The 96,210-nt window shown below is 65.7% G+C and carries 93 protein-coding genes and 2 pseudogenes (1 of these 95 cut by a window edge); 33 read left to right on the forward strand and 62 right to left on the reverse strand.

The annotated features are described in order from the left end of the window. Together FFS08_RS14075 and FFS08_RS14080 are read left to right on the forward strand one after the other, a co-directional pair. A protein-coding gene (locus FFS08_RS14075) for a glycoside hydrolase family 3 protein (protein ID WP_137862519.1) crosses the window boundary here: on the forward strand, positions 1-1,613 show its 3' portion. The gene continues 331 nt to the left of window position 1, outside the view; 1,613 of the gene's 1,944 nt are visible here — the last part of the coding sequence; its start codon lies beyond the left edge, outside the window; its stop codon occupies positions 1,611-1,613. Between the two features lie 86 nt (positions 1,614-1,699). Further along, complete coding sequence (locus FFS08_RS14080) at positions 1,700-3,211, forward strand: tryptophan halogenase family protein (protein ID WP_249341065.1); 1,512 nt, start codon at positions 1,700-1,702, stop codon at positions 3,209-3,211. Between the two features lie 41 nt (positions 3,212-3,252). Here FFS08_RS14080 and FFS08_RS14085 read toward each other — a convergent pair whose 3' ends face one another. Continuing rightward, on the reverse strand, positions 3,253-4,239 hold the full coding sequence (locus FFS08_RS14085; protein WP_137862518.1) for a cupin-like domain-containing protein: 987 nt from the start codon (positions 4,237-4,239) through the stop codon (positions 3,253-3,255). A 314-nt stretch (positions 4,240-4,553) separates the two neighbouring features. Between FFS08_RS14085 and FFS08_RS14090 the strand changes: the two genes are divergently transcribed. Both FFS08_RS14090 and FFS08_RS14095 read left to right on the forward strand, forming a co-directional pair. Then, positions 4,554-5,951, forward strand: coding sequence for a glycoside hydrolase family 30 protein (locus FFS08_RS14090; RefSeq protein WP_137862517.1), 1,398 nt, complete (start codon positions 4,554-4,556; stop codon positions 5,949-5,951). After that, the gene (locus FFS08_RS14095) at positions 5,948-7,195 is read left to right on the forward strand and encodes an MFS transporter (RefSeq protein ID WP_137862516.1); all 1,248 of its coding nucleotides are present in this window, start codon (positions 5,948-5,950) and stop codon (positions 7,193-7,195) included. Before FFS08_RS14090 ends, FFS08_RS14095 begins: the two co-directional genes overlap by 4 nt. On the opposite strand, the gene FFS08_RS14100 is transcribed toward FFS08_RS14095, so the two are convergent. From FFS08_RS14100 to FFS08_RS14145, 10 genes are all read right to left on the reverse strand, one after another. After that, entirely contained in the window at positions 7,179-7,379 is a 201-nt protein-coding gene (locus FFS08_RS14100) for a hypothetical protein (RefSeq protein WP_137862515.1), read from the reverse strand. The genes FFS08_RS14095 and FFS08_RS14100 overlap by 17 nt on opposite strands. A 44-nt stretch (positions 7,380-7,423) precedes the next feature. Next, positions 7,424-8,476: an alginate lyase family protein gene (locus tag FFS08_RS14105; RefSeq protein WP_137862514.1), complete on the reverse strand. Its 1,053-nt coding sequence runs from the start codon at positions 8,474-8,476 to the stop codon at positions 7,424-7,426. A gap of 59 nt (positions 8,477-8,535) precedes the next feature. Then, positions 8,536-11,619 carry a TonB-dependent receptor gene (locus FFS08_RS14110; RefSeq protein ID WP_137862513.1) on the reverse strand — a complete coding sequence of 1,028 codons (3,084 nt, stop codon included), beginning with the start codon at positions 11,617-11,619 and terminating at the stop codon, positions 8,536-8,538. Positions 11,620-11,939: 320 nt separating this feature from the next. Next, positions 11,940-13,355 carry an efflux transporter outer membrane subunit gene (locus FFS08_RS14115; protein WP_137862512.1) on the reverse strand — a complete coding sequence of 472 codons (1,416 nt, stop codon included), beginning with the start codon at positions 13,353-13,355 and terminating at the stop codon, positions 11,940-11,942. Next, positions 13,352-16,597: an efflux RND transporter permease subunit gene (locus FFS08_RS14120; RefSeq protein ID WP_137862511.1), complete on the reverse strand. Its 3,246-nt coding sequence runs from the start codon at positions 16,595-16,597 to the stop codon at positions 13,352-13,354. Before FFS08_RS14120 ends, FFS08_RS14115 begins: the two co-directional genes overlap by 4 nt. An 11-nt stretch (positions 16,598-16,608) precedes the next feature. Next, the gene (locus tag FFS08_RS14125; RefSeq protein ID WP_137862510.1) at positions 16,609-17,667 is read right to left on the reverse strand and encodes an efflux RND transporter periplasmic adaptor subunit; all 1,059 of its coding nucleotides are present in this window, start codon (positions 17,665-17,667) and stop codon (positions 16,609-16,611) included. 109 nt (positions 17,668-17,776) lie between these two features. Continuing rightward, a complete protein-coding gene (locus FFS08_RS14130) occupies positions 17,777-19,312 on the reverse strand; it encodes an argonaute/piwi family protein (RefSeq protein WP_137862509.1) in 1,536 nt (511 codons plus the stop codon). Continuing rightward, complete coding sequence (locus tag FFS08_RS14135) at positions 19,309-20,703, reverse strand: toll/interleukin-1 receptor domain-containing protein (protein WP_137862508.1); 1,395 nt, start codon at positions 20,701-20,703, stop codon at positions 19,309-19,311. The genes FFS08_RS14130 and FFS08_RS14135 overlap by 4 nt, the downstream gene beginning before the upstream one ends. Positions 20,704-20,751: 48 nt before the next feature. After that, entirely contained in the window at positions 20,752-21,150 is a 399-nt protein-coding gene (locus FFS08_RS14140) for a type II toxin-antitoxin system VapC family toxin (RefSeq protein WP_137862507.1), read from the reverse strand. Further along, positions 21,143-21,505 (reverse strand): AbrB/MazE/SpoVT family DNA-binding domain-containing protein, encoded by a 363-nt coding sequence (locus FFS08_RS14145; RefSeq protein WP_208413793.1) that lies wholly within the window; start codon positions 21,503-21,505, stop codon positions 21,143-21,145. The genes FFS08_RS14140 and FFS08_RS14145 overlap by 8 nt, the downstream gene beginning before the upstream one ends. Before the next feature lie 120 nt (positions 21,506-21,625). Between FFS08_RS14145 and FFS08_RS14150 the strand changes: the two genes are divergently transcribed. Together FFS08_RS14150 and FFS08_RS14155 are read left to right on the forward strand one after the other, a co-directional pair. After that, a complete protein-coding gene (locus FFS08_RS14150) occupies positions 21,626-22,288 on the forward strand; it encodes a recombinase family protein (RefSeq protein WP_171012613.1) in 663 nt (220 codons plus the stop codon). 269 nt (positions 22,289-22,557) lie between these two features. Continuing rightward, positions 22,558-23,931, forward strand: a complete 1,374-nt coding sequence (locus tag FFS08_RS14155; protein ID WP_066489957.1) for a transposase — start codon at positions 22,558-22,560, stop codon at positions 23,929-23,931. A gap of 23 nt (positions 23,932-23,954) precedes the next feature. Here the strand turns inward: FFS08_RS14155 and FFS08_RS14160 are convergent, their stop codons facing one another. The 6 genes from FFS08_RS14160 to FFS08_RS14185 form a co-directional block, all read right to left on the reverse strand. Continuing rightward, on the reverse strand, positions 23,955-24,599 hold the full coding sequence (locus FFS08_RS14160; protein ID WP_066489937.1) for a recombinase family protein: 645 nt from the start codon (positions 24,597-24,599) through the stop codon (positions 23,955-23,957). A 355-nt stretch (positions 24,600-24,954) separates the two neighbouring features. After that, positions 24,955-25,665 (reverse strand): VIT1/CCC1 transporter family protein, encoded by a 711-nt coding sequence (locus tag FFS08_RS14165; RefSeq protein ID WP_066489936.1) that lies wholly within the window; start codon positions 25,663-25,665, stop codon positions 24,955-24,957. A 173-nt stretch (positions 25,666-25,838) separates the two neighbouring features. Next, on the reverse strand, positions 25,839-27,158 hold the full coding sequence (locus FFS08_RS14170) for a sensor histidine kinase (RefSeq protein WP_231738904.1): 1,320 nt from the start codon (positions 27,156-27,158) through the stop codon (positions 25,839-25,841). Position 27,159: 1 nt separating this feature from the next. Beyond that, positions 27,160-27,846 (reverse strand): response regulator, encoded by a 687-nt coding sequence (locus FFS08_RS14175; RefSeq protein WP_064311306.1) that lies wholly within the window; start codon positions 27,844-27,846, stop codon positions 27,160-27,162. After that, a complete protein-coding gene (locus FFS08_RS14180) occupies positions 27,827-28,429 on the reverse strand; it encodes a cytochrome b/b6 domain-containing protein (protein ID WP_066489955.1) in 603 nt (200 codons plus the stop codon). Before FFS08_RS14180 ends, FFS08_RS14175 begins: the two co-directional genes overlap by 20 nt. Positions 28,430-28,431: 2 nt before the next feature. Continuing rightward, on the reverse strand, positions 28,432-28,713 hold the full coding sequence (locus FFS08_RS14185; RefSeq protein ID WP_064311305.1) for a PepSY domain-containing protein: 282 nt from the start codon (positions 28,711-28,713) through the stop codon (positions 28,432-28,434). A 193-nt stretch (positions 28,714-28,906) separates the two neighbouring features. Between FFS08_RS14185 and FFS08_RS14190 the strand changes: the two genes are divergently transcribed. The 3 genes from FFS08_RS14190 (at position 28,907) to dmeF (ending at position 30,836) form a co-directional block, all read left to right on the forward strand. After that, complete coding sequence (locus FFS08_RS14190; protein WP_064311304.1) at positions 28,907-29,386, forward strand: acyl-ACP desaturase; 480 nt, start codon at positions 28,907-28,909, stop codon at positions 29,384-29,386. Between the two features lie 219 nt (positions 29,387-29,605). Further along, positions 29,606-29,881, forward strand: coding sequence for a metal/formaldehyde-sensitive transcriptional repressor (locus FFS08_RS14195; RefSeq protein ID WP_081609170.1), 276 nt, complete (start codon positions 29,606-29,608; stop codon positions 29,879-29,881). Between the two features lie 10 nt (positions 29,882-29,891). Further along, entirely contained in the window at positions 29,892-30,836 is a 945-nt protein-coding gene (dmeF, locus tag FFS08_RS14200; RefSeq protein WP_017980771.1) for a CDF family Co(II)/Ni(II) efflux transporter DmeF, read from the forward strand. On the opposite strand, the gene FFS08_RS14205 is transcribed toward dmeF, so the two are convergent. Then, positions 30,833-31,237, reverse strand: a complete 405-nt coding sequence (locus tag FFS08_RS14205; protein WP_017980772.1) for a MerR family transcriptional regulator — start codon at positions 31,235-31,237, stop codon at positions 30,833-30,835. The two genes, dmeF and FFS08_RS14205, sit on opposite strands and share 4 nt — an antisense overlap. A 63-nt stretch (positions 31,238-31,300) precedes the next feature. Here FFS08_RS14205 and FFS08_RS14210 point away from each other — a divergent pair, with 63 nt between their 5' ends. Continuing rightward, positions 31,301-32,068 carry a glutaredoxin family protein gene (locus FFS08_RS14210; protein WP_017980773.1) on the forward strand — a complete coding sequence of 256 codons (768 nt, stop codon included), beginning with the start codon at positions 31,301-31,303 and terminating at the stop codon, positions 32,066-32,068. A gap of 21 nt (positions 32,069-32,089) precedes the next feature. Here the strand turns inward: FFS08_RS14210 and FFS08_RS14215 are convergent, their stop codons facing one another. From FFS08_RS14215 to FFS08_RS14275, 13 genes are all read right to left on the reverse strand, one after another. Next, complete coding sequence (locus FFS08_RS14215; protein WP_017980774.1) at positions 32,090-32,416, reverse strand: copper-binding protein; 327 nt, start codon at positions 32,414-32,416, stop codon at positions 32,090-32,092. Further along, positions 32,416-35,553, reverse strand: coding sequence for an efflux RND transporter permease subunit (locus FFS08_RS14220; protein WP_018251208.1), 3,138 nt, complete (start codon positions 35,551-35,553; stop codon positions 32,416-32,418). Before FFS08_RS14220 ends, FFS08_RS14215 begins: the two co-directional genes overlap by 1 nt. Then, a complete protein-coding gene (locus FFS08_RS14225) occupies positions 35,550-37,049 on the reverse strand; it encodes an efflux RND transporter periplasmic adaptor subunit (RefSeq protein ID WP_061780583.1) in 1,500 nt (499 codons plus the stop codon). The genes FFS08_RS14220 and FFS08_RS14225 overlap by 4 nt, the downstream gene beginning before the upstream one ends. Beyond that, positions 37,046-38,263, reverse strand: coding sequence for a TolC family protein (locus tag FFS08_RS14230; RefSeq protein ID WP_018251210.1), 1,218 nt, complete (start codon positions 38,261-38,263; stop codon positions 37,046-37,048). The genes FFS08_RS14225 and FFS08_RS14230 overlap by 4 nt, the downstream gene beginning before the upstream one ends. A gap of 897 nt (positions 38,264-39,160) precedes the next feature. After that, positions 39,161-39,613, reverse strand: coding sequence for a DUF411 domain-containing protein (locus FFS08_RS14235; RefSeq protein WP_017980778.1), 453 nt, complete (start codon positions 39,611-39,613; stop codon positions 39,161-39,163). Positions 39,614-39,681: 68 nt separating this feature from the next. Then, the gene (locus tag FFS08_RS14240; RefSeq protein WP_042469554.1) at positions 39,682-40,074 is read right to left on the reverse strand and encodes a DUF305 domain-containing protein; all 393 of its coding nucleotides are present in this window, start codon (positions 40,072-40,074) and stop codon (positions 39,682-39,684) included. A gap of 133 nt (positions 40,075-40,207) precedes the next feature. Beyond that, complete coding sequence (locus FFS08_RS14245) at positions 40,208-40,945, reverse strand: PepSY domain-containing protein (protein WP_017980780.1); 738 nt, start codon at positions 40,943-40,945, stop codon at positions 40,208-40,210. A gap of 25 nt (positions 40,946-40,970) precedes the next feature. Beyond that, positions 40,971-41,555, reverse strand: a complete 585-nt coding sequence (locus FFS08_RS14250; RefSeq protein WP_024310687.1) for a c-type cytochrome — start codon at positions 41,553-41,555, stop codon at positions 40,971-40,973. Positions 41,556-41,570: 15 nt separating this feature from the next. Beyond that, positions 41,571-42,863 carry a copper resistance protein B gene (locus FFS08_RS14255; RefSeq protein WP_024310688.1) on the reverse strand — a complete coding sequence of 431 codons (1,293 nt, stop codon included), beginning with the start codon at positions 42,861-42,863 and terminating at the stop codon, positions 41,571-41,573. After that, positions 42,860-44,893: a copper resistance system multicopper oxidase gene (locus tag FFS08_RS14260; RefSeq protein WP_017980784.1), complete on the reverse strand. Its 2,034-nt coding sequence runs from the start codon at positions 44,891-44,893 to the stop codon at positions 42,860-42,862. Before FFS08_RS14260 ends, FFS08_RS14255 begins: the two co-directional genes overlap by 4 nt. 67 nt (positions 44,894-44,960) lie before the next feature. Beyond that, a complete protein-coding gene (locus FFS08_RS14265; protein WP_017980785.1) occupies positions 44,961-45,530 on the reverse strand; it encodes an RNA polymerase sigma factor in 570 nt (189 codons plus the stop codon). 10 nt (positions 45,531-45,540) lie between these two features. After that, on the reverse strand, positions 45,541-45,981 hold the full coding sequence (locus FFS08_RS14270; protein ID WP_017980786.1) for a periplasmic heavy metal sensor: 441 nt from the start codon (positions 45,979-45,981) through the stop codon (positions 45,541-45,543). Beyond that, positions 45,978-46,247 (reverse strand): hypothetical protein, encoded by a 270-nt coding sequence (locus FFS08_RS14275; protein ID WP_020486670.1) that lies wholly within the window; start codon positions 46,245-46,247, stop codon positions 45,978-45,980. The genes FFS08_RS14270 and FFS08_RS14275 overlap by 4 nt, the downstream gene beginning before the upstream one ends. Before the next feature lie 127 nt (positions 46,248-46,374). On the opposite strand from FFS08_RS14275, the gene copC reads away from it, so the two are divergent. Genes copC through FFS08_RS14290 form a run of 3 tightly spaced genes read left to right on the forward strand, consistent with a single transcriptional unit; the run spans position 46,375 to position 47,996 of the window. Then, positions 46,375-46,743 (forward strand): copper homeostasis periplasmic binding protein CopC, encoded by a 369-nt coding sequence (copC, locus tag FFS08_RS14280; protein WP_020486671.1) that lies wholly within the window; start codon positions 46,375-46,377, stop codon positions 46,741-46,743. Positions 46,744-46,747: 4 nt separating this feature from the next. After that, positions 46,748-47,674: a copper homeostasis membrane protein CopD gene (gene copD, locus FFS08_RS14285; protein ID WP_017980789.1), complete on the forward strand. Its 927-nt coding sequence runs from the start codon at positions 46,748-46,750 to the stop codon at positions 47,672-47,674. A 52-nt stretch (positions 47,675-47,726) separates the two neighbouring features. Next, positions 47,727-47,996 carry a flagellar biosynthetic protein FliQ gene (locus FFS08_RS14290; protein ID WP_017980790.1) on the forward strand — a complete coding sequence of 90 codons (270 nt, stop codon included), beginning with the start codon at positions 47,727-47,729 and terminating at the stop codon, positions 47,994-47,996. Between the two features lie 45 nt (positions 47,997-48,041). On the opposite strand, the gene FFS08_RS14295 is transcribed toward FFS08_RS14290, so the two are convergent. From FFS08_RS14295 to FFS08_RS14305, 3 genes are all read right to left on the reverse strand, one after another. After that, positions 48,042-48,374: a four-helix bundle copper-binding protein gene (locus tag FFS08_RS14295; protein ID WP_017980791.1), complete on the reverse strand. Its 333-nt coding sequence runs from the start codon at positions 48,372-48,374 to the stop codon at positions 48,042-48,044. An 89-nt stretch (positions 48,375-48,463) separates the two neighbouring features. Further along, positions 48,464-49,342: a DUF4396 domain-containing protein gene (locus tag FFS08_RS14300; protein WP_017980792.1), complete on the reverse strand. Its 879-nt coding sequence runs from the start codon at positions 49,340-49,342 to the stop codon at positions 48,464-48,466. 70 nt (positions 49,343-49,412) lie between these two features. Further along, the gene (locus tag FFS08_RS14305) at positions 49,413-50,726 is read right to left on the reverse strand and encodes a type II restriction enzyme NmeDI-related protein (protein ID WP_017980793.1); all 1,314 of its coding nucleotides are present in this window, start codon (positions 50,724-50,726) and stop codon (positions 49,413-49,415) included. Positions 50,727-51,057: 331 nt separating this feature from the next. Between FFS08_RS14305 and FFS08_RS14310 the strand changes: the two genes are divergently transcribed. Both FFS08_RS14310 and cueR read left to right on the forward strand, forming a co-directional pair. Continuing rightward, positions 51,058-53,415 carry a heavy metal translocating P-type ATPase gene (locus tag FFS08_RS14310; protein WP_371262954.1) on the forward strand — a complete coding sequence of 786 codons (2,358 nt, stop codon included), beginning with the start codon at positions 51,058-51,060 and terminating at the stop codon, positions 53,413-53,415. Next, positions 53,412-53,795 carry a Cu(I)-responsive transcriptional regulator gene (gene cueR, locus FFS08_RS14315; RefSeq protein ID WP_017980795.1) on the forward strand — a complete coding sequence of 128 codons (384 nt, stop codon included), beginning with the start codon at positions 53,412-53,414 and terminating at the stop codon, positions 53,793-53,795. Before FFS08_RS14310 ends, cueR begins: the two co-directional genes overlap by 4 nt. A 52-nt stretch (positions 53,796-53,847) precedes the next feature. Here the strand turns inward: cueR and FFS08_RS14320 are convergent, their stop codons facing one another. Continuing rightward, positions 53,848-54,369, reverse strand: a complete 522-nt coding sequence (locus FFS08_RS14320; RefSeq protein ID WP_017980796.1) for a DUF6118 family protein — start codon at positions 54,367-54,369, stop codon at positions 53,848-53,850. 212 nt (positions 54,370-54,581) lie between these two features. Here FFS08_RS14320 and FFS08_RS14325 point away from each other — a divergent pair, with 212 nt between their 5' ends. Continuing rightward, positions 54,582-55,829, forward strand: a complete 1,248-nt coding sequence (locus tag FFS08_RS14325) for a cytochrome P450 (protein WP_017980797.1) — start codon at positions 54,582-54,584, stop codon at positions 55,827-55,829. Positions 55,830-55,902: 73 nt separating this feature from the next. On the opposite strand, the gene FFS08_RS14330 is transcribed toward FFS08_RS14325, so the two are convergent. After that, positions 55,903-56,319: a MerR family transcriptional regulator gene (locus FFS08_RS14330; protein WP_017980798.1), complete on the reverse strand. Its 417-nt coding sequence runs from the start codon at positions 56,317-56,319 to the stop codon at positions 55,903-55,905. 62 nt (positions 56,320-56,381) lie between these two features. Between FFS08_RS14330 and FFS08_RS14335 the strand changes: the two genes are divergently transcribed. The 3 genes from FFS08_RS14335 to FFS08_RS14345 all read left to right on the forward strand — a co-directional run bounded on the left by FFS08_RS14335 (position 56,382) and on the right by FFS08_RS14345 (position 58,484). Then, complete coding sequence (locus FFS08_RS14335; protein ID WP_017980799.1) at positions 56,382-56,798, forward strand: mercuric transporter MerT family protein; 417 nt, start codon at positions 56,382-56,384, stop codon at positions 56,796-56,798. Continuing rightward, on the forward strand, positions 56,798-57,019 hold the full coding sequence (locus tag FFS08_RS24240; RefSeq protein WP_081609171.1) for a GDCCVxC domain-containing (seleno)protein: 222 nt from the start codon (positions 56,798-56,800) through the stop codon (positions 57,017-57,019). Before FFS08_RS14335 ends, FFS08_RS24240 begins: the two co-directional genes overlap by 1 nt. Positions 57,020-57,281: 262 nt before the next feature. Continuing rightward, entirely contained in the window at positions 57,282-58,484 is a 1,203-nt protein-coding gene (locus FFS08_RS14345) for an aspartyl protease family protein (protein WP_082795033.1), read from the forward strand. Here FFS08_RS14345 and FFS08_RS14350 read toward each other — a convergent pair. After that, a complete protein-coding gene (locus FFS08_RS14350; protein ID WP_004212867.1) occupies positions 58,478-58,894 on the reverse strand; it encodes a MerR family transcriptional regulator in 417 nt (138 codons plus the stop codon). The genes FFS08_RS14345 and FFS08_RS14350 overlap by 7 nt on opposite strands. Before the next feature lie 78 nt (positions 58,895-58,972). Between FFS08_RS14350 and FFS08_RS14355 the strand changes: the two genes are divergently transcribed. The 3 genes from FFS08_RS14355 to lspA all read left to right on the forward strand — a co-directional run bounded on the left by FFS08_RS14355 (position 58,973) and on the right by lspA (position 62,181). Beyond that, on the forward strand, positions 58,973-59,599 hold the full coding sequence (locus FFS08_RS14355) for a cation efflux transmembrane domain-containing protein (protein WP_004212870.1): 627 nt from the start codon (positions 58,973-58,975) through the stop codon (positions 59,597-59,599). Beyond that, positions 59,599-61,560 (forward strand): cytochrome c/FTR1 family iron permease, encoded by a 1,962-nt coding sequence (locus tag FFS08_RS14360; RefSeq protein ID WP_064311260.1) that lies wholly within the window; start codon positions 59,599-59,601, stop codon positions 61,558-61,560. Before FFS08_RS14355 ends, FFS08_RS14360 begins: the two co-directional genes overlap by 1 nt. 96 nt (positions 61,561-61,656) lie before the next feature. Further along, positions 61,657-62,181: a signal peptidase II gene (lspA, locus tag FFS08_RS14365; RefSeq protein ID WP_064311259.1), complete on the forward strand. Its 525-nt coding sequence runs from the start codon at positions 61,657-61,659 to the stop codon at positions 62,179-62,181. Positions 62,182-62,255: 74 nt separating this feature from the next. Here the strand turns inward: lspA and FFS08_RS14370 are convergent, their stop codons facing one another. From FFS08_RS14370 to FFS08_RS14395, 6 genes are all read right to left on the reverse strand, one after another. Next, a complete protein-coding gene (locus FFS08_RS14370; protein WP_232318420.1) occupies positions 62,256-62,837 on the reverse strand; it encodes a class I SAM-dependent methyltransferase in 582 nt (193 codons plus the stop codon). 125 nt (positions 62,838-62,962) lie between these two features. Continuing rightward, positions 62,963-64,252, reverse strand: coding sequence for a calcium:cation antiporter family protein (locus FFS08_RS14375; RefSeq protein ID WP_198161971.1), 1,290 nt, complete (start codon positions 64,250-64,252; stop codon positions 62,963-62,965). Continuing rightward, entirely contained in the window at positions 64,249-64,596 is a 348-nt protein-coding gene (locus FFS08_RS14380) for a DUF190 domain-containing protein (protein ID WP_064311318.1), read from the reverse strand. Before FFS08_RS14380 ends, FFS08_RS14375 begins: the two co-directional genes overlap by 4 nt. 14 nt (positions 64,597-64,610) lie before the next feature. Next, positions 64,611-67,892, reverse strand: coding sequence for an efflux RND transporter permease subunit (locus FFS08_RS14385; protein ID WP_084445250.1), 3,282 nt, complete (start codon positions 67,890-67,892; stop codon positions 64,611-64,613). A 3-nt stretch (positions 67,893-67,895) separates the two neighbouring features. Next, a complete protein-coding gene (locus FFS08_RS14390) occupies positions 67,896-69,068 on the reverse strand; it encodes an efflux RND transporter periplasmic adaptor subunit (RefSeq protein WP_064311257.1) in 1,173 nt (390 codons plus the stop codon). Beyond that, a complete protein-coding gene (locus FFS08_RS14395) occupies positions 69,065-70,408 on the reverse strand; it encodes a TolC family protein (protein WP_064311256.1) in 1,344 nt (447 codons plus the stop codon). The genes FFS08_RS14390 and FFS08_RS14395 overlap by 4 nt, the downstream gene beginning before the upstream one ends. 445 nt (positions 70,409-70,853) lie before the next feature. Between FFS08_RS14395 and FFS08_RS14400 the strand changes: the two genes are divergently transcribed. Then, positions 70,854-71,771: a cation diffusion facilitator family transporter gene (locus FFS08_RS14400; RefSeq protein ID WP_064311253.1), complete on the forward strand. Its 918-nt coding sequence runs from the start codon at positions 70,854-70,856 to the stop codon at positions 71,769-71,771. A gap of 60 nt (positions 71,772-71,831) precedes the next feature. Here the strand turns inward: FFS08_RS14400 and FFS08_RS14405 are convergent. Further along, positions 71,832-72,140: pseudogene (locus FFS08_RS14405) on the reverse strand (efflux RND transporter permease subunit); the annotation flags it as partial. A gap of 247 nt (positions 72,141-72,387) precedes the next feature. Here FFS08_RS14405 and FFS08_RS14415 point away from each other — a divergent pair. From FFS08_RS14415 to FFS08_RS14445, 7 genes are all read left to right on the forward strand, one after another. Continuing rightward, entirely contained in the window at positions 72,388-72,720 is a 333-nt protein-coding gene (locus tag FFS08_RS14415; RefSeq protein ID WP_042469209.1) for an ArsR/SmtB family transcription factor, read from the forward strand. 11 nt (positions 72,721-72,731) lie between these two features. Next, positions 72,732-73,160, forward strand: a complete 429-nt coding sequence (gene arsC / locus FFS08_RS14420; RefSeq protein ID WP_042469211.1) for an arsenate reductase (glutaredoxin) — start codon at positions 72,732-72,734, stop codon at positions 73,158-73,160. After that, positions 73,160-74,446 carry an arsenic transporter gene (locus FFS08_RS14425; RefSeq protein ID WP_042469213.1) on the forward strand — a complete coding sequence of 429 codons (1,287 nt, stop codon included), beginning with the start codon at positions 73,160-73,162 and terminating at the stop codon, positions 74,444-74,446. Before arsC ends, FFS08_RS14425 begins: the two co-directional genes overlap by 1 nt. Beyond that, positions 74,443-74,877, forward strand: a complete 435-nt coding sequence (arsN2, locus tag FFS08_RS14430) for an arsenic resistance N-acetyltransferase ArsN2 (RefSeq protein WP_042469214.1) — start codon at positions 74,443-74,445, stop codon at positions 74,875-74,877. Before FFS08_RS14425 ends, arsN2 begins: the two co-directional genes overlap by 4 nt. Further along, positions 74,877-75,653 carry an arsenical resistance protein ArsH gene (gene arsH, locus FFS08_RS14435; protein ID WP_042469215.1) on the forward strand — a complete coding sequence of 259 codons (777 nt, stop codon included), beginning with the start codon at positions 74,877-74,879 and terminating at the stop codon, positions 75,651-75,653. The genes arsN2 and arsH overlap by 1 nt, the downstream gene beginning before the upstream one ends. A 207-nt stretch (positions 75,654-75,860) precedes the next feature. Continuing rightward, the gene (locus tag FFS08_RS14440) at positions 75,861-76,130 is read left to right on the forward strand and encodes an HU family DNA-binding protein (protein WP_042469217.1); all 270 of its coding nucleotides are present in this window, start codon (positions 75,861-75,863) and stop codon (positions 76,128-76,130) included. 467 nt (positions 76,131-76,597) lie between these two features. After that, positions 76,598-77,158, forward strand: a complete 561-nt coding sequence (locus FFS08_RS14445) for a hypothetical protein (RefSeq protein WP_137862506.1) — start codon at positions 76,598-76,600, stop codon at positions 77,156-77,158. A gap of 150 nt (positions 77,159-77,308) precedes the next feature. Here the strand turns inward: FFS08_RS14445 and FFS08_RS14450 are convergent, their stop codons facing one another. The 4 genes from FFS08_RS14450 to FFS08_RS23525 form a co-directional block, all read right to left on the reverse strand. Further along, positions 77,309-78,451 (reverse strand): TniQ family protein, encoded by a 1,143-nt coding sequence (locus tag FFS08_RS14450; RefSeq protein WP_137862505.1) that lies wholly within the window; start codon positions 78,449-78,451, stop codon positions 77,309-77,311. Between the two features lie 12 nt (positions 78,452-78,463). Continuing rightward, positions 78,464-79,390 carry a TniB family NTP-binding protein gene (locus FFS08_RS14455; RefSeq protein ID WP_093064538.1) on the reverse strand — a complete coding sequence of 309 codons (927 nt, stop codon included), beginning with the start codon at positions 79,388-79,390 and terminating at the stop codon, positions 78,464-78,466. Beyond that, positions 79,387-81,066 (reverse strand): TnsB C-terminal domain-containing protein, encoded by a 1,680-nt coding sequence (locus FFS08_RS14460; RefSeq protein ID WP_093064536.1) that lies wholly within the window; start codon positions 81,064-81,066, stop codon positions 79,387-79,389. Before FFS08_RS14460 ends, FFS08_RS14455 begins: the two co-directional genes overlap by 4 nt. Before the next feature lie 65 nt (positions 81,067-81,131). After that, positions 81,132-81,359 (reverse strand): hypothetical protein, encoded by a 228-nt coding sequence (locus tag FFS08_RS23525; protein ID WP_163923417.1) that lies wholly within the window; start codon positions 81,357-81,359, stop codon positions 81,132-81,134. 171 nt (positions 81,360-81,530) lie between these two features. Between FFS08_RS23525 and FFS08_RS23530 the strand changes: the two genes are divergently transcribed. Both FFS08_RS23530 and dinB read left to right on the forward strand, forming a co-directional pair. Further along, positions 81,531-82,133: a TetR/AcrR family transcriptional regulator gene (locus FFS08_RS23530; RefSeq protein WP_171012614.1), complete on the forward strand. Its 603-nt coding sequence runs from the start codon at positions 81,531-81,533 to the stop codon at positions 82,131-82,133. Position 82,134: 1 nt separating this feature from the next. Next, positions 82,135-83,202 (forward strand): DNA polymerase IV, encoded by a 1,068-nt coding sequence (gene dinB / locus FFS08_RS14470; protein ID WP_137862503.1) that lies wholly within the window; start codon positions 82,135-82,137, stop codon positions 83,200-83,202. Here dinB and FFS08_RS14475 read toward each other — a convergent pair. From FFS08_RS14475 to FFS08_RS14540, 14 genes are all read right to left on the reverse strand, one after another. Further along, positions 83,199-84,053: a hypothetical protein gene (locus tag FFS08_RS14475; RefSeq protein ID WP_212742019.1), complete on the reverse strand. Its 855-nt coding sequence runs from the start codon at positions 84,051-84,053 to the stop codon at positions 83,199-83,201. The two genes, dinB and FFS08_RS14475, sit on opposite strands and share 4 nt — an antisense overlap. A gap of 21 nt (positions 84,054-84,074) precedes the next feature. Then, complete coding sequence (locus FFS08_RS14480; RefSeq protein ID WP_137862501.1) at positions 84,075-86,258, reverse strand: penicillin acylase family protein; 2,184 nt, start codon at positions 86,256-86,258, stop codon at positions 84,075-84,077. A 26-nt stretch (positions 86,259-86,284) separates the two neighbouring features. Beyond that, positions 86,285-86,752, reverse strand: a complete 468-nt coding sequence (locus FFS08_RS14485; protein ID WP_137862500.1) for a GreA/GreB family elongation factor — start codon at positions 86,750-86,752, stop codon at positions 86,285-86,287. Continuing rightward, the gene (gene mgrA / locus FFS08_RS14490; RefSeq protein WP_137862499.1) at positions 86,749-87,810 is read right to left on the reverse strand and encodes an L-glyceraldehyde 3-phosphate reductase; all 1,062 of its coding nucleotides are present in this window, start codon (positions 87,808-87,810) and stop codon (positions 86,749-86,751) included. Before mgrA ends, FFS08_RS14485 begins: the two co-directional genes overlap by 4 nt. 95 nt (positions 87,811-87,905) lie before the next feature. Further along, positions 87,906-88,256, reverse strand: a complete 351-nt coding sequence (locus tag FFS08_RS14495; protein WP_137862498.1) for a HesB/IscA family protein — start codon at positions 88,254-88,256, stop codon at positions 87,906-87,908. Then, positions 88,256-88,801: an SUF system Fe-S cluster assembly protein gene (locus FFS08_RS14500; RefSeq protein ID WP_137862497.1), complete on the reverse strand. Its 546-nt coding sequence runs from the start codon at positions 88,799-88,801 to the stop codon at positions 88,256-88,258. The genes FFS08_RS14495 and FFS08_RS14500 overlap by 1 nt, the downstream gene beginning before the upstream one ends. Next, positions 88,798-90,009, reverse strand: a complete 1,212-nt coding sequence (locus FFS08_RS14505; protein WP_137862496.1) for a cysteine desulfurase — start codon at positions 90,007-90,009, stop codon at positions 88,798-88,800. The genes FFS08_RS14500 and FFS08_RS14505 overlap by 4 nt, the downstream gene beginning before the upstream one ends. Positions 90,010-90,034: 25 nt before the next feature. Next, complete coding sequence (locus FFS08_RS14510; protein WP_171012615.1) at positions 90,035-91,117, reverse strand: SufD family Fe-S cluster assembly protein; 1,083 nt, start codon at positions 91,115-91,117, stop codon at positions 90,035-90,037. Further along, a complete protein-coding gene (locus FFS08_RS14515) occupies positions 91,114-91,419 on the reverse strand; it encodes a hypothetical protein (RefSeq protein WP_137862494.1) in 306 nt (101 codons plus the stop codon). The genes FFS08_RS14510 and FFS08_RS14515 overlap by 4 nt, the downstream gene beginning before the upstream one ends. Then, positions 91,416-92,159 carry a Fe-S cluster assembly ATPase SufC gene (gene sufC / locus FFS08_RS14520; RefSeq protein WP_137862493.1) on the reverse strand — a complete coding sequence of 248 codons (744 nt, stop codon included), beginning with the start codon at positions 92,157-92,159 and terminating at the stop codon, positions 91,416-91,418. Before sufC ends, FFS08_RS14515 begins: the two co-directional genes overlap by 4 nt. A gap of 24 nt (positions 92,160-92,183) precedes the next feature. Continuing rightward, positions 92,184-92,738, reverse strand: a complete 555-nt coding sequence (locus tag FFS08_RS14525; RefSeq protein ID WP_137862492.1) for a hypothetical protein — start codon at positions 92,736-92,738, stop codon at positions 92,184-92,186. After that, positions 92,735-94,198 (reverse strand): Fe-S cluster assembly protein SufB, encoded by a 1,464-nt coding sequence (gene sufB, locus FFS08_RS14530; RefSeq protein ID WP_137862491.1) that lies wholly within the window; start codon positions 94,196-94,198, stop codon positions 92,735-92,737. The genes FFS08_RS14525 and sufB overlap by 4 nt, the downstream gene beginning before the upstream one ends. Before the next feature lie 2 nt (positions 94,199-94,200). Then, the gene (locus tag FFS08_RS14535) at positions 94,201-94,677 is read right to left on the reverse strand and encodes an SUF system Fe-S cluster assembly regulator (RefSeq protein ID WP_137862490.1); all 477 of its coding nucleotides are present in this window, start codon (positions 94,675-94,677) and stop codon (positions 94,201-94,203) included. Positions 94,678-94,756: 79 nt separating this feature from the next. Next, complete coding sequence (locus FFS08_RS14540; protein WP_137862489.1) at positions 94,757-95,668, reverse strand: DUF6597 domain-containing transcriptional factor; 912 nt, start codon at positions 95,666-95,668, stop codon at positions 94,757-94,759. Between the two features lie 273 nt (positions 95,669-95,941). Between FFS08_RS14540 and FFS08_RS14545 the strand changes: the two are divergent. After that, positions 95,942-96,210: pseudogene (locus FFS08_RS14545) on the forward strand (quinone-dependent dihydroorotate dehydrogenase); the annotation flags it as partial.

The following is a 96,210-nucleotide window of genomic DNA, read 5'->3' on the forward strand; positions in this document are numbered from 1 at the left end:
CGGACGCCTATTACCGCGCCTCGATGGCAACCGACATGGCGGTGCGGGTGCCGGTGATCTGGGGCACCGACGCAGTGCACGGCCACGGCAATGTCGCGGGGGCGACGCTGTTCCCGCACAATATCGGCCTGGGCGCCGCGCACGATCCCGCGCTGGTCGAGCGGATCGGCCGCGCCACCGCCCGCCAGGTGCGCGCGACCGGCATCTCCTGGGTGTTCGCGCCCACGCTGGCAGTGGGCGAGAACCGCCGCTGGGGCCGCACCTATGAGAGCTATTCGAGCGATCCGGCGATCGTCGCATCCTATTCGCGTGCGATGGTGCACGGGCTGCAGGGCGGCCTGACCGGCGACGGCGACGTGATCGCCACGGCCAAGCATTTCCTGGGCGACGGCGGCACCTTCGACGGCATCGACCAGGGCGAGAACCGCGCCGCCCGCACCCACATGATCCAGGTGCACGGCGCCGGCTATTACCCCGCGCTCAAAGCGGGGGTGCAGACGGTGATGGTCTCGTACAGCAGCTGGAACGACACCGCCGCCGGCAAGGATTACGGCAAGATGCACGGCAGCCGCGAGTTGCTGACCGACGTGCTCAAGGCCCGGCTCGGCTTTGACGGGCTGATCGTCTCCGACTGGAACGGCATCCAGCAGGTGCCGGGCTGCACCAAGGATCACTGCCCCCAGGCCGTCAATGCCGGGATCGACATGATCATGGTGCCCGACGACTGGAAGGCATTCATCGCCAACACCGCGGCGGACGTGCGCGAGGGGCGCATCGCCATGGCGCGGATCGACGATGCGGTGACTCGCATCCTGCGCGTCAAGCTGCGCGCCGGGCTGTTCGATCGCAACCCGAACGCCGGCGCCTTTGCCGGCAAGGCCGATGCGCTCGCCGCGCGCGAGCTCGGCCGCGAAGCGGTGCGCAAGTCGGTGGTGCTGCTCAAGAACCGGGGCGTGCTGCCGCTGGCGGCGGGCAAGCGCGTGCTGGTAGTCGGCGCCAGCGCGGACAGCCTCTCCAACCAGACCGGCGGCTGGTCGCTCACCTGGCAGGGCACCGAGAACAGGAATGCGGACTTCAAGGACGGCACCACTCTGCTCGCCGCGCTGCGCGACGCGCTCGGCGCCGCGAAGGTCACTTACTCGGAAGACGCCAGGGACATCGATCCCGGCAAATTCGACGCTGTCGTCGCAGTGATCGGCGAGACGCCCTACGCAGAGTATAATGGCGATGTCCGTGCGCCCAAGCCGGCGGCGCACAGCGCGCTTCACCCCGCCGACCTGGCGGTGCTCCAGCGCGTCTCGGGCAAGGGGCTGCCGGTGGTCTCGGTGCTCTATTCGGGGCGCCCGGCCTATGCCAACGACCTCATCAACCTGTCCGACGCGTTCGTCGCCGCCTTCCTGCCGGGCACCGAGGGCGAGGGCCTGGCCGATCTGCTGGTCGGCGGGCGCCACGACTTCGTCGGCCGCCTTTCCTTCGCCTGGCCGGGCTCGGCCTGCTCGACCGGCGAGGATCCGGCGAGCATCGTCCAGTTCGCCCGCGGCTATGGGCTCAGCTATGCGAAGCCGGGCCGCACCGGGCCGTTGCCCGAGCCGGCGGTGCCCACGGCCTGCTGACCACCCGGCGCCCGGACTTGTTCCGGGGTCCGCCGGGAGGCAAGCTTGGGGCCGCAGATGCAAGGCCGGGGTGACGAGAAGAGGGGATGGACGGGCGCACCATGCAGCAGATCAAGCGCATCCTGATCGTGGGCGGCGGCACGGCGGGCTGGATGACCGCCGCGCTGCTCGGCAAGCTGTTCCAGGGGCTGTACGAGATCACGCTGATCGAGAGCGAGGAGATCGGCACGGTCGGCGTCGGCGAAGCCACCATCCCGGCGATCAAGAAATATAATGAGCTGCTCGAGCTCGACGAGAACGACTTCGTCCGCCGCACCCAGGGCAGCTTCAAGCTGGGCATCGAGTTCGTCGACTGGGCGCACAAGGGCGACGCCTATTTCCATTCCTTCGGCGTGATCGGCCAGGACCTGGGCTGGCTGCGCTGCCACCAATATTGGCTGAAGATGCGCGCCCGGGGCCGCGCCGCGGATTTCTCCGCCTATTCGATCAACAGCGCGGCCGCGCGCGCCAACAAGTTCATGCGTGCCGATCCCAAGATGGCGGAATCGCCGATCGGGCACATCGCGCACGCCTTCCAGTTCGATGCCGGGCTCTACGCCCGATATCTGCGCGGCTATGCCGAGGCGCACGGCGTCATGCGGCGCGAAGGCAAGGTGGCGGACGTCACGCTGCGCAGCGACGACGGCTTCGTGGAATCGGTGACCATGGCGGACGGCGAGACGATCGCCGCCGACCTGTTCATCGACTGCTCGGGCTTTCGCGGCCTGATCATCGAGCAGGCGATGAAGACCGGGTACGAGAACTGGACGCACTGGCTGCCGTGCGACCGCGCGATCGCCGTGCCCTGCGCGCGGACCGAACCCTTCACCCCCTATACTCGCGCCACCGCGCGCACTGCCGGCTGGCAATGGCGCATCCCGCTCCAGCATCGCACCGGCAACGGCCATGTCTATTCGAGCGCCCACATCTCCGACGAGGAGGCCGAGGCCCAGCTGCTTGCCAATCTCGACGGCGCGCAGCTCGCGGACACCAACAAGCTGCGCTTCACCACCGGCAAGCGCCGGCAGATCTGGAATCGGAACTGCGTCGCGGTCGGCCTCGCCTCGGGCTTTCTCGAGCCGCTCGAATCGACCAGCATCCACCTGATCCAGTCGACGATCATCCGCCTCGTCCGGCTGCTGCCCGATCGCGGCTTCGATCCCGCGACGATCGCCGAGTTCAATCGCCAGACCGACTTCGAATATGCGCGGATCCGCGACTTCATCATCCTCCACTACAAGGCGACGACGCGCGACGACACGCCCTTCTGGCGCCAGTGCCGCGACATGGAGGTGCCCGACACGCTCCAGCGCAAGATCGACCTGTTCGCCGCCAACGGACGCATCTTCCGCGAGGACGACGAACTGTTCACCGAGGAGAGCTGGATCCAGGTCTTCCTGGGCCAGGGAGTGATCCCGCGCGGCTACGATCCGCTGGTCGACATCAAGCCCGAAGCGCAGGTCGAGGAGTATCTCGGCAACATCCAGCGCGTAATCGCGAGGTGCGTGTCCCTGATGCCGGACCATGCCGAGTTCGTGGCCAAGACATGTGCCGCCTAGCCCGCACCCCTCCCGACCTCCGGGAGAGGATCGACATGTCCTCAGCGCCGCAGCCGCTTGCGCAGGCCGTCGAAGAGCATCGCGCGCATCTGCGCGATCGCCTGGGGCGATGTCGCCCCCAGCACGCCCCGCGCCTCGGGCGGCAAGTGCGCGCCGGGATCGCCATCGGCCAGGAAGACGTATCGATCGAACATCGCGCGCCAGGCGCGGCGCTGGTCGGGCGGCAGGCTCCTGAGGCTCACAAAACCGTGCATCATCGCTTCCCAGGGCGAAGCGTCGGGCACCGGATCCCACCAATAGTTCACCAGCACGTTGAAGCGATCGAGCGCCTCGACATGGTGATACCATTGATAGGGGATGTAGATCGCGTCGCCCGCATCGAGCTCGGCGATCAGCGCCGCCGCCATCGCCGCCGCGAAGCGCGGATAGCGCGCATGATCGGGTGCGGTCAGATGGACCATGCTCACCTGCACGCCGGCGGGCGTCGGGTCGAACGGGCCCATATAGAGATTGCCCACCTGCTCGGGCGGCAACAGCGTGAAGCGACGGCGGCCGGCGCCGACCACGGCGATATTCTCGGTCGGATCGTGATGGATCGCCACCTTGGCGGCATTGCCGATCCACAGGCGCGGCGAGACGCCGGGGACAAGCGCCATCGGATTGGCTTCGGCGAAGCCGGGCATCAGCTGCGGCGCGGGCAAGCCTTGCAGCGCCAGCGCCTCGGGCCGATCTGCTTCCGCCTGCTCGGCCAGCCGGTCGAGAAAGGCTGCGAACGGCGCTTCCTCGCGCGTGAAATTGCGCGAGCCGATCGTCGCGCCATAATGCATGCGCCCCTCGATCTCGGGCGGCGCGCGCATGTACTGCACCGTGCCGGGCAAGGCCATCGCACGCAGATAGGCGGCGGCATCCGCGGCGCGCACGAACGGCCAGTCGGCGGCGAGCCCCTTCATCACCGCGGGCTCGGCGGCCGCGCGGATCTCCTGGAACTTGGCGGGCGTGACGTCGTGCCAGAGGCGAATGGGGTTCATGACCTGACGAGCCTAGGTCAAGAGCCCATATCCCTTCAACCGTCATCCCCGCGCAGGCGGGGAGCCAGGGCCAAGGGCGGAGCGCGCACGGCCAAGCCCCGCACCCTCCGAAGGGCGCTCGCGCAATGGCTTCGACATCCTGCGCCACCCTGGATCCCCGCCTGCGCGGAGATGACGAAATGGAAGCAAATATTCCATAAATATCAATTTCTTATATCTATTCTTATCCTAACAGCCCGCCCCTTCCGCGTCGATGCGATCGGCTGCACGCGCGGATCGGCAAGCTTCCCGATCCTGCGATGAGGAGAGACATGATGCGCATCCTGCCCGCCCTCGCCCTGCTGGCCGTCACGGCCGCGGCGCCCGCCCCCAGGCCGCAGGTAGAGGTCTGGCTCACCTTGCCCGACAAGTCGGCCCTGCTCGCCAGGCAGCCTTCGCTCCCGCTCCGGCGCGGCGGTACCGCCGCGATCACGGTCGATCCGGGCAAACGCTACCAGCGCATGGTCGGCTTCGGCGCGGCGATCACCGATGCCTCGGCCTGGCTGATCCAGCACCGGCTCGATCCCCGGCAGCGCGGCGCCCTGCTCCGCGAACTGTTCGGCAATGAGGGCCTGGGCTTCGCTTTCACCCGCCTCACCATCGGCGCCTCGGACTTCTCGCGCGCGCATTACAGCTATGACGACATGGCGAAGGGCGGGGCCGATCCGGACCTCGCGCATTTCTCGATTGCCCCCGCTAAGCAGGACGTGCTCCCCACCGCTCGCGCCGCGCGCGCGATCAATCCCCGGCTCGCCGTGATGATCTCGCCCTGGAGCGCGCCGGGCTGGATGAAGTCGACCGATTCGCTGGTGAAGGGTACGCTGAACGAACGCGCCTATGCTCCCTTCGCCCGCTATCTCGGCAGGACCGTCCAGGCCTTCGCCGCCGAGATCGGCCCGATCGATTACCTGAGCATCCAGAACGAACCCGATTTCGAGCCGGAGAATTATCCCGGCATGCGCCTTTCCGCCGCGCAGCGCGCGCGGATCATCGGCGACCATGTCGGCCCCGAATTCGCGCGGATGGGCATCGGCACGAAGATCCTCGACTGGGATCACAATTGGGACAAGCCCGAGCATCCGCTCGGCGTCCTCGCCGATCCCGCGGCCCGCCGCCATGTCGCGGGCGTGGCCTGGCATTGCTATGGCGGCGACGTCTCGGCCCAGACCAGGGTGCGCGACGCCTTTCCGGACAAGGACGTGTTCTTCACCGAATGCTCGGGCGGCAACTGGTCAGGGCCCTGGGCGGACAGCTGGAGCTGGACGCTGCGCACGCTGGTGATGGGCGCCCCGCGCAACTGGGCGCGCGGCGTGCTGATGTGGAACCTGGCGCTCGACGAGAATCACGGCCCCCATCTCGGCGGCTGCGGCGATTGCCGCGGCGTAGTGACGATCGACAGCAAGACGGGCGCGATCACCCGCAATCCCGAATATTATGCGCTGGGCCAGGCCTCGCGCTTCGTCCGCCCCGGCGCCTGGCGGATCGGCGCGACCAGCACGCCGGACGGAATCGAGACGGTCGCCTATGCCAATCCCGACGGCACCCGCGTGCTGATCGCATTCAACGCCGCCGCTGCTGCGAAGGACGTCGACGTGACGGCGGAGGGCCGCCGCTTCACCTATCGCCTCGCCTCACACGGCGCCGCGACTTTCCGCTGGCGAAAGCCCCGTTGAGCGCATCCGCCGCCCCGACGCGCTTCGCCTTTGCGAGCGTGACGGCGCTGTTCTTCGGCTGGGGCTTTGTCTGCGCGAACAATGATCCGCTGATCGCAGCAGCGCGGCGCGTGTTCGGACTGGGCTATACCGAGGCACTGCTCACCCAGATCGCTTCGTTCGTCGCCTTCTTCCTGTTGTCGCTCCCGGCGGCGGCGATGCTCGCCCGGTTTGGCGCGATGCGGACGATATTGGCCGGGCTGGCCGTCATGGCGGCCGGATGCCTGGCAATGCAGGGCATCCGTCGCCTCCCCGATTTCAGCGTCGTGCTCGCCGCGATCTTCGTGCTGGCGAGCGGCGTGACCATTCTCCAGGTCGCAGCCAACCCGCTCGCCGCCGCGCTGGGCCCGCCTGAGCGCAGCCATTACCGGCTCACCCTCGCGCATTCGTTCAACGCGCTGGGCGTGGTCTGCGGCGTGCATTTCGGCGCACGCTTCGTGCTGGCGGGCGCGGTGTTCCGCTCGCACGAGCCGATCCGCTCCACCGCCGAGCGCAGCGCGGGCATCGCGGCGATGATGCAGGCCTATCTGGTAATGGCGCTGCTCGTCGCCGCCCTTGCCGCGCTGGCCATCGCCGCGCGCCGCGCCATCGCCGCCGCCGCGATCCCGGAAGCGCCCGCCGCCGCCGGCGCGTTCGCCGCGCTGCGCTCGCGCTGGGCGCTGCTCGGCGCGCTCGGCATCGCCCTTTATGTCGGCGCCGAAGTGACGATCGGCAGCACGCTGATCCTCTATCTCTCCCAGGCCGAGACATTGGGCCTGCCGCTCGACATGGCGGGCGCCTGGGTCGCCAATCTCTATTGGGGCGGCGCGCTGGTCGGGCGCTTCGCCGGCAGCTGGCTGCTGCGCTTCGCGCCCGCGCCGCGCCTGCTCCTGCTGGCGGGTCTTGCCGCCGCCGCGCTCTGCCTCGGGTCGCTGGCGCTGCCCGGACGGACCGGCGCCTGGTGCCTGCTCGCGGTGGGGCTGTGCAATTCGATCATGTTCCCTACCATCTTCGCGCTCACGCTCGAGCGCTCGGCGGCGCCGGTCGCCGCGACCTCCGGGCTGCTCGTCCTCGCGGTCGGCCCGGGCGCGGCGCTGCCCCTGCTCGCCGGCGGCATCGCCGATGCGGCCGGGCTGGGCTGGGCCTTCGCGGTGCCCGCCCTTGCCTATCTCTATGTCGCGGGCTTCGCCTGGGCAGCGCGGCGCAGGCCTATTTCTTCGGCGTGACCCAGACGGAGACCGGCACCACCACCTTGCCCGGCGCCGGCTTGCCGATGTCGACCCGGTCGATCGCGACCAGCTCGCCGCTTTCGAGCGTGAAGGAAGCCCAGGGCTTGGGCATGCGGCCGAAGCTCATCTTCTGGATCGGCTGGCCGGTGGTCGAATTCATGACGGTGGTGATGACTGGCATTTGCGGGCGGATAGCCAGACGGAGCGATCCCTGTCCAGTGCCGCCTAGCGGCCGAGCAGCATGATCCAGTCGATCGGCTGGCGCCCGGTGCGCTCGGCAAGCTTCGTGGCAAAGCCGCGATAGCCGGGGGCCATCAGCCGGGCGAGCGCATAGGTGTTCACTGCATTGCCCGGATCCCAGGGGTGCGGCGCATATTCCTTCTGCCCCGCCGCTGCCCGGTCCCGATCGAACTGGATCCGCGAATGGACGAACTCGACATGCGTCTTCTCGCCCGTCGCATAGGGTTCCAGCCAGGCAAGCGCGCCGGCCAGGCTCGAGCCCGACGGGCTCTTCCAGCCATACCAGTCCTCGCCATGTGCCCTTGCGGCGAGCGCCGCCATCAGCAGCGGATCGAGATCATAGGTCACATAGTGCAGCGCGTCGCGCTCGTGGAAGTCGAACACCGATCCGTCGGCCTGGATGTTCGCGCCGACCTGCTTGCGGAACGCCGCCCGCGCCCGCGCGATCAGCCCGGCGTCGCCCGTCTGGAACGCGGCCATGGTGGCCAGCTTGATGCGGTGGCTCTGCCAGTTGGTGTTGGCGTTCCTGGGTCCCCCATCCATCGCATCGAGATAGCCCGCCGCCATTTTCCGCCAGAAGCCGGCCAGCCTGGTGCGCAGCGCGGGAGGCAGGTCCGCCTCGGTCAGGTCCGTGGCCAACAGCAAGGTGTCGAAGCCGGTCTCGTCGATCGGATTGAACGACATCTGATAGATGCTCGCCCAATTCTCCAGATAGCGCGCGGTCTGGTCGAGATAGCGCCGGTCGCCGGTCAGCCGCCAGGCGAGCGCCAGGGCAATGACGATCCCCTGGTCCTGCTTGGCCTTGATGCTGATTTCGCGGATGCCCTTGCCCGGCAGCGTCCCTTCGGTGTGGAGCTGCGGGATCGCGCCCGGCGGACGCTCCAGCGCCGCGTTCGCCCGGCCGCGTATCTGCCGCGCGACCGGATCGTCCGGGGCCACCGCCCTGGCGAAGCCGGCGCCGAGGATCGCATGATCCTGGGCGCATGCGGGGAGAGCGCCGAGGAGCAGCGCGGCCGTGCCGGACAGAAGCAGTTTCATCGGACCGAACCCTTCAAAAAAATGCGGAGCGGCGGGAGATCGGCCGCTCCGCACCAAGGCTAGAAGTTGCTGCGGATCGTGAGCGTATAGGTCCGGCCGTCATAGTCGATGCGACGGGGCAGCATCGGGTCGTTCTCATATTCCGAGCGCGTCGCGTTCGTCAGGTTGAACGCGTCGATCGAGATCGAGAAATTCTTCATGATGTTGAGCGAAGCCGATGCGTCGAGCTGGCTGCGCGCCTTTACGGTGCGGGCGTCGCCGACGAAGCTGTTGCCCGCTGCCAGATCATATTTGCCGCGATGATTGAACACCACGCGCACGCCGAACAGCTTGGTTTCGTAATAGCCGATCAGGTTGATGTTGTGCTTGGCGACGCTGGGGAGCGTGATCGGATTGCCCTGGGCGTCCTTCCCGTCGATGTCGGTATAGGTGTAGTTCGCGGCGCCACCGAGATATTTCAGGAAGCCCGGCAGGAAATCTAGGTTCTGCTGCACCGAGACCTCGACGCCGCGCACCCGCATCGGCTTCTGGTTGGTAACGCCGCTCGCCGTCACGCGCGCGCCGGTCGGGCTGCCCACGATGTTGCAGTTGGTGCCGTCGTCCTGCAGCGCGCCCAGGCCGAAATCGATGCCGTTGTAGATGCCGTTGGCTGGGCACAGGACGCGGCGATCGGTGATCGGGCCGACATAGCCCTGGATGTCCTTCTGATAGACGGCGATCGCGAAGGCGCCGCCGGGGCGGTTGTACCATTCGAGCGACAGGTCGTAGCTGTCCGACGTATAGGGGCTGAGGTTCGTCGCCCCGATGATCACATTGTAGGCCGGTGTGCCGACGACCGCCGGATCGGGGATCTGCATCGTGGTCGTGGGCACATTGTCGCGCGGCTGCGGGCGGACATAGGTCTGGTAATAGGCACCGCGGAACACGAGGTTCTTGGCCAAATCCGCCGCGAACATCGCCGAGGGCAGCCAATAGTCGTAATTCTGTTTGTAGGTCCGCGTGCTCATGCTGTGGTTGATCGGCAGCGGCAGCAGCGACAGGCCCGCCAGGCAGTTGCGGCAGTCCAGCGCGTCGATCTTCTGCGTGGTCGCCTCGTAGCGCACGCCGGCATTGCCGCGGACGCGGATGCCGAACAGGTCTCCGTCGAACCTGGCCATGGCATAGGCCGACATCACCTTCTTGGTGTTGGTGAAGTTGTTGTTCCAGTAATTGGGATCCCAATAATTGTTCACCAGCCCATAGGGCGTGAGGAACACGCCATATTGTTCGCCCATGGCGAACTGGGGGGGCAGGCCGTTGGCGAACTGCGAAGGGCGCGTCGTCAGCACCACCGGCGTGATCGCGCCGAGCACCTGGTTCACGTCCATGCTGCGCCAGTTGCTGGTATAGCCGCCCGCCGTGCCGCCGAAGAAGTCGGCGACATAGGGGTTCACCTGCGACATCGCCGGCGTGACATTGGCGGTGACCGCGCCGATCGAAGTATTGCGCGAGCCGATCGAGCTATATTCGTTATGCTCGTAGCGCATGCCGACCTGGAAGCCGGAAAGGAAGCTGCCCGCGAAGCTGCGCTCGATATCGAGCTGCACCGCGTCGAGCGCGTTCCACGACTGGCCGTTGGTGCCGGTGACGCCGAAGCGATCGCCCAGCGTATTGGCCGGGGCGCCCGGCATCTGCGCGCCCGCCTGAGTCGCCTGGTTCGCCGGCGAGGCGAGCGGATAGCCGCCCGTCGGAATGTGCGAGGCATTGGGCGTGTTCAGGACGAACACCGCGTTCTGCAGGCTGGTGCCGCCGGTATAGACCGAGGCGGTGATCCCGTTCAGCCCCGCCGTGCCCAGATTGCGATACGGGTTCTGGATGATGTCGAACTCGATCTGATTGGCGAGCACCTGCGCGCGCGAGATCGTGCCCTGCGCCGTCACGCGCCATTGATCGTCCTTGAATTCGATCGTCGGGTTGATCGCCCAGGTCTTCTGCTTTGCCGGCTCCGAGCGGATCGAGTCGTAGGTCTGCAGATTCTCGGCGGTGAACTGGTTGATATAGGCGCGCGGCCCCGTCGGCGTCTGGACGACATAGGGTGTGCCCAGGCTGGTGAAATGCGCCACCGCCGAGCTGGCCGCCAGCGCGCCGGTGCCGTTGTTGCCCGCGGACGTGTCGATGTAGAGCAGGTGGTTGGTGCCCTGATCGAGGTTGCGCTCAGTGTAGAAGGCGGTCGCGCCGAACTTGAGCGTGTCGCTCGCCTGCCATTCATAACCGCCGGCACCGGTGAGCAGGTGCCCCTTGTTCAGGCGGGCGAACTGGCGGACCTGGGTAGGATAATAGACCCCGCCCGGATATTGCGCCATCAGCGCCTGATAGGTGGGATTGGAGGCCGGCACCGCCTGGTTGCCCACCTGGATCGAACCGAGCTTGTTCGCCCAGCTGTTCACCGAGATCGAGTCGCGGCGGAACTTCTCGTCCTTCCACGAGACCACACCGAACACCGCGAAATCGTCGGTGATGTGTGCATTGTAGCCGGCCGCGAGCGCCGGGCTGCCCAGATCGCCGAGATCGTTATACTCATAGGAGGCCTTGGCCCAGCCGCCCGCCTTGCGGCCGAGCGCCGGTGCGATCTTCAAGTCGACATTGCCCGAAAGCCCGCCGGCCAGGTTGGCCGCCGAAGGCGACTTGACCACCGTGATCGACGAGAAGATGTCGGAATTGAACGCGCCGAGCGGCGTCGACGAAGTGTTGGTCGCGCTCCCCAGGATCGGATCGGCGAAGCCGCCGCCGTTCAGCGTGGTGCGCGCGAACGAGCCCGGCAGGCCGCGCAGCGAGATCGTGGCGTTGCGCGAATCCGCCTCGCGGTTGATCTGCACGCCCGGGATGCGCTGTACTGCCTCGCCGACATTCAGGTCCGGAAACCGGCCAAGACCGTCGGACGAGATCGAATCGGTGATCTGATCGGATTCGCGCTTGATGTTGAGCGCGTCCGCATAGGCCCGGCGGAAACCGGTGACCACGATCTGGTCCGCGCTCTGCGGCACGGGCTCCTCGGTCTGTGGCGCGCTTGCCTGGGTATCGATGTTGGTATTCTGGGCGAACGCAGGCGCCGCCGTCAGGACGGCACAGATCGCCGTGCCAGCAAATAGAGTAGTCCGTCGCATGACTCTCCCTCCCCCTCTGTCACCCGGCTTGTTCTGTCGCCAGTCATGCTGGCCACCGGTGTCAGACCAATAAGGCCGATACGCGAACGAGTGTCAATAGAATGGTCAGGCCACATTGCATTATTGGTCGGGCAAGGCAGCCACTCCGAGCGGAAAGGCCCGGAAATCCGCAGGCGGCTGCGATGCGCGCACATCTGCGGGCTGCGTCCAGCTGCGCTTTCGGGTAGGGAAGAGCGTTCCCGGCGCCTGGCGCGACGGGAAACAGCCGCGCCCCCGCGCGCCGGGAGGCACGCGGGGGCGCGGGGGCGGGGGTTGGCAGTTCAGCCCTGGGGAGACTGCTGCCAACCTCCGCCAAGCGCGAGGAACAGAGTGACCGTCGCGTCGGAGAAGTCCGATTCGGCCTGGGCCAGGCTCAGCTCGTTCGTGGCGAGCGAACGCTCGGCATCGAGCACGGTCTGGAACGGTTCCGCGCCGGCACGGTAGCGCAGCCGCGCGATGCGGGCCGCCTCTACGTTCTGGTCGCGGCCGCGCCGCAGCGCCTCGACGCGCTGGCCCTGCGCCACATAGGCGGCCAGCGCCGTCTCGGTATCCCGCAGCGCCGTCAGCCAGGTGCCGTCGAACGTGGCGAGCGCAGCATCCGCCCCCGCTTCGGCCTGGGCGATGCGCGCCCGGGCGACGCTCATGTTCGGGAAGCTGAACGACAGCAGCGGCCCCACGCTGAAGCGGAAGCTCGAGCTGTTGAACATATCCTTGGGGGCCAGCGCAGTCGAACCGATCGAGCCGCCGATCGAGATGTTCGGATAGAGGTCCGCCGTGGCAACGCCGATCCGCGCCGACGCGGCCGCGAGCCGGCGCTCGGCGGCGCGGACATCGGCGCGGCGGGCGAGCAGCGTCGCCCCGTTGCCGACCGGTATGGCCTGCTTCACCACCGGTACCGTCTCGCAACCCGCCACGTCGGCCGGCGCCTCCGCCGGCGGCTTGCCGGTGAGCACGGCGAGACGGAACAGCGCGGCCTTGCGCTGCGCCTCATAGATGGGAACCTGCGCCCGGGTCTGCTCCAGCAGGGCCGCGCCCTGGCTGGTCTCCAGCCCGGTGCCGCGCCCGCCCGCCTCGAGCCGGCGCGTCAGGTCGAACGTGTCTTCCTGGAGCTTGAGCGTCTGCGAGGCGACCTTGAGCTGCTCGCCCGCGGCGCAGGCATCCGAATAGGCACGGATCGTCTCGGCCACCACCGTGACGCGGGCCAGGTCATAGGCGGCCTCGCTCGCCTGCAGATCGGCGCGGCCGGCCTGGATCGCGCGGGTGATCTTGCCGAACAGGTCGACCTGATAGCTCAGGTCGAGCCCGACATCATAGGTATCCCCTTCGAACGAAGAACCGGGAATGCCCAGCGACGCGCCCGGAACGCGGGCATGCGTCGCCTTGGACGTGACGTTGGTGGTCGGCAACCGCTGGGCCCGCGTCTCGCGCAGGCTCGCCCGCGCCTGGCGCAGGTTCGCCGCGGCGACTCGCAGATCGGTATTGGCCGCCAGCGCCTCGCCGACCAGCCGGTCGATCACCGGCGTGTCGAACAGCTTCCACCAGTCCGCCGGCGGCTCGTCCGCGACGAAGCCCGGCGCGCTCGCCTGGCTCAGATCGCCCTGGGCCGGCGCCTTGGGCGCGGGCGAGACATAGTTGGGGCCGACCACGCAGCCCGACAGCGTCAGGCCCGCGGCGATCAGGGTCAGGGTACGCTTCATTGCGCTTCTCCCGTCGCGGCGGCAGGCGTCTCCGGTGCCGGCAGGGTGGGCCCGTGATGCGCCACCTTCCCGCCGCCCAGCTTGCGCAGCAGCACGTAGAAGATCGGCGTGAAGATCAGGCCGAAGATGGTGACGCCGACCATGCCGAATGCCACCGCGGTGCCGAGCGACTGGCGCATCTCCTGGCCCGGACCGGTGGCGATCGCCAGCGGGATCACGCCGAAGATGAAGGCGAACGAAGTCATCAGGATCGGGCGAAGGCGGGAACGGGCGGCATGGACCGCGGCATCGAACCGGTTCATGCCCTCTTCCTCGCCCTGCTTGGCGAACTCGACGATCAGGATCGCGTTCTTGGCAGCGAGTGCAATCAGCACCACGAGGCCGACCTGAGTGAGGATGTTGTTGTCCATCCCCCGCAGGTTCACGCCGAGCAGCGCCGCCAGGATGCACATCGGCACGATCAGGATTACCGCGAGCGGCAGCGTCAGCGCTTCATACTGGGCGGCCAGCACGAGGAAGACGAACACCACCGCGAGCACGAAGATCAGCGCCGACGAGCTGCCGGCCGCCTTTTGCTGATAGGCGAGGCCGGTCCATTCATAGCCATAGCCCTGGGGCAGCACCTTGCTCGCCATCGCTTCCATCGCCGCGAGCGCATCGCCCGAGGATACGCCCGGTGCGGCGGCGCCCTGCAGCTCCACGGCGGGCAGCAGGTTGTAGCGCACCACGCGCGACGAACCGGAGTCGCGGTGGAAGCTGGCCACCGCCGAGATCGGCACCATCTGCCCGCTCGACGAGCGCACCTGCAGGCGGCCGATATCGCTGATGTCGTCGCGCGACGCCGGCTCGGCCTGCGCCGTCACGCGGAAGGTGCGGCCAAGCAGGTTGAAGTCGTTGACATAGGTCGAGCCGATATAGGTGCCGATCGCGTCGAACACCTGTTGCGGCTGGACGCCGAGGATCTGCGCCTTGTCGCGGTCGACATCGGCGCGGATGCGCGGATTGGCGGTGTTGAACAGCGAGAAGACCTGGGTGACCTTCGGCTCCTGCATCGCCGCGCCCATCATCGCGCCGGTTGCGCCTTCGAGCCCGCGCCAGCCGCCATTGGCCGCGCGATCCTCGATCATCATCACGAAGCCCGAACCGTTGCCGAGGCCCTGCACCGCCGGCGGCGAGATCATGAAGATGTTGGCGCCGCTGATCTGCCCGGCGATCGCACCGGTCAGCTGGCCGGCCAGCGCCTCCGCGCTCTGCTGCTTGCCGCGCTGCGACCAGTCCTTCAGCTTGATGAAGAACACGCCTGCGTTCGACGCCTGGCTGAAGCTCGCGCCGTCGAGGCCGGCAAAGGCCGCGCCGTCGATCACGCCGTCGGTCTTGGCGGCGATGGCATAGGCCTTGTCGACGACTTCGCTGGTGCGTTCGAGCGACGAGCCCGGCGGCAGCTGCACGACGCCGATCAGGAACCCCTGATCCTGCTCGGGAATGAAGCCCGTCGGCGTGGCGGTGAGGCGCCAGCCCGTCAATGCGAGCAGCCCCGCATAGATGAGCATCATGATCAGGCCCATGCGGATCAGCCGGCCGGTGACCCGGCCATAACGGTCCGACAGCCAGTCGAAGCCCTGGTTGAACTTCTCCGCGCCCACCTTGATCGGTCGCATCCAGCGCGGGCCGCTATCGGCGTCGATATGCTGGTGCGGCTTGAGCAGCAGCGCGGCGAGCGCCGGCGACAGCGTCAGCGAGACGAGCAGCGAGATCGCCGATGCCGCGGCGATCGTCACCGCGAACTGGCGGTAGAAGATGCCGGGGATTCCCCCGACCATCGCGGTCGGGATGAACACCGAGACGAGCACCAGGCCGATCGCGACCAGCGCGCCGGACACTTCCTTCATCGTCTGGTGCGCGGCGTCGCGCGGCGTCTTGCCTTCGCGGATATGCTTCTCGACCGCTTCGACCACGACGATCGCGTCGTCGACCACGATGCCAACGGCGAGCACGAGCGCGAAGAGCGACAGCGAGTTGATCGAATAGCCGAGCGCGAGCTGCACCGCGAAAGTGCCGACCAGCGCGATCGGGATGGCGACGATCGGGATCACCGCCGCCCGCCAGGTCTGGAGGAAGATCACGACCACCACGACGACCAGGACCACCGCTTCGAGCAGCGTGTGCTGCACGGCCTCCACCGACGCCGAGACATATTCGGTCGGGTTGTAGGGGATGGTGTACTGAAGGCCCTGGGGGAAGTCCTTCTTGAGCGTCTCCATCTCCTTGAGCACCAGGTCCGCCGCGTTGAGCGAATTGGCGCCCGGCTGCTGGACGATAGCGAGCGCGATGCCGCGCCGGCCGCCGAACGAGCCGCGGATCGAATAGTCCTGGCTGCCCAGCTCGATCCGCGCGACGTCGCCCAGCTTGGTGAGCGCGGCGCCGGTGGGATCGGACTTCACCGTGATGTTGGAGAATTGCTCGACCGTGGCGAGACGGCCGCGCACGTCCACCGGCACTTCGAACGAGGGATTGTCCTTGCCCGTCGGCGCCGAGCCGAGTGCGCCGCCCGCGGTCTGGACGTTCTGGGCCTGCAGCGCAGCGACGATCTCGGCCGAAGTCAGGTTGCGCGCCGCTGCCTTGTCCGGATCGATCCAGACGCGCATCGAGTAATTGCCACCGCCGAAGACCTGCACCGTGCCCACGCCCTCGAGGCGCAGCAGCCGGTCGCGGATCACCGTGTTGGCGTAATTGCCCATGTAATCGACGTCGAGGCTGTTGTCGGGCGAAGTCAGCGCCACGATCATCAGGAAGCCCGATTCCTGCTTGTTCACCGTCACGCCGATCTGGCGCACCTGCTCGGGCAGGCGCGGCACGGCCAGGTTGACGCGGTTCTGCACCAGCACCTGCGCGGCATCGAGATCGGTGCCCGGCTTGAAGGTGACGGTGACGGTCGCCTGCCCCTGGGTGGAGGACGAGCTCATGTAGAGCATGCCCTCGACGCCGTTGATCTCCTGCTCGAGCGGCGTCGAGACCGTCTCCGCGATCGTCTCCGGCGAGGCGCCGGCATAGAAGGCGCTCACCGCGATCGTCGGCGGCGCGATCTCGGGATATTGCGAGAGCGGCAGCAGCGGATAGCAGAAGGCGCCGATCAGCGTGATGAACACCGAGATCACCGCCGCGAAGATCGGCCGTTCGATGAAGAAGCTCGAGAAGCCGCTGCGCACGGGCGCCTCGGGCGGCAAAGCCTGGGGTTCGCTCATTGCCTCGATCCTCAGCGGTTGCCGGCGGGCAGCGCGGTGCCGGCGGGCTGATCGGACGGAGGCGCAGCGGCGGGCGCCGGCGCTTCGGTGATCTTGCCCGGCTGCGGCGTGACCTTCACGCCCGGGCGGGCGCGCTGGGTGCCATCGATCACCACCCGGTCATCCTTGGTCAGGCCCGAACGGATCACGCGCAGATTGCCGCGGAGCGGCCCGGTCTGCACCGGCCGCGCCGTCACCGTGTTGCTCTTGTCGACGACGAAGACGATCTGGCGCGCCGCATCGGCCATCACTGCCGTGTCGGGCACCAGCAGCGCCGGATAGGGCTTGCTCGCCTCGAGCCGGGCCGAACCGAACATGCCGGGCTTCAGGAAGCCGCCCGGATTGGCGATGACCGCGCGGGCGCGGATCGTGCCGGCGCCGGCATCGAGCGCGTTGTCGACAAAGTCGAGCGCGCCCGTATGCGCATAGTCGTTCTCGTCGGAGAGCTTGACCTTGATCGCCGTGCCGTTCTGGGCGCCGGTGCCCTGGCGCTGATATTTCAGCAGCAGCGCTTCCGAACCCTGGAAGACGAAATACAGCGGATCGACCGAGACGATCGTGGTCAGCGCCGTCTGGTCGGCGGTGACCGAATTGCCCACATCCACCTTGCGCGCCGAAATCCGGCCGGTCAGCGGCGCGACGACACGCGTGAAGCCGAGGTCGAGCTGGCGCGCGCGCAGATTGGCCTCCGCGGCGGCAACCTGCGCCGCGCCCGAACGCAGCGCGGCGCGGCGCTGCTCCAGCTCTTCCTGGCTGGCGGCGCGCTGGGCGACCAGCGCCTCGGAACGGGCATATTCGGTCTGCGCGTTGGCGAGCGTCGCCTTGGCCTGGGTGACCTGCGCCGCAGCCTGGGCGACGGCGGCCTGGGCCGGGCGTGAATCGATGGTGAAGAGCAGCTGGCCCTTGTGGACGAACTGGCCGTCCTTGAACCACACGCCCTGCAGATAGCCCGAGGCGCGCGGGCGCACCTCGACGGTCTGGATCGCCTCGAAGCGGCCGACTGTAGGTTTTCCTGAAATGGTGGACGGCATCTGCCCGGCGGCACGCTCCCGAAATAGCGGATTTGCACCTAAATTGGTGGACGTCAGAGTTTTTGCCTCACGCTCGACCTGCCATCTGCCTCAGTCGGCGCTCATGGGATCAGATGTAGTGCCGGAACGGCAGCGGCGGTGCGGTAACGGTATGTGGCGACGCCATCAGGATCTCACCTACCCGATCGGCGGACTTGAGCGTCACGGGCAGGGCGCTCGCGAAATCGCAGGCGTTATAGTTGACCTTGGTGAGCGCAAGGATGTCACCGAGCACCTCTACGATGTCCCCTTCGCCATGCGTCACGTCGACGGTGAGCGGCTTGGGGGTCTCGAACCCTTGATACCCTGCCAGCCGAGGCACGAACCCCCGCGCCCAAAGGTAACCTGACCAGTCACCCACGGTGAGGGCCGTGCCGCGGAGGACGGGTGTCGACGCAGAGGGACGGAACAGCCGAACATCATCGAGCTGCTTGATCCTGACTCCTACCAGCTGTGTTTCGGTGGGCACTGCGCTGCAAAAGCCGTCCCACTCATCGTTGGAAAAGCGGTGACGCCCATGAATGAATAGCTGGTTGGGTGGCTTGCCGTGCTTGAGCTTATAGCCCTCGACCACCGAGGTCATCAAATTCGCCGCCGCGCTCCTCGACAGGTGATATTCCTTGCGCTCGTCGGAGTACCAAGGGCCAAGGGCGCCGCGAAATACGAGACCGTCGCCTGAGTTGAGGAACATCTGCGCGGCGCAACAGGCCTCGCCCGTTGCCGCAGGCGTGTCGTCGTTCTTGAACACCAGTCCGACGTAGCAAACACCAGGGCGGACATGGGCCAGCGCCCACGGCTTGGCGTCCATCTTGAAGTAGAGCGTGGTGCAGAAGTTCCAGGCAACCGTGGCCTCGTCCTGGAGGCCGCGCCGGCGGTCGTTGGTGATGTTGAGGTTGCGGTCGACCAGCGTGCTTTCGAGGATCAGCTGGAGGACGACGCCGTCCTGCAGCAACTCGGCTTTCAACTGGTGGTGAAAATTGCTCGAGAACAGGTAGGTTTCGGCATCCCGCACCGTGTCTGGGAACAGGTCGCCCCCCATCTGGAAGAAGCGTTTGGCGTCCTTGAAGCTCGTGATGTCGGAGGGGGTGCGCTCGTCTTTGGGCGGTGGTGCGACCTGGGGGCGTCCATAGCGATAGACGACGTCCGGAACGACAACGAGCCAGACGTCGGGACGGCGCTCCTCGGCGCGGATGTGCGCGCGGATCGCGTTGGCGAACAGCAGTACCGTGGAACGAACCGCGTCGGCGCGATTGTTCTTCTTGATGCAGTGATCGATGTCGCCGCTCTTGACCGCTAGCTCGACCATGCCGCGGGTCGGCAGCGCGATGCCGAAGCAGGCCTCGAAGCCTGGCCATGCGGGTGCCCATAGGACGGGCTTGCCCTTCGCATCAACTTTGCCGGGTATATGCAGGCTGATCCGCTCTAACCAGCGGCGGGATAGGCCGACGCCGCTCTCCGTCCCGATGACGCCCAAACGCACCTGGGAGCGGCCATCTGGACCTTCGAGCGGCCCAAAGAGGAAGAGCCCATCTTTTGGCGCTTCCATCTGCTGCCCGTGACCGAACTCGAGCAAAGGCTCGGCGATGCGGTGCGTGAGGATGCTCATGCGTCGGCCTCCTCCGGTATCTCATCCCGGTCGAAGGCCGTTTCGAAGTCCTCTGACAGGGTTATCTGGCCTGCCTCGTCTTCCTCGGCTCGGCGGTCTTCTTCCGCGGCGAAGCTGACCGGAAAGTCGAAGCTCATCGGTAAGCTAGCGACGGTGAGGCGCTCACCGGACGCGGCAATGTCTAGTGCCGCTTCACCTTCGGCAAGCCAGCCCATCGCGGCGAGCAGCATGTCGCGCCATTTGTCGTTGAACCAAGACCGCGTGAGGCGCAATCGGATGCGCTGCAGCTGTTCACCCGGAAGCGGGGTTCGGCCATCGGTCGTCACCGCGACATTGGCATGGACCCGGAAGAGAGCATCCGGCCAGAGCTTGGGTTGAGCAACAAGGCACAGATGCCAGCGCCGATCCTTGAACTTGCCGCTCAGGACCCGGTCGACCCGATGTCCATCGCTCAGCGTCAGCTTTACCCTTCCGTCTATGAGACCGTCGGGGAAGAAGCGGCCGCGGGCGCCCGAGGCGAAATCGACAGGAAGTAGCCCGAGACGATGCATGGCCAGGTCCCAATGCTGGCGCATCAGGTTGACGGCGATCCGCCGCGCGTTGGAACGCTCACCGAAGTGGCGGCTATATGTACCGTCGATCACGCCGTTGAAAGGCAGGCTAGCGCGTGCCTTCAACGGCGGCGCGCCATTGTCGAGACGCTCGATCGCATCGGGTCCGCAGAAGGCGATAGCGCCTCCCTCGTGAAGGACGTGGGGAGCCTTGGTGAACTGGCTCCACGCTTCCAGCTGCGCAGTCGTTCCCTTAGCCTCCAGGATCCAGACGTCAGGCCTCGCCCGGAGTTCGAACCAGTTGCTGTAAAGCGTCTCAGGATTTGGAGTGACCAGCTTTCGACCGTCCTCTTGGGCAGCGACGATCATCGCAAGCTGCTCGGCGTCCAGATGCTCAACCTTCGGCACCCGTGAGGTGTCGAGCGTCTCGAACAGGGGCTGAAGGCAGGCTGCCCAGTTAGGGAACGCATTGTGTGCGTTCTGGCGGATGATCTCTGTGGGGAATTCGCCGAAGTCCACGTCGGCGATCCGGATTGGGACCATGAACTCCGGGTCGCTGAGCTTGCGACGCATGACGTCGCCGAGGGCGAGTTCCTTCTTTACGCCTTGCTTGCCGATGTGCTCGGACACGACGACGATCTGCTTGATCGCCTCGTGCCGCAGCACGTGCTCGATCTTGTCCCAGAAATCGTCGCCACCCCGAAGCGCGCGAACGTCGACCCAGACCTTGTATCCGGCCGTGGTGAGGCGCCCGGCAAGCCACCGGGCGAAGCGATTGTCCTCAGGATTGGCGTGCGTGATCAAAATTGTGTCGCGCACCGGTGTCGGAGCGGTAGTCATGGGAGTTCCCGCCTGCAGAGTGCCGTACCTAAAAGCAAGAATGTGCGACTACTCTGCCAGAGGGCGCACGTTGGTGATGGTGATGCCTACCTCGGCGCTCGCAAGTGGCCCGTCCGTTGTGAGCATCTCGGCTTGCAGGTCGATCGCCAAGGCAAGGCATGCCCGGTCGCCGAGAGACAGACCGAGCGCCTTCGTCGCTGGCCGGAGGTCGCCTACTATGAGCGCCTGGGCAGGAGTGAGCGGCCGGACATCGAGGTGCAGCCCGCCAAGCGCCTCACGCACCTCGTCGAGCGGCAATCCTCGGTCCCTTAGCTTGGAAACGACCTCTGCGAGGTTGGCCGTTCCGATGATGCTGCGGGTCAGGACGTCGACTACCCGATCCGCCCCGGCTTCATCGTTTAAAAGGCAGAGCAGGGCGGAGGCGTCGAGTACGACTTTGCTACTCACGCTCCGCCTCACGCCGACGCTCCGCGATCAGCTCGTCAGCCAAGCCGACGCCTTCGGGCACATACTTGCGCAGGATCGCGCGAGCACGCTCAAGTGCCTTAGGTACGGAACGTACCCGCAACTCGCCATCGTCCACATCGACGAGAACGGTGTCACCCGTAGTGATCCCGAGCTCACGGCGCATTGCCGCCGGGATCACGAGCTTACCGCCGTCCACGATCTTGACCCTCTGTGCTTCCATCTGCACCAAACCCGCTGATCCGACCTGTCCAACGGCCTTATACCGGAGAGCAAAATCGGACGCCAGCGTGGAGACAGGGACCAATGCACGCCCGATCACCGAAATAGCGTTCATCGATGATGGAGCAGCTACTTAGACCCGGTCCGCTTAGCTAGGCTACGTAGGACCGGGAATTGCCTTTCTGAGCCGCCTGCTGCATGACTGGCTCACAAGGGTATACCCGGTGGAGCCACTATGACGATCCCTATTCGTGCTGCGCGAGTGTACTTGCGTGTCAGCACCGAGGAGCAGGACCTCGAACGCCAGGAGGCGATCGTCGCGGGCGCGCAAGCGGCAGGCTATTATGTGGCGGCGGTGTATCGCGAGAAGGCGTCGGGAGCGCGGCCCGATCGGCCGGAGCTGATCCGCATGATTGGAGATTTGCAATTGGGCGAAGTGGTACTGGCCGAGAAGATTGATCGGATTAGCCGTCTGCCCCTGCCCGACGCAGAGGCGCTCGTGGCGACGATCCGTGCCAAGGGCGCTCGTCTGGCAATCCCTGGCATAATCGATCTATCCGAACTCGTCGCTGACAGCGCGGGTGTGGCGCGTATCGTGCTCGAAGCGGTGCAGGATATGCTGCTGCGCGTCGCTCTCCAGACCGCGCGCGACGACTACGAGACTCGGCGCGAGCGCCAGCGCGAGGGGATCGAGATCGCCAAGCGGGCAGGGCGGTACAATGGCCGGAAGCCGGACACGGCTCTTCATAAGCGCATCGTCGGTCTACGCGAGGCGGGCATGAGCATCGCGCGAACGGCCGAACTCGCGGGGTGCAGCATCGCGCAGGTAAAGAGGGTGACGGCCCTGCACCGGGCGAAGTCTATGTTTGATCGGCAGACTGAGGCGCCGGCAAATTAGTCCAACGGCAGCTCTCGACCCAAAGGCAAACGTAGCCGAGGCAAGTTGCCGGTCTTGGAAGCTGACATTCTGAACCGGGGTTCTGACACACGCAAACCCCTAGAAAACCGTGGTCGCGTCTGCAGCATCAAAACCGACCGGGCCTGTTGAAAAATGCCGGACATGCTGGGTTGCTCCTTCGTTTCATGGCTGCCGAAAGGAGCGTCGCTATGATGGGACCAGCCTGTCGCGGTAAGCGGGACGGGGCGTCCCGCCGCACCATAGAAGCCATGTTGCCCACAGACCACCTGCTGCGTCGCGTCGATCGATGTCTCGACATCGGCGAGTTGAGACAGGCACTGGCCGGTCACTACAGCGCAAGGGGACGGCCATCGATCGATCCCGAACTCCTCATCCGCATGGCCTTGGTCGGCCGCATTTACGCGATCACGTCCGAACGGCGCCTGTGTGAGGAGCTGCGCTACAATCTGGCCTATCGCTGGTTCTGCCGTCTCGCGCCGGGAGACAAGGTTCCGCACCACTCGACGTTCAGCAAGAACCGGCACGGTCGTTTCCGCGATGCCGACGTGTTCCGGATCCTGTTCGAAAGCACGGTCCGACGCTGCATCAGTGAAGGACTGATTGGCGGAAAAGACGCCGCGATCGATGCATCGTTCATAGCGGCTGATGCGAGCTGGCAGCGCAAGACCGTTCCTGGCTACCTGCCGTATGTCGCCAACGCGTCGCGCGCGGTTAGGGAGTGGGTGCACGACACAAGAGATGCCGTCTTTGAAATGGCGCGCTCGAAAAGCTGCCAAGGCGTCTCTCGAACGGATCCTGCCGCGGCTTGGTCGGCGCGAACGGTGCGTGGCCGGTTCGGCTACGCCCTGAATGCGCTGGTCGACACCCCGAGTGGCGTCGCTCTCGATGTGAAGGCGACACCGGCTCGGTTCGCGGAGGAAGTTGATGCGGGGCGCGTCATGCTCGAGCGATCGGCCGATCGCTTTGATTATCGTCCCAAGCGGGTTGCGGCCGACAAAGCCTATGGCAGCGCCAACTTCCTCGGCTTCGTAAGGGATCACGGCGCAATCCCGCACATTCCGGTAATCGACCGTACGCAACAGACCAAGGGCAAGCTGCCGCGAACGGCCTTCAGCTATGATCGTGACATTGACAGCTTTACCTGTCCGACCGGAAAGCCGCTCCGACATCATGCCTTCCATCTGCCCACCGGCGTACACCGTTATGCAGCCGATGCGCGTGACTGCGAGGCGTGCGTGCTTCGGAAGAAATGCACGACGGCGCGGCGTCGTACCCTGGTTCGGCTGGACGATGAGGACGTCCGCGATCTTGCCAGAGCCGAAGTGGAAACCGGGCTCTACAAGCGGTCTATGCGGTTGCGGCGCGGGGTTGAACGGTTCTTCGCTGACGCCAAGGGTAAGCATGGCATGAGGCGGCTTCACCTGCGCGGTATCCGCGGAGCGGAAGAGGAGTTCCTGATCGGCGCGGCGGTGATGAACCTGATGATCCTTGCGCGATCGAACCGACTGAACGGCAAGCCGCGTCGGGGGGTGTGCGTCCCCGCGGCCCTGACTCCGGCTGAAATCTCGGCCCGGTCGATTGAACACGACGTGATCGCCTCGCCTGCTCGACGATATGCCTGATCGCTGAGGCGCGGCGTGATCTATCACGCGGCTTGCAGCCGTTCTTTGCGGTATGGCACACCGTCGAGCAGTGCCTGGCCCGGTGCCTTGGGCGTGCCGTCACCGTTCACGTACATATAGAGTGTCGTCGTCGTCATCCCGAGACGGCGCGCGACATCGGCTGCGATCGCGTTGCGATCGGACATGGCGGCCATCGCCATCGCCAGCGTTGCCTTGTCCATCTTGCGGGGTCGCCCTCCCATGCGCCCCCGCGCGCGTGCCGCGGCAAGGCCGGCCTGTGTGCGCTCGGCGATCAACTCGCGCTCGAACTCTGCAAAAGCGGCGAAGATGCCAAAGGCCAGGCGGCCGTTGGCGGTGGTGGTGTCAATCTGCGCGCCGGCGCCGGTCAGCACCTTCAACCCAATACCGCGCTCACGCAGCGCCTCGGCGGTGATGACCAAATGCCTCAGGTCGCGTCCGAGGCGATCCAGTTTCCAGAGCACCAGTGTATTGCCGGGCTGCAATGCCTTGAGACAGGCAGTCAGGCCGGGACGTGCATCATGACGACCCGACGCGAGATCCTCATAAATGCGCAAGGCATCGACGCCTGCGGCGAGCAGCGCATCGCGCTGCAGTGCTAGCGTCTGCGATCCGTCAGCCTTGGACACCCTCACATATCCGATGAGCATCGCCACCCCGCCAGAAAAGATATCTGACACCCTGCAATGTGCTGGTGGTTTCCGCAACGGGTATCCCGACCACAAGGCAGGGGGGACGAGGCAAAAACAGCAATCGCCAGAAAACCGGTCGTTTTTCTGGCGGTTGGTGTGCGCTGTGAGTGCCCGGTCGCTTCACGGCTAAAGACAGTTACGATGGAGGCTTCGGGAAACTTCGGCAACAAATTAGCGTGGTGCCGGATACGATCAGCTTTGCGAAAGGGGGGGGGGGCTGACCATAGGCGTGGGTGGCGATGCGTTTGCTTACTCGTTTTTGGGACGTAGCGGTGCCGACTAGTGTCGCATCGCCGCGCACAACGAAAAGCTTTTAAACCACCGTCCCGGTGAAAGCCCCAATAAGGGCCGTCATCCCCATCGCAAGGACACCCAGTAAAACCACCCGGATTATGGCGCGCCCGATCGGGGCGCCGCCCGCCTTCGCTCCAAGCGCACCCAGCACGCCAAGCAGCACCAATGCCGTTGCTGGCACCGCATAAAGCACAGCGCTACGCGGTGCTAATGCAGCGATCACGGGTAGGATCGCGCCGGCGGCAAATGCCAAGGCCGAGGATACCGCGGCCTGCATCGGCTGCGATGCGCCGTCGTCAGCAAGGCCAAGCTCATCACGGCGATGCGCTCCCAGAGCGTCATGTGCCATCATCTGTTCGGCCAACTGAATCGCTAGCGACGGCTCGACGCCACGCCCTTCATAGATTGCGGCCAGTTCCCGCGTTTCGGTCACGGGCGAACGTTCCAACTCGGCCGATTCTCGCGCAAGGTCAGCTTTCTCGGTATCCGCCTGCGAACTGACCGAAACATATTCGCCCGCCGCCATCGCCAGTGCACCCCCGACCAATGCTGCTACCCCCGCAACAAGGACTGTGCTCGCAGTCGAGCCTGGCGCGGCTGCGACACCGACGATCAGGCTTGAAACAGAAATGATTCCGTCGTTGGCACCGAGCACCGCTGCGCGAAGCCAGCCTGTACGGTGGACGAGATGATGTTCTCCTGGCGCGTGATCGATGGCGTCGGTCGTCATTGGCTATCCTAAAGTATGTCGAACTCGGTGAGCCGCCGAGTGGGCGGGAATTGGATTGTATTTGGCTCCGGACAGCAGTGCAGGGATGATGGAGCGATGTAGCTACGCCAGGTGCGTTGCGGCACGGGCCTGACGAACAGCTGACGAAAGCGATGGCTCCCGTAATTTCAAGGCTAGACTTCGAGTCGGACGCGAAACGAAGCACCCCCGCCTGTCGCGTTTTCGACGCTGACCGTTCCACCATGCGCTTCGGTCAACCGTTGCACGATGCCAAGGCCTAGGCCCGCTCCGGTAGAGCTGCGGCGATCCTTGCGCCAGAAGCGGTCAAACACGTGCGGAAGATCGACCTCTGCAATCCCCGGCCCGTAGTCACGGACCGTCAGCTGTGGACCGGGTCCCGCGCTTACGTCGATGGGCGTGACGCCGGGCGCGTGTGACAGCGCATTGTCGATCAGGTTGCGATAGATGCGGAAGATCGCTTCCGGGTGCCCGATCGCCGCGGTGTCGCCGAAGCTCTCGAAACGTAGATCACGCTGCGCCGCGAACACCTTTGGCGCCATCGCGGCCACGACGTCCCGGCCGATGTCGGCGATATCGATGGCAACGTGGCCATCGACGGCCAGCGCGTCGGCTTGGGCGAGATCGAGCATCTGTTCGACGAGACGGGTCAGGTGCCGCGCATCGGCCTGCAGTTCGTCCCGTTGCTTGCCTGCGGGGAGCCGATCGAGCGATAGCTGCATGATCGACAACGGTGTGCGCAGCTCATGTGCGGCGTTGGCAGTGAACTCCCGCAGAGTCGCCATCGCTGCATCGAGCCGACCGAGCGCCCGATTGACGGCACTGACGAGCGTGTTGACCTCTCGCGGCTCACTCGGCTCCGAAAGGCGAAGCAGGGTGTTGTCGGGTTCCAGCGCGTCCACTTCGCGCTCGGCATGGCGAAGCGGTTGGAGCACCCGGCGGACGGCGAAGACGTTGAACAGCAACAGCAACAGCGACAACGGGATCAGCGGCAGCATCACGTGCTGAATGATCTCGTTCACGATCACCGGCACATAGGGGCGGATGCCGTCGCCCTCGAACTGCATCGCCAGCCATCGCCGCTCCTCGCCGCGATCGATCGCGCGAACGCCCGATATCCGATAGCCGCGAGGAGTCTGTTCGCGCCGCGTCCAGTCGACCAGGGTTGACGCGCCGTCGATCCCGGTTTCCCCTACCCGCCGGAGTTCGGGTGATCCCGGTTCGACATAGCGCGCGGACCAGGATTCGGCCCCCGGCGGTCCGGTTAGCAGGTCGGGCGACAGCACGCCGCCTGCCTGAGCCTTCGTCGCTTCAAGCGTCAGCAATTCCTGCGCGAGCGATTCGGGCTGGCGACTGTAGGTGAACACGACGATCCCGACGTCGAGTGCTGCGAACAGCAGCGTGAACGCCGCCAGACGCGCCGCAATCTGTCGGAACAGCGTAGGGGGGCGTCGCCTTGGCCGAACCGCGTCCATCTTATTCACCAGATACGCTCGGCGCGAACAGCGCATAGCCGACGCCGTGCACGGTGCGGACCTGCACGTCCGCGCCGGCGGCGGTCAGGCGCTTGCGCAGCCGCGATACTGCCGCTTCCAACGCATTGGGCGTTACCTCGGCGTCCATCGCATATAGCGTATTCTCGAGCGCCGGCTTGGCGACGACGTGTCCGGCGCGGCGGAGCAGAACTTCGAGCAGGTTGATTTCACGCGGCGTCGCGTCGATCGCGACGCCGCCCACCTCGGCCGACCGTGAGGCACAATCGAGCACGACGTTGCCCGCGGCGAGCTGGGTGCCGAGCGACGCCCCGGGTCGTCGCAGCAGGGCACGACACCGCGCCGCGAGCTCGGGAATCTGGAACGGCTTCACCAGATAGTCGTCGGCGCCCGCGTCGAGTCCGGTGACGCGGTCGTCGAGGCCACCTCGCGCGGTCAGGACAAGGATCGGCGTCGCATTCTTGTCCCGGCGGGAACGGCGGACGATGTCCAAGCCGTCTCCATCGGGTAAGCCAAGGTCGACCAGTAGCAGGTCATATGTCGCCACCGTCATCGCCAGCTCGGCGTCCTCGACGGTCTCGACCCAATCGACCGCGAAACCCTGCGGGATCAGGCCGTCCCGAACCAGGCTGCCGAGCCGGGAGTTGTCTTCAATCAGCAGCAGGCGCATGGTCGATGTCGGTCCCCGTTGGTGCACGTTTGTAGCCAGTGACCATCGCCAGCGGCAGGTTTTCCCGGTGCCGCACGCTCTCGACGATCGCACCGATGACATGCAGGGCTACCGCGCCGATCAGAACATTGGCGGCGGTTTCGTGCAACGTCTCGACCCAGTTCACACCCCAGAATTGGTCGAGTCCCATCATCCATCCGCTGGTCCCCACCGTCGCCAGCAGGACAAGGAGGACGACGATCATTGCGCCTCCGGCCGGGTTGTGCCCGATGTAGCGCGGCTCGCGCCGGGCAGCCATCGCGCGAAAATAGCGCAGCAACACGAACGGGCCTGGCACGAAGCTGGCGAACCGCGCGTGACGGCGGCCGATAACACCCCAGATCAGCCGGATCGCCAGCGCCGTGACGACAACGTAGCCGACATAGATATGCGGCGTCTCCTCATGCCGAAGGAACGTCAGGTTGGCGATGACACCTCCTGCCACGGTCCAGTGAAAGATGCGGACGATCGGGTCCCAGACCTTGACCCTGCCGCGGTTGCGAGCAGGGTCTCGGGAAGGAGCCGCTGGAGCGACGTGGCTCATCGTCAGTCGACGTTGTTCTGAACGACCGCGCCGTTCACCGGGTTGAAATAGACCTCGGCGCGCTTGCCGTCCTTGGTGTGGGCGTAGATTTCGTAGCAGCTGCCGGACACCTGAAAGACCTTGATGTCGCGATAGCCCATCTTGGCGACGCGGCCTTTCATTTGTGCCGGCGTCATCCATTTGGCCTGGGGCGCCTTGGTGCAGACGGGCGACGCCATCGCCATCGGCGCAGCTGCGACGACGGCGAGAAAGGCTGCGACCTTCAAGGGGGCAAATCGGATCATCGAACGAGCTCCTGTCAGAGGCGGGATAGCCTCGATGACCGGGAGATCGCAGCACCGCCTGACCGAAACCTGACGGCACAGCGCGTTTTTCCGACGGCTCGAAAATGCGGTTGCCGCGGACCTGTCAGGTCGTCGTCAGGACCGAGGTCGATAGCGGGGCAGCCGCACTTCCGGCGGCAATGGAGTATCGACCATGATGAAGTCCCTGATCGTCGCTGCCGCCGGTGCCGCGACCATTTTCGCCGTCAGCGTGACCGCCGCGCCGTCGGCGCCGACCCGCCCGCTAGCCGCCAGCACGCGGGCGAACCTCGAAGCCGCGATGCACGGGGAGGCTTATGCCAACCTGAAGTATCTGCGGTACGCCGACCAGGCGCAGGCGGCGGGAAAGCCCGAACTCGCCAAGCTCTTCCGCGCATCGGCCAACGTCGAGGCCAACGAGCACTTCGATCGCGAAGCGCAGGCGCTGCGGCTCGGCAGCAGCAACAATGTGAACCTCGAAGATGCCATGAGGGGCGAGCACTACGAGAATGTCACGATGTACGTGAATTTCGCCAAGGAGGCGGAAGCGGCCGGCGACAAGAAGGTAGCGCAGATGTTCCGCCAGATCGCGGTCGACGAAGGCACGCATTACGCGGCTTACAAGGCTGCCCTGGCAAAGCTCCCCCGTCGCTAAGCCAGCTGCAGGCGCCGGCCCGGCCATCCCCCCGGCGGGCCGGCGCATCAAATCGGGATCGTTCGATAGGTTTTTAACACACGCCCGCCGGATGGGGCCTGAAAGAGCGCTCAGTGCCCTAATCGCGCAACATCAATTCGAACGCGAGATTTTCAACAGCCACGGACGGTTTTGACACCGACTTGCTGTTTACTGGCCTATAGGCTAGGGGGGTATCCTATGTCACATTTGTCTCAAACCAATGTCGATCTGGTCGCCCGCGTTCGTCGCATCGCCGGACAAGTCGGCGCGGTCGAGCGAGCACTTCAATCGGACTCGTCGTGTTCCGACGTGCTCCATCTGGTTGCCGCCGTGCGCGGGGCGGTGAATGGCCTCATGGACGAGATTATCGCCGAACACCTCGAAGCGCATGTGTCGCGGCCCGGCCTCGATGATGCCGAGCGGGCGGCAGGTGCCGAAGAACTGCTGGCGGTGATCCGCCGCTACGCCAAATAGGACGCTTTTCATGGCGGCTTTGCCCGAAATCGACGCCTTCACGCACGACCATGTATTCCTGGGCGCGGCGCACGACGACAATGCCCGCCGGACCCTGTGGGTCGTGGCGCTTACCGCCGGGATGATGGTGGTGGAGATCATCGCCGGTTATCTGACCGGCTCGATGGCGCTGCTCGCCGATGGCTTTCACATGGCGACACACGCGGGCGCGCTCGGGGTCGCCGCGGCCGCTTACGCCTATGCCAAGCGCCATGCCTCCAGCCGGGCCTATAGCTTCGGCACGGGCAAGGTCGGCGACCTGGCCGGGTTCGCGTCGGCGATGGTGCTGGGCCTGATCGCGCTCGGGATCGGTGTCGAGTCCATCCTTCGCCTGTTTCAGCCGATCACGGTCGCATTCGGGGAAGCGACGCTCATCGCGGTGGTCGGTCTGGGCGTGAACATCGCCTGCGCCTTCCTGCTCTCGGGCGGGCACCATCACGGGCACGACCATCATCACGGGCATGACCACCATCACGGGCACGGGCATGCGCACGGCGCGCATGGCGGTGACAACAACATGCGCTCCGCCTATGTCCATGTCCTGGCCGACGCGCTCACCTCGGTTCTCGCCATCGCCGCGCTGCTGGCGGGCCGCTATCTCGGCTGGGTCTGGATGGATCCGGTGATGGGCATCGTCGGTGCGATCGTCATCGCGCGCTGGTCATGGACGCTGATGCGCGACACGGCGTCCGTGTTGCTCGATGCGACCGATCATCATGTAGAGGAGGAAGTGCGCGAGTTGGTCGAGGCGCCAGGCGACGCGCGTATCACCGATCTTCATGTCTGGCGCGTCGGTCCGGAAGCCCACGCCGCGATCGTCAGCGTCGTAGGCGGGCAGGGCGTGACCGGCGACGATATCCGCGCCCGCCTCGCACCGGTTCATGAAATCGCGCACCTGACCGTCGAGTGCCGCTAGCCCTCGAAGGCGGTCAGGATCGGGCATGGTCCCTCCGCTCCTGACCCGCATTCATGTGCGAGCCGGCGAAGCGAGGCGCGCACCCGCTCAAGCTCCTCGATCTTCGCATCCAGTTCGGCAATGCGCTCGCCCGCGAGCTGGCGCGCGCGGGCGCGATCGTCGGTCGCATCCAGCGCCAGAAGCTCACCGATCTGCTCGAGCGTGAAACCGGCTGCCTGCGCCGAGCGGATGAAGCGAAGGCGGCGGGCGTCATCGGTGCCGTAGCGCCGGATGCCGCCTCCGGCGCCAGCCCCGGTCGGCCGGTCTGGCTCGTCCAGCAAACCGCGACGCTGATAGTAGCGCACCGTTTCGACGCCGACGCCGCCCTCGCGCGCGAGCGCCGCGATCGTCATGCCGGTCATGCCTTGACTCCGTACTATGGTACGGACCCTATATAGGCGGGGCGAGGATATTGGAGAAGCGGCATGGCGAGCGCCCCCGCCAAACAGGCGACGATCTACCGGATGGTGATGCCGGAACATACCTGCCCTTTCGGGCTGAAGGCGAAGGATCTTCTGCGCCGGGAAGGCTATGCGGTCGATGACCATTGGCTGATGACGCGGGAAGAAACCGACGCTTTCAAGGCGAAGCACGGCGTCAAGACGACCCCGCAGATCTTTATCGCCGGGGAGCGGGTCGGCGGCTATGACGATCTGCGCCGCTTCTTCGGCAAGATGGTCCGCGACCCCAAGGCCGTCACCTATCGCCCGGTGATTGCCGTGTTCGCGATGACGGCGCTGATGGCGCTCGCCGCCAGCTATGCGGTACTCGGCACGCCCTTCACGGTGCGGGCGGGTGAATGGTTCATCGCGTTCTCGATGTGCGCTCTGGCGATGCTCAAGCTCCAGAACGTCGAGAGCTTCTCGAGCATGTTCCTCAACTACGATCTGCTCGCGAAGCGCTGGGTGCCCTATTCCTATGTCTATCCCTACGCGGAAGGAGCGGCGGGCGTCCTGATGGCAGCCGGCGCGTTGACCTGGCTGTCGGTGCCCGTCGCGCTCGTTATCGGTACGATCGGCGCGGTGTCGGTGTTCAAGGCCGTCTACATCGACAAGCGTGAGCTGAAATGCGCGTGCGTGGGCGGGGACAGCAACGTGCCGCTCGGCTTCATCTCGCTCACCGAAAACCTGATGATGGTCGCGATGGCGCTGTGGATGATCGCTGCGCCGCCCGTGCTGGCGATGGCGCACTGACGCGAAGGTCGGCACGCGTCGTCAATGCGGGCTGATCGCCGTAACTTCTGCCGTCATACCCTTCGCCTTGGCGGTGAATGCGACCCGCTGCCCCGACCGCAGTCCCTTGAGCAGGGTCGGGGGGGATGCCCGGAAGGTCATCGTCATTGCGGGCCAGCCGATCGTCGGGATCGGGCCGTGCTTGATGGTTACGGTTCCACCTTTCGCGTCGACGGCAGTGATCGTCCCCGATCCGCTGCCGGATTTTACAGCCGATGCAGCCGGCCTGCTGCCTTGAGCAAGAGCGCTCGCTGCGATCGGCGTGACTAGTAGCATGAATGCGGCGCGCATGGAGAAAGTGGCTTTCATCAGATCTTCCTTTCGGGGCGGGTTGAAGCTCGCCGCCGCAAGAGCAAGTAGGCGGCTGGCAGGATGAACATGGAGAGGAAAGGGGCGGTCAGCATTCCACCGATCATCGGCGCGGCGATCCGGCTCATCACCTCCGATCCGGCGCCATGCCCGATCAGCACGGGGAACAGCCCGGCGACGATGACAGCGACGGTCATCGCCTTGGGACGTACCCGCAACAGCGCGCCCTCCCTGATCGCTTCCGATACTTGCTCGCCCGACGGTGACGGCCCGCGCTCGGCCAATGCGTGTTTCAGGTAGATCAGCATGACGACGCCGAACTCCGCCGACACGCCGGCGAGCGCGATGAACCCGACACCTGTGGCGACCGATTGCGCATAGCCGAGCAGCCATAATGTCCAGATGCCGCCGGTCAGCGCGAAGGGCAGTGTGCCCATGATAAGCGCCGCCTCGTCGAGGCGACCGAAGGTAAGGTAGAGGAGAAGGAAGATGATCGCGAGTGTCGCCGGCACGACGAGCATCAACCGAGCCTCGGCACGCTGCAGATACTCGAATTGTCCGGAATAGGCGATCGAGACGCCGGGGCTGAGCCGAACATCTTTGCCAACAGCACGGCGCAGATCGGCGACCGTGGAGGCCAGGTCGCGCCCGCGCACGTCGACATAGACCCATGTCGAGAGTCGACCATTTTCCGTCTTGAGCATCGGTGGACCTTCCGCGATCGACACGGATGCGACGGTGCCGAGTGTGATCTGCTGACCCGATGCGGTGACGATTGGGAGAGTTCGCAGTCCCTCCAGACTGTCACGCAGCTCGCGGGGGTAGCGGACGCTGATCGGGTAGCGGGCAAGGCCCTCCACCGTCTGGCCGATCGTCTCGCCGCCGATCGCGCCGGACACAATCTCCTGCACATCGGCGATGTTGAGACCGTAGCGCCCCGCGGTCACCCGATCGATATCGACATCGACATAGCGGCCTCCGGTCAACCGTTCTGCCAATGCCGAGCTGACGCCCGGCACGGTCCTGGCGACACGTTCGATGCTGCCGGCGATGCGGTCCAGCTCGGAGAGGTTGGACCCCGACACTTTCACCCCGATGGGACTCTTGATGCCGGTCGCGAGCATATCGATCCGATTGCGGATCGGAGGCACCCATACGTTCGTGAGGCCGGGCACGCGCACTGTGCGGTCCAGCTCCTCCACCAGCTTTGCCGGCGTCATCCCCGCGCGCCATTGATCGCGCGGCTTGAATTGGATGGTCGTCTCGAACATCTCGAGCGGTGCCGGGTCGGTCGCGGTCTCGGCGCGCCCGGCTTTGCCGAACACGGTTTTGACCTCGGGAACGGTTTTTATCAGCCGGTCTGTGCGCTGGAGCAGGGCCGAGGCGCTCGCGGCCGAAAGGCCGGGAAGCGCGGACGGCATGTAGAGCAGATCGCCCTCATCCATCGTCGGGATGAACTCGCCACCCAATCGGGTCAGCGGCCATGCCGTCGTCGCCAGTACCAGGGCGGCGATGCCGATCGCCGCCCAAGGCCGCGCCAACACGCGGTCGAGCGCCGGGCGATAGGCACGGGTGAGCACGCGGTTGATAATGTTGTCGTTCTCGGCCGGAATGCGTCCCCGGATCAGCCATCCCATCAGGACCGGCACGAGCGTTACCGACAGGATCGCCGCTGCCGCCATCGCATAGCTCTTGGTGAAGGCGAGCGGGGCGAACAGCCGTCCCTCCTGCGCTTCGAGCGTGAACACCGGCACGAACGACAGCGTGATGATGACGAGGCTGAAGAACAGCGCCGGCCCGACCTCGGCCGCGGCCTCGGTGATGACGCGCCAGCGTTCCTCGCCCGCCAGCGCCACGCCCGGATGGTCGTGTTCCCATCGCTCGATCCGCTTGTGCGCGTTCTCGATCATCACGATCGCGGCATCGACCATCGCGCCGATCGCGATGGCGATACCGCCCAAAGACATGATGTTGGCGTTCACCCCCTGCACACGCATGACGAGCAAGGCCGCGAGCACCCCCAGAGGCAAGGTGACGATCGCGACCAGCGCAGACCGGACATGCCACAGAAACAACCCGCAGATGATCGCGACGACGACGAACTCCTCGATCAGCTTGCCCGTCAAATTCTCCACCGCGCGGTCGATCAATTGCGAGCGGTCATAGGTGGTGACGATCTCGACGCCGGGGGGAAGGCTCGCTTTCAGTTCCGCGAGCTTGGCCTTGACGGCTTCGATCGTCTGCCGTGCATTCTTGCCCTGACGCAGGATGACGACTCCGCCCGCGACCTCGCCTTCGCCGTTCAGCTCGGCGATGCCGCGGCGCATCTCGGGGCCGATCTGGATCGACGCGACGTCGCCCAAGGTAACGGGGACGCCGGCACCGGCGACCTTGAGCGGGATCGCGCGGAAATCGTCGACGGTGCGCAAGTAACCTGACGCGCGCACCATATATTCGGCTTCGCCCAGCTCGAGGACGGACCCGCCGGCCTCCTGATTGGCGCGGCGAATGGCATCGACGGCCTGAGTGTGCGTGACACCGAATGCGGCGAGCCGCGTCGGGTCGAGCAGCACCTGATATTGCTTCACCATTCCGCCGATGCTCGCCACCTCCGCAACGCCGGGCAGCGTTTTCAGTTCATAACGTAGGAACCAGTCCTGCAAGGATCGGAGCTGCGACAGGTCACGGCGGCCGGTGCGGTCCAACAGCGTGTATTCATAGACCCAGCCGACCCCCGTCGCATCAGGACCCAGCGCGGCCTGCGCGCCTTGGGGAAGCCGTCCCTGCACCTGGCTCAGATACTCCAGCACGCGTGAGCGCGCCCAATAGAGGTCGGTCCCATCCTCGAAGAGGACATAGACGTAGCTGTCGCCGAAGAACGAATAGCCGCGCACGGTTTTCGCGCCAGGCACGGACAGCATCGTCGTGGTGAGCGGATACGTCACCTGGTTCTCGACGATCTGCGGGGCTTGGCCCGGCCAGCTCGTGCGGATGATGACCTGCGTGTCGGACAGGTCGGGGAGCGCATCGACGGGGGTGGCACGCATTGCGAACACCCCGGCCATGGCGAGCGCGATGGCCGCCAGGACGACGAGGAAGCGGTTCGCGACCGACCAGCGGATGATCGCGGCAATCATCGCCCAGCCTCGCGCGTCATGCGGCGCAGCGTTGGACCATCGGCGGGTTGATCAAAGCCGAACCGCACCCGCTCACCCTTGCGATACCCACGCACCAACGCGGGATCGGCGACGCGGAACGTCATTGTCATGGCCGGCCAGCCGATCGCCGGAACGGGCTGATGGGACAGGGTGACGGAACTGCGATCGATCGCCTCGATGCTGCCGACCGTCTCGTAGATCGACGCGGTGGGTTTCACGGCCGGCTTTGTTGCGGGTGACGCTTCGACACCAATCGGACGCGCATCGAGGCCAGCGAGGCTCGCTTCGGAGTCGATCAGGAACTGGCCCGACGCGACAACCTTCTCACCCTCGGTCAGGCCGGCGACTATCTCGGTTTTGCCGCCGCCTTCTGCGCCAGTGCGAACCTCGGCGGGTCGAAAGCGTCCACCCGGCCCTGCCAACATGACGAGTGTGCGCCGGCCGGTCCGGATCACGGCCTCACTCGGAACAAGGAGTGCATCGCGGCTCCCCTGGTCGAGCGCCACGCTGGCGAACATACCGGGGCGCAACCGGCCGGCACGGTTGGGGAGCTCGACGCGGATTGTGAGCGTGCGGCTCGCTGCCTCGGCCTGGGGCAGGATCGCAGCGATGCGGCCCCTGAAGCTTTCGCCCGGGAAAGCCGCCAGCGTGGCGATGACGGGCGTGCCGATCCGCAGGTTTCCTGCGAGGGCCTCAGGGACAGCCGCGTTCAGCCACACGGTGGCGAGGCCGTTCACCTCCGCCAGTGTCTGTCCTTGCGCGACCGTCATCCCCTGTCGGACGCCGAGCGTCTTGATGACGCCCCCCACGGGCGTGCTGATCGTCGTCACACCTTGCGGTCGGCCGCGCCACTCCGCCGATGCAATCGATCCGGCGGGCATCCCGAGAAGCAACAGGCGCTCTCGTGCCGCCCGCGTGAGCCCGGCATCCCCGGTGCGGCGCACGGCGAGATACTCCGCCTGCGCGCCCGCCCATTCGGGCACAAGGATATCGGCGAGCGGGGCGCCTGCCGGCACGACATCGCCTGGCGCGCGCGCATAGACGCGCTGAACGAAGCCGCCGCTGCGTGCCTGCACGACCGCAACGTTGCGGTCATTGAACTCGATGCTGCCGGTTGCCGAGGCCGAGTTTGACAACGATCCGCGTTCGACCGTGACGATCCGCGCGCCGAGCCGCTGGAGGCTGGCCGGATCGATCGCTACGCCCGGTGCGGCGCTACCGCCTGCGCCCTCGTCGGCATAGCGGGGGATCAGTTTCATCCCCATCGACGAGAGACCCGGGCCGTCGTGCCGCTCCCCCGGGATCATCGGATCATACCAGTAGAGGATCTTCTTCTGCGGGGCTGGGGATGCCGTTTGATCGGCAGCCGAGGACGTGCCAAGTTTCGCGAGCCCGAAGCCCACGCCCCCTGCGACCAGCACCAGCGCGCTTACCGCGGTGACAAGGCGGGCGCGGGTAATGGTAGTGTCGCTCATCGATCGGCGCTCCCGAAGGTAATGGTGAGGCGGACAGAGTCTGCGGCGACGAGCGCCTCACGGTCGAGCACGGTCAGCTCGGCGTCGGCGAGCGCGGTCTTGGCTTCGATGGCATCCGCAAGACTCGCGCGACCGGCAGAGTAGCTCGCTATCTCCAGATCGGCTCGCTTCCGAGCGAGCGGAAGGAGCACGTCGCGCGCGCGCTGCCATTGGCTGTGATGCATTTGGTGGTCCGCCAGCGCGGCCTCCAGATCGGCTGCCAATGTGCGCCGGGTTTCTTCGCGCGCGGCCTCGGCCTGCGCCTGTGCGGATTTGCGGGCTTCGATGCGCGGGTTCTGACGCGATCGAGCGAACAGCGGCAGGCTCATCGAAACTCCCGCCGACACCATGTCGCCATACCGGGGGTCACGGCGTTGATAAGCTACCTCTACCCCCCAATCGGGTCGCTTCTCCGCTCGCGCCGCATCCACGTCGGCCTGGGCGCGCTGAATACCGGCCTCGGCGAGAACCATGTCGGAGTGAAGGCTGAGCGCGTCCCGCAGCCGCGCCGGAGCCAGATCGATCGCGGGCATATCGCCGGCAATCTCGGGCGCCGATACGCCGGTCCAGCGAGCCAGCATCGCGCGGGCGCGCGCAACGGCGGCCATCAACTCGTCGCGGCGGTCGTCGAGTGCCGCGATCTCCTGATCGGTCGTCAGTGTCTGACCAGGGCGGACCGAACCGGTCGTCACGGCGGCCCGCGCAGCGGAAGGGAGAGATCGAAGGAATAGCAGAACGGTGTCGAGGGCAGCTAGTCGACGCTCGGCATAAGCAAGGTCGATCCATGCCTGCCCCGCTCCCAATCGCACCTCCCGGAGCTTGGTCGCTTGCGATGCTTCTGCCGTTGCGATCACGGCGCGTGCCTGCGCTTGCGCGGCATGACGCTTGGCAAGGTTGGGTAGGTCCTGTTGGAAACCGACACGCCCCATCGTCATGTCGTCTCTGGATAGGGAGAAGGCGGGTGGCCCAGAGACAGGATAATTCTCGATTCCGATCGACACACGGGGGTCCGGAAGGCTTCCCGCCGCACGTGCATCGGCTTGGGCGGCGCTGACCCCCGCGCGACCGGCAACCGCTCCCGGGGCGTTGGCAACCGCATCGCGCAGCGCTTGGTCATAGGTAAGTGTCTGCGCGTGCGCGGCGCTCGTCGTGAGCGCGGCGACCGCGAGCATCATGGATGCGCGCATCCCTCTAGTCCCTTCATGTCATAATGATGGCCGGGCTCCAAATGGTTGATCGGAGCCCGGCACCTGTTCAGGCTCGCCAGCTTAAGTTGACTGGCCGCCCTTCATTGACATGCAGGCGTCGCGACCGCGTTCCATCATCGGGCACACGCAGGCGCTCGACTGGGGAACGTCCGTAACCCATACGCGACGTGGGGCTTGAAGCGGCGCCCGCGGGCCCGGCTGGTAATTGGAACGCCACTCCCAATGACCATTGCTTTTATTTTCAGATGTGGCCGCCGTCGCTGCCGACGCGGCGAGGCTAGCGGCAAATACCGCCAAGATGAACGTTTTCATGTCACTTTCCAATTTGATCGAGATTTAAAATCGGCAGAGCCGCAACCGGCGAACGGCTGCAGCCTGACACGGCTTGACTCGATCAAACGGTAGGCGGTTCGGGCTCGGGAGCGACGTTGAGGCCGGCAAGTGCCCGGCTGGCAGGCCAGATAACGATTTGAGATGCGATCGAGCGCTTCAGCACTCTTGCCGGCTCCTCAAACGTCATGGGAACAACGCATCCCATTTGGGCGATACACGCCAGCGTCAGTCCTTTGCATGGGTGTTCCGATGACGGATCCGGGGTCGCCATACCCGCGCAATCCATGCGGGATGGGGTGACATGGCTCATCGCCATCTTGGGTGAGAGCGATGGGCCGGCCGCATACGCAATTCCTTGGCCCAAAAGGCCAAGCAACGCTCCAACAAGAAGCAAGAGAGAAAGACGAGCTTTCAACACCCGGATACTATCCCAATTGTCAACGCCGAGGTCAATACGGGTGGTTTGCCGGGTGCCGTAGTGCCGGCATGAAGCGCCGGGGAAGATTTGCCGCTCACAAGACAACCTGTCGTTTAGGCGCCGTGGCTAGCAAAGACACGCCGGCCAGCGGCACCGAACGCAATGACGTCATAGGGCTGGGTTCTCATGCCGGGCACCTCCATGCCCGGTGAGCCCATCGGCATTCCGGCCACGGCCAAGCCGCGCACGCCTTTAGGATGCTGGGCCAGCGCGCGCTTCATGTCCGCGATCGGGACATGTCCCTCAAACGCCATGCCGTCGATGATCGCGGTATGGCAGGACGCGAGGTCAGCGGGCAGGCCGATCTTACGCTGCAGCACCTCACGGCGATCATCGTCGATGATCTGGACCTTGCGGCCGAACTGCTGACGCACCTGCGCCGCCCATTTCTCGCAACAGCCGCAACCCGGATCGCGGTGCATGGCGATGTCGGCCGCGGCCGATGCGACCGCTGGGATGGTCATTAGCAAGGCGGCGACGGCGCCACGAACACCATTCTTCATCATCAGCTCCTAAAAGGAAATCCCCGCCCTGCCGGGGGGTAGGGGGATCGACAGGGCGGGGCAGCGCTCCCTTATTGCGGGCGCTTGCCGTGCTTGCTGAGCCACGCCTGCAGCTCGGCAATATCCTTTTCCTGTTTCGTGATCGTCATCTGCGCCATGCGCTTGGTCTCGGCGTCGCGCGCGTCACGCACCGCAACGCGCGACATGGCGATGGCGCCTCGGTGATGCTCGATCATCTTGCGCGTCCACATTTCGGCCGCGTCGCCCTGCTTGGCCGCCATCATCTTCTGATGCATGTCCATCTCGGCCTGGCCGTAGGGATTGCCGGCCATCATGCCCGCCATGTCGTCGTGGTTCATGCCGGCCATCTGACCGTGGTTCATGCCCTGCATTCCGCCGCTCTGCTGCGCGAGGGCGGGCGTGGCGAGCAGCGCCAAAGCTGCGAATGTTGGTGCGAAGCGCATTATTGATCTCCCTGGGTTCTAAGACTTCTACGCGTGCGAGGCGGCTATCCCTCACCCGGGGTGCTAGAACGCGCGAGAAATTGTCAGGAAACAGGACTTTATTTCCGAGGGCTACGCTCCTGAGCCGCGTATATTATGCCTCGATCACGATGTTGCGACGCCGCGTTTTGGGCCATCGCATGTAGAGAAGCACTGCCCCCCCTAACCAAAGCGCAAGCCCACCGATCGCGAAGGCGAGCAGCCAGGGCGTGTTGAAGTTCTCGTGATTCGTCCAATCCATGATGTGAAGGCCCCAGAAGAAGTCGTAGAGCCGCCAAGTGCCGGTTCGGACAGCCGAGATCCGACCGGTGTCGGCCGCGACAAAGACGCGGGTGGAATCGAGGTCGGCGAACGCGACGCGCCAGGCGGGGAGCGTGCCGCGATATTCGGGGCTGGCGCGCTCGATCCGCTCTACCTTCGCCGCTGGTCGAGCACCGCCACGCCATGCCAAACGCGCGATCTCCTCGGCCTCACGAGCCGTTGGTGCTGGCAGCGCTTGGCCCGTCGCGGCGTCGAACAGGCGCGTTCCCTTGGCTGTCGCGACCTCGGCGACCGGGCGGCCAAGCCACATGCGATAGGTGATGGCCTCGATGGGCGCATCTGCTGCGCCTACGATCGCCGATGGTGGGGCGAACGTGCTGCCGCGGGGAAGGGGCGCCGCGGCTTTGCGGTCAACGAGGTGATCGCCATGCACCCGATCGATCGGCAGGAAGCTCATCAGGGCGCCGCTTGCGAACCATAGCAGGAGCTGCGCGCCGATGATGATCGCGAGCCATTTGTGCGTGCGGCTCGCGAGTAGATGCAGCCTCAGTTTCGCGCTTTTCAGAACCACTCCTCCCTCAACCTCGTCGCCGGGGTCACTTCATACCCGGCATGTCCTTCATCATCTCGTCGTGATCGGCCGGGGCGCTCGCGACCAGTGCCTTATACTGTTCGGGCGTCATGCCGGGGAGCTTGCGGACGAACGCGACCATATTCCAAATTAGGGGGTCGGGATGCGTCTTGCCCCATGCCGGCATGGCGCTGAGCTTCACCCCGTGCTTGATGATCCAGAATTGCTGGGCGGGGGTGAGATCTTGAGCGCGCGCGAGTTCCGGCGCCTGTGGATAGAGGCCCTGGCTCATCTCGGATTTCTCGACGCCGGGGCCGAGATGGCAACCGGAACACATTTCTCCGTAAAGGCCCGCGCCGACTGACACGCGCTGCGCCGATGCCAGATCTGCCGGGGGTGTTATGCCGCGCGCGCGTGCCTCAATCGACCGATCGCGCAGGCGTTCGAGCATTGAATAGACCGCCGGCGTGTGCGGTTCGTCGGCCGCGATGTTATACACGCCAAGGTAGATAAACGCGGCTGCGCCCAGCGCCAGGACGATCGCCAGGGCGCCTACGAACGGCAGGCTCGGGAAGTGCTGCCTTATCGAGCGCCTGCCGTCTTGAGCCATCTGTTCCTCCATCGATCAGAACCAGACACGAACGCCGGCGACGATGCTCTTGGACGTTGCGCGATCCCCATCGGCGCGCGCGTAGCGGGCGGTGTCGCCGAAGCGGCGATCCCATGACACGCCGACATAGGGGGCGAACTCGCGCCGGATCTCATAACGCAGCCGCAATCCAAGCTCGGCGTTGGATAGGCCCGATCCGATCCGGTTTTCCGGCACGTCCTGCGCAGCGAAATTGAGCTCGGCGCGCGGTTGCAGGATCAGCCGCTGGGTGATGCGCTGGTCGTAATAGCCCTCAAGCCGCCCTAGCAGGTCGCCCTTGTTGGACAGGAATACCGCGCCCTCTAGCTCGAAGAAGCCCGGTGCCAGCCCCTCCAGCCCGACGGTCGCATAGGTGCGTTTCGGGGACGGCCCCAAATCCTGGCGGACACCCGCTTGTAGATTGAAATAAGGGCCAATGGTCCGGCTATAGAGCGCCTGCACCTCGGCGCTCTCGATGCCCTCGCGGAAGGCTCCCTCGCCCTCAGACTTGATGAAGAGGCGGTTGATGTCACCCCCGAACCACGCCTCGCCATCCCAGCGATAGCCGTCACGACCGTTGCGGAATTGATACTCAGCGAGGTTCAATAGCACCTGGCTGAAGTTTTGACCGCCGTGATGCTGCTGAAGGTGATGGCGACCCATCGCCATCGCGTCCGCGCCGTAAACGCTGTCGGCCGCATGGTCGGTCGGCAGGGGCGGGGCGGGGGCGTTTCCTGCGGGAAGCGCGGTGCCAGTCTGCTGCACCCCATCGGCCGCCATGCCTGGCATTCCGGCCATTCCCGACATGCCCTGCATGTCGTGGCCGCTGTGCTGGTCGGCTGGCATGGTCATCCCCGGCATCGCCGAATGGTCCATGCCCTGCATCGGCTGCTGGGAGCCCTGAGGGACCGTTTGGCCGTTTCCGGGCATCTGCATCCCCGGCATGGCTTCCATGCCCTGCTGTGAGCCCTGCGGAGCCGCATGGTCCATGCCGGGCATAGACGAGTGATCCATGCCCGGCATGGTCCCGTGATCCATACCATTCATGCCGGCCGTTGGCGCGGCGCGGCGTTTCGTCGTCGAAGCTGATGGTCGCCTCGCAGGAGCTGACCTAGTCTTGGCCGGCTTGCCTTTGGCCGTGGGCTTCACCACCGGCTTCTTTTTCGCAGGCATCGGCATGGTCATGCCCGGCATTGCCGAATGATCCATGCCCTGCATCGACTGAGCGGCGACAGGACCGGCGATGCCGAGCATGGTGGTGGCGGCGAGCGCCGCGGTCAGCCGGTTCATGCCGCCTCTCCCGCGAACGGGCGAACGGTGACGACGCGCATCATGCCTGCGGTCATGTGGTAGAGATTGTGACAGTGGAACGCCCAATCGCCGGGTGCATCGGCGGTCAGATCAAAGGTCATCTTGCCTCCAGGCGGCACGTTGACGGTGTGCTTGCGCGGCGCATGATTGCCGTGCCCCGTCACCAGCTCGAAGAAATGGCCGTGGAGATGGATGGGGTGCGGCATCATCGTATCGTTGACCAACGTCACCCGCGCCCGCTCGCCTTTGCGGAACGGGATGGGGTCGGCGGGATCGCTCAGCTTCTGCCCGTCGAAGCCCCACATGTAGCGCTCCATGTTACCGGTCAGATGGATCTCGAACTGACGCGACGGCGCGCGCACGTCGGGGTTGGGCGCGAGCGAAACGAGGTCGCGATAGGTGAGGACGCGGTGATCCAGGCCCCCCAGACCCTGGGGCGGTTCACCGCTACGGTCCTTCGGCATCGGGGAGATGGTCTGCACGCCCGGCCCCATCTTCACGCCCGGCGCATTCTTCGGGTCGCGCATGTTCATGTTCATGCCGCCACCCGACCCGTGGTCCATCCCGGCCATGCCGCCAGCCTGGCCCGATCCGCCCGACATGGCACTATGGTCCATGCCGGCCATGCCAGCACCGCCCGCTGCCATTTGGCTATGGTCCATCCCGGGCATTACAGCGCCGCCCATCTGGCTGTGGTCCATGCCCGACATGCCGGACATGCCCGCCATCGCTGCGCCTGCCGCGACCGTCCCGTGATCGGTCGGCCCCTTCCAGCCCGTCAGCTTCCAAAGATTGCGCGAGGCGTTCTGCATCAAGGTGGGGTCCGGCCCGCGCGTGGCGACCGGGCTCTCGTCCTTCATGCCGGACATGCCCTGCATCCCGCCCATGCTCCCCATGTCCATGCCCATATCGGTCATGGTCAGCAGCGTGCGCGGACGAAGCGGCGGGACCGGGGCGACCATCCCCTCACGCGGGGCGAGCGTCGCCCGGCCCATGCCGGAGCGATCGATAGCCTCGGAGACGAAGCTGTAGGCCCGGTCCTCGGGCGTCACGATCACGTCGAACGTCTCGGCAACGCCGATCTGGAACTCGTCGATCTTCACCGGACGGACATTCTGCCCATCGGCCTGCACGACGGTCATCGGCAGGTCGGGGATGCGGACGTTGAAGTTGGTCTGCGCCGCGGCGTTGATGATCCGCAAGCGGACCCGCTCGCCCGGCTTGAACAGCCCCGTCCAGTTGTCATACGGCCCGTAGCCGTTGACCAGGAAGGTATAGGTCGAGCCGGTGACGTCGGCGATGTCGGCGGGGTCCATTCGCATCTTTCCCCACTCGATCCGGTCCTTGAGCGGCATTTCCCGACCCGCGAGCAAGCCCGCGAGGGTCGGCCGCTGATAGTTGAAATAGGCGCCGCCCATCTGCTTCAGCTTCCGGAAAATCTGCTCGCCGGTCATCTGGCTGTGGTCGGACAGCACGATCACATGCTCGCGGTCGAACGCGATCGGATCGGCACCGGCCGGGTCGATCACGATCGGCCCGTAAAGTCCGCCCTGCTCCTGCTCGCCGGAATGGCTGTGATACCAGTAGGTGCCCGACTGGATGATCGGGAACTCGTAGATGAAGGTCGAGCGCGCCTTGATGCCGGGGAAGCTGATGCCGGGCACGCCGTCCATCGCGAACGGCACGAGCAGCCCATGCCAGTGGATCGAACTGTCCTCGTCGAGATTGTTGGTGACGGAGAGGCGGACCTTTTGCCCCTCCTTCAAGCGAATGAGAGGGGCCGGCACCGTGCCGTTGACGCCGATTGCGGGCGTCGACTTGCCGTCGACGGGAAGTCTGAAACTGTCGATCGTCAGCGCGATGTCAGTGCCCGAGACGGTCGGCAGCGGTTTGACGATCCCGCCCGAGACAGGCTGCGCCCACGCGGGCATATAGGCGGTCAGCGCCATGCCACCGCCAGCAAGGGCGGCGCCGCGAAGCATCTGGCGGCGATCGATAGTGCGGCTCATACGGTCCTCAAGGCTCTCGAACGGGAGTGTCCCTCTAGCCTTGATACGCAGCTCAGGGCGCTATCCCTCAGCGCCCGCCCAATCGCTCCAGCAACTTCGATCGCGCGCGATAGAGGCGGGTTTCTACCGCCTTTTCGCTGATCGACAACACTGCCGCGGTTTCAGCCTGGCTCAACCCCTCGATCGTGCGCAGCACCAAGGATTCCTTCAATGCGGTCGGCAAGCCCGCAATGGCGCGCGTCACGCGGTCGAGTTCCTGTCGGTCGCCCGTCGCGTCGTCGATCGCCACCTGGTCGTCTGCAATGGCTTCGGCTTCCGCGCCGATCGGTGCGGCGAACGCCAGAAAGCGCCGCACGGTGCGCTTGCGCCCCCAATCGCGGCACTTGTTGATCGCGATCGTCGATAGCCACGCGCGCATCGATCGATCGCCGTCGTAGCGGGGCAGGGCCTGATGCGCCGCGACGAAGGTCTCCTGCAGAAGGTCCAGCGCCTCGTCGGCCTCGCCGACGCACGCGCGCACCATGCGGAAGATTGACTGCCGATGGCGGCGCATGATCTCGGCGAAGGCGGCTTCGCGCCCGGCGATGCTGAGGGTCGCCAGCTCGCCGTCCGTAAGCGTGGTCCAGTCGAGGCTCACGCGCCGAACCTCAACGTGCGTCGTCGGTGAGCGCCTTCACCACGGCCTGATCGAACTGGCCGGTCTGATTGGGCCGCAAGAGCTGGCGCATGGCGAAGATGTGCGCCAGCGTCGCTTTCTGGAGCTCGCCCATGACGGCGTGGCTCTGGTCGACCGCTGCGGCGACGCGCGGCCCGTTGCCATGCTCGGCCTCGATCGCTTCAGCGAGCCGGGCATTGTTCGCCCGCAATTCCAGCTCGAATGCGCGCCGCTGCACGGCGAAACGCTGCTCCAGCACTTCAAGTCGCGCTTCCTGGTTGGCGTCCAGCGCCAGCTTATGATGCAGCACGTCGTGCAGCTCCGAGCCGGGCTGGGCACGTGGCGGAAGTAGCGCCCGCCCCACGAACACACCGATGATCGCGGCGATGAAGCACGCGACAATGCCAAGCAGAAGGCGGATGCGGCCGCTCATTGCACGCCGACGAGCAGCGTGGAGGGCGCGAGCGGCGACACCGGCCCCAAGGGCGATAGCGAAGCCGCGCTGGCTTCCTTCGCGGGCACACCGGCACCGAAGATGCCCATGACGAGCGCCGCAGCGATCGTCATTGCCCCAACGCCTAAGCCGGCGCGCGCCGCTGGACGTGCGGCGACCCGCGCCAGCACGCGATCTTCCATGCCATCAAGGCTCGCGGGCACGGGTGCTTGCGCCAGCCTCATCAATACTGCGTCGAGGTCCATGTCGTTCACTCCACCCCTCTAGCATGGATTACGCAAGCGACGCGCCCATCCCTCAAATCCATCCGTGAGGGGTGGTCGATCGGGGCGCGTAATGAAGGACAGGAACCCTCCTGTCGAAAGGCCCCCTATGCGCCGCCTATCCGTTCTGACTGCTGCTGCCGCTCTCGTCATGTTCGCCGGAACGGCGAACGCCCATCCTAAGCTGGTGTCGGCATCGCCGGCCGCCAATGCGACGGTCGCGAAGCCCGCTCGTATCGAACTTCATTTCAGCGAGAAGCTGATGCCAGCCTTCTCCAAGGCCGATCTCACGATGGCAGCGATGCCCGGCATGGCAGCCATGAAGATGGCCAGCGCCTCCGCGCTCTCGTCCGATGGCCGGACCCTCGTCATCACCCCGAAATCGCCGCTCCCATCGGGTCGGTATAGCGTCGCGTGGAATGTCGTCTCGACCGACACCCACAAGGTCGCAGGAACCTACGTCTTCGCGGTGAAGTGAGGCGATGGGGGACTGGTCGCTTATCGGCGTCCGCTTCGCGCTCTACGTGACGCTGGCTGCGCTGTTCGGCCTTGCCGCATTCAGCCTTTATGGGCTGCGGGCGCGCGAGCGCGGCGACGCGCTCGCGCTGCGTCCCTGGTTCATCGCCAGCGCTGGCCTGAGCCTGTTGTTTTCAGGCGCCTGGGTCGTGCTGATGGCCTCCTCAATGGCCGGAACGCCGGCCTGGCCGATCGACCGTGAAGCAGTCGGCGCGCTGCTCACCGGCTCTGCGATCGGAGCAGCATGGAAGCTGCGCATGGTCATGGTGGCCCTCGCGGCGCTGGCAGCGCTGGTCGCGGGCGGGCGCGGCATCTGGCTGAGCATCGTCGCGCTCTGCTCGGCCGTGGCACTCGCAACGCTGGCGTGGACCGGACACGGCGCGATGGACGAAGCCGTGATGGGCTGGGTCCACCTCATCGTCGACATTCTCCATCTGATCGCCTCGGGCGCTTGGGTTGGCGCACTACTGGGGCTGCTCCTGCTCGTCTCCCGACCCGCGGCGCGCGTAGACGCGGCGCATCTGGGGCTGACGCACCGCGCGCTGCACGGGTTCGGCGCGATCGGGACGGTTGTGGTCGGCACGATCCTCGTCACCGGCCTGGTCAACGGCTGGATGCTGGTCGGGATCGGCAACCTCGCCACGCTTCCTGCGACGCTCTATGGTCAGCTCCTGATCGCAAAGCTGGCGCTGTTCGTCGCCATGCTAGGGCTCGCCTCGCTCAACCGCTTCCGGCTCACGCCGGCATTCGAGCGGTCGATCGCAGCGGACGATCACAAGGGCGCCCTCGGCGCGCTGCGGACAAGTCTGGCGATCGAAACCGCCTGTGTCATCGCGGTTCTCGGGCTGATCGCCTGGCTCGGGACGCTCGCGCCGCCTGCATCGGCGATGTGATGCGCGGCCGGGGAGCCCTCGCGGTCCCCGGCCGTTCACGGGGCCGCGCCTGATGGATCAGTCGATCCTGCTCGACGAGACGGGGAGGATGCTGGCCGTGGCCGGCCTGATCTGCGTGGTGCTGCTCGTGCCGATGATGATCGTCGGGCTGATAATCAGCATCATCCAGGCGGCGACGTCGATTAGCGAACAGACGCTGAGCTTCGTGCCTAAGCTGATCGCGCTAGGCGTATGTTTGGTGATTTTCGGGAGCGCAGCGACCGAGCTCCTGACCAAGTTCACGGCCGAGCTGTTCGCTGTGATCGCGAGCATGGGCCGTTGATATGCAGATAGCTGCGCGGGCGGGCGACCGCCCGCGCAAGCCCCGCTATGCCGCCATCCGATCGCAGGAATCGGCGCACTTCCGGCACGCTGCCACGCAATCCTCCATGCCGCCCAGGGCCTCGCAGCTCGCTGCGCAAGCCCGGCAGATCTCGGCACACTCGCGGCAGATATGCTGATGGTGGGCGGACTTGCGCGCCATGAAGTCGATCGCAACCGCGCAAATTTGCGCGCAGTCGGCCATGATCTTCATATGCTCGGGCGCGGCGTGCTGGCCGCCCATTTCGAGGCAATGGTTCATCGCCATGTGAAGACAGGTCACATGGCATTCGTGGCAGGCGTCCATGCACGCCTTCATGCCGGGGTCGATCTGGTGCATCGCATTATCTCCGTATGAGCCCCCGCCTGTTCCTAGATACGCGCGCCGCGCGATCACCCCTTGCCGCGATCTCCGTCGTTCGCGGCAAGTTACATGGCCCACCGACCGAACAGCGTCGCAACGATGATGCCCGCGCCAAGCATGATGAGCGTCAACACTGTCATCGCGGCGATCTGAGGTCCGGTCACGCGCGCGCCGGCCGCCATGCCGCTCATCCCTGCCATTGCGTCGTGTCCCATGTCCGGCATCGGCGTGGCCGATTGCCGGTCCGCGCCGACTTCGTGTCCGCCATGCCCCAGCGCGCGCACCGTGCCCATGCCGTGCTTCAAGCGCACGCCAACCAGCCAAAGGTTGATCGGATAGGCGACTGCGAACCCGACGAGTGTCGCCAGCGACATGACGCCCCAAAAGCGGAGCGAGCTGGCGTGCATCGCGGCCATGTCGCGGCTCATCAACACCACCATCGTCGGGATCATGCCGGCCATGACGGCATTCATCGACAGCCATTCGGGGATGAACGACATGCGAAGCGCCCCCCAATAGGAACCGCCCGCCATGTCGCGCATGAAAAGCGCCTGGAAAATCAGCAGTCCGAACGCGAAGCCGAACACATATTCCGCGATCACGTCCTGCCACATCGGCAGGCCGAGCGCCGTGGTGATCGCGGCTGCGGCGATGACGCCGGTTGCATCGCCCGCCATGCAATGGATGGCCGAGCCGAACGCCTGCTTCCAGAGCGGTCGAACGAAATCCTCGTGCCGCTCGTTCGCCGGCTCCTGGCAGGACAGGACATAGGCCGCGGCCATGATCGGGCCACCATAGAGCGTGACCAACAGCCACCCCCATTTCATCACGCGCAGCTCGGGGTTGCGGGTGAAGGCATCCCACGCGACGTAAGCGACCGAAAGGGCGGTCAGCACGAACCACCCGATCAGCACGGCGTCGAGCCAGGGGGCCGGGGATGGCATCGTCACGGCAGCACTCCTCTACATGCTAGAGGATACGCGGCTCTCCGGATCATCCCTTGCGCGGAGCGGGCTAGGCGAGCTTGCTGGAAACGGCCTTGATCGCTTTCAGTCCCGATCCGAACCGCGCGATGGCCTCCCGGTTCTTCTCCAGCTCGCCATAGGGCAGGTAGGATATGTCGAGGTCGGCTACGCGGCTGAACGCGGGCCGCTGCAACTGCGCGCGAACGTCCGTCTCGCGCGCGTCGGGCGCGACAAGGAACAGCCCCGCGGTCGCGTGAAGGTCGCCACCGCTCAAGGCCAGGTCGAGCATCCTGACGATGCCCGAATAGATCGAGGTCGAATGCTCCACCTCGAACGCCGCGGCGACATGATCGCCGGCCTTCTCAAGCCACAGCACGTCGATCAGCCGGATCGAGTCAGCGCCCTTCGACGTCGCGATCGTGTCGGGCAGGCGCTCAAGGCATCCTGCGCCCAAGGGTGATCCGTCGAAGGCGCGGCTGCGGTCGTTCGCGGCGATCCATACGTCATAGCCGAGCGCCAACCCTAGATCGCGAAGCCATGCCTGGATTTCGGTATGGGTGCGCTCGTTCTCGCCCTCGCGCTGAGCGGCCTTGCTGAGCGTGCGCGCTTCCTCGCGCGCCGCCTCAAGCCGCTGCCCCCAGCTCGCCAGCGTCGCGCCGCTCACGTCGAGGGGCGGAGCCGGATAGCGATCGGAGCCGATGTCGAACAACAGACCGCCGATCGCGCCTAAATCATTCGATAGCAGCTCGCGGAAGCGGTCGTTGAGATCGAGGATGCCGGTCCGCATCGCCAGAAAATGCTCCCAGCTCCCGAGCTTCACATTCGCCCCCGTCAGCGCGTTGTAGCCCTTAACGATTGCGGTGTTGAAGGGCGGCACCAGCGTCGGGTGAAGGAAGTAGAGGAGGTTGGCGACCGCCGGACCCAGCCCCTTGATCTTCAAACGGTCGATCGCGTGGATATGGCTGATGATCTCCTCGGCCGTGTCGCAACAGGAACAGGCGTCGAGCAAGCGGCCGAACGCGCGCTGATTGTCGGGGCTCTCGTAAATGTCGGGGATGCGGAGCTTCGGCTTCCAGAGGAACGCATGGTCCGCGCCCTTGAAGATTTGCCGCTGCTCGGCGACGGAATGGACGACGGTTTCGAGCGACGATCCGCGGTAGGCGACGCCGAACGTGCCGCGCTCGATCTCGCCGACAACCTGGGTGATGCCGCGCCGGATTGATCGGAAGTTCTTCAACCGCTCGTCCCAAAGAAACCAGCTCCGATAGGTCGCGCCCTGATCGTCACGCCAGCGGGCAATTAAGCGGCGCACCAGGCCGTCATGGTCGGTGCCAGTAGAAAGACTGTCGATCTGCGCTGCCATATGTCCCCGATTGCCCCCGGCCCGCGTTTGGCGAGCTAGTAATAGACCTAAGCTGCGGCCCTTATGGCGTCGAGGGTGTAGAGCTGGCCCCCGCAATATGAGGGCAACGCCGCTCCCGCGCGTAGATTCAACATACACGCCAGCGGTGCCGACAGGGCCTTGACCCTAACACGGTGTCATACCCTACATGCTCTCGGGTCGAAGGAGTCTTGCCATGAACGACCCTCATTCCCATTCCCAAGCCGGGGGTTGCGGCTGTTCGAAGCCTGCGCCTGAATCGGTCTCCACGCCCTCATCCTGTTGCGGGGGCGGCTCGGCCGCTCCCGCAAAGATCGAGCACGAACATCATCACACCGAAGCGGGCGGCTGCTGCTCGGGCAGTAAGGACAACGATGCCGCAGCAGCAGTGATCGACGCGGTGTGCGGCATGACGGTCGATCCCGCAAAAACGACACACCATGCCGAGCACGCTGGTCATGCCTATCATTTCTGTAGCGCAGGATGCCGGAGCAAGTTTGTCGCCAATCCTGACGCCTATCTGAGCGATAAGCCGAAACCGGAGCCGATGGCGACGCCGGGGGCGATGTGGACGTGCCCGATGCACCCGCAAATTCGCCAGGAAGGGCCGGGAACTTGCCCAATCTGCGGCATGGCGCTCGAACCCGAAGAACCGTCGCTCGACGATACTCCCAACCCTGAGCTGGTCGACTTCACGCGCCGACTGTGGGTGGCGGGCGCGCTCACGATCCCGCTGCTCGTCGTCTCGATGTTCGCGGAAATGTTAGGCCTGCATGTGGTTAGCCCTGCGGCCTCGCCTTGGGTCCAGCTCGCACTCACCGCGCCGATCGTGCTGTGGGCGGGCTGGCCGTTTTTCGAGCGGGGGTGGACATCGCTTCGTACCCGCCATCTCAATATGTTCACACTGATCGCGATCGGCGTAGGTGCCGCCTTCCTCTATAGCGTGGTCGCGACGCTCGCGCCGGGCATCTTCCCAGCGACCTTCCGCACGCATGGGAGCATGGTTCCCGTCTATTACGAGGCGGCCGGCGTCGTGGTGACACTGGTGCTGCTCGGGCAAGTGCTCGAACTGCGCGCTAGGGCGGCGACAGGGCGCGCGATCCGCGCTCTCATGGATCTCGCCCCCAAGACGGCGCGACGCTTGCAGCCTGACGGTTCTGAAGAAGAAGTCGGGCTTGCCGACGTGGCAACCGGTGACCGGCTGCGGGTCCGCCCCGGTGAAGCCATCCCGGTCGATGGCGTCGTGGTCGAGGGTCGTTCGTCGGTCGACGAAGCCATGCTCACCGGCGAACCCGCGCCGGTCCTCAAGGAAGTCGAGGCGATCGTTACCGGGGGCACCGTCAACGGGACGGGCAGCCTGGTGATGGAAGCCCGCGCGGTTGGTTCGGACACGATGCTCGCGCGTATCGTCCGCATGGTCGCGGAAGCGCAGCGAAGCCGCGCCCCGATACAGGCGGTCGCCGATCGGGTTTCAGGATGGTTCGTGCCGCTCGTCGTGCTGATCTCGATTGCGACCTTCATCACTTGGTCGCTGGTCGGCCCTGAGCCGCGCATGGGCCATGCCCTGCTTAACGCCATCGCAGTGCTGGTGATCGCCTGCCCGTGCGCGCTCGGGCTCGCCACGCCCATGTCGATCATGGTCGGCACCGGACGCGGCGCTCAGGCCGGCGTGCTGGTGAAGAACGCGGAAGCCTTACAGGGGCTGGAAAAGGTCGATACCCTTGTCATCGACAAGACGGGTACGCTCACGGAAGGCAAGCCCAAGCTGATCGCGGTCGAGACGGTCAGCGCGGTCGGAGAGAACGACATGCTCGCGCTTGCCGCGGCCGTCGAAGGCCAATCCGAACATCCGCTCGCGCACGCAATCGTCGTTGCCGCCAAAGAACGAGGATTGCAGCTCGGCACAGTCGCGGACTTTGCCTCGCAAACCGGGCTGGGTGTCAGCGCCACGGTGGGCGGCCGCTCGGTCGTGATTGGCAATGCGGTGCAAATGAGCCGGATCGGCGCTGATCTCAAGCCGGTCGACGCCGCGGCCGATCGTCACCGTGGCGAAGGCGCGGGCATCATCCTCGTCGCGATCGACGGGGCGCTCGCCGGTCTGCTCGCAGTCGCCGATCCGGTGCGCGCATCGGCGCGCGACGCTATTGCCGCGCTTCGCAAGGAGGGCCTGCGGGTCGTCATGCTCACCGGCGACAATCGTGGGACGGCCGATGCTGTCGCGCGCGCCGTGGGCGGTCTTGATGACGTGCGCGCCGATCTGCTGCCGGAAGACAAGGCGCGTATCATCGGCGAGCTGAAAGCGAGCGGCGCAAGGGTCGCAATGGCGGGCGATGGGATCAACGACGCCCCGGCGCTCGCCGCCGCGGATGTCGGCTTGGCGATGGGAACGGGAACAGACGTGGCGATCGAAAGCGCCGGCATGACGCTCACGCGCGGCGATCTCTCGGCGATCGTGCGCGCCCGCAAGCTCGCTCGCGCGACGATGCGAAATATCCGCCAAAACCTGTTCTTCTCGTTCTTGTTCAACGGAATCGGCGTGCCGGTTGCGGCCGGCGTGCTTTACCCGGTTGCCGGTATCCTGCTGTCGCCGATGCTGGCCGGTGCAGCGATGGCGCTCTCGTCCTTCACCGTGGTCCTGAACGCACTGCGGCTCAACGCGGTAAAGCTGTGAACATCGGAGCGGCGTCGGACGCCAGCGGCGTCTCCCAACGCATGATCCGCCACTATGAAAAGATTGGTTTGGTGCCCGCGCCGCCACGGCGCGGGAACTACCGGGACTACGCCGACGCTGACGTTCATCGGCTGCGATTTATCGCCAACGCGCGCGACCTGGGGTTCCCGATCGAGGAAATCCGCACGCTGCTGGGGCTGTGGTCGGATCGCGATCGGTCGAGCGCGGAAGTGAAGACGCTGGCGGAAGCCCGCGCTGCCGAACTGGGCCGCAAGGTCCGCGTCTTGGACGCCATGCGCCGCTCGCTTACCGGGCTCGCCCAAGCCTGTCATGGCGATGATCGGCCTGATTGTCCGATCATCGAACGCTTGGCTGAATAACTTGCGCGGCTAACTTTTACTCCACTTGAGCGTGATCGTGCGTCGCACCGTTTCACGCGTTTCGCGCTGCGGCTTTGCCGCACCCCTCGATCGCCGCGCGGTTGGCCGTCACGATCCTGTCGGCCCCGACGATGGCGCGGAACGCGGTGGGACTGGCGCTCTGGATCATACGCTGCCCGGCTTCCCAGCGGGGCAAGTCGAGCGTCCGCGCCGCCATGCGCTCGGGCCATTGCCAGCTCGCCGGTGCGATCTCGCGCGCGACCAGGCCCGGCACGATCGCCCATGCGAGGATGCCGGCCGCCACCCCACCCAGGGCAAACCATAGCTGCCGATTCTTCTGGTCGGCGCGTGTCCATGCGGACCCGGCGATGGCGCGAAGATCGGCCATGATGCGGGCCTTGTCCTCGCCCGCCTTGGCGAGCGCCGCCTGATCCTCGCGCCGGGCGGCGCTGCCCGCCGCGGCGATGCGCTGCGCCATCTGCTCCGGCGTCATCGCCAGCGCCGGGGCCGCTTTCAGGAATTGGCCGATGCGCGCGACGTTCTCGCCTGCCGTGTTCACGTTCTGCTGGAGCACGCCAAGCGTCTCGGTATGGTCGGGTATGTCGATCGCCGCGCTCGGCCGCCAAGCCCTCCACGGCGCAGCGCCAGCTCGCCGCGCATGGCCTCGAACGCCTCGGCCGCGCCTGCTCCGCCCTGATCGTCCTCGTTCGTCACCTGTCGTGAGCCTGCAACCCGTGATATTCCTCCGAGTTAATCAAAGGAGACCCAACAATCACCGGACCGGTCATGCCTAAGACACCACACACGAAAGGCCCGGACGAAACCCTTTCTCTCCTCGCCGATCCCTATCGGTTCATCTCCAGGCAGTGCCAGCGCCTAGGCGCAAACGCTTTTGAATCCCGTTTCCTGCTGAAAAAGACCAACTGCCTTAAGGGGGCCAAGGCCGCCGAAATCTTCTACGATACGACCCGCTTCGAGCGCGAAGGTGCCATGCCGGTCGCTATTCAGAAGACACTGCTGGGCCAAGGCGGCGTTCAGGGTCTGGACGGCGAGACCCATCGGCACCGCAAGCAGATGTTCATGGGCCTGATGACACCAGAGCGCGTGAGGGCGCTGGCGCAATTGTTCGAGGCCGAGTGGCGCAGGGCGGTGCCGGGCTGGACGCGCAAAGGAGAGATCGTCTTCTATGACGAGTTGCATGAGCCGCTGACGCGAGCGGTATGCGCTTGGGCGGGAGTTCCTCTTCCGGACGATGAAGCCGGCAACCGCGCGGGCGAGCTGCGGGCGCTGTTCGACGCCGCCGGCTCGGCGAGCCCAAGGCATCTTTGGTCACGGCTGGCCCGTCGTCGCGTCGACGCATGGGCGAAGCGGATCATTGAAGGCATTCGGGCCGGGAGCATCGGCTCGGGCTCGGGGACCGCGGCTTACGCGATAGCCTGGCATCGCGACCGGCACGACGATCTTCTTTCGCCGCACGTCGCAGCGGTCGAACTGGTAAATGTCCTTCGCCCGACCGTCGCGATCGCAGTGTACATCACCTTCGTCGCCCACGCGCTGCAAACCTGTTCAGGGATCAGGGCGGCCTTGGTTCAGCAGCCGGACTATGCCGAGCTCTTCGTCCAAGAGGTCCGCCGATTCTATCCCTTCTTTCCCGCTGTGGTGGCGCGCGCGAGCCAAGATTTCGAGTGGGAGGGGATGGCCTTTCCGGAAGGGCGTCAAGTGGTGCTAGACCTTTATGGGAGCAATCACGACGCAGCGACCTGGGCCGACCCCCAGGAGTTTCGCCCTGAGCGTTTCAGGGCTTGGGACGAAGACTCCTTCAACTTCATTCCGCAGGGCGGCGGCGATCACTATCTCGGCCATCGCTGTCCCGGCGAATGGATCGTCCTCGCGATCATGAAGGTGGCGGCACACCTCCTCGTCAACGCGATGCGCTATGACGTACCGGACCAAGACCTGAGCATCGATTTCGCCAGGCTGCCAGCGCTTCCGAAAAGCGGCTTCGTGATGCGCAACGTCCACATAGGTGGCTAGGGCCGCGTGCCGTGGTGATGGTGATCGGCTCCGTTATCGACCGTTTGCGCGAGTACGGGGTGCGATGCGACATCTACGCAGTCGAATGTTGGTTCAGCAAGTCGATCACGGCGCACCTCGCCGCCCCGTCGCCTTCGCAACGGTCGATGGTCGCAGCCAGCAGGCTTTCTAGTTGCGCCAGATCCTCCATCTTAGCGCGCACACGCTCTAGATGGTGAGCCGCGATCTCGCGGACCTCACTGCATGACGCCTGCGCAGAACCGCCAAGAGACAGGATCGCGCGCACCTCGGCCGGGGAGAAGCCGAGTTCGCGCGCGCGACGGACGAACCCAAGTGCGCGGACGTGACCGGTCCCATATACCCGCCGCCCGCCGCTTGTGCGGGGTGGCGTTGCGAGAACACCAACGCGCTCGAAGTACCGGATCGTCTCGATATTCACGCCAGTCCGGCGAGACAGCTCGCCGATCGTGATGCTTTCCTCAACGCGCATATATTGCTTGCTCCTGTAGTCACTACAGGATGCATAACGGGCTAACCCGCTAGAGGCGATAGATGAACCAAGAGACCATCCCGCGTGAACCCCTAGGCGCACCAACGTCACGACGTCGCGCCGACACGGGGCTATCCGCCCTCGGCGCGCTTGCGAGCTTAGCCGCTGTTCTAGCTGCGGCGTCATGCTGCGTCCTGCCCCTCGCACTCGCGGCGCTCGGCCTGGGGGCGGGCCTGTCCAGCAACTTCGCCGCGCTGATACCACTACGGTGGCCGCTAACGGCGACCTCCCTCATCGGCTTGGCTGCTGGGTGGTGGGCCTACGCGCAGCGGCGGAGGTCCTGTGCTGGGGACCGGTCCTGCACAATGCCGCTGCCCTCGCGCGCGACACCTATCCTGCTCGCGATTGGAACGGTTCTGACGCTTATCGCGTTCGCCTGGGACCTCCTAGAAGCGCCGCTGATGAACGCGCTTTCCTGATGCAGCTCACCTCAACCCTGACCTGTCCCAAATGCGGCGGGGTGGCCACCGAAAGGATGCCCACCAACGCCTGCCAATTCTTCTATGATTGCCGGCATTGCGCGGTGGTGCTGCGGCCCCTGGCTGGCGACTGCTGCGTGTTCTGCTCATTTGGCGATGTCCCATGCCCTCCGATCCAGGAAGCGAAAGCAAACGGGACTGTGGCGGGCTGCTGCGGGTGAGGCGATAGCTTCACGTTTCTTCGTGAACTGGGGTCCTGCTCGCCAAGGTCGCGCAAGCGAAATTGCCTACTTCGGTCTTATTCGACCGGTTCCTGACCTGCCTCAACTGCTCATTTTCGAGAGGGCATTTGAACAGGATAGCATTTCGGGCGCTTCAAAAACCCTTGCTCCTCCAGTTGCTAGAGCATGTAACCGCAATTTGCTCTCCTGCGGACGGGGGGCTGGAGGTGGCTTTTTGACGGCCCGTGTTGAAGCAATCGGTATGTCTCGACGCTCATTAGTGGCGCGGCTGGTGGCCTGTGGAACCGGCTTGGTGCTCGGTTCTCCAACGCTCGCGCGACAGACTTCCCGGTCTGCGGCCTCGTGGAACTTCGGCGCGGCTCACCTCGAATGGGAGCCGCTGGAAGTCGGCACGGGTGATACCCTCCTTGTTTCGGCACAAGTGCGCGGAGTGCCGGCGCGGGCGGTGCTCGACAGTGGCAGCGGCGCGTCGATCATGAGCACGGCGCTCGCGGCGAAGCTCGGCTTGAACAATGGTGAGCGGCGCATGATTAGCGGGCTGAGCGCCAAGGCCCCGGTGCTGCTGGTCCGCGACATCGACGTACAGCTCGCCCGCGAAACCCGTCGCTTACCCTTTGCCGTTGTTGGTGATCTGAGTTCAGTGTCGGCGGCCTTCGGACGACCGATCGACGTTCTCCTCGGTGCCGATATGTTCACGGGCAGCTGCATCGCGCTCGATTTCGCGAACAGGCGTATGGCGGTCGTCAAGTCAGGCACGTTTCTCGCCGGCCCCGACTGGCGCGCTGTCGCGCTCGGACGCGGTGCCAAGCAGGAGCTGTTCATCCGGGCCTCCGTCGAGGGCCTGTCTCCCGTGCCCTTGATGATCGATCTTGGCAGCTCGGCCGCGCTGATGCTCTCGTCGGCCTATGCCCGCGATCAAGGGCTGTTGAACGGGAAGCTCGTCTCGACCGCGGCGATCGGCGGCGTCGATGGCGTGCGAGTCAACGATGCTTTCACAACCCAGAACATCAACATTGAAGGGCTTGGCGTCTCGAACGTCCCCACACTCGGGATGAGAGCTTGGCTCTCCACCAGCACGGTTGGCAATGTCGGCCTACCGCTGATCGCTCAATTCGACGTGGTGTTCGACGTGACCGCCGGATTCGTGTGGCTCCGGCCACTCGGTCCTCGTCGTCGCCTGCCGATGCTGAAGGACCGTAGCGGCCTTGGCCTCGCAGCCTCACCAACGGCGCTCACCGTCGTTCATGTGGCGGCGAACAGTCCCGCGGAAAAGGCTGGCTGGGCGGTCGGCGACCGGATCGTGGCGGTGAACGGCCATTCGATCGATGCGAACTATACGCGTGGGGAGCTCTGGCAAGTGCGCTCCCGGCCTGCTGGCACCCTCGTAAAGCTGACGATGGCCTCGGGTGATGTGCGCGACCTCAGGCTAGCCGACTATTACTGATCGGCTTGAGGGTGGCCTTTGCCGATCGCCTTCATGATCCGACAATCGGCCATGCGCGCCTTGGTGCAGCTCTGGCTGAGCATTGCCAACTCATCCCGCAACACCGCGAGTTGCGCCAGCCTCTCCTCAACATCCTTGAGGTGCTGAGCAGCGATAGCTGAGGCGGCACCACAATCCTGGTCCGGGTTCTGCGCCAGCCCCATCAACGATCGTATTTCGTCGACCGAAAAGCCGAGCCGGCGACCGTTGCGGATGAAGTGCAAACGCTCGATGTCGCTGGCATCATAGGTTCTACGGCCCGACGCCGTGCGCGGGGCGGAGCGCAGCAACCCGATCGACTCATAAAACCGGATCGTCGTCACTTTTGTCGACGTCTCGCTGGCGAGCTGCCCAATCATCACCGGCTTCATCATGCCATCCTTGCTAATGCGAACGTGTCGCACATTTCGCTTGCTTCTACAGCGACTGGAGGTGGTAAGGAAGGCCGCATGAATGCTTCTACCGAAAGCTGCGGGTGCCACGGGGAGCCCGCGCGCGCGCAAACCGATCCGGCCTATCGCCGTGCGCTGCTGACCGTCGTGGTGCTCAACCTCGGCTTCGGAGTCGCCGAGCTGTTCGGCGGGTTCATCGCCGATAGCCAAGCGCTGAAAGCGGATTCCCTCGATTTTCTCGGGGACGGGTCGATCAGCCTTATCGGTCTTCTCGCGCTTGCCTGGTCCGCACGGGCGAGGGCAAAGGTCGCGCTGACGCAGGGGTTGTTTCTCGGTGCGCTTGGCGTGGGCGTAATCGGTTTCGCGATTTGGCGCGCCCTGAACGCAACCGCGCCGGATGCCGAACTGATGGGCACAATCGGCGTTGTCGCGCTCGCGATCAATGTCGTGTCCGCCTTGGTGCTTGCGCGTTTCCGGGAAGGGGACGCCAATGTTCGCGCGATCTGGCTGTTCAGCCGCAACGACGCGCTCGCCAATGTCGCGGTGATCGCCGCGGCCGGTCTGGTGGCGTGGACAGGAAGCGCCTGGCCGGACCTCGCCGTCGCCGGCCTCATCGCCCTCCTGTTCCTCCACTCCGCTTATGAAATCGTCACTGGCGCTCGGCGCGAACTGGGAGAGCGGTAGTGCGTCTGCTCACCTTGATCCGGGCAATGCTCTCGCTGCGGCTGCTCGCCGCGCTCGCTGCGCTGCTGATCCCTGCTGCGGCATTCGCCGAACCCGGCGACGTGCAAACCGCATGGCGGCTGCTCGACTATATGGCCGTCGATTATGGAGGCGCGGTCGCGAACGGTCGGATCAAGAGCGCGTCGGAATACGCCGAAATGAATGAGTTTGCCGCGTCGGTCTCGACACGGCTTCAAGGCCTGCCGGCGAAGCCGGAGCGCCAAGCCCTCATTCAGCGGGCCGCCAACCTCCAAGCGGTAATCGCGGAAAAGGGATCGACTGAACAGGTGGCCACACTGGCGCACGGGCTCGCGGCCGATCTGCTGCGCGCCTACCCGGTGCCGCTCGCGCCCGATAAGGCTCCGAACCTCGTCTCCGGCCATGCCCTGTTCCAACAATCCTGCGCGTCCTGTCACGGCATGACGGGCAACGGCCGTGGCCCCGACGCCGCCAAGCTCGCGACACCCCCGATCGCCTTTACCGATGCCGAACGTGCGCGCCAGCGCAGCGTCTTCGCGCTCTATCAGGTGGTGACGCAGGGCATCGACGGGACGGCGATGCAGAGCTTCGCCGATCTGCCGAACGATCAGCGCTGGGCGGTAGCATTCCGAGCCGGGAGCTTCGCCTTCACGGACGCGCAGGCGCGCGAAGGCGAGCGGCTGTGGAAATCCGATCCGACCCTTCGCCGTCGCATCCCGGACCTGAAAACCCTGGTCGCACTCACCCCGGCCGCGCTCGGCGCGGCGATCGGCGACGCCAAGGCTGACGCCGTGCTCGCGTTCCTGCGTCGCCACCCTGAACAGGTGATGCAACAGGCTCCCGGCTCGCTCGCGGTCGCCCGCGCCAAACTCGCCGAAAGCGTGGCCGCTGCCCGGCGTGGCGATGCGCGGATGGCAAAAGAGCTGGCGCTGTCAGCCTATCTCGATGGGTTCGAGCCGATCGAACCAACGCTCACCGCGCGCGACGCGACGCTGATGGGCCGAATCGAGGGCGCCATGGGGGAGTTCCGCGCCGCGATCGACCGGGGCGCATCGCCCGATGATCTCGCGGAGAAGGTCACGGTGCTGGGCGGCTTTTTCGATGATGCAGAAGCGGCGCTCGCGCCCGATGCCGCCACCGAGGCGTCCACGTTCCTGGGCGCGTTCACGATCCTGCTGCGTGAAGGGCTCGAAGCCCTGCTCATCGTCGTCGCCATGATCGCATTCCTGCGTAAAGCCGACCGCGGCGAGGCGCTGCGCTACGTTCATGGCGGCTGGGTCAGCGCGATCATCGCGGGCGGAATCACCTGGGCGGTCGCCACCTATGCAATCGGGATCAGCGGCGCGAGCCGGGAGCTGACCGAAGGGTTCGGCTCGCTGTTCGCCGCGTTCGTGCTGCTCTCGGTCGGGATTTGGATGCACGGTAAGGCGCAAGCCGATCAGTGGCAGCGCTATATTCGCGAGAAGATGTCGCGGGCGCTCTCGGGCGGGTCGGGCTGGTTCCTGTTCGGACTCGCCTTCGTGGTCGTCTATCGCGAGGTTTTCGAGACGATCCTGTTCTACGCCGCTCTCTCCGCGCAAGGTGACAACGGGATGCTGCTCGCCGGCGCCGGATCGGCCATTGGACTGCTTGGTGTGATCGCCTGGGCAATGCTCCGCTACAGCCGCAAGCTGCCGATCGCGCAGTTCTTCCGCTATAGCTCCTGGCTCATGGCCGTTCTGACCGTCGTGCTTGCGGGCAAGGGCGTCGCCGCTCTCCAGGAGGCCGGCCTTATCAACATCGCACCGCTCGCGGACGTGCCGCGGCTGTCGATGCTAGGGTTATTCCCCACCTGGCAATCGGTGCTGGCGCAACTCCTGATGGCGGTCGCCATCGCAGTGGGGTTTGCCTGGAATCGGCGCAACCGATCTCGCTCGGGTTCCGGCCCGGCGACGGCTCACTAGGCGAGGCTCGCATTTGCCCCCGCTTCGCTCGCGCACACTGGCCGGCATGTCGCGCATCCGCGACGGGCGCCAGGACCTCGCGGGTACGCAGCGGACATGAAAGCGGGCACGGCCACGCTGCTGATCGCCACGGGGGCCGCGCTAGACCTGGCGACCAAGGCATGGGCGCGGGCTGCGCTCGAACCCTATGGGCCGGCGGGCGATTTCCTGCCCTTCGTCTCGCTGCGCCTGACCTTTAACGAGGGCGTGTCGTTCAGCCTGCTCGCCTCTGATGGCGACGTCGGGCGCGCCCTCCTGATCGGGCTCACGGCAATCCTGACCCTCGGCCTTGTCGCGTGGGCCTACCGCTCGCAGGGCTGGCAGCGCACGGCCTTAGCGGTCGCCGCGGCCGGCGCCGTGGGCAATCTGATCGACCGCGCCGCACGCTGGTCTGTAACCGACTTCCTCGGGCTGCACTTCGGGAGCTGGCACCCCTTCGTTTTCAACCTCGCCGACGTGTGGATTTCGCTCGGGGTCGGGCTACTGCTGCTCGGGCCATACTTACCCGCAAGAGGATCGACGGCAGAAGCGTTTCGCCGGAATGGCGCTGAACGCCCGGCAGCTACGGACGGAGGGCCGTGATGACAGAGAGTTCTCGCGACAGGCGCCCTTGATGGAGGCAACCGTCCGCCCCCGCCTTTTCGGCTGATACCGAGCTAAGGCTTGTGTGCCGAGTAGATAGAAATGGAGCCGGTCGGCGTTGATATCGACTGGCGCTCGATCACGCGATCGAACCCCGCCGCGGCGAACATGCGGGGTAGCACGCCATCAGCGTTCGGCTGGGTGTTCGCGAACCCGTCGAGGCGCTGAATCTGCCGAAACAGAGCCCGCATCGTCCGGCTGCGCTGCTCGCCATAGTCGGCAACGAAACGCGCGCCGCTTGGCCGCAGAACGTCAAATATCGCGTCAAGGATCGCCCGTTTTATGACAAGCGGGCATTGATGGAATATCAATCTCGACACGACCTTATCGACCGGCTCGATCCCGGTCCTCGCCAGCTCGTCACCCATCGCCTCGGTCCATTCGATCGCGGCGCGCGTTTTGGCTGCCTTCGCGTGGGCGATCTTCAACACGGACGGGTCGGGGTCCACCCCGATAACGCGCGCGGCCGGGCATTGCCGCTTCACCATGATTGCGAAGCTGCCCGTCCCGCATCCTACATCTAGAATCGTTTCGCTCGGGCTGGGGGCCGCCAATTGCAGCAGCGCGGTTCGCCATCGGCGCTCGCGCGTCAGCAACGCTATCGCATGATCGTATAGACCGGTCAGCTCGGGGCGGCCCAGCGCGGCACGTAATCGCGATCGAGGACGACGGGGTGCCGCTGTTTCATCCTGCCAACGGTTCCATCGTCATTGCCGAAACATCATGCATTTTCTCCCCGATGCCTTTGAGGTCGAATGGCACCCACGAGTCCCGCCAGATACTTGGCGTTCAAAGCAAAGAGCCCGCCGGCGAGCACGATGTAAAACCAGCCGAGTGCGGTCAAGCTGGCGACAGTGCGTGCCTCATCACCCTGCCAGGCTACAGCGAGCACGACCTGAACGATGAATAGCCCGGCAAGCGCTGCCGCCCCAAGCAAGCTCAGCCCGAGGCGAAGTAGGAGGGCGATGCCGAACAGCGACTGCGCCGCGGTCAGGAAGAACTCCTCATGCTGGCGCGCGTCGAGTGGTAAACTCGAAAGCTGGCCCGCACCTAGACTGACGGCGAGGGGCAACATGCCGACCAGCAAGGTCCACTGGTTGATCTTGTCGGAAATCATCGTCGCTAAGCCCTGTTCGGACCGCCTCGCCAACACGAAGAGAATGGCGACTGTGACCGCGGGGGCTTCGCTGGCGAGCGGCGCGAGCCATTGGATCAGCAGGAACTCGTCGAACCCGAGCTGACGGCCGGAGTCGACCATCGCTTCGGCGAACGGCTCCGCCGACGCGAGGATTACCGCGGCTGCCACCAAGGTCAGTCCGCCCATGACAAGCCATTGGCGCGTCGGAGAGAGCAGGGTGAGCGCAGCCGCAGGACCGGGCTCGTCATCATCGTCGTCGTCGCTGCCCGCGCCTTCACCCTTGTCGCTCGCTCGCCACATATACAGGCCGAACAAAGCAATGAGCAGGACCGTATCGACGATGCTGATTGCGTCCTTCAAGAGGACGCTGAACGCATAAAGGCTGGGCACGAGGAGGAAGAGGATCTCGACCCGGTTGGCGCTAGAAAGCGAAATTGCGCGTTCGCCTGTCTTGCGCCAATGAAGCAGCACCAGAAGCGGCCAGGCGATGCCGACCAGCAGCCGGTTCGCACCGGTCATATTTGCTGCCGCATAGTGGACGTAATTGGACCCTGGATTAGCCCCAGCCGAGTAGGCGTAGTAGAAGTCCACGGCATATTCCGGGAGCACGGTGATCAGCGCCACGATGGCGACGATCAGGCCCGCGGAGATGCGCGACTCCGCGGCTTCCGCTCCCCATGACAGGTAGAAGCCGGCTGCCAGGATGGCAGCGCCGAACAGCATGGCGTCGAGCAGAGGGTTTGGCCGCCACCCCTCGATCCTCAGAATAATGGCTGGGATCATGGCAAGCGCGGTTAGCGCGACCAGCATGACGAAGCGGCGCAACGATGCTGGATGCGCCTCCGAAGGGAAGAGATCGACTTGCCTCATCATCGTTTCGCCCCTCCGTTGTGGTCAGCGTCGGCCGTCGGGGTAATGATCTCGACCGCCTCCAAGGTAATCAGTCCGATTTCCGGAACGTCGGCGAGCTGGGTCGCAAACGAACGCAGCCTAGGGTCTTCGTCGACGATCTCGACGACCACGGCGCGGTCGCTTTCGAGCACATGGCGACGGTGGACGTGCGCCGATCGGCCGAATCCAATGAGCGCCTCCAGGACCGTCACTCCGGCAAGCCCGGCGTCTCGCGCCCGAGAGGCGACAACCTCATAGACCTTGCGATCTCCGACATAGGCGGCCTCGTCGGTGTAGATGCGGAGCAGTCTGGCTTGCTGGTTCATGCTTGGCTCCATTTTCATATCGTGCCCGGTCCAGGGAGCTGGTGCGCTCCCCCGCCGTCGTGCGGTTCGGGATCATGCCGTGCGGGATCACCGCGCTTGCTCGCCCGCTCGCCCCAGCCGAGCACCACCCGCGCAATGGCGGGAAGGACGAGCAGCGTCAGGATGGTGGCGGCGATTAGGCCGCCGATCACCGTCGTCGCCAAAGGCTTTTGCACCTCGGCGCCGGTGCCGTGCGCGAGTGCCATCGGCACGAAGCCGATCGCCGGCACGAACCCGGTCATGACAACCGCGCGCATCTTGTCCGCCATGCCGTTGCGGATCGCCTCGGCGATCGGCGCGCCGTTCTCGATACGCTCCCGGATCGCGGTCATCACGACCAGTCCGTTCAGCACGGCAACGCCGGCAAGGCAGATGAACCCGACCGCGGCCGACACCGAAAAGGCGATGCCGGTCAGCGCGAGCGTGAACACACCGCCCGCCAGCCCTAAGGGCACGGCCAAGAATACCGCCCCGGCGCGCGCGAACCCGCCCAACGCCATGTAAAGCAACCCGAAGATGGCAAGGAAGCACAAGGGCACCACGACCGCGAGCCTGCGGCTCGCATCCTGGAGGCTCTGGAACTGTCCGCCCCATTCAAGATAATAACCGGCAGGCAGCTTCACCCGCGCGATCTTGGCTTGTGCCTCTGTGACGAACGACCCGGCATCGCGACCTAAGAGGTTGACCTGGATGGCGAGGCGACGTTTGCCGTTCTCGCGCCTGATCTCATTCAGCCCCTCGGTGACGCGTATCTGCGCCACCTGGGCAAGCGGCACCTGCTGGCGCGCTTGGCCGGCTTCGCTGGGCAGCAACACCGGTAGCGCCTGAATTTCATCGAGGTTGATTCGTGTAGCCTCGGGCACCCGCACGGTGATGTCGAACCGCCGGTCGCCCTCGTAGAGCAACCCGGATTCGCGACCGCCCAACGCCGCGGAGACGGTATCGGCGACTTCCCTAACCGTCAGGCCGTAGCGCGCGATGGCGGCGCGATCGAGCTTGACGTCGAGCGTGGGCGCACCGCCAACCTGGTCGGCCTTGACGCTGCCCGCTCCGGGGATCGACTGTAGAATGCGGACCATCTCGCCAGCGGTCTGCGCCATCTTGTCGAGATCGTCGCCGTAGAGCTTGATCGCGACGTCTCCGCGCACGCCGGCGATCAGCTCGTTGAAGCGGAGCTGGATCGGCTGGCTCATCTCGTAGAGCTGACCGAGCTGACCCCGAGACGCTTTCTCAATCCGCTCGATCACGTCCGCTTTGGTATGGACGCCTGCCGGCCACTGATCCTGCGGCTTAAGAATTACATACCCGTCCGACATATTCTGCGGCATGGGGTCGGTCGCGACCTCGGCCGTGCCGGTTTTCGAGAACATCAATTCGACCTCGGGCAGCTTGGTGACGGCCGCTTCAACCTCGCGCTGCATCACCAACGACTGTTCCAGGCTGACGGATGGCACGCGTGTGGACGCGAGCGCGATGTTCTTCTCGTCGAGCTGGGGGATGAACTCGCTTCCCAGAAGCCCGAACGCGGGGATCGCCGCCAGAAAGAATGCCAGGCCGCCAAGGATGAACGGCCACGGGCGCGCAATTGCCTTGTCGAGGAGCGGTAGATAGCGTGCCTTGGTCTTGGCGATCAGCCACACTTCCTTCTCGGCGACGCGGCCCCGGATCAGCAGCGCGACCATCGCGGGCACGAAGGTCAGCGCGAGGATGAACGCGGCGACAAGCGCGAGCATGATCGTGATCGCCATCGGCGAGAAGGTCTTGCCCTCAACGCCGGTGAACATGAGCAGCGGCGCGAACGCGAGCAGGATGATTGCCTGCCCGAACACGGTGGGCTTAATCATCTCCTGGGAGGCCCGCATGGTCTCCTCAAGCCGCTCGCGAAGGGTGAGGAGCCGCCCCTCATGCTCCTGCCGGTGCGCGAGCCTCGCCAGGCAGTTTTCGATGATGATGACCGCGCCATCGACGATCAGGCCGAAGTCGAGCGCGCCCAGGCTCATCAGGTTTCCGGGGACGCGAAAGGCGTTCATCCCCATCGCCATCATCAGGAACGAGAACGGGATCACGAGCACCGCGATCAGCGCCGCGCGCCAATTGCCGAGCAACAGAAATAGCGCCGCGGCAACAAGGATCGCGCCCTCGGTCAGGTTACGTTCGACCGTCGCGACCGTGGCACTGACGAGCTTGGCGCGATCGAGCACGATCTCGACTTCGACGCCCGGCGGCAATGTTTTCCCGATCTGATCCAGCTTCGCGGCCACGTCCTGCGCGACGATCCGACTGTTTTGGCCGATCAACATCAAAACGGTGCCGATCACGGCTTCCTTGCCGTTCACGCTGCCCCCGCCGGTGCGAAGATCGCCCCCGCTCTCAACGTTGGCGATCTGTCCCACCGTGATCGGCACGCCGCCTCGGGTGGCAGCGACGGCGTTCTTGATCTCGTCCACCGAGCGCACCCGCGCGTCGAGGCGCACGAGATAGCCTTCACCGCCGCGATTATAGTAGTTAGCGCCTACCGCCAGATTGGCGTTCTCCAGAGCCTCACCAAGCTCGCTGTAGGAGATGCCGTAGGTGGAGAGCTTCACCGGATCGGGTTCGACCACGAACGTCTTGGCATATCCGCCGATCGAGTCGACGCCGGCCACGCCGGGAACAGAACGTAGCTGCGGCCGGACGATCCAGTCCTGCACGGTGCGCAGGTATCCGGCTTGTTCAACCTCGTTGGTCAGCCGCTCGCCTTCCGGCGTCAGATAGCTCCCGTCAGACTGCCAGCCGGGCTGGCCGTTCGCGCTCCTGGCTCCTTTTCCTCCCGGATTGGCGAAGCGGACCGTATACATCACGATTTCGCCGAGCCCGGTGGTCACGGGGCCGATCTGCGGCTGGACACCATCGGGAAGCGTGTCGCGCGCCTGGGTCAGCCGCTCGCCTACCTGCTGCCGCGCGAAATAGAGGTCAGTGCCTTCGGAGAAGATCGCACTGACCTGGCTGAAACCGTTGCGCGAAATCGATCGGGTCGTCTCTAGGCCGGGGATGCCGGCAAGCGCGGTCTCGATCGGATAAGTGACGAGCTTTTCCATTTCGACCGGCGAAAGACGCCGATCGACCGTGTTGATCTGCACCTGGTTGTTGGTGATGTCGGGCACGGCGTCGATCGGCAGCTTGGTGAGCTGCCAAACACCGATGCCGGCGATCCCCAAAATTATGAACAGAACCGCCCAACGCGCGCGGACAGCCAGCGCAATGAGATTGACGATCATCTGTTATTCTTCCTCGCCCGCGCCCTTGCCGAGTTCGGCCTTGAGCAGGAATGCGTTCTTGGTGGCGATGGTCTGACCCGATGCGAGACCGGACACGATCTCGATGCGGCCGGCGCTGCGCTGCCCGGTGGTGACGGGGACGGCTTTGAACCCCTTGGGCGTGCGGACGAACACCACGTCGCGAGCATTGAGCGATTGCACCGCCTCCTCGGGCACCACGATCGCGGTCGATGCACCGCTGCGGCTCGGAAACAGCCGCACGCGCACGGCCAAGCCCGGCTGAAGCCGACCGCCGATCACGTCGAGCACCGCGGTCGCAGCGCGAGTTTCGCCGCTCAAGGTCGGCGTCACGGCGCGAACACGGGCGCTGGTCGTGGATCCGTCTGGCAGGTCGATGATCGCCCTGTCACCAGGCGCGAGCCGCTGCGCGTCCGCAGGTCCAACCGCCGCCTCGATCTGTATCTGACTGGAATCGGCGACGCGGAACAACTCGGTCTCCGGTTGCACGAACGCGCCCAGGCTGACATTTTCCGATGTCACGCGTCCCGCGATTGGAGAGGCGACGACGACGCCGCGCCCGTCGCTGGTGACATTGGCCGCTCCTGCCGCGACGCTCGCACGCCGCGCCTCGGCCGCCGCTGATGCGGCTTCCGCCTGCGCCGTTTCGAGGTCAACACGCGGCGAGACCTTTTGGCCGTAAAGATAGCGTTCGCGCGCAAGGTTGCGTTGGGCAAGAGTCGCTTTCGCCGCGGCCGCTGTCCGGTCGGCCGCGATCTGGGCGGCGTCGCGGCTTTCGACGATCGCCAGCGCCTCGCCGCGTCTGACAGGATCGCCCAATCGTTTGAATACCCGCGTCACCGCGCCCCCCGCGCGCGCCGTCACGATCGCCTCGCCCGTGGGCGACGGTGCGACCGTCGCCTGGGCCACGATCTCGGCCGCCAACCCGCCTGGATTGACGGTTTCGGTGGTGACGCCCGTTCTCTTCATCATCTCGGCGCTCATCGGGAGCGTATCGCTCGGCGCCGCCTCCGCTTCGGCCGCCTCGGACTTGCCACCCTCGGGCGCGGGCGCGGCCGGGGTGTCGGCCGTCCATCGTGCGACGGTGAACCCGCCCGCCGCCGCAACGAGCACCGCCGCTGCCACGCCGCCCAACAAACGCTTGTCAGATAAGATCATCGAATATCTCCGGGGATGGCGGGGCGCGCACTCGAGGGCGTCTGCTCGGCCGATAGGGTGGCTGGCGCGGTGAGCCGCGCCAGGCGGGCCTCCGCGTCGCGGTATGTGGCAAGGGCGTCGATCGCTGCGGCGCGCGTTTCGCGAAGCGTCCGCTCGGCCTCCAAAAGATCGAGTTGGCTGAACTTGCCCGCCGCGTAGCCGAGGCGTGCGATGCGGGCGGCCTCCGCGGCTGCGGTCAGCGCCGGTCCTCCCGCCGTGCGCGCGGTCGTCGCGGCATTGGCAAGCTCGGCCTGCGCGCTCGCGATCGACCGATCGGCCTCTAGCAACGCCACCCGGCGTAGCGCCTCCGCCTGGGTTGCCTGTGCCTGGGCCTGGGCAATGGCCGCGCGACCATTGTTGAACACCGGAAAGGGGACCGACACGCCGAATACCGCCGCCACATCGTTCGTTGCCTCAAGTCGGCGCGCGCTCGCGCTCACCGTCACGTCGGGGATGCGCTGCGCCCGCGCGAGCCGGACCTGGGCGCTCGCGGTGCGCGCGTCAGCATTGGCCGCTGCCAGCGCCAGCGTGCCCTCGGCCGAGATAAGCTGGGTGGGTCCGTAGCCGCCGATCCGCTCGAACCAAGCCGTATCCAGCGGCCCGGTCACGGGCTGGCCGATCAGCCTCGCCAGGTTCGCGCGCGCCACCTCGGCAGTGCGCGCGGCCCGTTCCACCGCGGTCTCCGCGTTGATGCGAAGCACCTCGGCGCGCTGTTGCTCGATCGGCGACGCCGCGCCTGCTGTCACACGCACCCGTGCCGCCCGCGCGCCCTCAGCCGCAAGGCCGGCTTGCTCGCGTGCGACAATCAACCGCCGCTCGGCCGCCGCAGCCTCGATGTAGCTCTGCGTGATTGAGAGTGTGAGGTCGGCGATCGCGATGGCCGCGCCGATCCGCGCCCGGTCGATCTGCGCGTCCGCGACCGCGACTCGCGCCGATCGCTTGCCGCCAAGCTCGATCGGAAGCGCCAAGCCCGCGGTAGTTTCCGCGCTGCGGAGTCCGCGATATTCGCCGCTGCCGGCGACGTTCTCGGTTTCGACGACGATCTCGGGGTTGGGGCGAAGCGCCGCCACGCGGCGACCAGCCGTCGCGGCCTGTACGCCTGCAGTTCCGGCCGCAATCGAAGGAGAAACGGCGCCGCCAAGCGCCAGAGCGCGCTCAAGGGTGAAGGGAGGCTCCGAAGGCACGGCCGATGACGGTGCGGACGTCTGCGCCAGTGATCCCGACACGGGGAATGCGAGGAGCAGAACTGCGACTAGGCTCTTCCTCTTCCAGCTTTTCTGTCGAACTTGGTGCTTGCTCATCCGATTTCCCGCGATTCATGTCGCAGGTTGCGCTCATGCAACCTACAGTCTCTAGAGGAGCAAGCCCTAATTTCGCTGCTGTGCTTTCCCATCTCGAAACTGGGGCGAAGGGCGACGACGACCCGGCGTGCGGTCACGGCCTGCACGCCGGCGATTGCCAATCCTTCATCCTTGAAATCGACTAGGAGCTCACGGCGATCGGTGCAGCGAAACAGATGGCGGCCGGGCACTCGGCTCGCGACGCCGCTGTCGCCGGCGTGGATTTCCTGTTCGGTCGGCGGCCCCTTGCGCGGCTGTTCGGTGCAACCGGACGACGAGTATCGCTCTGGTCATGATTATCGAACCCGGAGCGTTACAACGTGAGGGTTTATCGTAACTCAATCTGCGCACCCCTTCTCGAACGGGTTGTGGGGCCGTTCATTTCTGAAACTTGGGAAACTTCCTGATGCCGCACGATCATGGCGCAGCCGGCCATAGCCACGACCATACGGCGGGCGCCAACGCGAAGATGCTCACCTGGGCGCTGGGGCTGACCGCCACCTATCTCGTCGCCGAAGTAATCGGCGGGTTCGTTTTCAACAGTCTCGCGCTGCTCTCCGACGCCGCGCACATGATGACCGATGTCGCGGCGCTCGTGATCGCGCTGATGGCGATCAAGCTCGGCGGCAAGTCAGCCGACGAAAAGCGGACGTTCGGCTACCGGCGGTTCGAGATATTGGCGGCGGCGTTCAACGCCGTGCTGCTGTTCGTCATCGCTATCTATGTGTTCGTGGAGGCGATCAAACGCTTCAATGCGCCGCAGGAAGTCCAGTCCTGGGGCATGATGGCGGTCGCGGCGATCGGTCTCGTCGTGAACCTGATTTCGATGCGGCTGCTGACAGCGGGCAAGGACGCCAGCTTCAACGTGAAGGGCGCCTATCTGGAGGTGTGGGCCGACATGATCGGCTCGATCGGCGTGATTCTTGGCGCGCTCGCCATCAAGTTCACCGGCTTTACCTGGATCGATCCCATCGTCGCAGTAGCGATCGGGCTGTGGGTGCTGCCGCGGACGTGGATATTGCTCCGCGATACGACCAACGTGCTGCTCGAAGGCGTGCCGGGTGGACTGAAGCTCGGCGAGGTCCGCACGGCAATCGCCGGCGTTCCCGGCGTCGCCGGCCTCCACGATCTTCACGTCTGGTCGATGAGCAACGACGATGTGAGTTGCACGGTCCATGTCGTGCTGAAGGAGGGCGCGGACGTCGATGCCACTCGCACCGCTGTCCAGGCCGTCCTTCTGGAAAAATACGAGATCGAGCATAGCACGATCCAGACCGAAGGGTCAGATCGTCAATGCGGGGACGAGGACCATCTTCATCGTTAGTCGGTGAAGGATGGGAGGCGTCGCGGAACAGAACCGCAACGCCTCCCACTCTCGCGACTGTCAGGCCGAGGATAAGGCCGTGTCCGTCCGGCGTCGCGGCCTCAACCGCGACACCCAGGCGGTGATCGCCGGCAGCACCAGCAGGGTCAGCACGGTCGATGTGATTAGACCGCCGATCACGACGATCGCCAAGGGCCGCTGCACCGCGGCGCCAGTTCCAGTGGCAAGCGCCATCGGCAACAACCCGAGCGACGCCACCATCGCGGTCATCAGGACCGGACGCACCCGTTCCATCGCGCCATCGGCGATGGCCTGTTCCTCGTCCTGACCATCTTCCAGATGCTTCCCGATCGCGCTCATCATTACGAGATCATCGCCAGCGCCAAGCAAGCGTTTATCAACGATCATATCGATCATTGCCCTGTTCATGCCGAAGAAGGTGAGGGCACGAAAGTCGCGGTGGAGCAATTCCGCGCAATCTCAAAATACTGGTAGCCGCAACAGGGTCGCTGCTTGTCGCATCAACCAAGCCCTGGCCCCAACCATCCCGGCCAACGACCGGTAAGGCAGGGTATACGGGGCTGGACACACCAAGCATATCCATTATGCTGGATATATGGAAAACGAGGATGCCATCTCGGCGCTGGGTGCTCTTGCACAAGGAACGCGCCTTGACACGTTCCGCCTCTTGGTACGGCACGAACCGGATGGTTTGGCTGCCGGCGATATCGCGCGTCAGCTCGACGTGCCGCAGAACACCCTGTCGGCGCACCTCGGCATCCTCGCCCGCGCTGGCCTGGTCCGCTCCGCACGGCATAGCCGCTCGATCATCTACCGTGTCGATCTGGACGGCCTGCGCGCGCTGACGCTGTTCCTCGTCAAGGACTGCTGCGCCGGCAATGCGGAGCTGTGCGCGCCGCTCGTCGCCGAACTCACCCCCTGCTGCTGAAAGGACGCCCTGTGGCCGTCGATGTCGTCGTCTATCACAACCCCGAGTGCGGCACGTCGCGCAACACGCTCGGCCTTATTCGCAACGCCGGCATCGAGCCGCACGTGGTCGAGTATCTGAAAACCCCTCCAGCCCGCGCGTTGCTGGTCGAGCTGATCGATCGCGCCTGCATGACACCCCGCGAACTGCTGCGCGAGAAGGGGACGCCCTATGCGGAGTTGGGCTTGGGCGACACGTCGCTATCCGACGACGCGCTGGTGGACGCGATGATGGCGCATCCGATCCTCATCAACCGGCCGCTGGTCGTATCGCCGCTCGGCGTGAAGCTCTGCCGGCCCTCCGAAGCCGTGCTCGACCTGCTGCCGACCAATCAGCTCGGAGCGTTCGCAAAGGAAGACGGCGAGCAAGTGGTGGACGCATCGGGCCAGCGCGTCGCCTGATGCTCCTTGCTGTCCTGATCTTCGTTGCGACGATCGCGCTCGTCATCTGGCAACCCAAAGGCCTCGGGATCGGGTGGAGCGCGATGGGCGGGGCCGTCGTGGCGCTGCTTGCAGGCGTCGTCACGCTGTCCGACGTGCCGGTGGTGTGGGGCATCGTCTGGAACGCGACAGCCGCGTTCGTCGCGATCATCGTTATCAGCCTACTCCTCGATGAAACCGGATTCTTCGAATGGGCGGCGCTCCATGTCGCGCGCTGGGGGAGGGGGCATGGTCGCCGGCTGTTCGTTCTGATCGTGCTGCTCGGTGCGGCGGTGTCCGCGCTGTTCGCCAACGACGGCGCGGCGCTGATCCTGACGCCGATCGTCATCGCCATGCTGCGGGCGCTGGGCTTCAACGACAAGGCGACGCTGGCGTTCGTCATGGCGGCGGGGTTCATCGCCGACACCGCCAGCCTACCGCTGGTCGTGTCGAACCTCGTCAACATCGTGTCGGCCGACTTCTTCCGGATCGGGTTCGGCGACTATGCGTCCGTGATGGTGCCGGTCGACCTGGTGTCGATCGCAGCGACGCTTGGCGCGCTGCTGCTGTTCTTCCGGCGCGACATACCGGCGGATTATGACGTAGGCGCGCTGCGCGCGCCGCGTGACGCGATCCGCGATGCCGCGACATTCCGCGCGGGCTGGATCGTTCTTGCACTGCTGCTCGCCGGCTTCTTCCTGCTCGAACCGCTCGGCGTCCCTGTCAGCGCCGTCGCCGCTGCCGGCGCGATCCTGCTGCTGGTGATCGCGGGGCGAGGCCATGTGATCCCAACGGCCAAGGTGCTGCGCGGCGCACCCTGGCAGGTCGTGATCTTCTCGCTCGGCATGTACCTGGTCGTCTATGGCCTGCGAAACGCCGGCCTGACCGACCATCTGGCAGCACTGCTGGATCGCACCGCGCAAGGCGGCGTGTGGGGCGCGGCGCTAGGAACGGGCGTCATCGCAGCGGTCCTGTCGTCGGTTATGAACAATATGCCGACGGTGCTGGTGGGCGCGCTCTCGATCGACGCCACGCACGCGAGCGGCGCGATCAAGGAAGCGATGATCTACGCCAATGTGATCGGCTGCGATCTCGGCCCCAAGCTGACGCCGATCGGCTCACTCGCGACGCTGCTCTGGCTCCATGTCCTCGGGCAAAAGGGCGTGCGGATCGGATGGGGCTATTACTTCCGTGTCGGCGTCACGCTCACCGTACCGGTGCTGCTCATCACGCTCGCGGCGCTTGCAATCAGGATTAGCATCGCATGACCAGAACGGTCGCCACGTTGCTCGAACCTGCCGGTCTGGCTGGCTTGGCACAATTGCTCGATGCCGCGGACCTGCCGAGTGCCGATATCGCCGATCCCGGCCGCCTGATCATCCGGATTGAGGCCGATAGCCTCGTCGGTTTCGGTGGGCTCGAGGGAGAAGGGTCCGACCGCTTGCTCCGCTCGATCGTCGTCGTCCCCGATCGACGTCGACATGGCCTCGGGCGGGTGTTGGTCGCCGCCCTCGAACGACAGGCACACGACCTCGGGGTGGAGCGCCTGCACCTCCTGACGACCACGGCCGCACCATTCTTCCGGGCGCTCGGCTATGCCGATGCCGATCGCGGCGCTGCTCCCTCGGCCATCGCCGCATCGCGCGAATTCACCGCACTGTGCCCCGCGTCGGCCGCCTACCTCGTGAAAGCCCTCTGATGCCGCTCCGCACGCTCGCCGATCCCAATATCATGCCGGCGCTCGATCCGGCCTATGCCATCCAGCGACCCGCCGTGAGGCTCGGCCCGCTCGATCCCGCGCCGCGTATCCTTCTGCTCTACGGTTCGCTGCGCGAACGGTCCTTCTCCCGGCTGTGCGTTGAGGAAGCGGCACGCCTGCTCCGGTTCTTCGGCTGCGAGACGCGCATCTTTGATCCATCGACCCTGCCGCTGCCTGACCAACATGCTGGCGACGACCATCCGGCCGTCCACGAGCTGCGCGAGCTGTCCTTATGGTCGGAAGGGCAGGTGTGGTGCAGCCCGGAGCGGCATGGCCAGATCACGAGCATTATGAAGCTTCAAATCGATCATCTGCCGCTTTCTATGGGCGGGATGCGTCCGACACAGGGGCGCACGCTGGCGGTCATGCAGGTGTCGGCCGGATCGCAATCGTTCAACAGCGTCAACACGCTGCGCGTGCTGGGTCGCTGGATGCGAATGATCACGATCCCGAACCAATCGAGCGTTGCCAAGGCGTTCAACGAGTTTGATGACGCGGGGCGCATGAAGGCGTCCAGCTACTATGACCGGATCGTGGATATGATGGAGGAACTGGTGCGGTTCACGGTGCTGCTGCGCCCGCACGCGGTTCAGCTTGTTGATCGCTACTCAGAGCGGAAAGCGGCGGGCGTGCCAATCGACCGCGCGACCGATCTGTCGAGCATAGCGATTGCGGCCAAACCGCGTGGCCGGCACGCCGTCAAGGCAGGCGGCTGATGCGACGTTTGCCGAAGCGAGCCACGCTAATGTGGTCCCGCCGGCTAATCCGGCTTGTGCTCTGCGCTTTGAGAAACCTACGGGTTTCAACCTGCGTGGCCGGCCTCCCCAGGCGTCAGCTGGATCGTCGAGCGCTACCTGTCTTGCGCTGACGCGATTATCGCTTCAGGTCGCTACAGCGACAGATGAAGGGGAGCGTGCTTGACGATGAACACCAAGGATCTGGCCAAGGACGTTGCCGCCAAGCGGGGCGTCACCGAGAAGCAGGCCCTCGAGGTCATGGCTGGGCTCCTCGAGGGTATCGCGGAGGCGGCCGCCAAGGGTGAGGAGATATCGCTTCCCGGCTTCGGCAAATTCAAGGTGAAGGACACGCCCGAGCGCTCCGGGCGCAATCCGTCGACCGGCGAGGCGATCACGATCGCGGCGTCGAAGAAAATCACATTCACGCCGGCCAAGGCGCTTAAGGACCGACTGTAGGCTCGACAGCACCGGCCGGCGTCGCCCGGCCACGTGTTGGATGTTCACGAATTATTCGCTATCTAAGGCGTTGGAGAATGACATGCGCGTGAACACTGCCAAATCTATGCGGCTGGCCCGGCAGGTGAAGGGGAGGTTCGGCACGTGGGCGGCCGTGCGTCAGGCCTCGCGCGTCGAGAACGGCGTATATGTGGTCGATCCAAGCGCTGGCGGTGACCGCGACAGCAAGGATGTAGCGGTTCCCGCCACGGCGTAACGGCCGTGACGTTCAGCTACTCGCTGTTCCTCGCACTGCTGCTGCTTTTCCTGGGGCTCTGCTTCTGGGCAGGGTGGCGCGTCGGCGAGCGCACCGATTTCCTCAGCCCAACCCCGGACCGGCCGAACTCTACGGTGACGCTGTTCATCGTGGTGTTCGGCACCATCGCAGGGCACCTTCTGGGAACCGGCTTCTTCGCCGCCCAGGCGGCATGGTGCCGGGCGACAAGCGTCTGTTTCGACCCCGGCTTCGATCCAAATATCTATCGCGCGCTCGCCGCGGCGGCGCTGGGGCACGCGATGCGTCCGACCTCGCGCTGGAAATGTGGCTTTTCGCGATGCTCCTCATCGGAGCCGCGACGGGCTCGATCGCGCACTGGTTGGTGCAGCGGGAAGCAGTTAGCGGGAAGACCGACGCGATCGCGTTCGGCTGGCTCAACCCGGCCGTCCAAGCGGTCAAGAAGGGAGACTCGTTTGTCGTCGCCTATGTGCTGACAAAGACGAGCCACGAGTGCTTCACGATCGCATACGAGGGCACCGTCCAGCAGCTCGCGCTGGACGAGGAACAATCGATCAGGTTCGTCGTCCTGAACGACGTCGACCGATTCCTCGTCAAGATATCTGAGAACGGCCTCGAGCGTGTGGACGCGCCGTCGACGCCGATCACGCAGCTTCAGATCACCGCGGTCGAGATCGCCAACGTCGCGCTTGAGGTAGTACGGGCGCCAGACATGGATGTTGCGGCAATCGAGGCTGAAGACGCGGGTTCATAACGCGGCGTTCGAGATCGTCAGACGTCCGTCAGACCTGTCTCCATCCATAAAGTCTAAATCCAAAAAGCTCTGCATTTAACATAATATTTCTTATCGAACTGGCTGATTAGCGTGTTGCTGGAGGGACTTACTGCCCTATCGCCGCCGAAACTACCCGATCAGCGACGTGCGTTCGCGTTGCCGTTGCTCGCGCTCGGCCCGCCACGCATTAAACTGCGCCAGAACGTCGTTCGCGTCCATACCCGTTTGTCGCTGATGGGCATCGACGCGGACGCGCAGGCGCGCAGGCCAGCCCGCACTGCTTCGGATCAGCAATGCCTGTACCCAGCGAGGCACATAGTTGAGCAGCTTTTCCAGCGTGAGGCGCTCGCGGAAAGGCAGATGTGCGCCCGACATCAGGCGGCTGACGGGCTCGTCGGCGAGGAGCGCTGCCACCGCGCTCAGAACGTGAGCTCGACCGGATGGCGAAAGCTCATAATAAGGCTGTTCGCCCCATGTGTGCGGTTTGTGCTCCGGCATGATCGGAAGCAAGGGGCAGTCGAACAGGTTGATGTAACTGGTCTTGAGGGCGCTTGGCGCCAGCAGCGCTCGGGTAAGATCGCGCAGCACGGTGAGGAACTGGCGGGCGGGCACAGGCTCCATCCCTGGCAAGCATGCGGGATGGCCGAGCAGCGCGTTACGAACCTCCCCGTCGAACGCAAGTAGGATTGGAAGCGCCGCGGCCGTCTCCTCCGGCTCGAAATAAGCCGCTGGTGTCGGCTGCTCCCAGCGGCTCGCCCTGAGCGGCGTGCCGCAGTCTCCGCACACGAACTCGATGCTGCTCGGCCAGGTGAACCGCGGCGCGTGCTTTGGCCGACAGCGCCGACAATAATCCTGACGCCAAGCGCCATGACGATGACAGAAGACGAGCGGCAGCGCCGCCTCCGCTTCGAGATAAGCTCCGCCAGCCTCGTGCGCTTCGGCAAGGCAATGGTGGCACCAGGCCAGATCGAGATCACCTCGCGCTCGGCCGGAGCCGTCAGTGCTTGGCAACCAGTCCACCGCGAGCCCCCGCCAGCGGCGCTTGAGCCCGAGGCTGAGCACGACCTCCAACGCGACCCGCAGACCGGCTGCGACGCTTTCCGCCTCGTGCGGATCCCACTCGACATCCGGCCGCGCTTTCATGCTCGGACCGGCCGTCCATAGCACCTGCCGGAACTCGGCGACCGATACATCGTAGCAGGCCGCGGTCCGCCCGAGCCAGGACGACGGCAACTCGTCGGGACGAGGACGGGGCGCGATCGGCAGCGCCAACCCAGCCACGGCTCAAGCGACCGCCGCCTTCGCTCGCCCGCGGCCGCGGCGCTGAGCCAACGCCTTCATGCTGACGGAGGGGAGCACGAGATCGTCGGCGTCGAGGTCTCCTACCTCGATCCGCTCGGTGCCGTTCTCGATCGCTCGTACGGCCAGCGTTTCGGCGAGCCGGAAGATGCGGCCGGTGTTCCCATCGCTGAGGTCGAGGATGGCGGTGCGGCATCGCTCTTCCTCCAGCTGAGATGGCTTGCGTAAAGGGAGGATCGCAGCGAGCGTGACCATCAGCAGCCGAAACGGCTCGTCGTTCTGCCACCGGACAAGCTCGACCGCGTCGAACCGCTCGGCCAGTGCCGCATCCGTGAGCAGCGCCGCGCGCGCCTCGTGGTTGCCGGTGCAGACGAGCGGGATCTGCAGGTCGTTGGCTAGATAGCGAAGCGTGTTGAGGAAGACACGCTGCTGGCGCGGCGTGCAGGCCAGCATGTGGTTGATCTCGTCCAGGATCAGCATCCGAGCCCCCACCTGCCCCATGAGCCGGCGAGTGAGCTGCCGGGCTCGCTGAACATCGCCGCGACCCGCAAAGCCGGCGCCGAGTTTCTCGAGAACCTCGCCGTAGAACTCGCCATCGGTCGGCTGCGGCGGCAGCTGAACGGCCACAACCGGGATCGTCGCCGTGCCTGTCGCCTCGTTGAAGCCCCTCGGGTTTTCTGCCTCGAAGCGCTCGACGATGCGAGATTTGCCCATCCCCGTCTGCCCGTAGATCAGCAGACACGGCATACGGGTGCGCGGCGGGTAGCGCAGCATACCGTCCAAGGTCTTGCGCACGACCTCTGCTTTGGGAAAGCCGAGCCACCGATCCATTCGGATCCAGGCGATCCGCTCCTTGTCGGCCCACATCGCGCGCTCGCGGTACCCCTCGGCGAGATGGGACAGATCGCTCACCGGGGCATCTCCTCCACCAGATATGGAAGCGCCTGCCGATCACTCGCCCCATTATCTGTCGACCTTGGCAGAGTGGCAGGTTTACCCTGCTCGAGCGGGAGCTTGCCGCTGCTCCTGGCCCGGCGCGCGTCATTCAGCGCCGCCTTAGTCTTCTGAAGTGCGAGCCGTGCTGCCTTGGTCTTGTGAGCCGCTTCCGCGACGATCAGCCGCTGCGTCTCTACCGCCTGAAAGATCAGCGTCTCGTCTACGGCCTGCTGGCCGCGCTCGCGCAAGGCGCGAACCGCCTCCCTCTGTTCCCAGCGGGTGATCGCGGGACGCCGCAAGTCGCGGTAGGGCACCTCGAGGTGCTCACCGTGCGGCAGCTCGAGCCAGATGCGGGAAAGGTCGCGCGGATCCCAGCGGACTGGCATCGTCTGCCCGGATCGCGTGTACCAGCACGACAGCGCATCATGCCAATAATGCGTGTGGAACAGCTCGATGCCGTGCGGGGTCACTGCACGCAGCTCGCAAGGCAGGAAGTCAAACAGGAACGTGGCGCGATCCACCGGCAGGCGGCCCAGCTCCGGTCGGCGGTCCATCGCCTCGGCCCAAGCGAGCGCCGGCGGTATGCCGATCCCGCGGTGCCGTTCGGCGTGGTATGGACCGATGATCTGCGCGGCGAGCCAGACCTCCAACTCGCCCAGCGTCATGCACGCTTCACCCTCGGAGTCATAATCGCCGCGCTCCGCGACATTGGAGAAGGTAGTGCCGGGCAGAAGATGGACGGTGCCCATCACCGTCCCGATCAGCCGCTCGATGTGGCCACCGAAGTGCGGGCGACGCACCGGGCGGTATTCGATCGATATCGAGTGGGCACGGCAACCACGTTTCAAAGCATCGGAGCGGTGCTCGCGTGCATTGTCGAGATGCAGCCGATCCATGAGACCCTGATTGTCCCAAGGTGCCTTCATGCCGCGCTCGGCCAACCAATCGGCCTTGGGGAGAACGGCTTGACGCATGCACATGCCGACCGACACGGCCGAGGGTGCGAGCATATCGAGGTGGAACCCCGGTACCGTGCGGCTCGCGATATCAACCATCAGGGTGAGCCACGGCCGACCGATTGGCTTGCGATACAGATCGTCGACGACGATCACGTCGACCAGCGTGTGGTCCGATTGGACGAGCTCCAGCGCGTAGCTGGCGTTCAACACGCCTCGCGTCGGCTCCCATTTGTCAGCAGCGGCCTTCGACCCTTGCCTGCGCGCCATGACGGTCTTGGGAGCCAGTCTGTCCAATCGCGCTTGGATCGCCTTGGTGCTGGGCACCTTCAGCCCGATCTTCTGCCCCTCATGTCGGAGCCAGCGGCGGAGCGCCTGGACACTTGGCTTCTCGAGGGTGAGGTAACACTCCGCGATGCCTCGGGAGATCAACTGCTCGGCAGCAGATGAAAGCCGCTGCTCTCCCCTCTCCCGGCCCCGTGGGCGCGGCAACAGCGAGGCGGCGACTGGCGACGCCCGATAAAGCTGGAGAAGTTCGTGAAAACGGGCGCGACCGAGCCCGAGATGATCCAGCGCTTCGGCGGCTGCGTTGCCCGGGACGCGGGCCAGGGCAGCTAGTGGGCGGATGATCTTCTCGCGGCGGTGCGCTTCTGCCCAGTCAGCGTCGCTCGCCGTCTTCAGGTCCGCGGTTCGCATGATACGACGCCTCGGCTGATCCAGCTTGGCGAGCGTCCGCTCTTTTGAGGAGAATGTCCACTATTTCAGGAGTGGACGGACCCTAGGTGACGCTCGCCGTGTGCGTCCACCGATTCAGTACAACCGACACCGACGAACTCGTCCCAGTCGACCACGTCCTGCACCAGCGGTGCCGAGACGGTGACGGGCGGCGGCCCCTGCTGCGGCATCTGCGGTCCGCCGCCGCCGCAACCGGCGAGAGCAAGCGTGGCTGCGAGAGCCGGGATAAGCAGCTGACGGTTCTTCGAATGCATGTTCGATCCCTAAATCCGTGCCCCAGGCCGGACATCCTCCGCGGTGCCGTTACTGGAAACGAACGACTTCCGATTTGGCCCCCGCTAAGCGCGTTCAGGGAACTTGTCAACGACTGTAGACATATGTCCACAATGGTTGACTACCCGCCTGTTAGCGATAAAAGGACGCCCATGATCCCGCCCGTCCAGGCCTTGCCGCGGTCGCGCAACGCGGCTGCGACGCGCGAAGCGATCCTCGCCTCGGCCCGCAAGCATTTTGCGCGCGAGAATTACGAGAATGTCGGCCTGCGCGAGATTGCGGGCGATGCGGGCGTCGATCCGGCGCTGGTCAGTCGCTATTTCGGCAGCAAGGAAGCCCTGTTCCGCGAGACGCTGCGCGACGACGACAAGGATTTCATGGAAGGCGCGACGCGCGAGACGCTCGCCGCGCATTTCGCCCAGCTCTTCCTCGACGATGACGATACGCCACAAGACGAGCGCGATCTCCATATCGACCAGATTCTGATCCTGCTGCATTCGATCGGATCGCCCAAGGCCGGCGAGATCATCCGCGAGACGATCGACACCGACATCCTGGAACCGATCGCGCGCGTGCTGGGCGGCCAGGATACCGAGATGCGCGCCGCCATGGCCTTCGCCGTGCTGATGGGCATGGGCATCATGCACAACACGCTCGCGATCGATCCGGGCGATTGCACCGACGCGGAAGCCGAACGTTTCCAGAAGCGCCTGACGCGCATCTTCGCCGCCGCGCTGGAGCCGGCGGACGACTGACATGGCCGCGCCGCCGGTCCGCAAGATCATCCATGTCGACATGGATGCCTTTTACGCATCGGTGGAGCAGCGCGACGATCCCGCGCTCAGGGGCAAGCCGGTCGCGGTCGGCTATGCGGCGGCACGCGGCGTGGTGGCGGCGGCGAGCTACGAGGCGCGCAGATTCGACGTGCGCTCCGCCCTGCCTTCGGTCACTGCGATGCGGCGCTGCCCGGAGCTGGTCTTCGTCAAGCCGCGCTTCGAGGTCTATCGCGCGGTCTCGAAGCAGATCCACGCGATCTTCGCCGACTATACGCCCATCATCCAGCCGCTCTCGCTCGACGAGGCCTATCTCGACGTCACCGAGAATCTGCGGCGGATCGAGACCGCCTGGGCGACGGCGAAGGAAATCCGGGCGCGCATTCTCGCGGAAACCGGCCTCACCGCTTCGGCCGGCATCTCGTACAACAAGTTCCTCGCCAAGCTCGCCTCCGACCAGCGCAAGCCCAACGGCCAGTTCGCGGTAACGCCCGAAATGGGGCCCGCCTGGGTGGAGACGCTGCCGGTCGCCCGCTTCCACGGCGTGGGGCCGGTGACCGCGAAGAAGATGCATGCGCTGGGCATCGAGACCGGCGCGGACCTGCGCGCCAAGCCGATCGAGTTCCTGCGCGCCCATTTCGGCAGCGCGGCCGAATGGTATCACGCGATCTCGCGCGGCGAGGACGACCGGCCGGTGCATGTCGACCTGCCGCGCAAATCCTCCGGCTCCGAGACCACGTTCGACCGCGACCTGGTCGAGAATGCCGAGATCGAGGCGGGCGTGCTGGAAATGGCCGAGGAAGTCTGGACCTGGTGCGAGAATGCGCAGGAGTTCGGCCGCACCGTCACCGTGAAGGTGAAATATGGCGACTTCCAGATCATCACCCGCAGCCGCAGCCTCACCGCCGGGCTGGTCGACCGCCGCGAGGCCTTGCGGGAAATGAGCCTGTCCCTGATCCGCTCGGTGCTGCCCACGCCCAAGGGGATCAGGCTGGTGGGCGTGACGGTGTCGAACTTCGAGGAGCGGCTGGGCGAGGAACTGCCGTTCTAGATTCCCTCGATCCCCAATATTCCCAACGCGATCGCGCGCCAGGCCGATGTGCCCCACAAAAGGTGCGTGGGAACCGCCAGCACGAGCAGGGCGGCCAGATAGATCAGATAGGCCCGATGGACCTTGCGCAGCCGGTAGAGATCCCAGAGGAACATGGGCGCGATCACCGCCAGCGGCCACAGGTCCGCCGTCAGCGGGCTATCCGGAAGCGTCGAGGGCAGCCAGAGCATCCGGTCGGTCGCCGCCGGCAGCGCGGCGGACGTCCCCAGAATCATCAGCCTCTTGTGCAGGCCCGCATCCCACGTCCGCGCCCAGAGAGCCAACCCGATCAGCGCCGCGAACAGGATGCCGATCCGCATCTGGACGAGCATGATGTTGAGCATGAATTCATAAATGGGCTTGAGCTGCGCCGCCACGGACGCAGGGGCGTGCAGGATCGCATCGGCCATCTGTCTGTGCATCGTCGGGATCAGGAGGAAGCCCGCGATCACCAGCGCCGGCGCGAGCGCGAACGAGATCATGCCCAGTTGCTTGTGCGGACCGCGCCGGCCAGTCGCCATCAGCAGCGTCTGCGCGAGAAGCAGCAGCAACCAGCTGCCCATCAGCACAGCATGGACATGCAGGATCGCCGGGAAGGGCGGCCTTTGCCCCAAGCGGACCGCCGACAGCTTCCCGAGCGAATCGGGAACGAAGCCGATCAGCACAACAGCCACGAACAGCGTGGCCATGAAGACATAGATCCAGCGGTCTACAAAGGTTGTGAAAACGCCTGGACGTGACGGTTCAAGAGCGGAATCTGCGAGCGTCGCCATAATCCCCCCGGAGGCAGCGCGATAGCCGGTGCGTAGCACAAACATGCAGATTCATGCAAGCTATTCCCCTGGCCGATACATCCGTTCGACATGCCCCTTCAGGTCCTCGGGATAGTAATAGACCGGCCGCAGATCGCCCGCCGCATAGCGCTCGGCCTGGTCCTTGAAGTGCTTCGAGTCCGGATGCCCGCTCTCGCCGCCTGCCGTTACCGCCCAGGCGCGCACCTTCGGCCCGAACTCCACCGTCGCGACGAAGCTGTTGCCGAGCGTGCCGTAATAGCGCTTCGTGCCCGGCCAGCGCTTCGCGCCGAACGACGCGAGCGAACCCCATTGCGCCGAAGTGAAGGGCACCGGGATGCTCGGCTTCGCATCGCCGAACTTCTGGACGATCGCGCCGTCGTTGCGCTGGAAACGGTTGATCTCGCCCCAAGGCACCCGCCAGTCGCCGAAATCCTGGCCGAGCCGATCCACGGCCGAGGCCAGTGCCTCGATCCGCTGCGCATCGGTGGCCCGCTCGGCCATCCAGTCCCACACCGACATGCCTGCATCCTTGGCCGGCTGGGCCGAGGCCCCCCAGAGCGCCTCGCCCCAGAACACCGCGAGCGAAGTCGCGGACGATTCCGCGCTCCAGCGCCGGTCCCAGCTCTTCAATAGCGCCACCGGCTCGGCCAGCTTCGCCTTGCGCCCATCGCCACCGGGCAGCTTCTCCCAAGCGGCGACCAGCCCGGGCAGCAGCCGGTCGAAGGCGGGGAGGAAGCTGTCATAGGCCGCCCGGCGCAGCGTCTCGGGCGTGAAGTCCGCGCGCGCGTTCAACACCTGCAGCGCGTGCGCGCCGCGCGGGTTCTCGCCGGCCTGGTCGAAATAGCGGGGAAAGTCCGCAGCCTTCGGGCTGTCGATGCCCGCGGCGGTCCAGGGCCAGTTGTTGACGTTGAAGGCCCAGCCGTTCTTCGGGTTCACTGCCTGGGGCAGGCTGGCCAGGCTGTGCAGCCCCTTCCAGTCGGTCGCCGGATCGCTGCCGTCGACCGGCTTGCGATAGTCGAAGCGATCGTCGCGCACCGGCATGAACTGCGGCATCAGGAAGGCGATCTCGCCCTTCGAATCCGCGAACAGCGTGTTGTTCGAGCTGTTGGCCCTGAGCTCGGCGATCTTGAGGAAGCTCGCATAGTCGCTCGCCTTGGTGCGCAGGAAGCTCTGCTGCAGCGCCTCGACCGGCTTGTTCATCAGCGCAACCGCGATCCACTTGCCGTCGGCCTCGCGCACCACGGGTCCGTGATGCGTGGCATAGGTCCGGAAGCTGCGCTGCGCCTGACTGCCGTCCGCAGCGCGATAGGTGATGGTGATCGGCTTGATCGTCACCGGCCGCGTCTCGGCACCATAGTGATAGCCGAACGCCGTGCCCTGCACGTTGCTGACGATCGTCTCGGCGAACTCGTCGACATTGTCGACGCCGCTCGACGTGTGCATCCACCCCGCCCGCGCATTGAATCCCTGGTAGATGAAGAACTGGCCCCAGGTCGCCGCGCCATAGACGTCTAGCCCCTCGCCGCTCGTCACCTGCTGCTCGGAGCGGAAGAAGAAGCTGGTGTGCGGATTGATCAGCAGCAGCGCATGGCCGTCCTTGGTATGGCTCGGCGCGATCGCGAAACCGTTCGAGCCCTTGGGCTCCTTGAAGACCAGCCCCTTCTCGGCATCGGTCATCGCCAGCTTCTGCTTGCCGTAAAAGGCCTGGAGCTGGCTCAGGGGCACCCGCTCGATATCACCGCCGATGCTGCCTTCGGAGAAGCTGAGCGCCATCCAGGGCTCGAAGCGGGTGAGCACCCGCGGCTTCACCTCCGGGTGCGTCGCCAGATAATAGTTCAGCCCGTCCGCCCAGGCGCTCATCAGCTTGCGCAGCCAGGCCGGGCTCCTGGCATAATCGGCCTTCAGCATCTCGGGATCGACGAACAGCCGCTGGCGCAGATCCTGCCAGATCGCCCCTTCGCCTTCCGCCTCGGCGAGCCGGCCCAGGCTCACCAGATAATTGGTCTCGATCCGGTTGAAGTCGTCCTCGGCCTGGGCATAGATCATCCCGAACACCGCATCGGCATCGGTATCGCCCCGGATGTGCGCGACGCCCCAGTCGTCGCGGGCGATCGTCACGCGTGCCGCTTCCGCTTTCCAGCGGGCGGCATCGGTCTGGGCATGCGCGCCGGAGACGGAAGCAGTCGAGGCGAGCAGCGCGGCGGCAAGCAGGAAGCGAGTCATGCCCGCCACCTTAAGCGCAGTTCGGCTCAGTCCGGAATCGTTTCGATCGCGACGATCTCGATCGCCTGCCCGCGCCCGCCGAAATCGAGCCTGTCACCTTCCTCGGCGCCGATCAGCGCCTTGGCGAGCGGCGCCTGGAACGAGAGGCGATCCGCCGAAGGATCGGCTTCGTCATGGCCGACCAGATCGATCAGCCGTTCCTTGCCGTTCAGGCGGATCCGCACCCGCGATCCGATGCCGACCACGCCTTCCTCAGGTGCCGGCGCGATCTGCGCGGTGGTACGGCGGGTATTCCAGTAGCGCAGCTCGCGCCTCAACACCTCGCGCGCCTCGTCCCCGCTCTCCGCCGCCACCGCGGCTTCCAGCGCGGCCGCCCTGGCCTCGATCAGCGCAAGCCCGCGCGCCGTGACCAGATTGGGCCCCGGCGGCAGCGGCAGCTCGAACTTCGGTTCCTTGTGTTCCTCGTCGCTTTCGCGGCGAAACGCTACGCTCATGCCTGGGGGAGTTCCTCTATGCTCGACGAGACCTTCCAGAGATCCAGGCTGCCATCGGTTGCATGGGCGTCGATCTCGGCCAGCTCTTCCGCGCCGAAATCGAGATTGTTCACCGCATCGAGCGAGTTGTCGAGCTGCTCCACCGTGCGCGCGCCGATCAATGCCGACGTGACGCGCGGATCGCGCAGCACCCAGGCGATCGCCATCTGCGCCAGCGTCTGCCCGCGCTTCTGCGCGATCGCATGCAGGGCGCGGATGCGCTCGATATTCTCGTCCGAGAGCAGCCGCTGGTTGAGCGAGCCGCCCCTGGCCGCGCGGGCATCCGCCGGCACGCCGTGCAGATATTTGCTGCTCAGCATGCCCTGCGCCAGCGGCGAGAAGGCGATACAGCCGGAGCCGAGCTCGCCCAGCGTATCGAGCAGCTCGCCTTCGATCCAGCGGTTGAGCATCGAATAGCTCGGCTGGTGGATGAGCAGCGGCACCTTGTGCTCGGCGAGGATCGCGGCGGCCTGGCGCGTCAGTTCGGGCGAATAGCTGGAGATGCCGACATAGAGCGCCTTGCCCTGGCGGTGGAGCTGGGCGAGCGCGCCCATCGTCTCCTCGAGCGGAGTCTTCGGATCGACACGGTGCGAATAGAAGATGTCGACATAGTCGAGCCCCATCCGCTTCAGGCTCTGGTCGCACGAGGCGATGAGATACTTCCTCGATCCGCCGACATCGCCATAGGGCCCGGGCCACATGTCCCAGCCCGCCTTGGTCGAGACGATCAGCTCGTCGCGATGGCCGGCGAAGTCGCTTGCCAGGACACGGCCGAAATTCTCCTCGGCCGAGCCATAGGGCGGGCCGTAATTGTTCGCGAGATCGAAATGCGTGACGCCCCGGTCGAACGCCCGGCGCAGCATCGCGCGGCCGGTCTCGAACACGTCGGCGCCACCGAAATTCTGCCAGAGGCCGAGGCTGATCGCCGGCAGGTCGAGCCCCGAGCGGCCGCAACGACGATAGGGCATGCGCCCGTCATAGCGAGCGGGATCGGCATGCCAGGCAGACGGATGGGGCATCGTGTCTCTCCGATGGAATTTCAGGCTGCCCTAACCCCGTCGCCGCCCCGGCGGAAGCCAGGGGCACGAAATCACGGCGCTCGCCGGGACGACGGCTATACCGTGAAGCTCTCGCCGCAGCCGCAGGCGCCCTTGGCGTTCGGGTTCTGGAAGACGAAGCCGGCGGTGAAATCATCCTCCTGCCAGTCCATGATCGAGCCGATCAGGTAGAGCACCGAGCCGCCATCGACATAGAAGGTGCCGCCGGGCGTCTCGATCTTCTCGTCGAACGGCTTGGCCTCGGTGACATAGTCGACCGAATAGGCCAGCCCCGAACAGCCGCGGCGCGGCGTCGAGAGCTTGACGCCCACCGTGCCCTCCGGCGCCTTGGCCATCAGATCGGCGATGCGCTGCTCGGCTGCCGGAGTAAGCTTGAGCGCGGCGGGGCGTTCGCGAACGGCGGTCATCACAGCATCCCCAGTTCGAGCTTGGCTTCGTCGCTCATCTTCTGCGGATCCCAGGGCGGATCCCAGACGAGGTTGACTTCGGCATGGCCGATCCCCGGCACCGAGCCGACGCGCAGCTCGACTTCGCCGGGCATCGATTCGGCCACCGGGCAATGCGGCGTGGTCAGCGTCATCTGCACCGCGGCATGGCCGTCGGCAGTGATGTCGACGCCGTAGATCAGGCCCAGATCGTAGATGTTCACGGGAATCTCGGGATCGTAGATTTCCTTCAGCGCATCGATCACCGCTTCGTAAAGCGCGCCGCCCGGCTCGGTGCCCGACAGCGCCTGCGGCTTTTGCGAGAGAAAGCCCGAGAGATAGTCGCGCTTGCGCTCGAACGTCTCGCCCAGACTCTTCGCCCCGCCCGCCGATGTTTCGGTGGACGCATCAAGCGCAACGCCCGCCGATGTTTCGGTGGACGCATCAAACGCGTCCTCCACGCGCGCCTTGGGCGGCAGCGCCACGGCGTCCACTTCCTCGACTGCGATCTTGCGTTCCTGGTTCACCCGAAGATCCTCGTCACGCGTTCAATACCCTTCACCAGCGCGGCGATGTCGTCCGCGCCATTATAGACTCCGAAGCTCGCCCGCGCGGTGGCGGGCACGCCCAGCGCATCCATCAGCGGCTGCGCGCAGTGATGCCCGGCACGGATCGCCACATTGCCTTCGTCCAATATGGTGGCGACATCGTGCGGGTGCACCCCCTCCACCGCGAAGCTCACGATGCCGGCGCTGTCGGCGGGGCCGAACAGCCGGACCGAGTTGAGCTGCGACAGCGCCTCGCGCGCCTGCGCGACCAGCGCGGCCTCGTGCGCATGGATGCGCTCCAGTCCGATGCCGTCCACATAGTCGATCGCCGCATGCAGCCCGACCACGCCGACGATGTGCGGCGTTCCCGCTTCGAACCGGCCCGGCGGCGGGGCGTAGCTGGTCCTGGCAAAGGTCACCCGATCGATCATCGATCCGCCGCCCTGATAGGGAGGCATCGCTTCGAGCAGGTCGTAGCGGCCCCAGAGCACGCCGATGCCGGTCGGGCCGTAGAGCTTGTGGCCCGACATCACATAGAAGTCGCAACCGATATCGGCGACGTCGACGGGCATGCGCGGCACTGCCTGGCAGCCGTCGAGCAGGATCTTCGCACCCGCCGCATGCGCGAGCTCGGTCGCCCGCTTCGCATCGAGCACCGAGCCCAGCACGTTGGAGACATGCGCCAGCGCGACCAGCTTGTGCCGATCGGTGAGCATCGCGGCCATCGCGTCGAGGTCGATGCGCTGGTCGGCGGTGAGCGGCACCACGTCGATCTCGGCACCGACGCGCTCGGCGACCATCTGCCAGGGCACGATGTTCGAATGATGCTCGAGCGTGGACAACAGGATGCGGTCGCCGGCCTCGAGCTGCGTACCGGCCCAGCATTGCGCGACCAGGTTGATCCCCTCGGTCGCGCCGCGAACGAAGACGATTTCGTTCTCCGCGCCGCCCAGGAACCGTGCCACGCGCCGGCGCGCCGCCTCATAGGCGAGCGTCATGTCGGCGGAGCGCTGATAGACGCCGCGATGCACGGTGGCATAGGTCTCGCCATAGGCGCGATTGATTGCGTCGAGCACCGGCCGGGGCTTCTGCGAAGTCGCCGCGGTATCGAGATAGTGCCAGCCGGCCGGGATCGCCGGGAAATCGGCGAGCAGATCAAGGGGGGGCGTATCGATCGCCACACTCATTTCCCGTCACCCTGAAGAAGGAAGCTCACAGCGCCGTATCCAGCCAGCGGTCGGCATCCGCGGCAAAGGCTTCGCGCACCGCATCCTCGCCGATCCGCGCCAGCGCATCGGCGACGAAGGCGCGGGTGAGCAGCGCCTGGGCGCGGGCCCGGTCGATGCCGCGGCTCTGCAGATAGAAGAGCGCCTGCTTGTCGAGCTCGCCTACCGTGGCGCCGTGCGCGCACTTCACGTCGTCGGCGAAGATCTCCAGCTCGGGCTTCAAGTTCACCGTCGCCGTGCGCTGGAGCAACAGGCCGCGCAACGACTGCTCGCCATCGGTCTGCTGTGCGCCGCGCGCCACTTCGACCCGCGCCGCCAGGCTCGCCGCCGACTTGTCCGCCGCCACTGCGCGCCACAGCTGGCGCGACGTGCCCTCGACATTCTCGTGCCGCACCACGACCGCGGCTTCCTGCCTCTGGCTGCCCGACGTGAGCAGCGCCCCGCCCATCTCGGCGAACCCGCCCTTGCCGTTCACCAGCAGCGCCCCGTCGATCCGACTGCCCATGCCGCCGGCGCCGAGGAACACCGAGACGAGGCTCGCCGCCTCGCCCACTTCGGCTTCCTCGCGCAGCGACACGAAGCCCGCATCCTGGAGCAGCCGCACCGAGCGCATCAGCCGTGCGCCGCGCTTGAGGCACAATGTCGTCAGCCGGTTCGCCCAGCCGATCCCGGCATAGGTCTCGATCACCGACGCGACTGCGTCCTCGCCCAACATCAGCCGGGCCGGGACATGGCTCTCGCCGCCGGTGCCGACATGGACGATCTGGATCGCCGTCGCCGCATGTTCCTCGCCGAGATGCAGCGACCAGCCCTCGCCCTCGGCCAGGCTGCCGAGCGGGTGATCGGTGGTCGCGACCTGGCTGGTCACCTGCACCGGGCCGGGCCGGCTGTGCGCGGGCTCGAAGCGGCCATCTACGAACAGCAGCCGCGGCCCCTCGATATCGAGAAACAGGCCGGCCGGATCGATCGCGGTCGCGCCGCGCGGGCTGTCGGCGGCTGCCTTCAGCGTCGCCATGTCGGCCCAGCGCCATTCCTCCTGGCGCGGCGTGGGAAGCGCAAGCGTCGTCACTGCCCCTTCCTCCATGCCTGTTTGAAGTCGGCGAGCAGCGCCGGCTTGCGCTTGTCGATACAGGCCTTCACCGCCGCGGAATCGCGCGCGCCCTTGCGGACGCACTCAGTCGCGGCGCGGCAGAGCTGCTCGTCCAGCTTCGCATAGCCGCTCGACGCGCTCAGCGCGCAGCCGAGCTTGCCGCCGGCACCCTGGCCGACGGTCGCGGAGATCGCCGCGAGCCGGCGCCCGACGACTTCGATGTTCAACTCGTCCTGCGGCGCGGGCGCCGGCTGCAGCATGAGGAGCAGGGAAAGAATCACGCGGCCACCGCTCCATAGCCTTCGCGCTCCAGCTCGAGCGCCAGTTCGGGCCCGCCCGAGCGGACGATGCGGCCGTCGGCGAGCACATGGACGAAGTCCGGCTGCACATAGTCGAGCAGCCGCTGATAATGGGTGATCAGCAGCACGGCCTTGCCGGGCGCGCGCATGATGCGGTTGATCCCCTCGCCCACGGCCTTGAGCGCGTCGATGTCGAGCCCGCTGTCGGTCTCGTCGAGGATCGCCAGCTTGGGGCCGATGATGCCCATCTGCACCATTTCGTTGCGCTTCTTCTCGCCGCCCGAAAAGCCGACATTGACCGGGCGCTTGAGCATCTCCGGATCCATGCCGAGCGCATCCGCCTGGGCGCGGGCCAGCTTGAGGAACTCGCCGCCGGAGAGCGGCGCCTCGCCGCGGGCGCGGCGCTGGCTGTTGAGCGCCTCGCGCACGAACTGGAGGTTGGAGATGCCGGGGATCTCGACCGGATATTGGAAGCCGAGGAACAGGCCGGCCGCGGCGCGCTCATGCGGTGCGAGTTCGAGCAGGTCCTGCCCGTCGAATTCCACGCTGCCGCCGGTCGCCTCATAGCCGGGGCGCCCGCCCAGCGTGTAGCCGAGCGTCGACTTGCCGGCGCCGTTCGGCCCCATGATCGCATGGATCTCGCCCGCATTCACGGTGAGGCTCAGGCCCTTGAGGATTTCCTTGCCGTCGATTTCGGCGCGGAGGTCGGTAATCTTCAACATCGCTTCGTTCATTCCTCGGGCGGCTCAGGGCCGCTTTTCTGACTTGTCGGTATCGTCGCGCTGGGGCTGGTTGCCCGTGGTGAAGCGCACCACCGGGCCGTCCGACGCCGGGTTCGCCGGCGGCGCAATCGGCTTCACGCGCTGGCGCTCGGTCTCGCGGCTGTCCTCGCCATTGCCGGTCGGCCCCACCAGATCGGCGGAGAGCACCGGCTTGGGCTGGACCAGCTTGGGCAGCTCGAAGACCTGCTTGCCGGGTGCGGAAACCGGCCTGGACGGTCCCGAGGCGGCGGCCGCCGCCTGCTCCAGCACGCTCAGCTCGCGGCAATCGGTCACTTCATCGGCGGTCTTGGCATAGCAGACCGGCGTCGCCTCGCAGGCCGTGGTGTCGCGCCGCTGGCTGCCGCTGGAGATCATCACCCGGCAATTGCGCAACCGCCCGTCGGCGCCCTTGTCGAACAGCATCGTGGTGCGCCCGAAGGTGGCGCGCACGACGATGTTCGCCTCGTCCTCCGCCGGCACGCCGACCGCCTGGGTGGCGGGCACGTCCTGGGCGAGGAGAAGGAGCGCGGCGAGGATCACCCGACGCTCCCCTCCAGCGAGATCCCGAGCAGCTTCTGCGCCTCGACCGCGAACTCCATCGGCAGCTGCTGCAGCACTTCCTTGGCGAAGCCGTTGACGATCAGCGCCACCGCCGCTTCCTGGTCGAGCCCGCGCTGCATCGCGTAGAACATCTGGTCCTCGCTGATCTTCGAGGTGGTCGCCTCGTGCTCGATCTGCGCCGAGGGGTTCTTCACTTCGATATAGGGCACCGTATGCGCGCCGCACTGGTCGCCCAGCAACAGGCTGTCGCACTGGGTGAAGTTGCGGACATTCTCCGCCGCCGCATTCACCAGCACGCGGCCCCGGTACGTGTTGTTCGACTTGCCCGCCGAGATGCCCTTGGAGACGATCGTCGAGCGAGTGTTCCGGCCGATATGCAGCATCTTGGTGCCGGTATCGGCCTGCTGGCGGCCATTGGTGACCGCGACCGAATAGAATTCGCCCACCGAGCCGTCGCCCTGCAGGATGCAGCTGGGATATTTCCAGGTGATCGCGCTGCCGGTCTCGACCTGGGTCCAGCTCACCTTGGAGTTCTTGCCGGCGCACAGCGCGCGCTTGGTCACGAAGTTGAAGATGCCGCCGACGCCGTTCTCGTCGCCCGGATACCAGTTCTGCACCGTCGAATATTTGATCTCGGCATCGTCGAGCGCGACCAGCTCGACCACCGCGGCATGGAGCTGGTTCTCGTCGCGCATCGGGGCGGTGCAGCCCTCGAGATACGAGACGTATGCGCCCTTGTCGGCGACGATCAGCGTGCGCTCGAACTGGCCGGTATTCTCCGCATTGATCCGGAAATAGGTGCTGAGCTCCATCGGGCAGCGCACGCCTTCCGGCACATAGACGAAGGTGCCGTCGGAAAAGACCGCGCTGTTCAGCGCCGAATAGAAATTGTCGCGCACCGGCACGACCTTGCCGAGCCACTTCCGCACCAGCTCGGGATATTCGCGGATCGCCTCGCTGATCGACAGGAAGATCACCCCCGCCGCCTTCAGCTCCTCGCGGAAGGTGGTCGCGACCGAGACGCTGTCGAACACCGCGTCGACCGCCACCTTGCGCGCGCCCTCCACGCCGGCGAGCACCTTCTGCTCCTCGATCGGGATGCCGAGCTTCTCATAGGTGCGCCGGATCTCGGGATCGAGATCGTCGAGCGAGTTGATCGTCTTCTTCTGCTTGGGTTCGGCGTAATAGTACGCGTCCTGATAATCGATGTGCGGGATCGACAGCTTCGCCCATTCGGGCAGCGTCATCTCCTGCCACATCCGGAACGCCTTCAGCCGCCAGTCGAGCATCCATTCGGGCTCGCCCTTCTTGGCCGAGATGTAGCGGACGGTGTCCTCGTTCAGCCCCTTGGGCGCGAACTCCTGCTCGACGTCCGAGGCGAAGCCCCATTCATATTTCTTGTTGGCGGCCGCCAGTGCTTCCGCGTTCTTCGTAGCCATGCTTACACCTGCTCCCCGGCCAGCGCCGGGGTCCGGATTTGATCTGCCGGATGCTGCGCCCCGGCCTCGGCCGGCGCGCTGGAAAGTTGGGCGAGGGAAATGCCCGCGAGCGCGCCCTTTACAGCACCGTTCACGACATTCCAGTGCGGCTTCACCTTGCAGCTGTCCTGCACGCAGCAATCCTGCTTGCCGGCATCGACGCAGCTGGTGAGCGCGATCGGGCCCTCGACGGCTTCCACGATGTCGGCCAGCGTGATCGCCGCGGGCGGCCGCGCCAGGCGGAAACCGCCGCCGGTGCCGCGCGCGCTCTCGATCAGGCCCGCAGCGGAAAGCTTGCTCACCAGCTTCTGCACGGTGGGCAGCGGCAGCGCGGTCTCCTCGGCGAGCTGCGTCGCGTTGAGCCGGCACGACCCGCCGCAATGGCGCGCCGCGGCGGACATCATCACGACCGCATAGTCGGCAAGGCTCGAAAGACGCACGCACTTCCCTTGCTGGTCCTCATGCGCAACCGCGCAGCGGACTCAATCGGACAAAAACGTTCCGATTGCGCAAATGGGCTCAGCGGCGCCGAAGGTCAACCGATTCGGGGATCACGTCCGGCAGGAAGTGGAAGGTTTCGTTGTCGAGCGTCACCGCCAGCACCGGATCGATGCCGGCGCGCAGCGAAGTGGGCGTGTGCCCGGTGAAGTGCCGTATCTCGTTGATCAGGTGCGACTGGTCGGAGAAGGGCTCGACCACATCGTCCACCGACGCGCCCTGATAGATGCGCATCGCGGCGCCGATCGCGCGGAACTTGCGCTTGAGATGCGCAGGCGAGCCGGCGAAATAGTCCTTGCACAGCCGCTGCACCTGACGCTCGCCGATGTTCGAGCTCCGGCGAATGCGCGCATAGAGATCGTCGATCGTCGGATCCGTGGTCGCCGCCCATTCGCGCACCGCGCGCAGGAAGGCCAGGTGCGCAGGCGGCACCGGCTTCACTTCGTGCTGGCGCATCTTGAGCAGCGGCTCGATCGCGCCGATCATCTCCTCCAGCGTCTCCATCTTGTGGAGCCGATGCCAGAGCAGCCCGGCCTGTTCGCAGAACAGCTTCTCGCCGTCGACGATATGATCGGCCACCTTGTGCGCTGGCAAATCGATCAGCGCCTTCCAGCCGATCGCGCGCAATGACACGCCGAAGCAGTGAAAGGGCCCGCGGATCTTGTAGGTGGCCGCGGCGGTGCCGGGGCCGTTGACCATCACCCGCCGGGTCTTCTCGGCATGGCCGTCGGGGAAGTGGACTTCGCCCTCGCCCTTGATGACGAAACGAAGCTGGCCGAGATCGACCCGCTCGATCCCCTCGATGTCCTGTGCGTCGTGCCGGTAGAGATAATAGGACTCGACATGCGGGAGCAGCGCGCCTTCCGCCTTGCGGAATTCGATCTGCGGCCGCGGATCGCGGTCATTCTCGGCGGCCGGTTGGGCCGGTTTCATCCTGGTTGCGCCCCGCATTTATACCCTGTTGATCCGAGACTCTTCCCTTCCCGGATTCCTTATTTTCTGACGCAAATATACCGCGCGGTCGCGGAATAGAAAAGTGGCCCGGTCAGCCGAAGCCAGACCGGGCCAAAAGGAAAGGGTTCCCCCAATTGAGCGGAAACCCCTCGGGTCGCAGTTTCCACCTAGCCGAGCCCCGCCCGGCGGTATTGGAAGGAATCGACATACGCAGCTTTACGGAGAGGAAAAGCGATGCGAAGGCCATCCGCCATGGCCTATCCGCTCCGTTCCGCGCTGTTCGCGCTCGATGCCGAAAGGGCGCACCGCGCCGCGATCCGCGCGCTCGCGCTCTGGGAATCGCTCGGCACCGTTTTCAGATCCGAAATGGTGGAATCACCTGTCCAATTGGGAGGATTGACCTTCCCCAATCGAATCGGGCTGGCCGCCGGCCTGGACAAGGATGCCGAGGCGATTCCCGGCCTGTTCGCGCTGGGCTTCGGCGCGGTCGAGGTGGGCACGCTCACGCCCCGCCCCCAACC

It is taken from the genome of Sphingomonas sp. 1F27F7B, from assembly GCF_005503355.1.
Taxonomy (GTDB): Bacteria; Pseudomonadota; Alphaproteobacteria; order Sphingomonadales; family Sphingomonadaceae; genus Sphingomonas.

What these genes read in the sequence shown, in the direction of transcription:
- FFS08_RS14080 (WP_249341065.1), top strand. Translation starts at nt 1,700, where the DNA reads ATGGACGGGCGCACCATGCAGCAGATCAAGCGCATCCTGATCGTGGGC.
- FFS08_RS14085 (WP_137862518.1), bottom strand. Translation starts at nt 4,239, where the DNA reads ATGAACCCCATTCGCCTCTGGCACGACGTCACGCCCGCCAAGTTCCAG.
- FFS08_RS14090 (WP_137862517.1), top strand. Translation starts at nt 4,554, where the DNA reads ATGCGCATCCTGCCCGCCCTCGCCCTGCTGGCCGTCACGGCCGCGGCG.
- FFS08_RS14100 (WP_137862515.1), bottom strand. Translation starts at nt 7,379, where the DNA reads ATGCCAGTCATCACCACCGTCATGAATTCGACCACCGGCCAGCCGATC.
- FFS08_RS14105 (WP_137862514.1), bottom strand. Translation starts at nt 8,476, where the DNA reads ATGAAACTGCTTCTGTCCGGCACGGCCGCGCTGCTCCTCGGCGCTCTC.
- FFS08_RS14110 (WP_137862513.1), bottom strand. Translation starts at nt 11,619, where the DNA reads ATGCGACGGACTACTCTATTTGCTGGCACGGCGATCTGTGCCGTCCTG.
- FFS08_RS14115 (WP_137862512.1), bottom strand. Translation starts at nt 13,355, where the DNA reads ATGAAGCGTACCCTGACCCTGATCGCCGCGGGCCTGACGCTGTCGGGC.
- FFS08_RS14120 (WP_137862511.1), bottom strand. Translation starts at nt 16,597, where the DNA reads ATGAGCGAACCCCAGGCTTTGCCGCCCGAGGCGCCCGTGCGCAGCGGC.
- FFS08_RS14125 (WP_137862510.1), bottom strand. Translation starts at nt 17,667, where the DNA reads ATGCCGTCCACCATTTCAGGAAAACCTACAGTCGGCCGCTTCGAGGCG.
- FFS08_RS14130 (WP_137862509.1), bottom strand. Translation starts at nt 19,312, where the DNA reads ATGAGCATCCTCACGCACCGCATCGCCGAGCCTTTGCTCGAGTTCGGT.
- FFS08_RS14135 (WP_137862508.1), bottom strand. Translation starts at nt 20,703, where the DNA reads ATGACTACCGCTCCGACACCGGTGCGCGACACAATTTTGATCACGCAC.
- FFS08_RS14145 (WP_208413793.1), bottom strand. Translation starts at nt 21,505, where the DNA reads ATGAACGCTATTTCGGTGATCGGGCGTGCATTGGTCCCTGTCTCCACG.
- FFS08_RS14150 (WP_171012613.1), top strand. Translation starts at nt 21,626, where the DNA reads ATGACGATCCCTATTCGTGCTGCGCGAGTGTACTTGCGTGTCAGCACC.
- FFS08_RS14155 (WP_066489957.1), top strand. Translation starts at nt 22,558, where the DNA reads ATGTTGCCCACAGACCACCTGCTGCGTCGCGTCGATCGATGTCTCGAC.
- FFS08_RS14160 (WP_066489937.1), bottom strand. Translation starts at nt 24,599, where the DNA reads ATGCTCATCGGATATGTGAGGGTGTCCAAGGCTGACGGATCGCAGACG.
- FFS08_RS14165 (WP_066489936.1), bottom strand. Translation starts at nt 25,665, where the DNA reads ATGACGACCGACGCCATCGATCACGCGCCAGGAGAACATCATCTCGTC.
- FFS08_RS14170 (WP_231738904.1), bottom strand. Translation starts at nt 27,158, where the DNA reads ATGGACGCGGTTCGGCCAAGGCGACGCCCCCCTACGCTGTTCCGACAG.
- FFS08_RS14175 (WP_064311306.1), bottom strand. Translation starts at nt 27,846, where the DNA reads ATGCGCCTGCTGCTGATTGAAGACAACTCCCGGCTCGGCAGCCTGGTT.
- FFS08_RS14180 (WP_066489955.1), bottom strand. Translation starts at nt 28,429, where the DNA reads ATGAGCCACGTCGCTCCAGCGGCTCCTTCCCGAGACCCTGCTCGCAAC.
- FFS08_RS14185 (WP_064311305.1), bottom strand. Translation starts at nt 28,713, where the DNA reads ATGATCCGATTTGCCCCCTTGAAGGTCGCAGCCTTTCTCGCCGTCGTC.
- FFS08_RS14190 (WP_064311304.1), top strand. Translation starts at nt 28,907, where the DNA reads ATGATGAAGTCCCTGATCGTCGCTGCCGCCGGTGCCGCGACCATTTTC.
- FFS08_RS14195 (WP_081609170.1), top strand. Translation starts at nt 29,606, where the DNA reads ATGTCACATTTGTCTCAAACCAATGTCGATCTGGTCGCCCGCGTTCGT.
- dmeF (WP_017980771.1), top strand. Translation starts at nt 29,892, where the DNA reads ATGGCGGCTTTGCCCGAAATCGACGCCTTCACGCACGACCATGTATTC.
- FFS08_RS14205 (WP_017980772.1), bottom strand. Translation starts at nt 31,237, where the DNA reads ATGACCGGCATGACGATCGCGGCGCTCGCGCGCGAGGGCGGCGTCGGC.
- FFS08_RS14210 (WP_017980773.1), top strand. Translation starts at nt 31,301, where the DNA reads ATGGCGAGCGCCCCCGCCAAACAGGCGACGATCTACCGGATGGTGATG.
- FFS08_RS14215 (WP_017980774.1), bottom strand. Translation starts at nt 32,416, where the DNA reads ATGAAAGCCACTTTCTCCATGCGCGCCGCATTCATGCTACTAGTCACG.
- FFS08_RS14220 (WP_018251208.1), bottom strand. Translation starts at nt 35,553, where the DNA reads ATGATTGCCGCGATCATCCGCTGGTCGGTCGCGAACCGCTTCCTCGTC.
- FFS08_RS14225 (WP_061780583.1), bottom strand. Translation starts at nt 37,049, where the DNA reads ATGAGCGACACTACCATTACCCGCGCCCGCCTTGTCACCGCGGTAAGC.
- FFS08_RS14230 (WP_018251210.1), bottom strand. Translation starts at nt 38,263, where the DNA reads ATGATGCTCGCGGTCGCCGCGCTCACGACGAGCGCCGCGCACGCGCAG.
- FFS08_RS14235 (WP_017980778.1), bottom strand. Translation starts at nt 39,613, where the DNA reads ATGATGAAGAATGGTGTTCGTGGCGCCGTCGCCGCCTTGCTAATGACC.
- FFS08_RS14240 (WP_042469554.1), bottom strand. Translation starts at nt 40,074, where the DNA reads ATGCGCTTCGCACCAACATTCGCAGCTTTGGCGCTGCTCGCCACGCCC.
- FFS08_RS14250 (WP_024310687.1), bottom strand. Translation starts at nt 41,555, where the DNA reads ATGGCTCAAGACGGCAGGCGCTCGATAAGGCAGCACTTCCCGAGCCTG.
- FFS08_RS14255 (WP_024310688.1), bottom strand. Translation starts at nt 42,863, where the DNA reads ATGAACCGGCTGACCGCGGCGCTCGCCGCCACCACCATGCTCGGCATC.
- FFS08_RS14260 (WP_017980784.1), bottom strand. Translation starts at nt 44,893, where the DNA reads ATGAGCCGCACTATCGATCGCCGCCAGATGCTTCGCGGCGCCGCCCTT.
- FFS08_RS14270 (WP_017980786.1), bottom strand. Translation starts at nt 45,981, where the DNA reads ATGAGCGGCCGCATCCGCCTTCTGCTTGGCATTGTCGCGTGCTTCATC.
- FFS08_RS14275 (WP_020486670.1), bottom strand. Translation starts at nt 46,247, where the DNA reads ATGGACCTCGACGCAGTATTGATGAGGCTGGCGCAAGCACCCGTGCCC.
- copC (WP_020486671.1), top strand. Translation starts at nt 46,375, where the DNA reads ATGCGCCGCCTATCCGTTCTGACTGCTGCTGCCGCTCTCGTCATGTTC.
- copD (WP_017980789.1), top strand. Translation starts at nt 46,748, where the DNA reads ATGGGGGACTGGTCGCTTATCGGCGTCCGCTTCGCGCTCTACGTGACG.
- FFS08_RS14290 (WP_017980790.1), top strand. Translation starts at nt 47,727, where the DNA reads ATGGATCAGTCGATCCTGCTCGACGAGACGGGGAGGATGCTGGCCGTG.
- FFS08_RS14295 (WP_017980791.1), bottom strand. Translation starts at nt 48,374, where the DNA reads ATGCACCAGATCGACCCCGGCATGAAGGCGTGCATGGACGCCTGCCAC.
- FFS08_RS14300 (WP_017980792.1), bottom strand. Translation starts at nt 49,342, where the DNA reads ATGCCATCCCCGGCCCCCTGGCTCGACGCCGTGCTGATCGGGTGGTTC.
- FFS08_RS14305 (WP_017980793.1), bottom strand. Translation starts at nt 50,726, where the DNA reads ATGGCAGCGCAGATCGACAGTCTTTCTACTGGCACCGACCATGACGGC.
- FFS08_RS14325 (WP_017980797.1), top strand. Translation starts at nt 54,582, where the DNA reads ATGCCTAAGACACCACACACGAAAGGCCCGGACGAAACCCTTTCTCTC.
- FFS08_RS14330 (WP_017980798.1), bottom strand. Translation starts at nt 56,319, where the DNA reads ATGCGCGTTGAGGAAAGCATCACGATCGGCGAGCTGTCTCGCCGGACT.
- FFS08_RS14335 (WP_017980799.1), top strand. Translation starts at nt 56,382, where the DNA reads ATGAACCAAGAGACCATCCCGCGTGAACCCCTAGGCGCACCAACGTCA.
- FFS08_RS24240 (WP_081609171.1), top strand. Translation starts at nt 56,798, where the DNA reads ATGCAGCTCACCTCAACCCTGACCTGTCCCAAATGCGGCGGGGTGGCC.
- FFS08_RS14345 (WP_082795033.1), top strand. Translation starts at nt 57,282, where the DNA reads ATGTCTCGACGCTCATTAGTGGCGCGGCTGGTGGCCTGTGGAACCGGC.
- FFS08_RS14350 (WP_004212867.1), bottom strand. Translation starts at nt 58,894, where the DNA reads ATGAAGCCGGTGATGATTGGGCAGCTCGCCAGCGAGACGTCGACAAAA.
- FFS08_RS14355 (WP_004212870.1), top strand. Translation starts at nt 58,973, where the DNA reads ATGAATGCTTCTACCGAAAGCTGCGGGTGCCACGGGGAGCCCGCGCGC.
- lspA (WP_064311259.1), top strand. Translation starts at nt 61,657, where the DNA reads ATGAAAGCGGGCACGGCCACGCTGCTGATCGCCACGGGGGCCGCGCTA.
- FFS08_RS14375 (WP_198161971.1), bottom strand. Translation starts at nt 64,252, where the DNA reads ATGATGAGGCAAGTCGATCTCTTCCCTTCGGAGGCGCATCCAGCATCG.
- FFS08_RS14380 (WP_064311318.1), bottom strand. Translation starts at nt 64,596, where the DNA reads ATGAACCAGCAAGCCAGACTGCTCCGCATCTACACCGACGAGGCCGCC.
- FFS08_RS14385 (WP_084445250.1), bottom strand. Translation starts at nt 67,892, where the DNA reads ATGATCGTCAATCTCATTGCGCTGGCTGTCCGCGCGCGTTGGGCGGTT.
- FFS08_RS14390 (WP_064311257.1), bottom strand. Translation starts at nt 69,068, where the DNA reads ATGATCTTATCTGACAAGCGTTTGTTGGGCGGCGTGGCAGCGGCGGTG.
- FFS08_RS14395 (WP_064311256.1), bottom strand. Translation starts at nt 70,408, where the DNA reads ATGAGCAAGCACCAAGTTCGACAGAAAAGCTGGAAGAGGAAGAGCCTA.
- FFS08_RS14400 (WP_064311253.1), top strand. Translation starts at nt 70,854, where the DNA reads ATGCCGCACGATCATGGCGCAGCCGGCCATAGCCACGACCATACGGCG.
- FFS08_RS14415 (WP_042469209.1), top strand. Translation starts at nt 72,388, where the DNA reads ATGGAAAACGAGGATGCCATCTCGGCGCTGGGTGCTCTTGCACAAGGA.
- FFS08_RS14425 (WP_042469213.1), top strand. Translation starts at nt 73,160, where the DNA reads ATGCTCCTTGCTGTCCTGATCTTCGTTGCGACGATCGCGCTCGTCATC.
- arsN2 (WP_042469214.1), top strand. Translation starts at nt 74,443, where the DNA reads ATGACCAGAACGGTCGCCACGTTGCTCGAACCTGCCGGTCTGGCTGGC.
- arsH (WP_042469215.1), top strand. Translation starts at nt 74,877, where the DNA reads ATGCCGCTCCGCACGCTCGCCGATCCCAATATCATGCCGGCGCTCGAT.
- FFS08_RS14440 (WP_042469217.1), top strand. Translation starts at nt 75,861, where the DNA reads ATGAACACCAAGGATCTGGCCAAGGACGTTGCCGCCAAGCGGGGCGTC.
- FFS08_RS14445 (WP_137862506.1), top strand. Translation starts at nt 76,598, where the DNA reads ATGGTGCCGGGCGACAAGCGTCTGTTTCGACCCCGGCTTCGATCCAAA.
- FFS08_RS14460 (WP_093064536.1), bottom strand. Translation starts at nt 81,066, where the DNA reads ATGCGAACCGCGGACCTGAAGACGGCGAGCGACGCTGACTGGGCAGAA.
- FFS08_RS23525 (WP_163923417.1), bottom strand. Translation starts at nt 81,359, where the DNA reads ATGCATTCGAAGAACCGTCAGCTGCTTATCCCGGCTCTCGCAGCCACG.
- FFS08_RS23530 (WP_171012614.1), top strand. Translation starts at nt 81,531, where the DNA reads ATGATCCCGCCCGTCCAGGCCTTGCCGCGGTCGCGCAACGCGGCTGCG.
- dinB (WP_137862503.1), top strand. Translation starts at nt 82,135, where the DNA reads ATGGCCGCGCCGCCGGTCCGCAAGATCATCCATGTCGACATGGATGCC.
- FFS08_RS14480 (WP_137862501.1), bottom strand. Translation starts at nt 86,258, where the DNA reads ATGACTCGCTTCCTGCTTGCCGCCGCGCTGCTCGCCTCGACTGCTTCC.
- FFS08_RS14485 (WP_137862500.1), bottom strand. Translation starts at nt 86,752, where the DNA reads ATGAGCGTAGCGTTTCGCCGCGAAAGCGACGAGGAACACAAGGAACCG.
- mgrA (WP_137862499.1), bottom strand. Translation starts at nt 87,810, where the DNA reads ATGCCCCATCCGTCTGCCTGGCATGCCGATCCCGCTCGCTATGACGGG.
- FFS08_RS14495 (WP_137862498.1), bottom strand. Translation starts at nt 88,256, where the DNA reads ATGACCGCCGTTCGCGAACGCCCCGCCGCGCTCAAGCTTACTCCGGCA.
- FFS08_RS14505 (WP_137862496.1), bottom strand. Translation starts at nt 90,009, where the DNA reads ATGAGTGTGGCGATCGATACGCCCCCCCTTGATCTGCTCGCCGATTTC.
- sufC (WP_137862493.1), bottom strand. Translation starts at nt 92,159, where the DNA reads ATGTTGAAGATTACCGACCTCCGCGCCGAAATCGACGGCAAGGAAATC.
- sufB (WP_137862491.1), bottom strand. Translation starts at nt 94,198, where the DNA reads ATGGCTACGAAGAACGCGGAAGCACTGGCGGCCGCCAACAAGAAATAT.
- FFS08_RS14540 (WP_137862489.1), bottom strand. Translation starts at nt 95,668, where the DNA reads ATGAAACCGGCCCAACCGGCCGCCGAGAATGACCGCGATCCGCGGCCG.